Origin of the sequence: Mesorhizobium sp. M1027 (assembly GCF_040318745.1) — a bacterium.
GTDB lineage: Bacteria > Pseudomonadota > Alphaproteobacteria > Rhizobiales > Rhizobiaceae > Mesorhizobium.
This window is the reverse complement of sequence record NZ_JAMYMW010000004.1, coordinates 57,337-172,120: the sequence shown is the minus strand read 5'-3', so window position 1 is coordinate 172,120 and position 114,784 is coordinate 57,337. Positions and strand designations below refer to the sequence as shown.

At 63.6% G+C, this 114,784-nt stretch carries 105 protein-coding genes and 1 pseudogene (2 of these 106 running past the window's edge); 60 read left to right on the top strand and 46 right to left on the bottom strand.

All coding sequences use genetic code 11. From position 1 onward, the window contains the following. The 5 genes from NKH50_RS09940 to NKH50_RS09920 form a co-directional block, all read right to left on the bottom strand. Positions 1-316, bottom strand: partial view of an ABC transporter ATP-binding protein gene (locus tag NKH50_RS09940; RefSeq protein ID WP_352878311.1) — the beginning only. Its footprint begins 560 nt before the window's first position; 316 of the gene's 876 nt are visible here — the first part of the coding sequence; it begins with the start codon at positions 314-316; its stop codon lies off the left edge, out of view. Between the two features lie 4 nt (positions 317-320). After that, the gene (locus NKH50_RS09935; RefSeq protein WP_023676823.1) at positions 321-1,238 is read right to left on the bottom strand and encodes an ABC transporter permease subunit; all 918 of its coding nucleotides are present in this window, start codon (positions 1,236-1,238) and stop codon (positions 321-323) included. 1 nt (position 1,239) lies between these two features. Further along, positions 1,240-2,247: an ABC transporter permease subunit gene (locus tag NKH50_RS09930; RefSeq protein ID WP_254816243.1), complete on the bottom strand. Its 1,008-nt coding sequence runs from the start codon at positions 2,245-2,247 to the stop codon at positions 1,240-1,242. Between the two features lie 58 nt (positions 2,248-2,305). Further along, a complete protein-coding gene (locus tag NKH50_RS09925) occupies positions 2,306-3,898 on the bottom strand; it encodes an ABC transporter substrate-binding protein (RefSeq protein ID WP_254816244.1) in 1,593 nt (530 codons plus the stop codon). Between the two features lie 94 nt (positions 3,899-3,992). Continuing rightward, positions 3,993-4,691, bottom strand: a complete 699-nt coding sequence (locus NKH50_RS09920) for a hypothetical protein (RefSeq protein ID WP_352702392.1) — start codon at positions 4,689-4,691, stop codon at positions 3,993-3,995. Positions 4,692-4,707: 16 nt separating this feature from the next. Between NKH50_RS09920 and NKH50_RS09915 the strand changes: the two genes are divergently transcribed. Next, the gene (locus tag NKH50_RS09915; RefSeq protein WP_352702394.1) at positions 4,708-6,339 is read left to right on the top strand and encodes a long-chain-fatty-acid--CoA ligase; all 1,632 of its coding nucleotides are present in this window, start codon (positions 4,708-4,710) and stop codon (positions 6,337-6,339) included. Positions 6,340-6,425: 86 nt separating this feature from the next. After that, positions 6,426-7,082 carry a class I SAM-dependent methyltransferase gene (locus tag NKH50_RS09910; RefSeq protein ID WP_352702548.1) on the top strand — a complete coding sequence of 219 codons (657 nt, stop codon included), beginning with the start codon at positions 6,426-6,428 and terminating at the stop codon, positions 7,080-7,082. Here the strand turns inward: NKH50_RS09910 and NKH50_RS09905 are convergent. Further along, on the bottom strand, positions 7,054-7,788 hold the full coding sequence (locus NKH50_RS09905; RefSeq protein ID WP_352702396.1) for an HAD family hydrolase: 735 nt from the start codon (positions 7,786-7,788) through the stop codon (positions 7,054-7,056). The genes NKH50_RS09910 and NKH50_RS09905 overlap by 29 nt on opposite strands. Before the next feature lie 5 nt (positions 7,789-7,793). Next, on the bottom strand, positions 7,794-9,437 hold the full coding sequence (gene pgi / locus NKH50_RS09900; RefSeq protein ID WP_352878307.1) for a glucose-6-phosphate isomerase: 1,644 nt from the start codon (positions 9,435-9,437) through the stop codon (positions 7,794-7,796). A 253-nt stretch (positions 9,438-9,690) separates the two neighbouring features. Here pgi and pdxR point away from each other — a divergent pair, with 253 nt between their 5' ends. Continuing rightward, positions 9,691-11,184 carry a MocR-like pyridoxine biosynthesis transcription factor PdxR gene (gene pdxR, locus NKH50_RS09895; RefSeq protein WP_352488079.1) on the top strand — a complete coding sequence of 498 codons (1,494 nt, stop codon included), beginning with the start codon at positions 9,691-9,693 and terminating at the stop codon, positions 11,182-11,184. A 194-nt stretch (positions 11,185-11,378) separates the two neighbouring features. Beyond that, on the top strand, positions 11,379-12,968 hold the full coding sequence (locus tag NKH50_RS09890; RefSeq protein WP_352878304.1) for a trimethylamine methyltransferase family protein: 1,590 nt from the start codon (positions 11,379-11,381) through the stop codon (positions 12,966-12,968). 4 nt (positions 12,969-12,972) lie between these two features. Here NKH50_RS09890 and chrA read toward each other — a convergent pair whose 3' ends face one another. The 5 genes from chrA to NKH50_RS09865 all read right to left on the bottom strand — a co-directional run bounded on the left by chrA (position 12,973) and on the right by NKH50_RS09865 (position 19,150). Further along, positions 12,973-14,361, bottom strand: coding sequence for a chromate efflux transporter (gene chrA, locus NKH50_RS09885; RefSeq protein WP_352488076.1), 1,389 nt, complete (start codon positions 14,359-14,361; stop codon positions 12,973-12,975). Continuing rightward, the gene (locus NKH50_RS09880; RefSeq protein WP_352488075.1) at positions 14,358-15,197 is read right to left on the bottom strand and encodes a chromate resistance protein ChrB domain-containing protein; all 840 of its coding nucleotides are present in this window, start codon (positions 15,195-15,197) and stop codon (positions 14,358-14,360) included. Before NKH50_RS09880 ends, chrA begins: the two co-directional genes overlap by 4 nt. Before the next feature lie 203 nt (positions 15,198-15,400). Then, positions 15,401-15,913, bottom strand: coding sequence for a hypothetical protein (locus NKH50_RS09875; RefSeq protein WP_352488074.1), 513 nt, complete (start codon positions 15,911-15,913; stop codon positions 15,401-15,403). 14 nt (positions 15,914-15,927) lie between these two features. After that, a complete protein-coding gene (locus NKH50_RS09870; RefSeq protein ID WP_352709038.1) occupies positions 15,928-17,733 on the bottom strand; it encodes an IlvD/Edd family dehydratase in 1,806 nt (601 codons plus the stop codon). A gap of 232 nt (positions 17,734-17,965) precedes the next feature. Further along, positions 17,966-19,150 (bottom strand): Mrp/NBP35 family ATP-binding protein, encoded by a 1,185-nt coding sequence (locus NKH50_RS09865; protein ID WP_352488071.1) that lies wholly within the window; start codon positions 19,148-19,150, stop codon positions 17,966-17,968. A gap of 196 nt (positions 19,151-19,346) precedes the next feature. Here NKH50_RS09865 and NKH50_RS09860 point away from each other — a divergent pair, with 196 nt between their 5' ends. After that, positions 19,347-19,724: a VOC family protein gene (locus tag NKH50_RS09860; protein ID WP_352448526.1), complete on the top strand. Its 378-nt coding sequence runs from the start codon at positions 19,347-19,349 to the stop codon at positions 19,722-19,724. Between the two features lie 38 nt (positions 19,725-19,762). Here NKH50_RS09860 and NKH50_RS09855 read toward each other — a convergent pair whose 3' ends face one another. Together NKH50_RS09855 and NKH50_RS09850 are read right to left on the bottom strand one after the other, a co-directional pair. Continuing rightward, positions 19,763-20,767, bottom strand: coding sequence for an inorganic phosphate transporter (locus tag NKH50_RS09855; protein WP_352488068.1), 1,005 nt, complete (start codon positions 20,765-20,767; stop codon positions 19,763-19,765). After that, the gene (locus NKH50_RS09850) at positions 20,767-21,408 is read right to left on the bottom strand and encodes a DUF47 domain-containing protein (protein WP_254816177.1); all 642 of its coding nucleotides are present in this window, start codon (positions 21,406-21,408) and stop codon (positions 20,767-20,769) included. The genes NKH50_RS09855 and NKH50_RS09850 overlap by 1 nt, the downstream gene beginning before the upstream one ends. Before the next feature lie 192 nt (positions 21,409-21,600). On the opposite strand from NKH50_RS09850, the gene NKH50_RS09845 reads away from it, so the two are divergent. The 9 genes from NKH50_RS09845 (at position 21,601) to NKH50_RS09805 (ending at position 31,404) form a co-directional block, all read left to right on the top strand. Continuing rightward, on the top strand, positions 21,601-22,500 hold the full coding sequence (locus NKH50_RS09845) for a LysR family transcriptional regulator (RefSeq protein ID WP_023717897.1): 900 nt from the start codon (positions 21,601-21,603) through the stop codon (positions 22,498-22,500). A 133-nt stretch (positions 22,501-22,633) separates the two neighbouring features. After that, positions 22,634-23,113 (top strand): formate dehydrogenase subunit gamma, encoded by a 480-nt coding sequence (locus tag NKH50_RS09840; RefSeq protein WP_352488066.1) that lies wholly within the window; start codon positions 22,634-22,636, stop codon positions 23,111-23,113. Further along, positions 23,110-24,666, top strand: a complete 1,557-nt coding sequence (locus NKH50_RS09835; protein WP_352878298.1) for a formate dehydrogenase beta subunit — start codon at positions 23,110-23,112, stop codon at positions 24,664-24,666. Before NKH50_RS09840 ends, NKH50_RS09835 begins: the two co-directional genes overlap by 4 nt. A gap of 12 nt (positions 24,667-24,678) precedes the next feature. After that, a complete protein-coding gene (gene fdhF / locus NKH50_RS09830) occupies positions 24,679-27,591 on the top strand; it encodes a formate dehydrogenase subunit alpha (RefSeq protein ID WP_352878296.1) in 2,913 nt (970 codons plus the stop codon). 3 nt (positions 27,592-27,594) lie between these two features. Continuing rightward, entirely contained in the window at positions 27,595-28,425 is an 831-nt protein-coding gene (gene fdhD / locus NKH50_RS09825) for a formate dehydrogenase accessory sulfurtransferase FdhD (RefSeq protein ID WP_352878293.1), read from the top strand. Further along, on the top strand, positions 28,415-28,720 hold the full coding sequence (locus tag NKH50_RS09820) for a formate dehydrogenase subunit delta (protein ID WP_352476045.1): 306 nt from the start codon (positions 28,415-28,417) through the stop codon (positions 28,718-28,720). The genes fdhD and NKH50_RS09820 overlap by 11 nt, the downstream gene beginning before the upstream one ends. A gap of 104 nt (positions 28,721-28,824) precedes the next feature. Next, positions 28,825-30,378 carry an alpha/beta fold hydrolase gene (locus NKH50_RS09815; protein WP_352878289.1) on the top strand — a complete coding sequence of 518 codons (1,554 nt, stop codon included), beginning with the start codon at positions 28,825-28,827 and terminating at the stop codon, positions 30,376-30,378. A 112-nt stretch (positions 30,379-30,490) separates the two neighbouring features. Beyond that, positions 30,491-30,964, top strand: a complete 474-nt coding sequence (locus tag NKH50_RS09810) for a carboxymuconolactone decarboxylase family protein (RefSeq protein WP_352878286.1) — start codon at positions 30,491-30,493, stop codon at positions 30,962-30,964. Between the two features lie 77 nt (positions 30,965-31,041). Further along, positions 31,042-31,404 (top strand): nuclear transport factor 2 family protein, encoded by a 363-nt coding sequence (locus tag NKH50_RS09805; protein WP_352448516.1) that lies wholly within the window; start codon positions 31,042-31,044, stop codon positions 31,402-31,404. Between the two features lie 269 nt (positions 31,405-31,673). Here the strand turns inward: NKH50_RS09805 and NKH50_RS09800 are convergent, their stop codons facing one another. Next, the gene (locus NKH50_RS09800) at positions 31,674-32,174 is read right to left on the bottom strand and encodes an MmcB family DNA repair protein (RefSeq protein ID WP_352448515.1); all 501 of its coding nucleotides are present in this window, start codon (positions 32,172-32,174) and stop codon (positions 31,674-31,676) included. 220 nt (positions 32,175-32,394) lie between these two features. Here NKH50_RS09800 and NKH50_RS09795 point away from each other — a divergent pair, with 220 nt between their 5' ends. Then, entirely contained in the window at positions 32,395-32,700 is a 306-nt protein-coding gene (locus NKH50_RS09795; protein WP_352878283.1) for a hypothetical protein, read from the top strand. Positions 32,701-32,816: 116 nt separating this feature from the next. Beyond that, positions 32,817-33,821, top strand: a complete 1,005-nt coding sequence (locus tag NKH50_RS09790; protein WP_352878281.1) for a beta family protein — start codon at positions 32,817-32,819, stop codon at positions 33,819-33,821. Positions 33,822-33,890: 69 nt separating this feature from the next. Here NKH50_RS09790 and NKH50_RS09785 read toward each other — a convergent pair. After that, a pseudogene (locus NKH50_RS09785) lies at positions 33,891-34,376 on the bottom strand (sce7726 family protein); the annotation flags it as partial. Positions 34,377-34,850: 474 nt separating this feature from the next. Between NKH50_RS09785 and NKH50_RS09780 the strand changes: the two are divergent. Continuing rightward, positions 34,851-35,027: a hypothetical protein gene (locus NKH50_RS09780; RefSeq protein ID WP_352878279.1), complete on the top strand. Its 177-nt coding sequence runs from the start codon at positions 34,851-34,853 to the stop codon at positions 35,025-35,027. On the opposite strand, the gene NKH50_RS09775 is transcribed toward NKH50_RS09780, so the two are convergent. Continuing rightward, entirely contained in the window at positions 35,020-35,319 is a 300-nt protein-coding gene (locus tag NKH50_RS09775) for a DUF1330 domain-containing protein (RefSeq protein WP_023717905.1), read from the bottom strand. The genes NKH50_RS09780 and NKH50_RS09775 overlap by 8 nt on opposite strands. Positions 35,320-35,472: 153 nt before the next feature. Between NKH50_RS09775 and NKH50_RS09770 the strand changes: the two genes are divergently transcribed. The 3 genes from NKH50_RS09770 to NKH50_RS09760 all read left to right on the top strand — a co-directional run bounded on the left by NKH50_RS09770 (position 35,473) and on the right by NKH50_RS09760 (position 36,211). After that, entirely contained in the window at positions 35,473-35,799 is a 327-nt protein-coding gene (locus NKH50_RS09770; RefSeq protein ID WP_352476054.1) for a GYD domain-containing protein, read from the top strand. Between the two features lie 157 nt (positions 35,800-35,956). Next, a complete protein-coding gene (locus NKH50_RS09765; protein ID WP_352878276.1) occupies positions 35,957-36,085 on the top strand; it encodes a hypothetical protein in 129 nt (42 codons plus the stop codon). Then, positions 36,086-36,211 carry a hypothetical protein gene (locus NKH50_RS09760; RefSeq protein WP_352506924.1) on the top strand — a complete coding sequence of 42 codons (126 nt, stop codon included), beginning with the start codon at positions 36,086-36,088 and terminating at the stop codon, positions 36,209-36,211. It abuts the gene before it with no gap. Between the two features lie 100 nt (positions 36,212-36,311). Here the strand turns inward: NKH50_RS09760 and NKH50_RS09755 are convergent, their stop codons facing one another. Next, the gene (locus NKH50_RS09755; RefSeq protein WP_352878273.1) at positions 36,312-36,551 is read right to left on the bottom strand and encodes a hypothetical protein; all 240 of its coding nucleotides are present in this window, start codon (positions 36,549-36,551) and stop codon (positions 36,312-36,314) included. Between NKH50_RS09755 and NKH50_RS09750 the strand changes: the two genes are divergently transcribed. Then, a complete protein-coding gene (locus NKH50_RS09750; protein WP_352506997.1) occupies positions 36,550-37,167 on the top strand; it encodes a L,D-transpeptidase in 618 nt (205 codons plus the stop codon). The two genes, NKH50_RS09755 and NKH50_RS09750, sit on opposite strands and share 2 nt — an antisense overlap. A 110-nt stretch (positions 37,168-37,277) precedes the next feature. On the opposite strand, the gene NKH50_RS09745 is transcribed toward NKH50_RS09750, so the two are convergent. From NKH50_RS09745 to NKH50_RS09725, 5 genes are all read right to left on the bottom strand, one after another. After that, the gene (locus NKH50_RS09745; RefSeq protein ID WP_023676386.1) at positions 37,278-37,847 is read right to left on the bottom strand and encodes a NifU family protein; all 570 of its coding nucleotides are present in this window, start codon (positions 37,845-37,847) and stop codon (positions 37,278-37,280) included. Positions 37,848-38,125: 278 nt separating this feature from the next. Beyond that, a complete protein-coding gene (locus NKH50_RS09740) occupies positions 38,126-38,617 on the bottom strand; it encodes a universal stress protein (RefSeq protein WP_023717912.1) in 492 nt (163 codons plus the stop codon). A 183-nt stretch (positions 38,618-38,800) separates the two neighbouring features. Further along, positions 38,801-39,877 (bottom strand): tryptophan--tRNA ligase, encoded by a 1,077-nt coding sequence (trpS, locus tag NKH50_RS09735; RefSeq protein WP_352644518.1) that lies wholly within the window; start codon positions 39,875-39,877, stop codon positions 38,801-38,803. Between the two features lie 281 nt (positions 39,878-40,158). Beyond that, a complete protein-coding gene (murJ, locus tag NKH50_RS09730) occupies positions 40,159-41,757 on the bottom strand; it encodes a murein biosynthesis integral membrane protein MurJ (protein ID WP_352878269.1) in 1,599 nt (532 codons plus the stop codon). A gap of 46 nt (positions 41,758-41,803) precedes the next feature. Continuing rightward, positions 41,804-44,602: a [protein-PII] uridylyltransferase gene (locus NKH50_RS09725; RefSeq protein WP_352878266.1), complete on the bottom strand. Its 2,799-nt coding sequence runs from the start codon at positions 44,600-44,602 to the stop codon at positions 41,804-41,806. A gap of 229 nt (positions 44,603-44,831) precedes the next feature. Between NKH50_RS09725 and NKH50_RS09720 the strand changes: the two genes are divergently transcribed. The 3 genes from NKH50_RS09720 to NKH50_RS09710 all read left to right on the top strand — a co-directional run bounded on the left by NKH50_RS09720 (position 44,832) and on the right by NKH50_RS09710 (position 48,720). Then, positions 44,832-47,336, top strand: a complete 2,505-nt coding sequence (locus tag NKH50_RS09720) for a heavy metal translocating P-type ATPase (protein ID WP_352878263.1) — start codon at positions 44,832-44,834, stop codon at positions 47,334-47,336. Positions 47,337-47,378: 42 nt separating this feature from the next. Further along, positions 47,379-47,765: a CopM family metallochaperone gene (copM, locus tag NKH50_RS09715; protein WP_352878261.1), complete on the top strand. Its 387-nt coding sequence runs from the start codon at positions 47,379-47,381 to the stop codon at positions 47,763-47,765. A gap of 109 nt (positions 47,766-47,874) precedes the next feature. Further along, entirely contained in the window at positions 47,875-48,720 is an 846-nt protein-coding gene (locus tag NKH50_RS09710) for an aldo/keto reductase (RefSeq protein WP_352878258.1), read from the top strand. A 74-nt stretch (positions 48,721-48,794) separates the two neighbouring features. Here the strand turns inward: NKH50_RS09710 and mutS are convergent, their stop codons facing one another. Beyond that, on the bottom strand, positions 48,795-51,443 hold the full coding sequence (mutS, locus tag NKH50_RS09705) for a DNA mismatch repair protein MutS (RefSeq protein ID WP_352878568.1): 2,649 nt from the start codon (positions 51,441-51,443) through the stop codon (positions 48,795-48,797). Between the two features lie 202 nt (positions 51,444-51,645). Between mutS and NKH50_RS09700 the strand changes: the two genes are divergently transcribed. Then, complete coding sequence (locus NKH50_RS09700; RefSeq protein WP_254816156.1) at positions 51,646-53,925, top strand: NADP-dependent malic enzyme; 2,280 nt, start codon at positions 51,646-51,648, stop codon at positions 53,923-53,925. Between the two features lie 183 nt (positions 53,926-54,108). Here NKH50_RS09700 and NKH50_RS09695 read toward each other — a convergent pair whose 3' ends face one another. Next, positions 54,109-55,101 carry an adenosine kinase gene (locus NKH50_RS09695; protein WP_352878255.1) on the bottom strand — a complete coding sequence of 331 codons (993 nt, stop codon included), beginning with the start codon at positions 55,099-55,101 and terminating at the stop codon, positions 54,109-54,111. A 209-nt stretch (positions 55,102-55,310) separates the two neighbouring features. Between NKH50_RS09695 and NKH50_RS09690 the strand changes: the two genes are divergently transcribed. Next, complete coding sequence (locus NKH50_RS09690) at positions 55,311-56,201, top strand: DMT family transporter (RefSeq protein WP_502906848.1); 891 nt, start codon at positions 55,311-55,313, stop codon at positions 56,199-56,201. 83 nt (positions 56,202-56,284) lie between these two features. After that, positions 56,285-56,980, top strand: a complete 696-nt coding sequence (locus NKH50_RS09685) for a sulfate transporter family protein (RefSeq protein ID WP_352800297.1) — start codon at positions 56,285-56,287, stop codon at positions 56,978-56,980. Here NKH50_RS09685 and NKH50_RS09680 read toward each other — a convergent pair. The 4 genes from NKH50_RS09680 to NKH50_RS09665 all read right to left on the bottom strand — a co-directional run bounded on the left by NKH50_RS09680 (position 56,977) and on the right by NKH50_RS09665 (position 60,214). Then, entirely contained in the window at positions 56,977-57,975 is a 999-nt protein-coding gene (locus NKH50_RS09680; protein ID WP_352878249.1) for a proline racemase family protein, read from the bottom strand. The two genes, NKH50_RS09685 and NKH50_RS09680, sit on opposite strands and share 4 nt — an antisense overlap. A gap of 14 nt (positions 57,976-57,989) precedes the next feature. After that, on the bottom strand, positions 57,990-58,793 hold the full coding sequence (locus NKH50_RS09675) for an isocitrate lyase/PEP mutase family protein (protein ID WP_352506934.1): 804 nt from the start codon (positions 58,791-58,793) through the stop codon (positions 57,990-57,992). A 77-nt stretch (positions 58,794-58,870) separates the two neighbouring features. Beyond that, complete coding sequence (locus NKH50_RS09670; protein WP_352878246.1) at positions 58,871-59,728, bottom strand: hypothetical protein; 858 nt, start codon at positions 59,726-59,728, stop codon at positions 58,871-58,873. 75 nt (positions 59,729-59,803) lie between these two features. After that, complete coding sequence (locus NKH50_RS09665) at positions 59,804-60,214, bottom strand: SRPBCC family protein (protein ID WP_254816146.1); 411 nt, start codon at positions 60,212-60,214, stop codon at positions 59,804-59,806. 81 nt (positions 60,215-60,295) lie between these two features. Here NKH50_RS09665 and NKH50_RS09660 point away from each other — a divergent pair, with 81 nt between their 5' ends. Continuing rightward, positions 60,296-60,880, top strand: a complete 585-nt coding sequence (locus NKH50_RS09660; protein WP_352738676.1) for a TetR/AcrR family transcriptional regulator — start codon at positions 60,296-60,298, stop codon at positions 60,878-60,880. Positions 60,881-60,906: 26 nt separating this feature from the next. On the opposite strand, the gene NKH50_RS09655 is transcribed toward NKH50_RS09660, so the two are convergent. The 3 genes from NKH50_RS09655 to NKH50_RS09645 form a co-directional block, all read right to left on the bottom strand. Further along, complete coding sequence (locus tag NKH50_RS09655) at positions 60,907-61,563, bottom strand: HAD family hydrolase (protein ID WP_352738674.1); 657 nt, start codon at positions 61,561-61,563, stop codon at positions 60,907-60,909. Next, positions 61,563-62,048: a dUTP diphosphatase gene (dut, locus tag NKH50_RS09650; RefSeq protein ID WP_254816143.1), complete on the bottom strand. Its 486-nt coding sequence runs from the start codon at positions 62,046-62,048 to the stop codon at positions 61,563-61,565. The genes NKH50_RS09655 and dut overlap by 1 nt, the downstream gene beginning before the upstream one ends. 84 nt (positions 62,049-62,132) lie before the next feature. After that, positions 62,133-62,603, bottom strand: coding sequence for an Lrp/AsnC family transcriptional regulator (locus tag NKH50_RS09645; RefSeq protein WP_254816142.1), 471 nt, complete (start codon positions 62,601-62,603; stop codon positions 62,133-62,135). Between the two features lie 115 nt (positions 62,604-62,718). Here NKH50_RS09645 and NKH50_RS09640 point away from each other — a divergent pair, with 115 nt between their 5' ends. Further along, a complete protein-coding gene (locus tag NKH50_RS09640) occupies positions 62,719-62,934 on the top strand; it encodes a DUF6356 family protein (protein WP_023717932.1) in 216 nt (71 codons plus the stop codon). 172 nt (positions 62,935-63,106) lie between these two features. Next, complete coding sequence (locus tag NKH50_RS09635) at positions 63,107-64,480, top strand: amidase (protein ID WP_352878565.1); 1,374 nt, start codon at positions 63,107-63,109, stop codon at positions 64,478-64,480. Here the strand turns inward: NKH50_RS09635 and NKH50_RS09630 are convergent. Further along, positions 64,474-65,550, bottom strand: a complete 1,077-nt coding sequence (locus tag NKH50_RS09630; protein WP_352878241.1) for an NAD(P)/FAD-dependent oxidoreductase — start codon at positions 65,548-65,550, stop codon at positions 64,474-64,476. The genes NKH50_RS09635 and NKH50_RS09630 overlap by 7 nt on opposite strands. Positions 65,551-65,666: 116 nt before the next feature. Between NKH50_RS09630 and NKH50_RS09625 the strand changes: the two genes are divergently transcribed. The 3 genes from NKH50_RS09625 (at position 65,667) to NKH50_RS09615 (ending at position 68,864) form a co-directional block, all read left to right on the top strand. Further along, positions 65,667-66,257 carry a TetR/AcrR family transcriptional regulator gene (locus tag NKH50_RS09625; protein ID WP_352702454.1) on the top strand — a complete coding sequence of 197 codons (591 nt, stop codon included), beginning with the start codon at positions 65,667-65,669 and terminating at the stop codon, positions 66,255-66,257. 4 nt (positions 66,258-66,261) lie between these two features. Then, positions 66,262-67,188, top strand: a complete 927-nt coding sequence (locus NKH50_RS09620) for a haloalkane dehalogenase (protein WP_352878238.1) — start codon at positions 66,262-66,264, stop codon at positions 67,186-67,188. 86 nt (positions 67,189-67,274) lie between these two features. Beyond that, positions 67,275-68,864: a peptide chain release factor 3 gene (locus NKH50_RS09615; RefSeq protein ID WP_352878235.1), complete on the top strand. Its 1,590-nt coding sequence runs from the start codon at positions 67,275-67,277 to the stop codon at positions 68,862-68,864. 171 nt (positions 68,865-69,035) lie between these two features. Here NKH50_RS09615 and NKH50_RS09610 read toward each other — a convergent pair whose 3' ends face one another. Then, on the bottom strand, positions 69,036-69,509 hold the full coding sequence (locus tag NKH50_RS09610) for a VOC family protein (RefSeq protein ID WP_352878232.1): 474 nt from the start codon (positions 69,507-69,509) through the stop codon (positions 69,036-69,038). 291 nt (positions 69,510-69,800) lie between these two features. Between NKH50_RS09610 and ilvD the strand changes: the two genes are divergently transcribed. The 3 genes from ilvD to NKH50_RS09595 all read left to right on the top strand — a co-directional run bounded on the left by ilvD (position 69,801) and on the right by NKH50_RS09595 (position 73,983). Next, entirely contained in the window at positions 69,801-71,645 is a 1,845-nt protein-coding gene (ilvD, locus tag NKH50_RS09605) for a dihydroxy-acid dehydratase (RefSeq protein WP_352878229.1), read from the top strand. A 27-nt stretch (positions 71,646-71,672) separates the two neighbouring features. Further along, positions 71,673-72,947 carry an amidohydrolase family protein gene (locus NKH50_RS09600; protein ID WP_352479866.1) on the top strand — a complete coding sequence of 425 codons (1,275 nt, stop codon included), beginning with the start codon at positions 71,673-71,675 and terminating at the stop codon, positions 72,945-72,947. A 115-nt stretch (positions 72,948-73,062) separates the two neighbouring features. Continuing rightward, entirely contained in the window at positions 73,063-73,983 is a 921-nt protein-coding gene (locus NKH50_RS09595) for a DMT family transporter (RefSeq protein ID WP_352878225.1), read from the top strand. Here the strand turns inward: NKH50_RS09595 and NKH50_RS09590 are convergent. Then, positions 73,980-74,882, bottom strand: coding sequence for a phosphotransferase (locus NKH50_RS09590; RefSeq protein WP_352878222.1), 903 nt, complete (start codon positions 74,880-74,882; stop codon positions 73,980-73,982). The two genes, NKH50_RS09595 and NKH50_RS09590, sit on opposite strands and share 4 nt — an antisense overlap. A gap of 105 nt (positions 74,883-74,987) precedes the next feature. On the opposite strand from NKH50_RS09590, the gene NKH50_RS09585 reads away from it, so the two are divergent. Continuing rightward, positions 74,988-75,620: a class I SAM-dependent DNA methyltransferase gene (locus tag NKH50_RS09585; RefSeq protein WP_352878219.1), complete on the top strand. Its 633-nt coding sequence runs from the start codon at positions 74,988-74,990 to the stop codon at positions 75,618-75,620. 11 nt (positions 75,621-75,631) lie between these two features. Here the strand turns inward: NKH50_RS09585 and NKH50_RS09580 are convergent, their stop codons facing one another. Both NKH50_RS09580 and NKH50_RS09575 read right to left on the bottom strand, forming a co-directional pair. Further along, the gene (locus NKH50_RS09580; RefSeq protein WP_352878216.1) at positions 75,632-78,085 is read right to left on the bottom strand and encodes a GcvT family protein; all 2,454 of its coding nucleotides are present in this window, start codon (positions 78,083-78,085) and stop codon (positions 75,632-75,634) included. Then, positions 78,082-78,966, bottom strand: a complete 885-nt coding sequence (locus tag NKH50_RS09575; protein ID WP_352878563.1) for a phosphotransferase — start codon at positions 78,964-78,966, stop codon at positions 78,082-78,084. The genes NKH50_RS09580 and NKH50_RS09575 overlap by 4 nt, the downstream gene beginning before the upstream one ends. A gap of 435 nt (positions 78,967-79,401) precedes the next feature. On the opposite strand from NKH50_RS09575, the gene NKH50_RS09570 reads away from it, so the two are divergent. The 7 genes from NKH50_RS09570 to NKH50_RS09540 all read left to right on the top strand — a co-directional run bounded on the left by NKH50_RS09570 (position 79,402) and on the right by NKH50_RS09540 (position 86,939). Further along, entirely contained in the window at positions 79,402-80,178 is a 777-nt protein-coding gene (locus NKH50_RS09570) for a DeoR/GlpR family DNA-binding transcription regulator (protein WP_352878561.1), read from the top strand. Positions 80,179-80,244: 66 nt separating this feature from the next. Continuing rightward, positions 80,245-81,171 carry a LysR family transcriptional regulator gene (locus tag NKH50_RS09565; RefSeq protein WP_254816127.1) on the top strand — a complete coding sequence of 309 codons (927 nt, stop codon included), beginning with the start codon at positions 80,245-80,247 and terminating at the stop codon, positions 81,169-81,171. A gap of 202 nt (positions 81,172-81,373) precedes the next feature. Further along, positions 81,374-82,528, top strand: a complete 1,155-nt coding sequence (locus tag NKH50_RS09560; RefSeq protein WP_352878214.1) for an ABC transporter substrate-binding protein — start codon at positions 81,374-81,376, stop codon at positions 82,526-82,528. Positions 82,529-82,717: 189 nt separating this feature from the next. Further along, positions 82,718-83,716: an ABC transporter ATP-binding protein gene (locus NKH50_RS09555; RefSeq protein ID WP_352878211.1), complete on the top strand. Its 999-nt coding sequence runs from the start codon at positions 82,718-82,720 to the stop codon at positions 83,714-83,716. Between the two features lie 14 nt (positions 83,717-83,730). Continuing rightward, positions 83,731-84,681 (top strand): ABC transporter permease, encoded by a 951-nt coding sequence (locus tag NKH50_RS09550; RefSeq protein WP_352878559.1) that lies wholly within the window; start codon positions 83,731-83,733, stop codon positions 84,679-84,681. Beyond that, positions 84,671-85,486, top strand: coding sequence for an ABC transporter permease (locus tag NKH50_RS09545; RefSeq protein WP_352479858.1), 816 nt, complete (start codon positions 84,671-84,673; stop codon positions 85,484-85,486). Before NKH50_RS09550 ends, NKH50_RS09545 begins: the two co-directional genes overlap by 11 nt. A gap of 25 nt (positions 85,487-85,511) precedes the next feature. After that, on the top strand, positions 85,512-86,939 hold the full coding sequence (locus tag NKH50_RS09540) for a gamma-aminobutyraldehyde dehydrogenase (RefSeq protein WP_352878208.1): 1,428 nt from the start codon (positions 85,512-85,514) through the stop codon (positions 86,937-86,939). Between the two features lie 44 nt (positions 86,940-86,983). Here NKH50_RS09540 and nhaA read toward each other — a convergent pair whose 3' ends face one another. The 5 genes from nhaA to NKH50_RS09515 all read right to left on the bottom strand — a co-directional run bounded on the left by nhaA (position 86,984) and on the right by NKH50_RS09515 (position 93,872). Further along, positions 86,984-88,177, bottom strand: a complete 1,194-nt coding sequence (gene nhaA / locus NKH50_RS09535; protein ID WP_352738648.1) for a Na+/H+ antiporter NhaA — start codon at positions 88,175-88,177, stop codon at positions 86,984-86,986. A gap of 93 nt (positions 88,178-88,270) precedes the next feature. Further along, complete coding sequence (locus NKH50_RS09530) at positions 88,271-88,834, bottom strand: ActR/PrrA/RegA family redox response regulator transcription factor (protein WP_023676342.1); 564 nt, start codon at positions 88,832-88,834, stop codon at positions 88,271-88,273. Between the two features lie 63 nt (positions 88,835-88,897). Continuing rightward, on the bottom strand, positions 88,898-90,223 hold the full coding sequence (locus NKH50_RS09525; RefSeq protein ID WP_352506958.1) for an ActS/PrrB/RegB family redox-sensitive histidine kinase: 1,326 nt from the start codon (positions 90,221-90,223) through the stop codon (positions 88,898-88,900). Positions 90,224-90,323: 100 nt separating this feature from the next. Beyond that, on the bottom strand, positions 90,324-92,906 hold the full coding sequence (gene hrpB, locus NKH50_RS09520) for an ATP-dependent helicase HrpB (protein ID WP_352878204.1): 2,583 nt from the start codon (positions 92,904-92,906) through the stop codon (positions 90,324-90,326). 75 nt (positions 92,907-92,981) lie between these two features. Beyond that, positions 92,982-93,872, bottom strand: coding sequence for a DMT family transporter (locus NKH50_RS09515; RefSeq protein WP_352878201.1), 891 nt, complete (start codon positions 93,870-93,872; stop codon positions 92,982-92,984). Positions 93,873-93,899: 27 nt separating this feature from the next. Here NKH50_RS09515 and NKH50_RS09510 point away from each other — a divergent pair, with 27 nt between their 5' ends. From NKH50_RS09510 to dhaK, 14 genes are all read left to right on the top strand, one after another. Then, complete coding sequence (locus NKH50_RS09510) at positions 93,900-94,589, top strand: PIG-L deacetylase family protein (protein WP_352751984.1); 690 nt, start codon at positions 93,900-93,902, stop codon at positions 94,587-94,589. Between the two features lie 210 nt (positions 94,590-94,799). Next, positions 94,800-96,131, top strand: a complete 1,332-nt coding sequence (locus NKH50_RS09505; RefSeq protein WP_352751982.1) for an ABC transporter substrate-binding protein — start codon at positions 94,800-94,802, stop codon at positions 96,129-96,131. Positions 96,132-96,258: 127 nt separating this feature from the next. Further along, positions 96,259-97,206: a carbohydrate ABC transporter permease gene (locus NKH50_RS09500; protein ID WP_302893612.1), complete on the top strand. Its 948-nt coding sequence runs from the start codon at positions 96,259-96,261 to the stop codon at positions 97,204-97,206. Further along, complete coding sequence (locus NKH50_RS09495; RefSeq protein WP_254816115.1) at positions 97,203-98,153, top strand: carbohydrate ABC transporter permease; 951 nt, start codon at positions 97,203-97,205, stop codon at positions 98,151-98,153. The genes NKH50_RS09500 and NKH50_RS09495 overlap by 4 nt, the downstream gene beginning before the upstream one ends. Next, complete coding sequence (locus NKH50_RS09490; RefSeq protein WP_352479849.1) at positions 98,150-98,350, top strand: hypothetical protein; 201 nt, start codon at positions 98,150-98,152, stop codon at positions 98,348-98,350. Before NKH50_RS09495 ends, NKH50_RS09490 begins: the two co-directional genes overlap by 4 nt. A gap of 3 nt (positions 98,351-98,353) precedes the next feature. Beyond that, entirely contained in the window at positions 98,354-99,466 is a 1,113-nt protein-coding gene (locus NKH50_RS09485; protein ID WP_352878196.1) for an ABC transporter ATP-binding protein, read from the top strand. After that, entirely contained in the window at positions 99,459-100,472 is a 1,014-nt protein-coding gene (locus NKH50_RS09480) for an ABC transporter ATP-binding protein (RefSeq protein WP_352506964.1), read from the top strand. The genes NKH50_RS09485 and NKH50_RS09480 overlap by 8 nt, the downstream gene beginning before the upstream one ends. A gap of 67 nt (positions 100,473-100,539) precedes the next feature. Beyond that, positions 100,540-102,183 (top strand): dihydroxyacetone kinase subunit DhaK, encoded by a 1,644-nt coding sequence (locus tag NKH50_RS09475; protein ID WP_352506965.1) that lies wholly within the window; start codon positions 100,540-100,542, stop codon positions 102,181-102,183. An 81-nt stretch (positions 102,184-102,264) separates the two neighbouring features. Then, positions 102,265-102,867 carry a dihydroxyacetone kinase subunit DhaL gene (gene dhaL / locus NKH50_RS09470; protein WP_352506967.1) on the top strand — a complete coding sequence of 201 codons (603 nt, stop codon included), beginning with the start codon at positions 102,265-102,267 and terminating at the stop codon, positions 102,865-102,867. Continuing rightward, positions 102,864-103,253 (top strand): dihydroxyacetone kinase phosphoryl donor subunit DhaM, encoded by a 390-nt coding sequence (dhaM, locus tag NKH50_RS09465; protein ID WP_352506968.1) that lies wholly within the window; start codon positions 102,864-102,866, stop codon positions 103,251-103,253. Before dhaL ends, dhaM begins: the two co-directional genes overlap by 4 nt. A gap of 22 nt (positions 103,254-103,275) precedes the next feature. Continuing rightward, positions 103,276-103,578, top strand: coding sequence for an HPr family phosphocarrier protein (locus NKH50_RS09460; RefSeq protein WP_352878191.1), 303 nt, complete (start codon positions 103,276-103,278; stop codon positions 103,576-103,578). Next, entirely contained in the window at positions 103,562-105,178 is a 1,617-nt protein-coding gene (gene ptsP, locus NKH50_RS09455) for a phosphoenolpyruvate--protein phosphotransferase (RefSeq protein WP_352878188.1), read from the top strand. The genes NKH50_RS09460 and ptsP overlap by 17 nt, the downstream gene beginning before the upstream one ends. Before the next feature lie 8 nt (positions 105,179-105,186). After that, positions 105,187-105,609 (top strand): hypothetical protein, encoded by a 423-nt coding sequence (locus NKH50_RS09450; RefSeq protein WP_352479842.1) that lies wholly within the window; start codon positions 105,187-105,189, stop codon positions 105,607-105,609. A gap of 26 nt (positions 105,610-105,635) precedes the next feature. Then, on the top strand, positions 105,636-106,622 hold the full coding sequence (gene dhaK / locus NKH50_RS09445; RefSeq protein WP_352878186.1) for a dihydroxyacetone kinase subunit DhaK: 987 nt from the start codon (positions 105,636-105,638) through the stop codon (positions 106,620-106,622). A 283-nt stretch (positions 106,623-106,905) separates the two neighbouring features. Here the strand turns inward: dhaK and NKH50_RS09440 are convergent, their stop codons facing one another. After that, a complete protein-coding gene (locus tag NKH50_RS09440) occupies positions 106,906-107,703 on the bottom strand; it encodes a DUF2259 domain-containing protein (RefSeq protein ID WP_352878184.1) in 798 nt (265 codons plus the stop codon). Between the two features lie 170 nt (positions 107,704-107,873). Between NKH50_RS09440 and NKH50_RS09435 the strand changes: the two genes are divergently transcribed. Next, entirely contained in the window at positions 107,874-109,781 is a 1,908-nt protein-coding gene (locus NKH50_RS09435) for a propionyl-CoA synthetase (RefSeq protein ID WP_352878182.1), read from the top strand. Between the two features lie 129 nt (positions 109,782-109,910). After that, positions 109,911-110,675 (top strand): metallophosphoesterase family protein, encoded by a 765-nt coding sequence (locus tag NKH50_RS09430; RefSeq protein ID WP_352506973.1) that lies wholly within the window; start codon positions 109,911-109,913, stop codon positions 110,673-110,675. A gap of 16 nt (positions 110,676-110,691) precedes the next feature. Here NKH50_RS09430 and NKH50_RS09425 read toward each other — a convergent pair whose 3' ends face one another. From NKH50_RS09425 to NKH50_RS09415, 3 genes are all read right to left on the bottom strand, one after another. After that, positions 110,692-113,112 (bottom strand): polysaccharide biosynthesis tyrosine autokinase, encoded by a 2,421-nt coding sequence (locus NKH50_RS09425; protein ID WP_352878180.1) that lies wholly within the window; start codon positions 113,110-113,112, stop codon positions 110,692-110,694. 149 nt (positions 113,113-113,261) lie between these two features. Further along, positions 113,262-114,158, bottom strand: a complete 897-nt coding sequence (locus NKH50_RS09420) for a UTP--glucose-1-phosphate uridylyltransferase (RefSeq protein WP_352649782.1) — start codon at positions 114,156-114,158, stop codon at positions 113,262-113,264. 70 nt (positions 114,159-114,228) lie between these two features. Continuing rightward, on the bottom strand, positions 114,229-114,784 hold the 3' portion of the coding sequence (locus NKH50_RS09415) for a glycosyltransferase family 2 protein (protein ID WP_352822898.1). It continues 395 nt past the right edge of the window; 556 of the gene's 951 nt are visible here — the last part of the coding sequence; its start codon lies off the right edge, out of view; its stop codon occupies positions 114,229-114,231.

Genomic DNA, 114,784 nt, shown 5'->3' with positions numbered 1-114,784 from the left:
AGCATGGGTTGAGGCTGGCGACTGGTTCCTGGAAGATCATCGAAATGTCCTTGCCGACGATCTTGCGCCGCTCGGATGGGCCGAGCTCTAGCAGGTCGATGCCGTCGAAGGCCATGCGGTCGGCCCTCACCGTCGCCGTGTTGGGCAAGAGCCCCATCACCGCCAGCATCGCCACCGATTTTCCGGAACCGGATTCGCCGACGATCGCCAGCACCTCGCGCGGTTCGACCGACAGGTCGATGCCTTGTACCGCCATGAATGGTCCGGCGGCGGTGTCGAAGGAAACGGTCAGGTTCTTGATCTCGAGAAGAGGCATTGGATTATGACCTCTTCAGCTTGGGGTCGAAGGCATCGCGCAGGCCGTCGCCGATCAGATTGATTGCAAGCACAGTGATCAGGATGGCAAGGCCGGGGAAGGTCACCACCCAAGGCGCGCGCAGGATGAATTCGCGCGCCGAAGCGAGCATCGTGCCCCATTCCGGTGTCGGCGGCTGCGCACCGACACCGAGGAAGCCGAGCGCCGCAGCCTCGAGAATAGCGTTGGAGAAGGACAGCGTGGCCTGCACGATCAGCGGTGCCAGGCAGTTCGGCAAGATCGTCCTCACCATCAAGCGAAGATGACCGGCGCCGGCCACCTTGGCGGAGATCACATATTCGCGGTTCTTTTCGGCCATCACCGCGGCGCGGGTGAGACGTGCGAAATGCGGCTGCAGCACCAGTGCGATCGCCAACATGGCATTGAACAGGCCCGGGCCGAGGATCGCCACCAGCACCAGCGCCAGAAGCAGCGACGGGAAGGCCAGGATGATATCCATGATGCGCATGATCAGCGTGTCGACCCAGCCGCGGAAATAGCCTGCGAGCACGCCAAGCACGATGCCGCTGGTGAGTGAGAAGACGACGACCACCAGGCCGATGAACAGCGAAAAACGTGCCCCGAAGATCAACCGTGAAAGCATGTCGCGGCCGACGGCATCGGTGCCGAGCAGGAACATCGATTTGCCGCCTTCCTGCCAGGCAGGAGGCGCCAGCAGTGCATCGCGAAACTGCTCGTCGGGCGAATGCGGGGCGACGAACGGCGCAAAGATCGCCACCAGCACCAGCGCCGAAAACACCACAAGACCGATGACGGCCCCGGTGTTCATCGAGAAGTAATGCCAGAACTCGGCAAACGCCCTTTGCCTGCCGCCTGTCGGGATGGAGGCAGCGGTGGCTTCGGCGGCGGATTCGTCGGTCATCTCACTGCACCCGGATGCGCGGATTGATGACGGCGTAGAGCACGTCGACGATCAGGTTCACCGCCATGACGATCAGCGCGATGATCAGCAATCCGCTCTGCACGACGACATAGTCGCGCTTGCCGATGGCGTCGATCATCCATTTGCCGATGCCTGGCCAGGAAAAAATGGTTTCGGTCAGAATGGCGCCTGCCATCAACGTGCCGACCTGCAGTCCAATGGTGGTGACCACCGGGATCAGCGCGTTGCGAAAAGCATGCAGCCCGATGACACGGCGCGGCGCCAGGCCCTTGGCACGCGCGGTGCGGACATAGTCCTCGCCGAGCACCTCGAGCATCGCCGAGCGCGTCTGGCGCGCTATGACGGCGAGCGGGATCGTCGCCAGCACGATCGATGGCAGGATCAGATGGCTGACGGCGGATTTGAAAGCGCCGCTCCTGCCGGAGATCAAGCTGTCGATGAGCATGAACCCGGTCGTCGGCCTGAAGAAATACTGCAGGCCGATGCGGCCGGAAACCGGCGTCCAGCCGAGATAGCCGGAGAAGAAGATAATGAGCAGCAGCCCCCACCAGAAGATCGGCATCGAATAGCCGGTCAGCGCGACACCCATCGTCGCCTGGTCGAACCAGGAGCCCCGCTTGACCGCAGCGAAAATGCCGGCAGGGATGCCAAGCAGGATGGCGATGATCAACGCCACCGTCGCCAGTTCCAGCGTGGCCGGAAACAGCGCCTGGAATTCGCCGAGCACTGGCCGCTTGGTGGCAATGGATATGCCGAAATCGCCGGTGAGGACCCTGCCGATATATTCCAGGTATTGGATGACATAGGGCCGGTTGTAGCCAAACTGCTCGATGAGCTGGGCGTAGCGTTCGGGGCTGACGCCGCGCTCGCCGGCCAGGGCCAGGATGGGATCGCCGGGCAGAAGCCGGACGAAAGCGAACGCCGCCAGCGATATGCCGAACACGGTCGGGATGATCAAAGCGAGCTTGTGGAGGAGATAACGGAGCATCTTGCTTCATAGAACGGCGGCGCGGGAAGTCCAGCGCCGCCGTTCAATTTCTCAGGACTTATTCGGTGACGTCGACGCCGTCAAACCGATGAATGCCGAGCGGGTCCATAACGAAGCCCGACACCTTCTTGTTCATCGGCATGAAGACCTTGGAGTGGGCGATGGTCAGCCACGGAGCCTCACGCTTGAACACCACCTGAGCTTCCTCGTAGATCTTGGTGCGCTCGGCGACGTCCGTCGTTGCCTTGCCTTTTTTCAGCAAGGCTTCGAATTCCTGGTTGCACCAGATCGCATAATTGGACTGGCCGATGGCATCGCAACCGAGCAGGAAAAAGAAGTTGTCCGGATCGCCATTGTCACCGGTCCAGCCCAGTTGGAAGGCGCCGTCGCGATCCTTGGCTTTGCCGCGCTGGCGATACTCAGTCCATTCGTAGCTGACGATCTCCGCCTTGACGCCGACGGCGGCATAGTCGGCCTGGATCAACTCGGCGACGCGCTGGGCGTTCGGGTTGTAGGGGCGGCTGACCGGCATAGCCCAGATCTTCATCGACAGATCCTTGACGCCGGCGTCGGCCAGCATCTTCTTGGCCGCCTCTGGATCATAGGGATCGTCCTTGATGTCCTTGTTATAGGACCACATGGTCGGCGGGATCGGGTTGATGGCCGGCGTGCCGGCACCCTGATAGACCGCGTCGATGATTGCCTTCTTGTTCACCGCCATGTTGAGGGCCTTGCGGACCTCGACCTTATCGAAGGGCGGCTGCGTTGTGTTATAGGCCATGTAGCCGATATTCAGGCCTTCCTGCTCATCGACCTTGAGGTTCGTGTCGGCCTGCAGTCCGGCAATGTCGGCTGGCGCCGGGTACGACATGATATCGCATTCGCCCGCCTTCAGCTTCTGCGCGCGCACGGCGGGATCGGGCGTGATGGCGAAGATCAGATCGTCGATCTTCTGGCGGCCGCCATAGTAGCCGTCCCATGCCGCGTAGCGGATGACCGCGTCGACCTGGTAGTCGACGAACTGGAACGGACCGGTGCCGACCGGCTTCTGGGTGAACTGCTGCCTGGTGCCGGCCTTGTCGAGCTGGTCGGCATACTCTTTGGAAACGATCGAGGCGAAATCCATGCCGAGGTCCGGCAGGAACGCGACTTCAGGCTTGTTCAGCACGAATTTCACCGTCAGGTCGTCGACCTTGACGATTTCCTTCAGGAGATCGGGGAAGCCCATGCCGGTGAAATATTCCCAGCCGGTGCCTTCCAGATAGCTGTACCACGGGCTTTCTTTCTTCCACTGGCGTTCGAAGGAAAAGATCACGTCGTCGGCGTTGAGGTCGCGCGTCGGCGTGAAATAATCGGTCGTCTGGAATTTCACACCCGGGCGAAGCTTGAAGGTGTATTCGAGACCGTCGTCGGAAACCGTCCAGCTCTCTGCCAGGCCGGGCGAGATGGTGGTCTTGCCATGCTCGAACTCGACCAGGCGCGAATAGATGGTGCGCGACGAGGCGTCGAAGTCGTTGCCGCCGCTCCATGGCGACGGGTCGAAGCCGGCCGGCGAAGCCTCCGAGCAATAGACCAGTTGTTTTGCATTGGCCATGCCGCCGAGGACGCTTGCAGCCAGCAACGCGGCTGCAAAAGTCAGTTTCTTTTTCATTGAGCACTCCCTGATGTTCTTCCAAGCCCCTCTATCAGGCTCGCGAAGGCCGCATATAAGCACCGTTTTTCTAGCTTTGGAACTGCTTGTTTGCCTAACCCACGGGAAGCAGAAAAAAATTCCGGCACGCGGCAAATTGTGGAAAAAACGAGCCGAATCCGCAGATCACGACATTATTAGCGACTTCAATTTTTTGTTGATCGGCGATGCCGCCAATTGTGGGAATCGAGCCTTTCGGTTCAAGAGACCCGCGTCCGAAAACCGGTCGCGGCCGAGAGGTTTGACGGCAAGTCTTACCGCACTCCTGGTGGCGAAGGCTTGCATGGCCGCCGCTTGTGGCAATACATAGATAGATGGGCAGCGTGCCGAATTTTCCCGGGTTTCGGGCATTGCGGCAAGCGTTGGGATATCTTTGTTGATCAGGGCGGTGGTGGCGCGCAAGCATGCCGAAACAATAAGAACGATTGAGGGAGCGACAGGTGGCAAAACCGGCAAAGACAACCAGCGCGGCGAAAGCAAAGGCCGAGGCAACATCGAAAGCAGTCAAGTCAAAAGCGGCCGACGCCAAGCCGGCGGCTACCGCGAAGGCAAGCGCGAAGCCGGCGGCGAAGACCACGGCTGGAACGGCTGCTAAACCGGCAACCCGCAAGACGGCGCCTGCTGCAAAGTCTGCCGCCAAGCCGGCGGCGAAGGCAGTGCCGACAGCGCCCCGACCGTCGGCAGGTCCGGCCAAGAGATTACCAAAGGCGATCACGTCGCTGGCCGCCGGCCTGCCGGAAAAACCGTGGCTCAAGAGTTATCCAAAGATCGTGCCGGCCGAGATCGGCGCTCTGCCCTCCAGCTCGATCGGCGACTTTCTCGTCACCGTGTGCAAGCAATTTGCGAATCGGCCGGCCTTCGTCTGCATGGGCAAATCGATCACCTATGCCGACCTCGAGCGACAGTCGGCCGCCTTCGGCGCCTATCTGCAATCAACGGGGCTGCAGAAGGGCGCGCGCGTCGCACTGATGATGCCGAATGTGCTGCAATATCCGGTGGCGATCATGGCAGTGCTTCGCGCCGGCTATGTCGTGGTCAACATCAATCCGCTCTACACGCCGCGCGAGCTGGAGCACCAGCTCAAGGATTCCGGCGCTCAAGCCATTGTCATCCTCGAAAATTTCGCCTGTACCCTGCAGACGGTGATCGCCAGGACCGCAGTCACGCATATCGTGGTCGCCTCGATGGGCGACATGCTAGGCGGGCTCAAGGGACCAATCGTCAACTTCGTTGTACGCCGCGTCAAGAAGATGGTGCCGGCATGGTCGCTGCCCGGCCATGTCAAATTCAGCGCCGCGCTGAAGGCAGGCGCCGGCATGGCCTTCAGGCCCGCAAAGGTCGCGGCCGACGACATCGCCTTCCTGCAATACACAGGCGGCACGACCGGCATCTCCAAGGGCGCGATGCTTTTGCACAGCAACATTTTGGCGAATGTCGCGCAGAACGCGCTGTGGGCTGAAGACGCCTTTACCGTCAAGCCTAAGCCGGCGCATCTGAACTTCCTCTGCGCGCTGCCGCTCTATCACATTTTTGCGCTGACGGCGAACGTGCTGGTAGGCATGCAGCAAGGCGCGCAGAATGTCCTCATCCCTAATCCGCGCGACATTCCCGGCTTCGTCAAAGAGCTGCAGAAATACCCTATCCACATCTTTCCGGGCCTCAACACGCTGTTCAATGCGCTGCTCAACAATGAGGATTTTCGCAAGCTCGACTTCAAGCCGCTGATCCTGACGCTGGGTGGCGGCATGCCGGTGCAGAGGCCGATCGCCGAACGCTGGAAGGCGCTGACCGGCTGCCCGATCAGCGAGGCCTACGGGCTTACCGAAACCTCGCCGGGGACAACCATCAACAAATTCAGCGACGGCGTCTACACCGGCACGATCGGCCTGCCGCTGCCCTCGACCGAGATCGCCATCCGCGACGACGACGGCAACAATTTGCCGCTCGGCGAAGTCGGCGAAATCTGCATCCGCGGACCGCAGGTGATGGCCGGCTACTGGAACCGGCCGGACGAGACCGCCAAGGTGATGACAGAGGACGGCTTCTTCAAATCGGGCGACATGGGCTTCATGAACGAGGGCGGCTACACCAAGATCGTCGACCGCAAGAAGGACATGATCCTGGTTTCCGGCTTCAACGTCTATCCGAACGAACTCGAGGAAGTGGTGGCGCAGCATCCGGGGGTACTCGAAGTGGCGGCGATCGGCGTGCCGGACGAGCATTCGGGTGAAGTGCCGAAGCTGTTCGTCGTCAGGAAGGACCCGGGGCTGACCGCCGAAGCGCTGGCGGCTTATTGCAAAGAGAACCTGACCGGCTACAAACGCCCAAGGCATATCGAGTTCCGCACCGAGCTGCCCAAGACACCGGTCGGCAAGATCCTGCGACGGGCGTTGCGGGGCTAAGGCGCAGCTTGAGCGATTGCATCGCCGGCACCAACGTGGTGGGCATAGGTTCGCGCCCAGACCCGGCAGAGTTCATCCGGGCGAACATGCGGATCGCGGCAGTACCTGCGATTCCCGAAATTCGGCTTTACACCGCCCATCCGGGAAGCGGGCTCAGGCGGCTTGTCGAGTGGAACCAACACGCGACCGAAGAGGACGGACCTGAACCGGAGCCACCGTATTGGGCCTATATCTGGGCCGGCGGCGCGGTGCTCGCCCGCTATATATTCGACCGGCCGGAGACCGTGGCCGGCCGTCGCGTGCTCGACCTCGGCGCCGGCTCGGGCCTCGTCGGCATCGCAGCGGCAAAAGCCGGCGCAAGCGCGGTGATCGCGGCCGAGATCGACCGCAACGGTGTGGTTGCGCTCGGCCTCAATGCCGCGGCGAACGGCGTTGCGATTGCGACGATCGGCGAGGACATCACCGGCGGTCCGCCGCCACCGGTGGATGTCGTGGTGGTCGGCGACCTGTTTTACGCCCATGATCTTGCCGGCCGGGTCGTCCCCTTCCTCGACCGCTGCCTCGCTGCCGGCATGGAGGTGCTGGTCGGCGATCCGGGCCGCGCCTATCTGCCCCGCTCGCGGCTTCGCCTGCTTGCCGAATACGAGGTGCCGGATGTCGGCGAAGGCAGGAATGCGGCGATGAAACCGAGCGGCGTGTTCTCGTTCGGACAGTTTAGCTGCGAGTCAAGACCGTCTCGCTGACTCGGGCCGCAAGAAAATCAGGCAGATCGGCAACTGAATCGAGGATGACGTCGGCGATCTGCGACAGCGATTCCCGCGTGCCGGTGCCGGACAGCACGCCGATCGCCAGGCCACAGCCGCCGGCCCGCGCCATCTCCAGATCGTGGCGATTGTCGCCGACCATTGCGATCGTCGCCGGCCTGAGCCCTGTCAGATCCGAGAAGGCAAGGATCGTATCCGGCGCCGGTTTTGGATTGGCCACCGCATCGTAACCATAGGCGGCGTCGAAAAGCTGCGCGACGCCGAGAGTGACCAAGGTCTTTTCCGCGCCGCTGGTCGAGTCGTTGGTGGCGACGCCAAGCCGGTAGGATTTTCTGTGAAGCAGGCCAAGCGTCTCGACCACACCCGGCAGCGCCACCGCCATTGCCGATCCCTGCGCCGAAGTGATGGCGTTGAAGCGGGCGACGGCAAGCATCTGGTCCTCGTCTGACAGCCGTGGAAACCACAGCTCGACGACGTCCATGTTGGTCCCCGAGGCAAAAATCGAATCCGGCTTGAAGCGCTTGCTGGCGAAGTCGAAGCCCGCCGCCGCAAGCAGCCTGTCTGCTTTCCAGCGATCGCCTTCGGCCGCATCCATCGCCATGAAGTCGGCGATGCCCAGCCATGTCGCGTTGAAATCTACGAGCGTGCCGTCCTTGTCGAACAATATTCCCTTGATGTCCGCCAAGCTTTTCACTCCGGGCCGCGCAAGCGGTGAATGTATTCCACCAGTCCGGCAGTCGAGGCGTCCCGCTTTGCGGCGTTCTCCTTGCCTTCAACGACGGGCAGCAGCCCGGTCGCCAGTTCCTTGCCGAGTTCGACGCCCCATTGATCGAAGGAGTTGATGTTGAACAGCGTGCCTTCGACGAAGACGCGGTGCTCGTAGAGCGCAATCAGCCGTCCGAACGTGTGGGGGTCGAGCTTTCTGTAGAGGATCGTCACGGAGGGGCGGTCGCCGGAGAAGACGCGGTGCGGAGCAATCCTGTCGACATCAGCCGGCTTCATGCCTTTCGCCAGCATCTGTGCGCTGGCTTCCTCCAGCGTGCGGCCCTTCATGAAGGCTTCCGACTGCGCCAGGCAATTGGCAAGCAGAAGGTCGTGGTGATGCTTCAGTTCCGGCTCGTGGCCTACGGCAGCGGCGAGGAATTCGACCGGAATGAAATCGGTGCCCTGATGCAGAAGCTGGAAGAAGGCGTGCTGGCCATTGGTGCCGGGCTCACCCCAGACCAGCGGGCCGGTCGGCGTCGTCACAGCGCCGCCGTCCAGGGTGACGCTCTTGCCGTTCGATTCCATGTCGAGCTGCTGCAGATAGGCCGGGAGCCTGGACAGACGCTGATCGTAAGGGATGACGGCGCGAGCGGGGTATTTGCAGATCACGCGGTGCCACCAGCCGATCAGCCCCATCAGCGCCGGCAGGTTCCTCGCCAGCGGCGCGGTGCGGAAGTGCTCGTCCATTTCATGGGCGCCTTCGAGAAAGGCGCGAAAATTCCGCGGGCCGACGGCGATCATCACCGGCAGACCGATCGCACCCCAGACGGAATAGCGGCCGCCGACCCAGTCCCAGAAGCCGAAGACGCGATCGGGCGCGATGCCGAATTTGGCGACCAGGTCGAGCGCCGTCGAGACGGCGGCGAAATGCTTGCCGACCGCTTCCTTGCCGAGCGCCTTCTCGACCCATCCGCGCGCCGTCTCGGCATTGGTCATCGTCTCGACCGTGGTGAAGGTCTTGGAGGCGATGATGAACAGGGTGGTTTCGGCGGAAAGACCCTTCAGCGTGTCATGGATGTGGGCACCGTCGATATTGGACACGTAATGCGCGCGCGGCCCGTCGTGATAGGGCGCCAGCGCCAGCGTCGCCATGGCCGGGCCGAGATCGGAGCCGCCGATGCCGATGTTGACGATGTCGGTGATCTTCTTGCCGGTCGCGCCGGCCGCCTTGCCGGAACGCACCGCGTCCGCGAAGGCACCCATCGCGTCGAGTACGGCAAGGACTTCCACCTTCACGTCCTGGCCGTCGAGCACGATGCCCTTGCCGGTCAGGTTGCGCAGCGCCGTGTGCAGCACGGCGCGGCCTTCGGTGACGTTGATCTTCTTGCCAGCAAACATCGCATCGCGCCGGCCTTCGAGGTCGGCGGCCTCAGCCAGCTTCTCCAGCAACTCCATCGTCCGCGCATCGACCGCGCATTTCGACCAGTCGAGCAGCAGGTCGCCGTCACTGGCGGAGAATTTCTCGAAGCGCTGCGGATCGGCGGCGAAAGCCTCGCGCATCGAGCCCGATTTGGCCGCACGATGATCGCGCAATGCGTCGAGCTGCTTTTGAAAGGACGGTTGATCCACTGCCTCGCTCCGGTTCTTGAGGTGCATCTTATCAGGCCGGATGTTTCCGGCGCGTGTCGTCGCGGCAAACTATCGGGTCGAATTCCATCTGTTTCAATGCGCAGCGATGCCGCAGCGCAGCGTGGGCCGACGCAAAGGATCACTGGCATAAATCCCAGCGATCAGAAAAATTGATTGGCGCAACACCTTGTGCCACCGGTACATTCGACTGGTCCAGCCAAGTGAAAAAAGCTGGCCATCGAGGAACATCCCCATGCCACAGCGAAACGACACGGCCATATGGTCCGGCCTGTTCCGGATTTCGGCGGAATCCGGTCAGACCCTGCAGGCGCAGATCCGTCAGGCGATCGTCGCCGCAATCCTCGACCGGCAGATCGCGGCTTCCATGCCGCTTCCGTCCTGCCGGATTCTTGCCGAAAAACTCGGTGTGGCGCGCGGCACCGTGGTGCTGGCCTTCCAGCAGCTGGTCGACCAGGGCTTCCTGGTGGCGCGCGAGCGCCGCGGCCATTTCGTCAATCCCGAAGTGCTGGCGACGCCGGCCAAGCCGCACCAAAAGGCGCCCGACCAGGCCAACGAGATCGACTGGAAGGCGCGCCGGCAGATCGCAGCGAGCGACATGCCACCGCCGGCCAAGCACGACAACTGGATCAAGTCGTCCTACCCCTTCGTCTATGGCCAGTTCGACCCGGCGCTGTTCCCGACCGCCGAATGGCGCGAGTGCAACCGCATGGCGCTGGCGGTGCTCGAAATCCGCAACTGGGCGTCCGACATGGTCGACCGCGACGATCCGCTCCTGATCGAGCAGATCCAGGCACGGCTGCTGCCGCGACGCGGCATCTTCGCCAATCCGGACGAGATCATCGTGACGCTGGGGGCGCAGAACGCGCTCTACATGCTGGCGACCCTGTTGATGACCAAGGGCTCGAAGGTGGCGATGGAGGACCCGGGCTATCCCGATGCACGTTCGATCTTCCGGCTGGCCGGTGCCGACATCCAGCCGGTTCCGGTCGACCACTCCGGCATCGTAACCTCGGCCATTCCCAATGATTCCGGCTTCGTCTTCGTCACGCCCAGCCACCATTGCCCGACCATGGTGCCGCTGTCGGCAGAGCGGCGGCAGGATCTTTTGGCGCGCGCCAACCGGCACAACCAGATAATCATCGAGGACGGCTATGACAGTCAGCTCCTGGACGAGGCGCCGCAGCAGGCGCTGAAGAGCCTCGATCGCTCCGGCCGCGTCGTCTATGTCGGCTCGATGTCGAAGACGCTGGCTCCCGGCCTCAGGCTCGGTTACATCGTCGCCTCGGCCGGGCTGATCTCCGAGCTTCGGGCGCTGCGCCGCTTCATGCTGCGCCATCCGCCGGCGAACAACCAGCGCGCCGTCGCGTTGTTCCTGTCGCTCGGCCATCACGAAGCGCTGGTGCGGCGGCTGTCGAGTGCCTTCGACGAGAGGCGCAAGCGTCTGGTCCATGCGATTTCCGCCTTCCTGCCGGAATGGCGCTCGACCGATTCGGCCGGCGGCACGTCGCTCTGGCTCGAGGGGCCGCGCGGCACCGATTCGCGTGGACTGGCGGAGGCCGCAGCCTCGCGCAGCGTCATCATCGAGCCCGGCGACCGCTTCTTCGATCGCACCGAAAAGCCTTCGCGTTTCATGCGCTTGGGCATTTCCTCGATCGCGTTGCAGCACATCGAGCCCGGCATCCGCGAACTGGCGACGGCAGCTGGGCGCAGGCCGGCAGCGGCTTGATCTCCCTTCCCCGACCGGATCCTGGCGCATGTAGTGCGGCTCCGGTTCTTTAGCTCCTTGGCATATGCGACGGGACCGGCTGGCACATAGGCTGTGCCAATGCCGGCGGCATAGTCGCTGTATACAGGGGACGAAGCAGGCCGATGGTGGACCAACCGCCGCGCCCGCTCCGCAGCTAAAGTTGGAGTGCCTTCATGCCAATGGCCCATGAGAAGCAGGACGTGTCCGCAGACCAGCGTTCGCGGCGGTCCGGCGGGCGCGAGGCGCGCCGCGCCATGCGGGCGGCACCGCTCGCCGACGACGTCAAGCCGGTGCGCGCCGGCCTCGAAGGCGGAAGCTACAGCCCGCTCAGCGGCAATGATTGCGAACGTATCCACGAGGCCGTGCTTACCCTTCTGGAGACAGTCGGTTTCGCCAATGCGATCCCCTCCTGCATCGAGGCACTGACCAAGGCCGGCGCGACCCTCAGTGAGGACGGCCGCCTGCGCTTTCCTCGCGGCCTTGTGCTCGACACCATCAAGAAAGCGGTGCGGCATTTCACCCTGCACGGCCAGGATCCGAAGCATGACATGGTGATCCAGGGCAAGCGCGTGCATTACGGCACGGCTGGTGCTGCGGTGCATCTCGTCGATGTCGAAAAGCGTGAGTACCGCGAGTCGCTGCTGCAGGACATTTACGATGCCGCGCGCCTGGTCGAAGGGCTCGACAACATCCATTTCTTCCAGCGGCCGATGGTGCCGCGCGACATTCCCGACCCGCTCGAAATGGATTTCAACACGCTCTACGCCTGCGTTATGGGCACGTCGAAGCATGTCGGTACCTCGTTTACCGTGCGCGAGAACGTCAAGCCGGCGCTCGACATGCTCTATGCGATCGCGGGCGGCGAAGAGAATTTTCGCGCGCGGCCCTTCGTCTCCAATTCGAACTGCTTCGTAGTACCACCGATGAAGTTTGCCGAGGACGCCTGTGGCGTTCTCGAAGCCTGCGTCGAGGGCGGCATTCCGATCCTGCTGCTGTCGGCAGGCCAGGCGGGTGCGACGGCGCCGGCGGCGATTGCCGGCGCCGTGGTGCAGGCGGTCGCCGAAGTGCTCGTCGGCCTCATCTACGTCAACGCCATCAAGCCAGGCCATCCGGCGATTTTCGGTACCTGGCCGTTTGTCTCGGATCTCCGGACCGGCGCCATGTCGGGCGGTTCGGCCGAGCAGGCGGTATTGACCGCGGCCTGCGCGCAGATGGCGCAATTTTACGACCTGCCGGGCGGTTCGGCCGCCGGCATGACAGATTCGAAACTGCCTGACATTCAGTCCGGCTACGAAAAGGGCATAACCGACGTGATGGCCGGTCTTGCAGGCCTCAACCTGGTTTACGAATCGGCCGGCATGCACGCCTCGCTGCTCGGCTTTTGCCTTGAGAGCCTGATCATCGACAACGACATGCTCGGCCACTGCCTGCGCTGCGTGCGCGGCATCGAAGTGACGGACGAGTCGCTGTCGATCGACACCATTGCCGATGTCTGCCTGAAGGGCCCGGGCCATTATCTCGGCAACGAGCAGACGCTGCGGCTGATGCAGACCGAATATTTCTATCCGGCCGTCGGCGACCGCTTTTCGCCGAAGGAATGGAATGAGAAAGGCAGGCCCGACATCTTGCAGCGGGCGATCATCGAGAAGAACCGCGTGCTTGCCGAACGCTTCCCGCGCCACGTGCCGAAGCCGGTCGACGACAAATTGCGCGCCCGCTTCGGCGATATGATCAAGCTGCCGCGCGGCAGAATGGGCGGCTGACGCTCTATCCGCTTGCCGCCAGCAACAAGACACCGGCCAGCGCCGATCCGGCAAGCGTCGGCAGCATGCCGATCTTCAGCTTCAGAATGGCGATCATCGAGGCACAGGAAAGCAGCGCCGCGCGCCAGTCTATCGATGAAAGCACCGGCACGTCCATTCCAAGCCCGACATTGCGCACTTCGCCGAAGATGACGTGCAAGCCGAACCATAGAGCGAGATTCATGATAACGCCGACGACGGCGGCGGTGATTGCGCCGAGCGCCGCCGACAACGCCTTATTGCCGCGCAGCGCTTCGATGTAGGGCGCGCCAAGAAATATCCACAAGAAGCACGGCGTAAATGTCGCCCACAATGTGAGCAATGCCCCAAGCGCGCCGGCGAGCAGCGGAGTAACCGCACCGGAGTGGCGGAAGGCGGCAACGTAACCGACGAACTGCAATACCAGGATCAGCGGGCCGGGCGTGGTTTCGGCAAGCCCAAGGCCGTCGACCATTTCACCCGGTGCGAGCCAGCCGAAGGACTCGACCGCTGCCTGCGCGACATAGGCAAGCACGGCGTAGGCGCCGCCAAAGGTGACGACCGCCATGACACTGAAGAAGCCACCGATTTGCGTCCAAACGCTGGCAGGGCCGGTGACAGCCCAGACCAGCAGAACAGGCCCCAGCCAGATCGGCAGCCAGATCGCTAAAGTGCGCGGCGCGTGCCATCGCGTCGGCCTGACGTGGGTCAGTTCGCCGCGCTCGAACATCAGATCGACCGCGCCCTTTATGTCGGGAACATCGCCCTTGCCATGCGAAGCGCCGGAAAAAAATGCCGGCGCACTACGGTTGCCGATCCAGCCTGCCAGGCCGGCAAGCAGCACGATCAGCGGAAACGGCACGTTCAACGCGTAGATGGCGATGAAGGCGGCGAGTGCGATCGACACCATGACCGGGTTTTTCAGCGCGCGTCTGCCGATCCGGATCACCGCCTCGATGACAATGGCGAGCACGGTCGCCTTGACTCCGAAAAACAGCGCCGCGACGAGTGGTACATCGCCGTAGAGCGCATAGAGGCTGCTCAGGACGAACATGACAAGCGCGCCCGGCACGACGAAGAGAATGCCGGCAACAAGGCCGCCGACCGTTTTGTGCAGCAACCAGCCGATATAGATGGCGAGCTGCTGGGCCTCGGGGCCAGGCAGCAGCATGCAGTAGTTCAACGCATGCAGGAAACGCCGTTCGCCGATCCAGCGCCGTTCCTCGACCAGTTCCTTGTGCATGAGCGCGATCTGCCCGGCCGGGCCGCCAAAGCTGAGCACCCCGATTTTCGCCCAGACCTTCACGGCCTGCCGGAAGCTCGGCACAACCGGCTCCTGGATCTCCGCCGGCTTTTTCGACAGGACGGCGCTCACGATGGTTTGCCTGCGCCGAGACTGACGGCGCCGGCCGCCGGCCAGTTATGCGTCTCCTCGGTGGCATCGCGGCACCAGCGGAAGAACGCATCGTAAAGCAGCATGCCGGCCTCGAGCTGCTCCAGATCGTCGCGAAACATCCGCGACAGGCCAAGCGAGGCGGCCAGGAACCCGGCCGCCTGCGGAACAAGATCGAGGCTCGCAGTATCGGCAGCGCGTATGATCGTGGCCAGGCGATCGAGCGCTTCGGATCTAAGCCCGAACTCCTCGATCATGGTGTCGAAAGTGCAGCGTTCTCCGCGGTGGCTCCAGAACACGTTCTCGATGTCGAAAGGCACGGCCTGAAAGCGATCGGCGACGGCCGCCACTTCGGCCGGCTCGACGAAGAGAAAGACCGCGTGAGGATCGATGAAGCGCCGGATCAGCCAGGGGCAGGCGATGCGATCGACCTTCGGGCGCGTACGCGTCACCCAAACGGTGCGGCCCTTGGCATCGGCCGGCGGTATCTTGTCGGCGTGAACGAGAAGGCCCTTGGCATCGCGCCATGCTTCAAACCCCCCGTCGAGCGACTCGGCGGCAGTGCCCTCGTACCGCAGCCACGCGACTACGCCTTGCGAGAGCTTTTTTCCCTGCTGGCAGACGACGGTCACTTGCCTGCCGGCGAAGTCGGCAGCCCAGTTCGAGACACTCCTGAAATCACGCCGATCCGACCCCGGCAGCAGGCGCGGATCGGCGTTGTAGTCATCATCGATGCGGACGTCGATGATTGCGGGTGCACCCGGCAGCCCAATCAGACGGGACAGTTGCGATACGGTGATAGCGGTTGTTGACGGCATGGCGTCCACCTCCTTGAAAGAGAAGCTTGGACGCGAACGTTGGGCTGACGCCTCACGGGGTCGTCGCGATGCACCCCTTGCGATGATCGTGGATTTGTCACGCCCGCTTGTCAAGCATTCTGCCTGATCTTGATACGTCCAGCTTGCCGGACGCCCGATAAAAAGCGGAACAGCCGAGACGAAATTCCTGCTGCAGGCGATCCTCACTCCTGCTCGATCGACTTGGCGCACTCGTTGAGCAGCACCAGCGCTTCGGCAAGACCTTCGGTGCGAAAGACCAGCGGCTGTTCGACACCCGTCACCCGCACGGTCATCGATCCGGCGCCGGCGATGGCCTTCTGCTCGTCCGTCGTCAGCGCATGGTCGAAGTCGACGATGTAGTCGACCGTGGTCATCGCGGTCATTTCCAGCGGCGTGTCGCCGTTGCCAAGTTGCAGCGTCGCGGTGACGGGCATGTCGTCCTTGACGGCACCCGGCCACAGGAACACGCGCATGACAATTCCCGTCCAGTCGCGCGTGCGCCCGAAATTCAGGCCGTTATAGGGCGTGGCGGCGAATTCAACCGGATCGCGGTTGGACGCGTTGCACCAGCGCCCAGCGACCGCAACCGTCCAGCCATTGGCCGTTACCGGAAATTCGGTGGCTGAAGCGACGAACGGCAACAACGAAGCAGCCGGTAAAAGAGCTGTACGCAGCAGTTTTCCCGGCCGCCTCATGCGACGGATCCTGGTCAGTGATTGTCCCTCGGTACGCCGCTCGTATGAGCCACATCCTGGTATTTCACCGCCGGCTTCAGCACCATGCCTTCGGAAAACTGATCGACCATGCCGCGCTGGATTTCCTGCCACGGCGTCTGGTGCTTCGGATAGTGATAGCCGCCATTGTTTTGCAGGTCGGCGCGGCGCCGTGTGATCTCGTCGTCGCTGACGAGGATGTCGGCGGTACCTTTGCGCAGGTCGATGCGGACGCGGTCGCCGGTCTTCAGCAGCGCCAGGCCGCCGCCGATGGCGGCTTCCGGCGAGGCGTTGAGGATCGATGGCGAGCCCGACGTCCCCGACTGGCGACCGTCGCCGATACAGGCCAGCGCGTGGATGCCCTTTTTGATCAGATAGGCAGGCGGCTGCATGTTGACGACTTCGGCGCCGCCGGGATAGCCGATCGGGCCGGCGCCACGCATAAACAGGATGGTGTGCTCGTCGATGCCCTGTGCCGGGTCGTCGATGCGGGCGTGATAGTCCTCGGGGCCGTCGAAGACCATGGCGTTGCCCTCGAAGGCTTCGGGGTCCTTCGGGTTCGACAGATAGCGCTCGCGGAATTCGGGCGAGATGCCGCTGGTCTTCATGATCGCCGAATCGAACAGATTGCCCTTGAGGTTGATGAAGCCGGCATTGGCTTTCAGCGGCTCGGCAACCGTGCGGATGACGTCGAGGTTCTCGTTGACGGCGCCGCTGCAATTGTCGCCGATGGTCTTGCCGTTAGCTGTCATGGCTTCCGGATAGGGCAGCAGGCCGCCCTTCATCAGTTCGGCGACCACGGCCGGCACGCCGCCGGCATGGTGATAGTCCTCGCCGAGATATTCGCCCGTCGGCTGCAGATTGACGATGAGCGGTATGTTGAGGCCGACCTTCTGCCAATCGTCATTGTCGAGCGGCACGCCGAGATGGCGGGCGATGGCGTTGAGGTGGATCGGCGCATTGGTCGAGCCGCCGATCGCCGAGTTGACGACGATGGCGTTCTCGAAGGCCTTACGGGTCATGATGTCGGAGGGCTTCAAATCCTCATGCACCATGTCGACGATGCGCTTTCCGGTCTCGTAGGCGATCTGGCCGCGTTCGCGATAGGGGGCGGGGATAGCGGCCGAGCCCGGCAATTGCATGCCGAGCGCCTCGGCCAGCGAATTCATCGTGGTGGCGGTACCCATCGTGTTGCAATAGCCGGTCGACGGCGCCGAGGAGGCAACGATATCCATGAACTCGTCATAGCCAATCTCGCCGGCCGACAGGCGCTGGCGCGATTCCCAGACGATAGTGCCGGAGCCGGTGCGCTTGCCCTTGTGCCAGCCGTTGAGCATCGGGCCGACCGAAAGCGCGATAGCCGGAATGTTGACGGTGGCCGCGGCCATCAGCATGGCCGGCGTCGTCTTGTCGCAGCCGATGGTGAGCACCACGCCGTCGAGCGGATAGCCGTAGAGCACCTCCACCAGGCTGAGATAGGCAAGGTTGCGATCAAGTGCAGCAGTCGGCCGCTTGCCGGTCTCCTGGATCGGGTGGCAAGGGAACTCGAAAGGAATGCCACCCATCGAGACGATGCCTTCGCGCACGCGCTTGGCCAGTTCGATGTGATGGCGGTTGCAGGGCGACAGGTCCGAGCCGGTCTGGGCGATGCCGATCAGCGGCTTGCCGGACATCAGTTCGGCCCGCGTCAGCCCGTAATTCAGGTAACGTTCCAGATAGAGTGCCGTCATGCCCGGATTGTCGGGATTGTCGAACCACTCCTGCGAGCGAAATTTTTTCTTGTGGGTGGGGGCGCCTGCCATCGTGGTCTCCGTATTTGTATGACAAATCGATATGACAACGCGCGGGAGCAGGCAAGGGGCACGCGCCATCCGAATCCGCTCTTTGGTACGAAAGACATACATCCGCCTCCGCGCTAGACGGGATCGTGGTTTGTCAGTCCGCCATCCCGGAAAAGTTGGAGCGTGTCGCCGCGGCCCCCCGGCCCTACGGGCCACCCTCCCCTCAAGGGTCTACTTGGGGAGGACATCCGTATCACTCGAATACGATGCTCGGCACTGCAGCCTCGGCCGCGCCGCGCTCTTCATTGACGCGGTCCCAGACCTTGGCGGCGATGTCGCGGTAGATTTTCGCCTCGGCGCCATCGGGTTTCGAGACCACCACCGGCGTGCCGGCATCGGAGCTTTCGCGGATGCCCATCTCGAGCGGCACTTCGCCAAGGAAGGTGACGCCGAGACGCTCGGCCTCGCGGCGCGCGCCGCCATGGCCGAAGATGTCGTAGCGTTTTCCCGTATCGGGGGCGAGAAAATAGCTCATGTTTTCGACTATACCCAATAGCGGCACGTCGACCTTTCTGAACATGTTGAGGCCTTTGCGCGCATCGATCAGGGCCAGGTCCTGCGGCGTCGAGACAATGACGGCGCCAGCCAGCGGCACCTGTTGGGCCATGGTCAGCTGGGCGTCGCCGGTGCCGGGCGGCATGTCGACGACGAGCACATCAAGCGGTCCCCATTCGACCTCGCGCAGCATCTGCGTCAATGCCGACATCACCATCGGCCCGCGCCAGATCATCGGCGTCTCCTCATCGACGAGGAAGCCCATCGACATGACCTTGAGGCCATAGTTCTGCATCGGCTTCAGGATCTTGCCGTCGACGGTCTGCGGCCTGCCACGAATGTTGAGCAGACGCGGCATGGAAGGGCCATAAATATCGGCATCGAGCACACCGACCCGCAGCCCGTTGGCGGCAAGCCCAAGGGCGATATTGACGGCGGTGGTCGACTTGCCGACGCCGCCCTTGCCGGAAGCGACGGCGATGATCGCCTCGATGCCGGGTACGCCGCGCTTGCCGTGGCTGTGCGAGGCGGGCGCCTGCGGCGCGGGACGCGCAGGTGCGGCCGGCGGAGCGGGCCTCTGAGCCGGTCTTTGCGGAACCGGCGCCTCCATGCCACCGCCCTTCTTTTCAGCCGTCAGCGCGACCACGGCGCCGGCAACACCGGGAATCGCCTTGACGACGCGCTCGGCCGCCGCACGCAGCGGTTCCATCTCCTGGGCACGGGCAGCGGGAACGGTGATCGAAAAGAACACCTTGGCATCGGCAATGAAAATCTCGGAAACCAGGCCGAGGTCGACGATATTGCCGGTGAAATCCGGCCCATTGACCGTCTTCAGGCGCTCGATAACGATTTCCTTGGTCACGTTTTCATTGGCGGCGGGCATGAGTTCTTTCCTCTACTTTTCCGCTCCAGATAATGCAGTTCCGGAACAGAACCAAGCAATGGACCAACAGTTGCAGCAGCGTATCAGGGAGGCGGCGACCATATGACGGCATTTCCAGTGGGAGTGGCCGTCGCCAAATCGTCAACGCAGCCTATTTCAATGGACAGGGAATGACCGCCAGGGAAGGAGACGAACCATGCTCGCAAACAGCAACGCAACGGCCAATCTCGCTGTGAAGGACCTGGCCAAGGCCAGGGCTTTCTACGAAGGGGTGCTCGGCCTGAAAGAGGTGCACAATGAAGGTGGCGAACTGATCGTCTATAAAAGCGGCGATACCAGCATCAACGTCTACCGTTCGAACTTCGCTGGAACCAACAAGGCGACAGCTGTGACCTGGACGGTCGGCGATGAACTCGGCAAGATCGTTGAGGCATTGAAATCGAAGGGCGTGACCTTCGAGCATTACGACATGCCAGGCCTGACGCTGGAGGGTGACGTTCATGTCGGTCAGGGCATGAAGGTCGCATGGTTCAAGGATCCGGACGGCAACATCCTGAACCTTGTGGATAGGTAGATACGGCGCATCGCCTGCCGCGCAGTGCTACGGTGCTGTCACCTTGCCAGGCCGAGCGCAAGGTAGGTGAGAGCCGCGATCGCCGCGGTTGCCGGCAGGGTGACGATCCATGCCACCACGATGTTGCCGGCAATGCCCCAGCGAACGGCGGAGACGCGGCGGGCGGCGCCGACGCCGATGATGGCGCCGGTGATCGTATGGGTAGTCGATACCGGAATACCGAGCCAGGTGGCGGCAAACAGCGTGATCGCTCCGCCGGTCTCGGCGCAGAAACCCTGCATCGGGTTCAGCCGGGTGATCTTCGAGCCCATTGTGTGGACGATACGCCAGCCGCCGAGCAACGTGCCCAGCGCCAGCGCCGACTGACAGGTGATGACGACCCACAGCGGCACGTAAAAATGCGCGCCGAGCATGCCTTGCGAATAGAGCAGCACGGCGATGATGCCCATGGTCTTCTGCGCGTCGTTGCCGCCATGGCCGAGCGAATAGAGCGAGGCGGAAAAGAACTGCATGACGCGGAAGGTGCTGTCGACGGCGAATGGTGTCTGCCGCAGGAACAGCCAGGAGACCGCGAGGATCAAGACGAGCGCCAGCAGAAAGCCTGCCGCCGGCGATAGCACGATGGCCGCCGTGGTCTTGCCCAACCCGGCCCAGACGATGGCGCCGGTGCCTGCCTTGGCAACGCCGGCGCCGACCAAACCGCCGATCAGCGCGTGCGAGCTGCTGGACGGGATGCCGACGAGCCAGGTGACGATATTCCAGACGATGGCGCCGACAAGTGCTGCGAAGATCACTGCCGGCGTGACGATGCTGGCGTCGATGATGCCGGTTCCCAGCGTCTCCGCCACGTGAAGACCGAAGAACATGAAGGCGATGAAATTGAAGAAAGCCGCCCAGAACACCGCATAATGCGGCCGCAGCACCCGGGTGGAGACGATGGTGGCGATCGAGTTGGCGGCATCATGCAGGCCGTTGAGGAAATCGAAGAACAGCGCGACGACGACAAGGCCGACCAGCACGGGAAAGGCTATTGCGGCTTCCACTATACGTTCTCGATGACGATGCCGCTGATTTCGTTGGCGACGTCCTCGAAGCGGTCGACCACCTTTTCCAGTTGGCCGTAAATCTCGCTGCCGATCAGATAGGCCATCGGGTCGCTGCGGCCGTGCCGCTTGAACAGGTCCTTCAGGCCTTGCTCGTGCAGGTCATCGGCTCGGCCTTCGGCGCGCATGACTTCCTCGGCGATGGCATTGAGGCGCACCGTATGCGCCCCGACCTTGCCGAGCAGCGGGATCGCCTCGGCCACCAACTTGGCGGCCTCGACGATGACGCCCCCCATTTCCTGCATCAGCGGGTCGAATTCCTTCTTTTCGAACAGCCTTACCGTCTTGACGGTCTTGTGCATCATGTCGATGGCATCATCCATCGACTGGATCAGGTCCTTGATGTCGCCGCGATCGAAGGGCGTGATAAAGGAGCGGCGCACGGCCAGCAGCACTTCCGCCGTGATCTGGTCGGCTTCGTCCTCGAGATCGATGATCGTCTGACACCAGCGGTCGATGTCGTTGCCCTGCAAAAGCTGCTGCAGTGCCTCGGCGCCGCCGACCACGGTGCGGGAATGCCGCTCGAACAGGTCGAAGAAGCGATCTTCGCGCGGCAAAAGCTTGCGGAACCAGCCCAGCATGTTCGGTCTCCCGTCGTGTCCAGTCCACGACCCGTCTCATCCACATAGCGCCGCATTCCATCGCGGGAAACAGTAAGCCGGCTGAAAGATGTGGATGCGGACGATTTACAGAGGCGGCTTGCGGCCGAAGGCGATTTCCACGACGTTGCGCGCTACGATCGGACACAGCGTCCGTGACAGGCTCCCGACGGCATGATCGACAAGCTGGAATTCTTCATAGCACTTGCCAGGGAAGAACATTTCGGCCGGGCGGCGGAGGTGTGCGGCGTCACCCAACCGACGCTTTCGGCCGGCATCAAGCAGCTGGAGGGCCAGCTCGGCGTGATGCTGGTGCTGCGCGGCTCGCGCTTCCAGGGGCTGACGCCGGAAGGCAAGCAGGTGCTGGTTTGGGCGCGCCGCATCGTCGGCGACAGCAGGACCATGCGCGAAGAGATGCGGGCGGCACGCCACGGCCTGTCGGGGCGCATCCGTATCGCGGCGATCCCGACGGCGCTCGCCATGGTGGCGCGATTGACGACACCGTTTCGGGCAAAGCACCCCGGCGTCACCTTTTCGGTGCTGTCGCGGACCTCGATCGAGGTGCTGTCGCTGCTCGGCAATTTCGACATCGACGCCGGCATCACCTATCTCGATAACGAGCCGCTCGGGCGCGTCACCAGCGTGCCGCTATACGACGAGCGCTACCAGCTGATCACCGCGGTCGGGAACCCCTATTTCGACCGCGACAAAGTGACATGGGCGGAACTCAGCCAGCTGCCGCTCTGCCTGCTGACGCCGGACATGCAGAACCGCCGCATCATCGACCAGCATCTGGCCGAAGCCGGCGTGCAGGTGCGGCCGACATTGGAATCCAACTCGATGATCGTGCTGTTTTCGCATATCCGCACCGGCAAATGGTCGTCGATCATGCCGCTTAACCTTGCGGAAACGTTCGGCTTTTCCGAGCCGATCCGGGCTATCCCGATCGTCGAGCCGGATGCCAGCCACACCGTCGGGTTGGTGGCGGCGCCGCGCGAGCCGCACACGCCGCTGGTCTCGGCGCTGTTGGACGAGGCAATGGCGCTGGCGGACGATTTCCGCGCCCGTCGCTAGGCTAGAAAATGCTGGTGACCGCCAACGATAGAAAATTTCTATCGAGCAACGGATCGGCTTTATTGATTTAGCGGGTTTCCTCTGATTTCCTAAGCACTTAGCGGAAGACCGCCACGACCAGGGAGGGCGCTGCATGACGATGCAGCCTGCAAGTACCGAGATCGCATCGCGCACGGCGGCGATCATCCACGAGCTAAAAAGCCTCGAAGGCCCGCTGTTGCCGATCCTGCACGGCATACAGGAAGAGTTCGGCTATGTGCCGCAGGAGGCGCTGCCGGTCATCGCCGAGGCGCTGAACATCTCCAGGGCCGAGGTGCATGGCGTCGTCACCTTCTATCATGATTATCGCAGCCAGCCGGCCGGCCGGCATGTGCTGAAGCTTTGCCAGGCGGAAGCCTGCCAGTCGATGGGTTCGGATGCGATTGCCGCCAAGCTCAAGCAATTGCTGGGCATCGGTTTTCACGAGACAACCCGCGACGGTTCGGTGACGCTGGAGCCGGTCTATTGCCTCGGCCTTTGCGCCTGCTCGCCGTCGGCGATGCTGGACGGCGAGGTGATCGGGCGGCTCGATGACGAAAAGCTCAATGAAATCGTTGCCGAGGTGCGCTCATGATCCCGCGTATCTACATTCCCGGCGATTCCGGCGCGCTGGCGCTGGGTGCGGAAAAGGTCGCCAAGGCGGTTCGGGCGGAATTGGCCGAGCGCGGCATCGAGGCCAAGATCGTGCGCAACGGCTCGCGCGGCGCCTATTTCCTCGAGCCGATGGTCGAAGTGGCGACAGCTAATGGCCGCGTCGCCTACGGGCCGGTGAAGCCCTCAGACGTCAAAAGCCTGTTCGACTGCGGCTTCCTCACCGGCGGCCACCACAAGCGCTGGCTGGGCGCACCGGACAAGATCCCGTTCCTGGCCAAACAGACGCGGCTGACCTTTGCGCGCTGCGGCGTCACCGATCCGCTGTCGCTCGATCACTACAAGGCGCATGGCGGGCTGAACGGCCTGCAGAATGCAGTGGCGATGACGCCGGCCGACATCGTCAAACAGGTGACCGAGTCCGGGCTGCGCGGTCGTGGCGGCGCCGGCTTCCCGACCGGCATCAAATGGAAGACGGTGCTCGATACGTCGGCCGCCCGCAAATACATCGTCTGCAATGCCGATGAAGGCGATTCCGGCACGTTCGCCGACCGCATGATCATGGAAGGCGACCCTTTCGTGCTGATCGAAGGCATGGCGATCGCCGGCATCGCCACCGGCGCGACGAAGGGGTTCATCTATATCCGCTCCGAATATCCGCATGCGGTGGCGGCGATGCAGAAGGCCGTCGAGATCGCCCGCAAGGCCGGCGTGCTCGGCGTCAATGTGCTCGGCTCGGCCAATTCATTCGACATGGAAGTCCGCATCGGCGCCGGCGCCTATGTTTGCGGCGAGGAGACGGCGCTGCTCGACAGCCTCGAAGGCAAGCGCGGACAGGTGCGGGCCAAACCGCCACTGCCGGCGCACAAGGGCCTGTTCGGCAAGCCGACGGTGATCAACAACGTCATCTCGCTGGCCTCGGTGCCGGTGATCATGGACAAGGGCGCCGCCTTCTACAAGGATTTCGGCATGGGCCGTTCGCGCGGCACCATCCCGATCCAGATTGCCGGCAACGTCAAATATCCCGGTCTCTACGAGGCGGCGTTCGGCATGACGCTGGGTGAGATCGTCGACGATATCGGCGGCGGCACGGCGACCGGGCGTCCGGTCAAGGCTGTGCAAGTGGGTGGCCCGCTCGGCGCCTATTTCCCGCGCGCCCTGTTCGACACCCCGTTCGACTACGAAGCGTTTGCCGCCAAGGACGGGCTGATCGGCCATGCCGGCATCGTCGTTTTCGACGACAGCGCCGACATGCTGAAGCAGGCACGCTTTGCCATGGAATTCTGCGCTATCGAAAGCTGCGGCAAGTGCACGCCGTGCCGCATCGGCTCGACGCGCGGCGTCGAGGTGCTGGACCGGCTCGCCCAGAACATCGAACCGGAAAAGCAGATCGCACTGGTCACCGACCTTTGCAACACGATGAAGTTCGGCTCGCTTTGCGCTCTCGGCGGCTTCACCCCATATCCAGTGATGAGTGCACTCAACCATTTCCCGGACGACTTTCGGCCGACGCCGGTCGCCGAAGCAGCGGAATAGGAGCGGACAGGCATGAACGCGGCATTCGACATCAAATCGCTGGTCCAGGAAATCGACTACGGCACACCCGCCTCCGAAGCCGAACAGCAGGTAACGCTGACAGTCGACGGCAAGTCGGTGACGGTGCCGGCGGGCACCTCGATCATGCGCGCTTCGATGGAAGCGGGCGTTGAAATCCCGAAGCTGTGCGCTACCGACATGCTGGATTCGTTTGGCTCCTGCCGGGTCTGCCTCGTCGAGATCGACGGGCGCGGCGGCACGCCGGCCTCGTGCACGACGCCGGTCGGCGAAGGCATGGTCGTGCACACACAGAGCGACCGGCTGAACGCCATTCGCCGCGGGGTGATGGAACTCTACGTCTCTGACCACCCGGTGGCGTGGGGCGAGAAGGCCGGCACCGGCGCCAGCGAGTTCGACAAGGTCGCCAGGACGGTCGGCCTGACCGAGAACCGCTACGGCGTGGACGGCCGCAACCACGTGAAGCAGGAAAACGGCGTGGCGCCCGGCCATGGCTCGCTGACGATCGACTACATCGCCCGCGATGAATCAAACCCCTATTTCACCTACGATCCGGCACAGTGCATCGTCTGTTCGCGCTGCGTGCGCGCCTGTGAGGAGGTGCAGGGCACGTTCGCGCTGACCATCGAGGGACGCGGCTTCGAATCCAGGGTCTCGGCCGGGATGCACGAGGCGTTCGTCGATTCCGAATGCGTGTCGTGCGGGGCCTGCGTGCAGGCCTGCCCGACCGATGCGCTGAGGGAAAAGACCGTGCTGGCGAAAGGCCTGCCCGAGCGCTCGACCGTCACCACCTGCGCCTATTGCGGCGTCGGCTGCTCGTTCAAGGCCGAGGTCAAGGGCGACGAGGTCATCCGCATGATGCCCTACAAGGCAGGCAAGGCCAACCACGGCCACTCCTGCGTCAAGGGCCGCTTCGCCTATGGCTATGCGACGCACAAGGACCGTATCCTGAAGCCGATGATCCGCGAGCGGGTCAGTGATCCGTGGCGCGAAGTTTCGTGGGAAGAGGCGCTCACCCACACGGCGAACGAATTCCGCCGCATCCAATACCAGTACGGCCGCACCTCGATCGGCGGCATCACCTCCTCGCGCTGCACCAACGAGGAGACCTACCTCGTCCAGAAGCTTGTCCGGCAGGGCTTCCGCAACAACAATGTCGACACCTGCGCTCGGGTCTGCCATTCGCCGACCGGCTATGGTCTCGGCCAGACCTTCGGCACCTCAGCCGGCACGCAGGACTTCGATTCGATCGAGCAGACGGACGTCATCCTGCTGATCGGCGCCAATCCGACCGATGCGCATCCGGTGTTCGCTTCGCGCATGAAAAAGCGCATGCGACAGGGCGCCAAGCTGATCGTGCTCGATCCGCGCCGCACCGATATCGTGCGCTCGGCCCATGTCGAGGCTCAGTACCATCTACCGCTGAAGCCGGGCACCAACGTCGCCATGCTGACGGCGCTTGCCCATGTCATCGTCACCGAAGGCCTGTTCGACGAGGCCTTCATCCGCGAGCGCTGCGACTGGGACGAGTTCCAGGACTGGGCATCGTTCGTGGCACTGCCGGAAAACAGCCCGGAGGTCGTCGGCCAGCTTGCCAATGTCGATCCCGACGACATACGCGGCGCGGCCCGGCTCTACGCCCGCGGCGGCAACGGCGCGATCTATTACGGCCTCGGCGTGACCGAGCACAGCCAAGGCTCGACCACCGTCATCGCCATTGCCAACCTCGCCATGGCGACCGGCAATATCGGCCGGCCGGGCGTCGGCGTGAATCCGCTGCGCGGCCAGAACAATGTGCAGGGCTCCTGCGACATGGGCTCGTTCCCGCACGAGCTTCCCGGCTATCGCCACATTTCAGGCGACGCGGTGCGCGCCATCTATGAGAGCCTGTGGGGCGTCAAGCTCGACGACGAGCCCGGCCTGCGCATCCCCAATATGCTGGACGCAGCCGTCGACGGTTCGTTCAAGGGGCTCTATGTGCAGGGCGAGGATATCCTGCAGTCGGATCCCGACACCAAGCATGTCGCCGCCGGACTGGCGGCGATGGAATGCGTGGTCGTGCACGATCTCTTCCTCAACGAGACGGCCAATTACGCGCATGTCTTCCTGCCCGGCTCGACCTTCCTCGAGAAGGATGGCACCTTCACCAATGCTGAGCGCCGCATCAACATGGTGCGTAAGGTGATGGAGCCGAAATGCGGCTATGCCGACTGGGAAACGACGCAGGAGCTCGCCAAGGCGCTCGGCCTCGGCTGGACCTACACGCATCCGTCGCAGATCATGGACGAGATCGCCAAGACGACGCCGAGCTTCGCCGGCGTTTCCTTCGACCTCCTCGACAGAGTGGGCTCGGTGCAGTGGCCCTGCAACGAGAAGTCGCCGGAGGGCACGCCGATCATGCATATTGGCGGCTTCGTGCGCGGCAAAGGCAAGTTCATCCGCACCGAATACGTCGCGACCGACGAGAGGACCGGGCCGCGCTTCCCGCTGCTGCTGACCACCGGCCGCATCCTGTCGCAATACAATGTCGGCGCGCAGACCCGGCGTACCGAGAACGTGGTCTGGCATAGCGAGGACCGGCTGGAGATCCATCCGCACGATGCGGAAAATCGCGGCCTGCGCGACGGCGACTGGGTGCGGCTGACCAGCCGCTCAGGCGAGACGACGCTGCGCGCGCTGATCACCGAGCGGGTGTCGCCAGGCGTCGTCTATACGACCTTCCACCATCCCGACACCCAGGCCAACGTCATCACCACCGACTTCTCCGACTGGGCGACCAACTGCCCGGAATACAAGGTGACCGCAGTGCAGGTGGGCGCGTCCAACGGCCCGTCGGAATGGCAGCGCGACTATGACGAGCAGGCAAAGCAAAGCCGCCGTATCGCGAAGTTGGAAGCGGCGGAGTAGTCCTTGACCGCGCGCCGCAAAGCCATTGCGCAGATCTCGCGGCTGGCGCGCCGCGCCGGCGGCACCGCGGCCGCCAACCGGATGGTGCCGGAAGAGACGCCGGTGGCGTTCTCCTTTGCCGGCACCACGCATGCGGTGATGATGGCAAGTCCGGCTGATTTCGAGGATTTCGCGCTCGGCTTCTCGCTGACCGAAGGCATCATTGCCTCGCCGGACGAAATCGAAGCCATCGAGGTCGAGGATCACGGCGCCGGCATCGACATCCAGATCCGGCTGAAGGACCAGGCCAACACCCGCTTCGAAGCGCGGCGAAGACGGCTGGCCGGCCCGGTCGGCTGCGGGTTGTGCGGCATCGAATCGATCGAGGAGGCGATGCGCTCGGTAAACTCGGTCGGTGCGTCAACACTTACGCTTCAGGCCAACGATATCGTCCGTTCGGTCAAGCTGCTGTCGAAGGTGCAGCCGCTGCACACCGAGACTGGTGCCGTCCACGCCGCCGGTTTTTACCTTCCCGACAGAGGCGTCGTCATGGCGCGCGAGGATGTCGGCCGCCACAATGCGCTGGACAAGCTGGCCGGCGCGCTGGCCAGGGCCGGTATCGACGGCGCCAGCGGTGCCGTCGTCGTCACGTCGCGCGTTTCGGTCGAGATGGTGCAGAAGACTGCGGCGATCGGCTCGGCCGTCATCATTGCCGTCTCGGCGCCGACCGCACTTGCCATCCGCACCGCGGACGAGGCCGGCATGACGCTGGTGGCGCTGGTACGCGGCGACGATTTCGATATTTTCACCCATCCTGACCGCGTGGTTTCCGGAGTTGCCAAGCATGTCGCATGACGAAGGCCACCTCATGAGCACCAGCGAAAAGCTGGTTCGCATGGCCAACCAGATTGCCGCCTTTTTCCACTCAAAGCCGCGCGAGCAAGGCATTGCCGGCGTCGCCGAGCACATCAACAAGTTCTGGGAGCCGAGGATGCGCCGGCAATTGTTCGAGATGCTGGACAGCGGTGGCGAGGGGTTCAACGAGCTTGTCGTCGCGGCCGCGCCGCACATCAAGCGGCCGGGCGCGCCGGAGGGCTCAGGTTTTAGCGTCGGCGGAGCGAACACCGAGACCGCCGCGTCACAGAAGTAGCCGTCGCGGGCCCACATTCACTCGCGCTAAAGTTTCATCTGCCGCAAGCTGCGTGGCTCTGCTATGATCGCCGACAAGAAATCGTCGGGTCGGGCGGACAACTCGTGAGGCCGATCGAAACTCGCTACGCGCTCAGCGGCGACGTGCGGATCGCCTATCAGGTGGTCGGCCAGGGGTCGCTCGATCTCGTCTTCGTGCCGGGTTTCATTTCCAATCTCGACCTGCACTGGGAAGACGAGGGCTATAGCCGGCTGTTGAAGCGGCTTTCCGCGTTCTCAAGGCTGATCCTGTTCGACAAGCGCGGCACCGGCCTGTCCGACCGCGTCGATGTCCACCACCTGCCCAGCCTCGAAACCCGCATGGACGATGTGCGCGCCGTGATGGATGCGACCGGCAGCGGCCGCGCCGCCTTGCTCGGCGCTTCGGAAGGCGCGCCGATGGCAATGCTGTTCGCCGCCACCTACCCGGAGCGGACGCGGGCGCTGGCGCTTTATGGCGGCTATGCGCATTTCCACAAATGGGTGATGCCGCCGGAACGCCTCGAGGCCTTCATCGCGACGGCGGAGACCGCATGGGGCACCGGCGCCACCCTGCCGCATTTCGCGCCCGGTCGCGTCGACGATCCGCGTTTCGCCACATGGTGGGCGCGCTTCGAGCGGCTGTCGGCGAGCCCGACGGCGGCTATCGCCCTGGCCCGCATGAATGCAGCAATCGACGTGCGCGGCGTGCTGGCGGCGATCAGCGCACCGACGCTGCTCATCCACCGCCGAAACGATGCACGCGTCGACCCGGAGGCCAGCCGTTTCCTGGCAAGGAAGATCCCGAATTCGCGATTGGTCGAGGTGCCCGGGCGCGACCACCCGATCTGGACCGGCGATGTCGACCGGGTGGCCGATGTGATCGAGGAATTCCTGACCGGAGCGCGCATCGTTGCCGAGGTGGAACGAGTGCTGGCAGCACTTCTGGTCACCCGGATCTACGACACGGCGCGGCTTGGCGACCGCATGTGGAGCGAGCGCAGCCAGCGTTTTCAGGAAACATGGCGCCTGCTGGTCGGGCGCCATGGCGGCCGCCCGGCCGGCACACATGGCGAGCTGATGATGGCGCGTTTCGACGGCCCGGCGCGGGCCGTACGCTGCGCGGCGGCGCTGCGCGAGGCGGCGCAGGAGATCGGCGTCGCCAGCGCGCAGGGCGTGCATGTCGGCGAGGTCGAGTTGCGCGGACCGCCGACGGGATTGACGGCGCGCGTGACGATGCAGCTCGCCGCCCATGCCGGGCGCGGCGACATAATCGCATCGCGGCTGGTCGCCGACCTCGCCGCCGGTTCAGGCCTTCATTTCAATGACGCCGGACGCATCGCACTTGACGAGCTGGATGAGCCGCTGGCGTTGGTGCAGGCGACCTCGGAACAGCATCTGGAGCCGACCTTGCGGCCGAAGGCCAAGGCTGCCGAGCCGGCCGCACTGACGGCGCGCGAAAGCGAGGTGGTGAACCTTATTGCCGACGGCAAGAGCAATGCCGCAATCGCCGCCGAACTCGGGCTGAGCGAACACACGGTCAAGCGCCACGTCGCCAATATTCTGCTCAAGCTGGACCTGCCGTCGCGGGCGGCGGCAGCGGCGTTCTCGGTCCGGCACGCTGGCCCGCACGGGCCATAACAGCCATGGCGCTTTCGGGCGAAGCGGCTGGGCATGCCTGAGCGCTATCACTTCGTCCCATGCAGGCCAGGCGGATATCGCCGGGAAAAGGCGCTGCGAAGGGAGAAATAAAATGCTGAAGCCGACACTCAAATCGCTGGTGCTGGCGGCAGGCGTTGGCGCGCTGCTGGCGATAGTTCCTGCCAAGGCCGAGGACGCCTCGGCGACGGCCGCCTACAAGGACATCCAGGCAACGCTCGGCTCGGTGCCGGACATGTTCAAGACGCTGCCGGACGTCGCTGTCGCCGGCGCCTGGGCCGAGATCAAGGGCGTGCAGCTCAACCCGAACACCGCGCTCGACGGCAAGACCAAGGAATTGATGGGCCTCGCCGTCGCCTCGCAGATCCCCTGCCAGTACTGCATCTATTTCCACACGCAGGCGGCCAAACTCAATGGCGCCAGCGACGAGGAGATCAAGGAGGCGGTGGCGATGGCGGCGATCGTGCGCCACTGGTCGACGATGCTCAACGGCAGCCAGGTCGATCTCGCCACTTTCAAGAAGCAGTCCGACGAGGTGTTCGCGGCCGTCAAGGCGAAGTCGCAGTGAACCACCTGCCCGTCTATGAGCGCCGGGCGGTTCTGATCAATTGAACGCCCGGTGAAGACGGGCCTATGGAGGAAAAAATGCTGACCAAGACACAGACGATAGACGGCGCTGCGATCAAGAAGGCGATTGAGGGCCGTGATGGAAAATTGCTGGCGAGCTTCTATGCCGACGACGCATTGGTGCGGGTGATCGACCGCAACAACCCGCCGAGCAAGCCGCGCGAAATCCGCGGGCGCGCAGCGATCACCACGTTCTGGGACGACATCTGCAGCCGGGCGATGACCCACAAGGTCGACACCACCATCGCCGACGGCAACAATCTCGCCTTCACCCAGGCCTGCTCCTATCCGGACGGGACCAAGGTATTCTGCGCGGCGATGCTGGAGCTGAAGAACGGCCAGATCGCGCGGCAGACCGTCGTGCAGGCGTGGGACGAGTGAGGCGGCCATATTCGGTACCAGATGGGCATTTGCCAGGCCGCGTACCCCACCCCTAACCCCTCCCCACAAGGGGGAGGGAGACGATGCCGCTGCTGTTTCGGCTAGAATTGTCGAAGTTAATGCTAAGTGGCGCTGCCGCTGCGAAGTTCCCCTCCCCCTTGTGGGGAGGGGCTAGGGGTGGGGGTCTTCTTCGCAAGAATCCGCTGCGGTGCACGGGAGCAGGTGGCGGCAGCCGGGTAGCGCAACCCTCAATTACGGCGAACGAAATCCTACTCGCTCTCGCCGTCCAGCGCCGGCACCGACACGCCGGCAAGCTCCGCCGCCAGCAGCCGCGACGCACCGGCGCGCGCGATCCTCAGCATCAGCGCCTTGCGCGTCGCCGCTGCCATGCGGTGCTCGGGCGCATCGCGCAAAATCTCGGCACCATAGCCGTCGGAAAGAATGAACCCGCACTCCTCCGGAAAGATCTCGGACGGCACGCCGGGATGGGTGGCGAAGAAGAAGCGATCGGAATGCAGCCGGTAGTCCGGCCATTTGCGGTCGACCCTGAAATCCTCGATCGAGGATTTGATCTCGATGATCCAGATGTCGCCCTGGCGGGTCAGCGCGACGAGATCGGCGCGGCGGCCGGTGGCCAGCGACAGTTCGGGCAAGACATGCGCGCCCATCTGCTTGAGCAGCCGCTGCACGCCGCGCCTGACCAGCATGGCGCGCTCCGACTGGCGGCCGTCGATGAGCGGGTTGAGGGGTAGAGGCGAGATGATCGGCATGACCGCACCATGCCAGATTTTGTTCACGGTTTGAACCTGCTTTTTGAGGGCGATTGTATATTTGACAACCCGGTGACGAAGCAGGAGCGCGCTGCTATGAATCGCGCATGGGGTTTATCGATCAACTTAAAGCAGTCTGGCCGCTGATATGCAGGCTCCGTGGGGTTTTGCACCAGTCGCCGTCGCATTGCTCTTTGCCGGATGGGCGGCAGGACGATTTATGTTCAACGAGCGCATCGCAACGCTCAAAAGTCGCATCGAAAAGCGTGATGAAACCATTTCCGAACTTAGAGGCGCTAGCCCAGAGGCAGATGGGAATAATCAGTCAGCCCGCAATATCCTTCTTGGGCGCTTAACCGCGCAATACATGGCCAGCCACGACGGACTAAGCCCCCGCATGTTGGCGGGCTTGGAGTCTCCGCCGGTCGAATGGATCAACGCCGAACTTGAGAAGCTTGGGGAGGACTGGCGTGTTCGAAATGCCAAAGGCAAAATCGAGACATTTGACCCGGCGAAGTGGGGCTAGACTAAAGGCGCTACCCAGCCGTAGGGGAATGGGCGCGTTAATTTCAGCGGGCCATCCGCTATCCTAAATGAATTCCGAATGCTACGGTCCCCAAAATAAATACTTGGGGGGATCACATGCCATATCGTTATATGCCCGTTGTCCGCACTAAAGCTGGGGAAGCTGATGCGCTTGGGAACTTGTCGCCAGCAGCAAGAGTGCGGGTGTTTCCCATCATAAGACTTGGCGGTACAGTTCCTGCTACTTTTTTGCCGAAGATGATTGCCAACGCCGCTGGTTTTCCAATCGCTCTGGACGGTATCCACAACTTCACAGTTACGGGGAGCGCTGTTGCATACACTGCCCTATTCAATGGCCTTGGTGCTGGTGGAGTGCCGGTCATACCGACTTTGTCGATCCGGGCTCAACCGGCATACAATCTGGCAGCGGCAGGATTGGCTGGAACATATGGTCCAGGTTTTGTTTTGCATGTGCCTGTAGCTGACTTACCCCATCTTGCGCCTTGGGTAGCCAACGTTCCCGCATGGAATCCAAATCAAATTGACGTTGTCATTGACGTTGCAGGGGTAGCCGAACATGCGCCTATTCCTTACGCAAACTATGTTGCGCACACGATAAATGCCTCATTGGCTGCTAATCACCCTTGGAGGTCGGTGACCCTTCATTCTTGGAGCGCGCCAAAAGATCATGGTCCTCTAAATCCGGGCCGCAATGATGTTGCGCGCTTGGACTGGCAGATATGGCAACTGGTCAGAGGGCTTGTCCCCTTCCAACTCGACTATTCGGATTCAGGTCACGTCCACCCTTCGCTGGACGAAGTGCCGGGTTATGCAATGGCCAACGCTACCGTAAGTGTTCGCTACGCCATTGATGATCAATGGATTATTCACAAAGGGGTTAGAACCAGCGGTCACAACGGGATTGACATGGGAACTCAATATAGAGGCCATGCTCAAACGCTAATGGCAGATCCTGCGTTCGGTGGTCTAGCGGTCGCCTCTTGGGGTGACGGGCGCATTCAGCACTACGCCGCCGCACCCGGCGGCGCAGGGGGGCGGGGCCAATGGGCCGCTCTGCTGTTGAACCGCCATATCTCGCATGTAGCTGACAGGTTGCCGTAACCACGCGATTCTGGACTTCAGAACTTGCCGAACTTCATCGCCAAGGTCCGAGAAGGATAACTCTTGGGCGAGCCTTTGGTGAATGGCTTTCGCGGGCTTGCTTCGCCAACCACTGGCGAGCCCGTGCGCCTCAAGAACTTCAAGCGCCTCCTCTTTCCAGAGAAGGCCAGCTATTAGGCTCGGATCTGGAGAAGGGTTTCTAGACCCGCACTTGTGATGTTCTAAGGTGACGCCATTATCTGTTTGCTCTGCAACCATCACTCCCCACCAGTTTGGAATGATGTCGCTGGCTTTCTCGGCGTGCCGCCGCCCGACAACAAGCGTCACCTGATCGAATACACGACTGTAGACGTCAGCCTGTACCGGAAGCCGCTGGAGCGTATCGCTATCGCTTTTGAGTTCGAAGCCAGCCAATTCGCCGTTGATAACGGCAAGATCAACGCGAACGGAGCCCGACCACACGCCCATCTCTTCAACGATGCGAGTGTCTACGTCGTCTCTGTGCAAGGCCTCCAGGTAATTTCTCACCGCTAGCCTGACATCCCTATCGCGCATTTTGCTCCGTAAGTATCGGCTTCGTTTCGGCAGCGTAACGGCAAAAGGTTAACAGAACTTTTACCAATTGGTCAAGGAATCACAGGTTGCAATCGACCCTATTCGTAGTTATTTTTTGGCCTTCCTGCTTGGTCGGCGGTGCCTTCACCACTTTCTTCGATACGCGGTCAAAGGCTTCCTCTGACTCGTCTGTTTCGAGCTTTCGCGCGGCCTCCTTGAATTTCTATACTGTCCATTAGTCATTCGGATGTTTCAGAGTTCTTGCGTTGCATAACGGCTCCTTGGCGGGGCGTGGGCTTGGTGAATACACCTGCTTCACCGATGAAAGCGACCTTACTGCACGGTATATGAATATTGGCGGCTTAACATGCGGGACGGCTTTAGTTCCCGAGCTATTTTCGATTCTCGCCCGATACCAGGAACGCATGCCTTACCACGGGCGGCTCCAGTGGAATCACAAAACGCAACCACCATGTGTTCGAGGATCTGATTGACGAGTTCTTCTATCTAAATGGGGAACACCTGGGCGATTTCCACGCGCTCGTTGTGGACATGCATAAGTTCGACCACATGACCTTCAAGGAGGGCGACAACCGGATAATCGCCTTGTTGATGGCGACTATCTCGTTGACAAACCCGGCCCTCAGCTAACCGGCATCATGCCCTCCAGAGCAATAATTCTCGTCTTTGCGCAGCGTTCGCGGATGGCCTTGAGGCGGCCGTATTCTGGAGAGTCGTACCATGCCAGGAGGGATGCCATGTCCGGGAATTCGACAATGACGAGGCGATGAGGTTCCCAATCGCCCTCCAGAACTTTGGTGGCCCCGCCGCGAGCGATGTACCTCCCCCCATAGCGGGCTTCGGTTGCCGGCACATCCCGGCGGTATTCCTCGAAAACGGCGGCGTCGGTTATGTCTACATCAGCAATGAGATATGCGGCCATTGACCTTACTCCCCTTGGGAAAGGCAATTGAAACAGGTCTATTAGCGGCCCCGCAACTAGGCCAGCGGTACTACGCCTCGGAAACGACTCGCGTTCTCCCGGATTGGGGCGCTTAACTGTCTTGGTGGGGGCAGCTCTGGGAGGAGACGAACCATGCCGATGTATCTCACGCGATTCAGCTACAGGCCCGAAACCTGGGCGCGCTTGATGGATAATCCCGAGGATAGACGCGAGGCTGCCCGTTCCTATATCGAGTCGGTCGGCGGAAAGCTGCACGGGTTCTGGTATGCCTTCGGAGAGTACGATGGCTGGAACCTGTGGGAGGCGCCGGACAACGTGTCCATGGCCTCTGTCATGCTCGCCATTGGTGCGGGAGGCGCGCTCAGCTCATACGAGACCACCGTCCTGTTAAGTGTCGAAGAGACGATGGAAGCCCTTGGGAAAGCCAAGTCGATCCGGTATCGCCCACCGGGATCGTGACCGCCGCCCGCGCTTTGCGGAGTGTGGAAGGCTAGGTAACGCTTGCTCGCGAACGGCGCCCGTCGCTAAACTTTTGCGCAAAATCCGCTGCGGCTCTTGGCAGCGCCGGCAGCTTGCGCTTTCAATGTCGGCTACGGTGTTTTACGAGGAGCATTAGATGACGGAAGATGACGTCCGGAAATCAGCGACGCCGGAGGAAATCCGCTCGGCCATCGGAGGCTGGGCGGTGCTTGGGGCAATTATCGTTGCCGTGTTTGGTGCGGCCTACGTCATGATCGATAGTTGAATGGCCAACGATCCTGGTCGCCCCGATGGATTGCCTGAAAAGATCGGCACGGTCCTTGGTGCATTGGTGGTGATCGGCACGTTCGGGCTTCTGGCTTGGGCCGTGCTTCGCGGCGTCCTTTATTAAACCCGGCCTGTCTGGACTTTCCCCTGCGGCGGCCGCGTCTCAGGCCGATCTCCTCGTAGCAACGGATGGTCTTGGCCGCAGGCCAGAGCGCCGGGCAGCGTCACCGACATTCATGGGTGATTTCTTCGTCTCCTGGTCCTTGTTCCTGGCCCATTGATTTTGCAACATAATCCTGCGGGGGCTGTTGCCGAAATGCCATAGTCGCAGGTTTACCAGCACGCAAGCGCAAGGATATAGGCATCGCCCGCTTGGCAAGCAAAGCAAATGCCAGCATGAATGAAGATGAAAAAAGCGGCCGACTCGAGCCGCTGTTGTTTGGGCAGGCATCGGACCTTTTCATGCGCATGAAGTCACTTGCAATCGTCGCGGCCCTGGCGCTGTCGACGGCTGTCGCCGGTTGCAGCACCATCGGCTCGCAGATCTTCACCAACAACTACGGCGCGGTGACCGACGCCGGCTATCACCTGCCGCGCGTTCCGATCGAAAAGGTGCCGTTCAAATACCGCCGGCAGATCGTCGACTACGACACCAGGGAAAAGCCGGGCACCATTATCGTCGATACGCAGAACAAGTTCCTCTTTTTCGTCATGGGCGACGGCGAAGCGATGCGCTACGGCATCGGCGTCGGCCGTGAGGGTTTCGAATGGCACGGCACCGCCCATATCGCGCTGAAGCGCGAATGGCCGACCTGGACACCGCCTTCGCAGATGATCAAGCGCCAGCCGGAGTTGGCCAAGTTTGCCGGTGGCATGGAGCCGGGGTTGAAGAACCCGCTCGGCGCGCGCGCCATGTACCTGTTCAACAAGGGCGGCGACATGGGTTATCGCCTGCATGGCAGCCCGGAATGGAATTCGATCGGCAAGGCGATGTCGTCGGGCTGCATCCGGCTGATGAACCAGGACATTATCGACCTCTACGACCGCACCTCGGTCGGCGCCAAGGTCATTGTGATATAAAACCCTTATACGCGGACCGTCTAGGCAACAACACAGACGTCGCAAACAGAAAACCGGGCACTTTGGCCCGGTTTTTTGTTGTCTATCGACGTTGACGATGGAACGGTGCGTCAGGAGACCTGTTCGACGTGCTGCACTTCCGGCACAAAGTGCCGGAGCAGGTTCTGGATGCCGTGCTTCAGCGTCGCCGTCGACGACGGACAGCCGGCGCAGGCGCCCTTCATGTGCAGGAACACGGTGCCGTTCTCAAAGCCGCGGAAGGTGATGTCGCCGCCATCCTGGGCCACCGCTGGGCGCACCCGCGTGTCGAGCAGCTCCTTGATGGTGACGACCAACTCCTCGTCGGCCTTGTCGTAGAATTCGCCGGTCTGGCTGGTCTCGGCGGCGGGGCCGGCCTTGGCCATCACCGGGGCGCCGGACATGAAATGCTCCATGATGGCGCCGAGGATAGCCGGCTTCAGATGCTGCCAGTCGGGGCCGTCCTTGGTCACGGTGATGAAATCATAGCCGAAGAAGACGCCGGTGACGCCGGGGATTTCGAACAGCCGGCCGGCGAGCGGCGAAGCCGTCGCGGCGCTATCGGCATCGCGGAAATCGGCGGTGCCTTCTTGCAGCACTTCCTTGCCGGGCAGGAATTTCAGCGTCGCCGGGTTTGGCGTCGACTCGGTCTGGATGAACATGGCCGTCTCCGTGCCCATTTCGGGCAACTAGTTTGGAATAGTTCTAATTAGGCTTTATCCGCCCGACATTCAAGCGAAAGGCATCGCGGGGAACGGCTGGCTGGCGGAATGTTTTGCTAGCGCCCTGAAACGCTTGGAGATGTGTTGAGATTCAGGTCAGGCCGAGCCGAAAATGGTGGGTTCCGAGAACCGGAGCGGAGCGTACTTTTGGTACGTGAGCACCGAAAGCGCAGGAAGCCGCCAATTGCAGGCCGGCCTCACCTGAATATCAGCGCATCTCAGGCGAGGCTGTCGATCTCTTCGTCCGACAGGTTCTGCGGCACCACCGTGACGGGAATCGGAAAGGCGGCGCCCTTGCCGGCGACCGCGCCGACCAGCGGCCCCGGCCCCTCCTTGCCGGCGCCTGCCGCCAGCACCAGGATGGCGATGTCCTGGTCTTCCTCGATCAGCTTGTGAATCTCTTCGGTCGGCTTGCCTTCGCGCACCACCAGTTCCGGCTCGATGCCGAGCTTCTGGCGCACCTTGTTGGCATAGCTGTCGAGTGCGGCACGCGCCGTGGCGGTCGCCTCCTCGCGCATGATCTTCTCGACGCCCAGCCAGTGCTGGAAATCATCCGGCTCGATGACATAGAGCAGCACCAGCACGCCGCCCGTGCTTTGCGCCCGCTTCGAGGCATAGGCGACGGCGCGCTCGCATTCCGGCGTGTCGTCGATGATCGCCAGGAACTTACGGCGATGACCGGCTTCGCGGCTGAGGCGTTTGGAGACCATATTCACCCTGTTCGATGGTTTCGGTCGCAATCTGCCACCGCCACAGCCCGCCCGCAAGCGACAGGCGGCTGTGGCAATGCTGGTGCGGCTTGAAGCGCGTCGCGTTCGACCAGCGACGCGCTTCAGGTTCTTGTTTTATGCATGTCGTTATCGCAAACCGCTGCACACTTTGCGCGACATGCATCAGCCTTGCAGCAGGCCGATAATGTCGCGCACGGTCTTCATGGTCGCTTCGGCCAATGTGCCGGCACGCTCGCCGCCATCCCGCAGCACCGCGTCGACATAGGCGCGGTCGCCGGAGATGCGGCGCATCTCACCGGCGATCGGCGCCAGCTTTTCCACGGCGAGATCGGCAAGCGCCGGCTTGAACACCGAAAACTGCTGGCCGCCGAACTCTTGCAGCACCGCCTCTTTCGATATTTCGGCGAGGCCGGCATAGATGCCGACGAGGTTCTCCGCTTCCGGCCGGCCGGCAAGGCCGTCCAGTTCGCCGGGCAAAGCCTCCGGATCGGTCTTGGCCTTGCGGATCTTCTTCGAGATGGCATCGGCATCGTCGGTCAGGTTGATGCGCGACAGGTCCGACGGGTCGGACTTCGACATCTTCTTCGAACCGTCGCGCAGCGACATGATGCGTGCCGCCGGGCCGCCGATGACCGGCTCGGTCAGCGGGAAATAGCCGTTCACCCTCTCTTCGCCGACCTGCATCTCGACGCCGACGCCAAGCGCTGCGATGCGGTCCGAAAAGTCGTTGTTGAATTTCTGCGCGATGTCGCGGGTCAGCTCCAGATGCTGCTTCTGGTCGTCGCCGACCGGCACGTGGGTGGCGCGGTAGACGAGGATGTCGGCGGCCATCAGGGAGGGGTAGGCGAGCAGGCCGAGCGAGGCGTTCTCGCGGTCCTTGCCGGCCTTGTCCTTGAACTGCGTCATGCGGTTCATCCAACCGATGCGCGCCACGCAGTTGAAGATCCAGGCAAGCTCGGCGTGCTGCATCACCCGCGACTGGTTGAAGACGATGTGCTTGGTCGGGTCGATGCCGGAGGCGAGAAACGCCGCGGTGATCGACCGCGTCTGGTCCTGCAGATCCTCATGGACGAGCTGTGCGGTCAGCGAATGCAGGTCGACGACGCAGTAGATGCAGTCGGAGGTGTCCTGCAGGGCGACGAATTTCTTGATGGCGCCGAGATAGTTGCCGAGATGCAGATTGCCGGTTGGCTGGACGCCGGAAAAGACGAGCGGTTTGAAGGCGGGCTGATCGGTCATGGTGTTTCCCTGGCTTGTGGAGGGCCGTTTCGCGCGCGGCGAAAGTCTTGCGACGGCGCGCTTATGGACGAGAGCGAGGAGACGATCAAGAGGGGCGTTGGCCAGGGCGCGCAGGCTTTGACGTCGGCCGAACAGAAGGCTGTTTGAGGGATGGCGCCGACCAGAAATAAAAACCCGCCTCGGTGGGCGGGTCGTTGGAGCCAATTAGCACCATACCAAGATTAGTAGCATAGCTGCCGGCACAAAGCAAGAACAAAATTGGCGCTGATGAATTTTCCCCCTCACGGATCCGGAGAGTGCTCCTTGACCGGCTGGGACGCCTTCCGCCCGATATTGCGGCGGATCATGCCGAAATCGGCGCCGCCGGTGGCGAAGGCGGTGACGAAGTAAAGCAGCGCGCCGCCGGCGACGAGCGCAAGCAAGGTTACCGCCTTGATCACCAGCGGCGAGCCGGAGCCGAGACTTGCGGCGAACCAGTGTTCGGCAAAATAGAGCGCCGCGGCCATCACCGCCGCCGACAGCACCAGCCGCGGGATGCGTTTCATGAGCGGCACGTCGCGGCCCCAATGGCCGCGCCGGATCAGCACGGCGAGCAGCATCGCCGCATTGACCCAGCCGGCGACAGCGGAGGCAACGGCAATGCCGGGCGCGCCCATCGTCGGAAACAGCGTCAGCGCCGTCGTAATGTTAACCGCCACCGAGATGGCGGCAAAAATCATCGGCGTGCGCGTGTCCTCGCGGGCGAAATAGCCTGGGGTGAACGCCTTGATCAGCACGAAGGCCGGCAAGCCGAGGCCAAAGATCGCCAGGATTGCCGCGACCGTCGGCGTCGAATTGTTGGTGGCGAAGGCGCCGCGCTCATAGACCAGCCGCACGATCGGCTCGGACATGACCAACAGTGCGGCCGCCGCCGGCAACGTCATGAAAAGGGTAAACTCGACCGAGCGGTTCTGCAGATTGGCGGCTTCGACCAGATTGCCCGATTTCAGCGCCCGCGACAGTTCCGGCAGAAGCACGATGGCGACGGCGACGCCGACGACGCCCAACGGCAGCTGGTAAACGCGGTCGGCATAGGCCAGCGACGACACCGCGCTGTCCTGCGCCGATGCGATCGCCGTGCCGATCAGCTGGTTGATCTGGGTGATGCCGCCGGTGATGGCCGCCGGCAGTGCCAGGATCAGCAGCCGCTTGACGTTCGGCGTCATCTTCGGCCGGCGGAAGCCGATCGAGATGCCGGCATGGCGCACCGCCGCCCAGACGATCGTCAGTTGCACTAGGCCGGCCGCCAGCACACCCCAGGCCAGGCCGAAACCAACGGTGCGGGCGTCCGAACCCTTGTACCAGGCATAGGCGAGCACGGCGATAAGGATGACGTTAAGGAACACCGGTGCCACCGCGGCGGCGAAATAGCGGCGCAGCGAATTCAGCATGCCGGCCATCATGGCGCCAAGCGACATGCAGATCAGGTAGGGGAACATGACGGTCGCCAGCGCCACCGTCGTTTCGAATTTTCCCGGCGTATCGGCAAAGCCCGGCGCCACCAGGTAGCGCACGATCAGCGGCATCGCCAGTTCCATGGCGATGGTCAGCGCCAGAAGCGCCGTGAACAAGACGCCGAACACCTCTTCGGAAAAGCGCTTGGCGCCGTCGGTGCCGTGCGTCTCGATCTCCTTGGCGAACAGCGGCACGAAGGCGGCGTTGAAGGCGCCTTCGGCGAACAGTCGGCGAAAGGTGTTGGGGAACTGGAAGGCGGCGTTGAAGGCGTCGGCGATCGGCCCGGTGCCGAGTGCGGCGGCCATCAGCATCTCGCGGCCGAAGCCGAGAGCCCGGCTCATCAGCGTGCCGGAAGCGACCGTGGCGAATTTCTTGACAAGGCTCATGCGCTGGAAGACTGCCTGTGGGATTGGGGCAAATGGAAGGTAACAGTCACTCGGCGGCCGTTTTGGTCTTGCCGCGCTCGGACGCCGTGCCCTCGAGCACCGCGATCAGCCTGTTGCGGATGGTCGCCGTACGCGACGGGCTGTCGATCTTCTGGCCGGTGAGATCGGTGACGTAGAACGTGTCGATGACCTTTTCGCCGAAGGTGGTGATGTGGGCCGAGGCGATGTCGAGCGACAGGTCCGACAACATGCCGGTGATCTCCGACAGAAGCCCCGGCCTGTCCAGCCCCTCGACCTCGATCACCGAGAACCGGTTCGACAGCGTGTTGCGGATCTCGGCGCGTGGCGGGATGCGGAAAACCTTGGCGCCGCGACGCGGCTTGGTGCGCTTCTCGATCATTTCAGGCAGCCAGCTCTTGCCCGACAGCACGTCCTCGATCAGCCGGCCGACGCGCTCGGCGCGGCGGCGCTCGTCTTCGTCGCGGTCGAACTCCCTCGAGATAAGGATGGTGTCGAGCGCGCGGCCATCCGAGGTGGTGAAGATCTGCGCGTCGACGATGTTGCCGCCGGCCGCGGCACAGGCGCCGGCAATCACCGAGAGCAGGCGCGGATGGTCCTGCGCCAGCACGGTGATCTCGGTCACCGCCTCGAACTGGTGGGTTTTCACCATGGTGGCGAGCTTCTTGCCGGCATGGTCGGCTTCGCGGATGAATTCGGCATGGCGGAGCTGGTCGGGAAGATCGACCGCCAGCAGATAGTTCTCGTAGTGCTGGCCGACGTAACGCTTGCGGGCCTTTTCCGGCCAGTCGGCAAGCGCTTCGGCGAGTTGTTCGCGCGCCGCCGCCGTCCGTTTGGCGCGCGACACCTCCGAAAACCCGCCGGTCAACAAAAGCTCGGTCTCGTAGTAGAGCGTGCGCAGCAACTGGCCCTTCCAGCCGTTCCAGACCCCAGGCCCCACGCCACGAATATCGCAAACGGTAAGCACCAAAAGCATCTTCAGCCGTTCGACCGACTGCACGATGGCGGCAAAATCCTCGATCGTCTTGCGGTCGTTGAGATCGCGGGTCTGCGCCGTCATCGACATGACGAGGTGGTTCTCGACCAGCCAGGCGACCGTTTCGGTGTCGGCCGGCGAGAGCCCCATATGCGGGCAGATGCGCCGGGCGATCCTGGCGCCGGCTTGCGAATGGTCCTCCGGCCTGCCCTTGGCGATGTCATGCAGCAGCACGGCGACATAGAGCGCCTCGCGGCTCTTCTTCAGTCCCGGCATCAGCGAGTGGGAGAGCGGATGGACCTTTTCGCCGTCACCGCGTTCGATCTCGGCCAGCACGCCGATGCAGCGGATCAAATGCTCGTCCACCGTGTAGTGGTGGTACATCGAGAACTGCATCATGGCGACGATCTTGCCGAAGTCCGGGATTAGCTTAGCAAGCAATCCGGCCTCGTTCATGCGCCGCAAGTTGAGCTCGGCGTTGCGGTCCGAGGTCAAGATATCGAGGAACAGCCGGTTGGCCTCCTCGTCGCGCCTGAGCGCCTTGCCGACGAGGCCGAGCGAACGGGTGAGAAGCTTCAGCGCATCGGGGTGGAATTCCAGGCCGTGCCTGTCGGCAAACCAGAACAGCCTGAGCAGGTTGACCGGATCGCGCTCGAACACCTCGCCGTCGGCAATGTTGATGCGGTGGTTGTCGACGATGAAGTCGGCCGTGCCGGCGAGCTTGCGTTTGCGCCGCGAGAAGGTGAGGAAAATGCGGTTGAAGCCCGGCACATGCTTGGCCTGCTCCTCCTCGAGCGCGGCGCAGAAAATGCGGGTCAGGTCACCGACGTCCTTGGCGACGAGGAAGTAGTGCTTCATGAAGCGCTCGACCGCCGACAGGCCGGGATGGGTGGTGTAGCCGAGCCGCTCGGCAATGTCGCGCTGGATGTCGAAATGCAGCCGCTCCTCGGCCTTGCCGGTGAGGAAATGCATGTGGCAGCGCACCGCCCACAGGAAGTCCTCGGCCTTCTGGAATTCCCTGTATTCGGCGTCGGTGAAGACACCCTTGTCGACCAGTTCCTCGCCGGTGCGCACCCGGTAGAAATATTTGCCGATCCAGAACAGCGTCTGCAGGTCGCGCAGGCCGCCCTTGCCGTCCTTGACGTTCGGTTCGACCAGATAGCGGCTCTCGCCGGCCTTGGCGTGGCGCTCGTCGCGTTCGGCGAGCTTGGCCTGGACATATTCGGGGCCGGTGGTGCGCACCACTTCGTGGTCGAAGCGCTGCAAAAGCTCGTCATAGAGTTTTTGCTCGCCCCATAGGAAACGCGCTTCCAGGATCGAGGTGCGGATGGTGACGTCGGTGCGCGACAGCCTGAGGCATTCGTCGATGTTGCGCGTGGCGTGGCCGACCTTCAGCCCCAGATCCCACAGCATGTAGAGCATGTATTCGACAATCTGCTCGCCCCACGGCGTCTGCTTGTAGGGCAGCAGGAACAGGAGATCGATGTCGGAGCCCGGCGCCAGCGTGCCGCGGCCGTAGCCGCCGACGGCGACGACCGCCATGCGCTCGGCGGATGACGGGTTTTTCACGCGATAGACGTGGGTGGCGGCGAAATCGTAGAGCGCGCGGATGATCTCGTCCATCAGATGCGACAGCCGGGCGGCGCAGGCGGTGCCGCTGCCGTCGTCCATCAGCATGCGTTCGGCGACCGTGCGGCCGTCGGCCAGCCGGCTTTTGAGAAGCTTGAGAACACCGCTGCGCGCGGCCTTGCCCGAACCGTCGCCGGCCGTGGCCGCGGTCACTTCGGTCATCTCGCGACGCAAGGCCTCGCCGTCGACCAATTCCTCGAGCTTCAGTGATATTCTTGCCATAGATGCCGTTCGGCCTCGCCGTTTCGGCGGCGTCTATAGCGCGTTTTCGCGGCGCTGGGTATGGGGCGGACGGACGCGTTCTCCGCAGCGGTGGAACGGGACGATCGTCTCGTGCCGCGCAGCCGGTTCGGTTTGGGCTTGGCCGCGAAAAATCGAAAATCGGCCCTTGACCTTCCAGTCACTGGAAGCACTACCTCCGCCGCAACATCGAAATACAGGGGCTTTCGGCATGACGCATTCCGACCACCATCATCACGCCCATGGCAGCTGTTGCTCGGCAAAAGGCGCCACCTCTGCTGCGGACGCCGTCGTCCGCGATCCGGTCTGCGGCATGACCGTCGATCCGGCTGCCGGCAAGCCGACCGCCGAGCATGGCGGCCATCGCTATCATTTCTGCAGCGAAAGCTGCCGCTCCAAATTCATCGCCGAGCCGGAAAAATACCTGACGGCCACCGATCCCGTCTGCGGCATGAGCGTCGACCGCGCCACGGCCAGGTACTTTTTGCGGCACGCGGGCCAGGGTTTCTATTTCTGCTCCGCCGCTTGCCAGGCGAAGTTCGAGGCCGAGCCGGCAAAGTATCTCGGCGACAGGCCGGCGCCGCAGGCGATGCCGAAAGGCACGCAATACACCTGCCCGATGCACCCGGAAATCATCCGCGACAAGCCCGGCTCCTGCCCGATCTGCGGCATGGCGCTAGAGCCGATGGGGGTGCCGACCGGCGACGAGGGACCGAACCCCGAACTGGTCGACTTCACCAGGCGTTTCTGGGTGAGCGCAGTGCTGTCCGTGCCGTTGCTGGTCATCGTCATGGCACCGATGCTCGGCCTGACGTTCCAGGCTTTCATCGACGACGGTGCGAAGGTCTGGCTGGAACTGGCGCTGGCCAGTCCCGTGGTGCTGTGGGCGGCATTCCCGTTCTTCCACCGCGGCTTGGATTCGATCCTGAACCGCAGCCCCAATATGTGGACGCTGATTTCGCTCGGCGTCGGTGCCGCCTATCTCTACAGCGTCGTCGCCACCCTGTTTCCGGGCCTCTTTCCGCACCAGTTCCGCGGCCATGACGGCACCGTGCCGGTCTATTTCGAGGCGGCGGCGGTGATCGTCGCGCTGGTATTCCTCGGCCAGGTGCTGGAATTGCGCGCCCGTGAGAAAACCGGGTCGGCGATCCGTGCGCTGCTCGACCTGGCGCCGAAGACGGCGCGGCTGATCGGCGCGGACGGTTCCGAAAACGACGTGCCGCTCGATACGATCAAGGCCGGCGACCGCTTGCGCATCCGCCCCGGCGATGCCGTGCCGGTCGACGGCATTGTGCTCGAAGGACGCTCCTCCATCGACGAATCGATGATCACGGGCGAGCCGCTGCCGGTCGAAAAGACCGAAGGCGACGACCTCACCGGCGGCACGCTCAACAAGAACGGCTCCCTGGTCATGCGCGCCGAAAAGATCGGCGCCGAGACGACGCTGGCACGCATCGTCGAGCTGGTCGCCAAGGCGCAGCGTTCACGCGCACCGATCCAGGGGCTGGCCGACCGCGTCTCGTTCTACTTCGTCCCGGCTGTCGTGCTGGTCGCGATTATTGCGTTCGTCGCCTGGGCGGTCATCGGACCGCAACCCAGCCTGGTCTTTGCCGTCGTCGCGGCGGTCTCGGTGCTGATCATTGCCTGTCCGTGCGCACTGGGCCTCGCGACACCAATGTCGATCATGACCGCCACCGGGCGCGGCGCGCATGCCGGCGTGCTGATCAAGGAAGCGGCGGCGCTCGAACGTTTTGCCTCGGTCGACACGCTGATCGTCGACAAGACGGGAACGCTGACGGAAGGCCGGCCGCGACTGACCGACGTCGTCGCCGTCGAAGGCATGGCACAAGACGATCTGCTGGCGCTCGCCGCCGGGCTGGAAAAAGGCTCGGAGCATCCGCTGGCCGAGGCTATCGTCGACGGCGCCCACGAACGCGACGTGAAGGTCCCCGACGCGAGCGGCTTCGAGGCCGTCACCGGCAAGGGCGTTTCCGGCACGGTCTCGGGACAGAAAGTGGCGCTCGGCAATGCCGCGATGATGGCCGATCTCGGCATCGACACGGCATCGGTCCTGGCCAGTGCCGAGGCGCTGCAGGCCGACGGCAAGACCGCGATGTTCGTCGCTGTAGCAGGCAAGCTCGCCGGCCTCGTTGCCGTCGCCGATCCGATCAAGGCGACGACCGCCGAGGCGATCAAGGCCCTGCATGACAGCGGGCTGAAGATCGTCATGGCGACCGGCGACAATGAGCGCACCGCCAAGGCCATCGCAGCCAAGCTCGGCATCGACGCGGTGCGTGCCGGGCTTTTGCCCGAACAGAAGAACGCGCTGGTCGAGGAATTGCGTGCCGGCGGTGCGGGCGTCGCCATGGCCGGCGATGGCGTCAACGATGCGCCCGCACTTGCCGCCGCCGATGTCGGCATCGCGATGGGCACAGGCGCCGATGTTGCGGTCGAAAGTGCAGGAATAACGCTGGTCAAGGGCGATCTCAACGGCATCGTCAGGGCCAGGACGCTGGCCCGCGCGACGATCCGCAACATCCGCCAAAACCTGTTTTTCGCTTTCCTCTACAATGTGCTTGGCGTGCCGGTCGCTGCCGGCGTGCTCTATCCGCTCACCGGCACGCTGTTGTCGCCGATGCTCGCGGCGGCGGCGATGAGCCTGTCTTCGGTTTCGGTCATCGCCAACGCATTGCGGCTCAGGACGTTGAAACTCTGAGTAAAACTTCCAGATAGACCCTGTTCAAAAAGGAGACGATGAATGACCTTGGCCAAGAAGATCGTGCTGCTGATGATGGCAGCGGGAATGCTGCTTGCTGTTTTCCTCGAAAGCGTTCCGGCACAAGCCGAGGAGATGAAGCACGACATGGGCGCAATGGGCGCGCAGAGCCCCTCGACCGAGGGCTACAAGGCGGCGATGGACAAGATGCATACCGACATGATGGCAATCGAATATTCCGGCAATGCCGATGTCGATTTCGCCCGCGGCATGATCCCGCATCACCAGGCGGCCATCGATATGGCCAAGATCGAGCTCGCCAAGGGCAAGGATCCGGAAATCCGCAAGCTGGCGGAAGCAGTGATCGCCGCGCAGCAAGCCGAGATCAAGCAGATGCAGGACTGGCTCGCCGCCCATCCGGTGAAGTAGGCGTCACGCTGTCGGGGAATCCGGGCGAGAGGCTTCACCTGGATTTCTGCTTCACCTGGATTTCCCTTGGCGGCTATGGTGCTATCCGGGCCTCGGACTGGAGCATGCCATGGCATCGACGATAAGAACGACCACCCTGCCCTGCGGCGAGGCCGTGCCGGTGCTCGGCCAGGGCACCTGGAAGATGGGCGAGGACGGCCGCCGCCGTGCCGACGAGGCCAATGCCCTGAAGCTCGGGCTGGATCTCGGCATGACGCTGATCGACACCGCCGAAATGTATGCCAGCGGCGGTGCCGAGCAGGTGGTGGCGGAGGCCATCGCCGGGCACCGCGACGAGGTTTTCCTGGTCTCCAAAGTGCTGCCGTCCAATGCCTCGCGCGCCGGCGTGAAAAGGGCCTGCGAGAACAGCCTGAGGCATCTCGCCACCGACCGCATCGATCTCTATCTCTTGCATTGGCCGGGCAGCGTTCCTTTGATGGAAACGGTAGAGGCGTTCGAAGCGTTGAAGGCGGCCGGCAAGATCCGCCATTGGGGCGTCAGCAATTTCGATACCGATGAGATGGAAGAGCTGGTTCGGTTGCCGGCCAGCGGCAACGTCCAGATCAACCAGGTGCTCTACAATCTGTCGCAGCGCGGCGTCGAGTTCGATCTCGCCCCGTGGAGCCGGCAACGCGGCATGCCGCTGATGGCCTATTCGCCGGTCGATCAGGGGGTATTGGCGCGCAACGCCAAGTTAGATGCCATCGCCGCCCGCCACGGTGCGACGCCGGCGCAGATCGCACTTGCATGGGTGATGGCGCAGCAGGGCGTGATCGCCATTCCGAAGGCCAGTCGCCTGGAGCATGTCCGGCAGAATGTCGCGGCATTGGACATCGAGCTCACAAGCGAAGATTTCGCCGAAATTGACCGCACCTTCCCACCGCCGAGGCGGAAGTCGGGCTTGGCGATGATTTGAGGGTGAAGCTGCCAATCTCCCCCCTCGTGGGGAAGATTGGCCGTTTCGCCGACGCCGCTCCGATTGCAGAAGCCCTATTTCCCCAGCATCCCCTTCAATCTGTACAGCGCCTCCAGCGCCTCCCTTGGCGTCATCTCGTCGGGACTGATCTCCGCTAGCGCCAAACCCAGCCCATCACTCTTCGCCGGCTTCGACGCTTCCCGCTGCGCCGCCACAGAAAACAGCGGCAGGTCGTCGACCAGACGGTTGGCCTTGCCCGAGACCTCGCCGGCTTCGAGCTGGTGCAGCACTTCCTTGGCCCGGCCGACGACGGCTTCCGGCAGGCCGGCCAGCCGCGCCACCTGGACGCCGTAGGAACGGTCGGCCGCACCCTTGCCAACCTCGTGCAGGAAGACCACGTCGCCTTCCCATTCCTTGACCCGCATGGTGACGTTGTGGAGCCGTGTAAGTTTCCCGGCCAGCGCCGTCATTTCGTGGAAATGCGTGGCGAAGATCGCCCGGCAGCGGTTCTTCTCGTGCAGATATTCGACCGCCGCCCAGGCAATCGACAGGCCGTCGAAAGTGGCGGTGCCGCGGCCGATCTCGTCGAGGATGACCAGTGCGCGCTCGCCTGCCTGGTTGAGGATCGCCGCCGTCTCGACCATCTCGACCATGAAAGTCGAGCGGCCGCGCGCCAGGTCGTCGGAGGCGCCGACCCGCGAAAACAACCGATCGACGACGCCGATATGGGCTGATGCCGCGGGCACGAAAGAGCCGGTCTGGGCAAGGATGGCAATCAGCGCGTTTTGCCTGAGGAAGGTCGACTTGCCGCCCATATTGGGGCCGGTCAGCAGCCAGATCGCGCCGGTCTTGGCATCGCCTTGCGGCGACAGATCGCAATCATTGGCGACGAACGGGCCTTCGCCGGAACGCCGCAGCGCCTGTTCGACCACCGGGTGGCGTCCGCCCGAAATCTCGAAGGCAAGGCTCGCATCGACCAACGGCCGGCACCAGGTCTCGCTCTCGGAAAGCAAGGCAAGTGCGGCCGAAACGTCGAGCACGGCGAGCGCTTCGGCGCCGGCACGGATCCTGTCGGCGTGGCCGACCACTTGCGCCGTCAGCGCTTCGAAAGCGGCAAGCTCGATCGCCAGCGCCCGGTCGGCCGCGTTGGCGATCTTGGTTTCCAGCTCGGCGAGTTCGGTGGTGGTGAAGCGCATGGCGTTGGCCATGGTCTGGCGATGGATGAAGCGCGCCCTGGCGCCGTCGCTGCCGGTCATCAGCGCATGATGATTGGCGGTGACTTCGATATAATAGCCCAGCACATTGTTGTGCCTGATCTTCAGCGAGCGGATGCCGGTCTCGTCGATCAGCGAGCGCTCCAGCCCGGCGATCACTTTTCGCGACTCGTCGCGCAACGCCCGCATCTCGTCGAGTTCGGCGTGGTAGCCGCCGCGGACGAAGCCGCCGTCACGCTTGAGCAACGGCAGCTCGTCGCTCAGCGCCTGCGCCAGATGCGCCGCCAGTTCATTGGGCAGCGCCTTGATAGCTCCCAATGCCGCGGCCAGTTCGCCCGGCAAGGCGATTTGGCCGAACAGTTCGGCGATGGCGCCGGCCGCTTCGAAACCGGCGCGCAGCGCGCCGAGGTCGCGCGGGCCGCCGCGGTTGAGCGCCAGCCTGGACAGCGCGCGCGGCATGTCGCCAACGCTTTTCAGGCTTGCCCGCACCGCCTGGCAAAGGCGCGTCTCGGAGCGGAAGAACGACACCGAGTCCAGCCTTGCAGCGATTGCCGCCGGATCGGTCAGCGGCGCCATCAGCCGGTCGGCGAGCAGCCTTGCGCCGCCGCCGGTCACCGTGCGGTCGATCGCCTTGAACAGCGATCCGTCGCGGCTGCCGGACAGCGTGCGCAGCAGTTCCAGATTGGCGCGCGTCGCCGGGTCAATGAACAGCGTCGAGCCCTGCTCCTCGCGCTCCGGCCGCGACAGCGGCGGCCGCTCGGCTTTCTGCGTCTTTTCGACATAGGCGATGACGCCTGAGATCGCCGACAGCTCGGCGCGCGAAAACGAGCCGAAACTGTCAGGGGTCGCCACCTCGAAGAAGCGGGCGATGCGGCCGGCGGCCGAAGCCGAATCGAACAGCGACGGCGGCTGCGGGCTGGCGACGCGGCCGAGCACGTCGAAGACCGGTTTCAGCTCCGGGTCGTAAAACACCGGCTCGGCGACGATCAGCTCGCGCGGGTCGACGCGGAAGACATCGGCGAGCAGCCGGTCGGCGGTGGTCTCGGCGACGCGGAAGACACCGGTCGAGATCTCGATCCAAGCCAAGGCAAAGGAATGCTCGGCCCCGCCCTTGACCCGTCCCAGCGCCATCAGAAAACTCGATTCCGACGGCGCCAGCAATTTGTCTTCGGTGATGGTGCCTGGCGTTACCAGCCGCACCACGTCGCGGCGCACCACCGATTTGCCGCCGCGCTTCTTGGCCTCCGCCGGATCCTCGATCTGCTCGCAGACGGCGACGCGGAACCCCTGTCCGATCAGCTTCTGCAGATAATCGTCGGCGGCATGCACCGGCACGCCGCACATCGGGATGTCGAGCCCCTGGTGCTTGCCGCGCTTGGTCAGCACGATACCGAGCGCCCGGCTTGCTTTCTCGGCGTCGTCGAAGAACAGCTCGTAGAAATCGCCCATGCGGTAGAACAGCAGCGAATCCGGGTTCGCCGCTTTGATCTCGATATACTGCTCCATCATCGGCGTCGCCGGCGCGAAGGCCGGCTTGGCATTGTCGCTTCGAATGGGCGTCTCGTCGTTCAAGAAGCTGCTTCCAAAATTTTCCAGGCCATGCTTGGCGGTTTACAGCGGCGAAGTGTAGCCTTAATCCCGAACCTTCCACAAAAGAAAGCATGCGCACCCATCTCAAGCGGTGCCGTACGGGCGAGGAACCGAAAGCATCATGGCCAAGAAATCCGAAAGCAACGGGCCCTCCGTCAGCGCCCAGGAGGCATTGGAATTCCATGCCATGGGGCGGCCGGGCAAGCTGGAGATCGTCGCCACAAAACCGATGGCGACGCAGCGCGATCTCAGCCTCGCCTATTCGCCGGGCGTCGCCGTGCCGGTTCTCGCCATTGCCGAGGATCCGAGCCGCGCCTTCGACTATACGGTTCGCGGCAACATGGTCGCCGTCATCTCCAACGGCACCGCTATCCTCGGCCTCGGCAATCTCGGCGCGCTGGCCTCGAAGCCGGTGATGGAAGGCAAGGCGGTGCTGTTCAAGCGCTTCGCCGATGTCGATTCCATCGACCTCGAGGTCGATACCGAGGATGCCGACGAATTCATCAACTGCGTGCGCTTTCTCGGCCCCTCCTTCGGCGGCATCAACCTCGAGGACATCAAGGCGCCGGAGTGCTTCATCATCGAGCAGCGGCTGCGCGAGCTGATGGACATCCCGGTCTTCCATGACGACCAGCACGGCACCGCCATCATCTCGGCCGCCGGCCTGATCAACGCGCTGGAAATCACCGGCCGCGACATGAAGACCACGAAAATGGTCTGCAACGGCGCCGGCGCTGCCGGCATCGCCTGCATCGAACTGATGAAGGCGATGGGCTTTGCGCCAGAAAATATCATCCTGTGCGACACCAAGGGCGTCGTCTTCCAGGGCCGCACCGAAGGCATGAACCAGTGGAAATCGGCGCACGCCGTGAAAACCGGTGCGCGCTCGCTGGCCGAAGCGCTGGACGGCGCCGACGTGTTCCTCGGCCTCTCGGCCAAGGGCACGCTGACCACCAGGATGGTGCAGTCGATGGCCAAAAACCCGATCATCTTCGCCATGGCCAATCCCGACCCCGAGATCACGCCGGAGGAGGTCGCCGAGATCCGCACCGACGCCATCATGGCGACGGGGCGGTCCGACTATCCCAACCAGGTCAACAACGTGCTTGGCTTCCCCTACATCTTCCGCGGCGCGCTCGATGTGCGGGCGACCACTATCAACGACGACATGAAGATCGCCGCGGCCAAAGCGCTCGCCGAACTGGCGCGCCAGGACGTGCCCGACGACGTCGCCGCCGCCTATCAGGGCATGCGGCCGAAATTCGGTCCAAACTACATCATCCCGGTGCCGTTCGATCCGCGCCTGATCTCGGCGATCCCCATCGCGGTCGCCAAGGCGGCGATGGACTCCGGCGTCGCCCGCAAGCCGATCCTCGATCTGGACCGCTACGCGCAGGAGCTTTCCGCCCGCCGCGACCCGATCGCATCGACGCTGCAGCGCATCTACGACCGGGTGCGCCGCCAGCCCAAGCGCATCGTCTTTGCCGAGGGCGAGGAGGAGCAGGTGATGCGCGCCGCCGTCTCCTATGTGAACCAGCGGCTCGGCACCGCCATCCTGCTCGGCCGCGACGACATCATCAAGGAAAACGCCAGGAACGCCGGCATCGACCTCGGCAAGCAAGGCATCGAGATCATCAATGCGCGGCTGTCGCGGCGCAACTCGGTCTACGCCGACTATCTCTACGAGCGCATGCAGCGCAAAGGCTTCCTGTTCCGCGACTGCCAGCGGCTGATCAACAACGACCGCAACCATTTCGCCGCCTGCATGGTGGCGCTGGGCGATGCCGACGGCATCGTCACCGGCGTCACCCGCAACTATTCGACGGCCCTCGACGACATCCGCCGCGTCATCGACGCAAGGCCCGGCCACTGCGTCATCGGCGTGTCGATCGTGCTGGCGCGGGGTCGCACCGTGCTTGTCGCCGACACCGCCGTGCACGACATGCCGAATGCTGAACAGATCGCCGACATCGCCGAGGAGGCCGCCGGCTTTGCCCGCCGCATGGGCTACGAGCCGAGGCTCGCCATGCTCGCTTATTCGACCTTCGGCCATCCGCAGGGCGAGCGCTCCGAGCGTGTCCAGGAAGCGGTGCGCATCCTCGACAAGCGCCGCGTCGATTTCGAGTATGACGGCGAAATGGCCGCCGACGTGGCGCTCAACGCCCGCGCCATGGCGCAGTACCCGTTCATCAGGCTGACCGGCCCGGCCAACGTGCTGGTGATGCCGGCTTTCCACTCGGCCTCGATCTCGACCAAGATGCTGCAGGAACTCGGCGGCTCTACCGTCATCGGCCCGCTGCTGGTCGGCCTGAACAAGCCGGTTCAGATCGTCTCGCTCAATGCCAAGGACTCAGACATCGTCAATATGGCGGCGATCGCGGCGTATAGCGCGGGAGCTTGAGGAGCACGTAGCGGCACCTCTTCCTTCTCCCCTTGTTGTGGGAGAAGGTGTCGCCGAAGGCGACGGATGAGGGGTGCTCCAGCTTGGCTCGGACGGCATTCCTTCCAACACCCATCATCTGTCTCGGCGCTGCGCGCCGATCCACCTTCTCCCACAAGAAGGGGAGAAGGAAGAGGCGCCGCGCTACAGCAGTCCCGCCTGTTCGGCCTCGTGGCGCAAATTCTGCCTTGGCCTCGGGCCGATCTGCTGGATGACCAGCCCGGCCGCCAGCGAGCCGAGGTCGCCGCACGCCTTCAGGCTGCGGCCTTGCGTGTAGCCGTAGAGGAAGCCGGCGGCGTAGAGGTCGCCGGCGCCGGTCGTGTCGACCAGCTCGCGGATCCTGGTCGCCTCGATGGTGACGGTCTCGTCGCCGCGCACGATCACTGAGCCCTTTTCCGAGCGGGTGACGGCGGCGATCTTGCAATCCTTGCGGATCTGCGCCAGCGCCTCGTCGAAGGACGCGGTCTGGTAGAGCGACTTGATCTCGTGGCTGTTGGCAAAGACGATGTCGACGGTGCCGGAGCGCATGAGATCGAGGAACTCGTCGCGGTAGCGGTCGACGCAGAACGAGTCCGACAGGGTCATCGACACTTCGCGCCCGGCGGCGTGGGCGAGTTTCGCCGTCTGCCGGATCGCTTCCTTGGCGCGCGGCGGGTCCCACAGATAGCCCTCGAAATAGGTGACCGCGGCGCCAGACGCCTTGTCGGCCTCGACGTCCTCCGGGCCGAGTTCGACGCAAGCGCCGAGATAGGTGTTCATCGAGCGCTCGCCGTCCGGCGTGACGAAGATCATCGAGCGCGCCGTCGGCGGTTCGCCGTTGAGCGGCTTGGTGTCGAAGGCGACGCCCTGGGCATGGATGTCGTGCGCGTAGATTTCGCCGAGTGCGTCGTTGGAGACCTTGCCGAAGAAAGCGGCGCGACCGCCGAAGGAGGCAACGCCCGCCGCCGTGTTGCCGGCGCTGCCGCCCGAGGCTTCGATGGCCGGGCCCATGCGGCTGTAGAGCAGTTCGGCGCGCCTCGTGTCGATCAAATTCATCGCGCCTTTGATGATGCCGTTGGTCTCCAGGAACGCCTCGTCGCACTGGGCGATAATGTCGACGATGGCATTTCCGATACAAAGCACGTCATAGTCCGGCATCAATTCATGTCTCCGCCAAAAAACCACCGGCTTTCTGCCACGCCGGGCGCGGGCGGGTCTAGCGGTTTGATGCGGCTTTGCCTAGCGGCGATCCGACGAATGTCAGCATAGCGACCATCGTTGGATGGCGGCCGAAGCATTTCCCGCGGGCCTGGCTTACAAGCATCGCTGAGATGAGCGATGCCCAGAGGTTCCAGCCGGCCATGTCCATGAAAACCGACACGAGGATCGAGCTGGTGCTGCTCGTCATATTGGCGGTGCTGTGGGGCGCATCCTACAGCTTCATCAAGATCGGCGTCGCGACGATCCCGCCGGTGACGCTGATCGCCGCGCGAACCCTGATCGCGGGTGGCATCCTGTTCGCCCTGATCCGCTGGCGCGGGCTGGTCTTGCCGGGTGAAGCCGCAAGCTGGCGCCGGTTTGCATTCCAGGCATGCCTGAACAGCGTCGTGCCGTTCACGCTGATCGCTTGGGCCGAGCGCTCGCTGGATGCCGGGCTGGCCACGATCCTGAATGCGACCTCGCCGATCTTCACCTTCTTGCTGACCGCCCTGATCACCCGCCATGAACCGGCGACCATGCGCAAGCTGTTCGGTGTCGCGGCGGGAATCGCCGGAATATGCCTCGTTGTCGGCGCCCCGGCGCTTGGCGGCCTCGGACAGCAAATATTGCCGCAACTTGCCGTGGTCGCGGCGACGATCTGCTACGCCGGCGCCGCCGTTTTCGGCCGCGGCTTCAGGGGGCTCGACCCGATGGTGCCGGCCGCCGGTTCGATGCTCTGCGGCGCCGCGATGCTGATCCCGTTGAGCCTTGCGTTAGACCGGCCATGGACCCTGGCGCCATCGACAGCTTCGGTCCTTGCGCTGCTCGGGCTTTCGGTGTTTTCGACCGCGCTGGCCTTCTCGATCTATTTCCGCCTCCTCCATACGCTGGGCTCCGTCGGCACCACCTCGCAAGCCTATCTGCGGGTGCCGATCGGCGTTGCTATCGGAGCCGTGTTCCTTGGCGAAAGCCTTGGTCCGAGCGCGTGGTGGGGAATGGCCCTGGTCGTCGTCGGCGTGGCGGCGATGACCATTCCCCAGGCGAAGGTCGCGCGCTAGGAAGCCGCGCTTGCGACTTGGGCGGTCTCCGCCTATTCGGAGATATCAGCCACGGGCATGTTTGACATGGAATTGGAAACGCCGTGATCCTCGACGCCGCCCGCGCCGCCCTGAGCCGGCTGTTCTCGCCCGAATTCCGTTCCGTGTTCGTGAAGACACTGGGGCTGACCTTGCTGGCTCTGGCAGCGCTGTGGTTCGGAATAAAGAGCCTGTTCGAATGGCTGGCCTGGCCGTGGATCGATGCATGGCTGCCCGCCCTTCCCTCCTGGGCCGGATGGCTGGGCGCCGTCGTCGCCGGCGTCGGCCTTGCGCTGGGGCTGGCGCTTTTTATCGCGCCGGTGACGGCGATCATCGCCGGCCTGTTCCTTGACGACGTCGCCGAAGTGGTCGAGCGCACGGACTATCCCAACGATCCGCCCGGCCGCGCCGTGCCGGCGCTGCGCTCGCTGGTGCTGGCGATCAGGTTCTTCGGCGTCGTCATCCTCGGCAACATCATCGCTCTGCTGCTTCTGCTGGTGCCGGGCATCAACATCGCCGCCTTCTTCATCGTCAACGGTTATCTGCTCGGGCGCGAGTTCTTCGAGTTCGCCACCATGCGCTTTCGCCCGGAGGCCGAGGCCAGGGCGCTGCGCAGAAAGCACGCGGTCACCGTATTCCTGGCCGGGCTGGTCGTCGCCGCTTTCCTGGCCGTGCCCCTGCTCAACCTTTTGACGCCGCTGTTCGCCGCCGCCATGATGGTGCATCTGCACAAGGCGATCTCGGCGCGGGAAGGGAGCTAGCGCAGCAGGAAACCCCTGCCCAGGTCATCATCGTCCTCGACGATGAATTCGGCCCGTCCTGAGTAATAGGCGCGGCCGCCGACGCGGGCGATGATGGCATCATGCGGCCCGGCTGTGGCCGTGCGTGCGACCGCGCCGGAAAAGCGCGAGCCGGCGATGCTCTCGAACAGCCGCGCCCGGCCAATCTCGATTTGCCCCTTGGCGTGCATGGCCGCCAGCCGCGCGGTGACGCCCGAGCCGGTCGGCGAACGGTCGACCTCGGCTTCGGCGAAAACGCAGATGTTTTTGGTCGGCGTATCGGAGAACGCATCCTGTCCGTCAGTCAGGATGGTGCCGTAGAGAAAGGCGAGATCGGCATGGTCGGGATGCGACAGCGGCAATTCGGCCTTCAGCTTATCGGTCAGCGCGGTCGCTGCATCGACGAAATCGCGCACCCGGTTCCTGCCGAATTCCAGCCCGAACTGGCGGCAGTCGGCGAGCGCATAGAAGGCGCCGCCATAGGCGATGTCAAAGCCGACCGGACCATAGCCCGGCAGCTCGATCCGCCGGTCGCGGGCGAACAGAAACGCCGGCACGCTTTCGAAGGACACCGCACCGGCCTTGCCATTCCTTACGTCCACAGAAGCCGAGATCAGCCCGCACGGCGCCTCGATGTTTACGGTCGTCAACGGCTCGCGTGGCGCCACCAGCCGCTCGTCGACGGCGTATCGGCCGAGCGCGACGATGGCGTGGCCGCACATCGTCGAATAGCCCTCATTGTGCATAAACAGCACCGCGAGGTCGGCGCCCGGCAGGTCGGGCTCCACCAGCAGCGCGCCATACATGTCGTAATGGCCGCGCGGCTCGAACATCAGGACCTTTCTGAGATGATCGAGATGATCGCGCACATAGGCACGCTTTTCGAGGATCGTGCCCTTGGGAATGTCAGGGTAGCCGCCGGTGACGATCCGCAGCGGCTCGCCGCCGGTGTGCATGTCGACGACGGTGAGGGTCATTCGCCGGGCCCGACCTAAGCTGACGATTTGGCAAACAGCGCCTGCAGCTTGCCGAACGGCATGGCGGCGCGGGTGAAGCCGAAGGTGCCATCCTGCTGGATCTCGCGCGCCGCGGTCTCCAGCATGCCGAAGGCGAAATTGGTGAGCCATGGACCGAGCGAGACGCGCTTTACCCCCGCCGTGGCCAGGTCGGCGATGGTGAAGCCGGGCCTGGCCATGACGTTGACCGGCTTGGTCAGCGCCGAGCAGACGGTTCGCACCATCTCGATGTCGCCCAGCCCCGGTGCATAGAGCACGTCGGCGCCGGCCTTCTCGAAGGCCTGCAGCCGCTTGATCGTATCGTCAAGATCGGGCTTGCCCCACAGGAAATTCTCGGCCCGCGCGGTGAAGACGAAATCGCGTTTCAGTGCCCGTGCCGCTTCTGCCGCCGCCGCGACGCGCTCGACGGCATGCGCAAAATCATAGATCGGCTTGTCGGGCTCGCCAGTATGGTCCTCGATCGAGCAGCCGGCGAGGCCAGCCGCCTCGGCGGCGAAGATGGTCTCGCCGGCACTTGTTGCGCTGTCGCCCTTGCCCTTTTCGAGATCGGCCGAAACCGGCAGCCCGGTCGCCGCCGACACTTCACGGCAATGATGGATCATCGCCTCGAACGTCACCGCACCATCGGGCAGGCCGCGCGAAAAGGCAAAGCCGGCGCTGGTCGTGGCCAGCGCCTTGAAGCCGAACGAAGCCAAGAGCTTGGTCGTCCCGACGTCCCAGGAATTGGCCATGACGAAGATCGAGGCATGCAGGTCGCGAAAAATCTTACCCTTGTCCATGGATGCTCCCCTCCAGTACAGAATGTGAGGCAAATTCTAGCTCGGCGGAAGGCGCCGGGCAAACAAATGCGGTTGGCTCAGAAGCGTTTGGCGTTGTCATCTGCCAATCGGTCCAGCGCATCGGAATCCTTGACGTAGCGCGAAGCATTTTTGTCCCAATGATAGGTGACGGAAATGTCGCGCGAAGACGCCTTTGGCGGCTGCTGGCCGTCGCAGCTTTCTTCTCCCGGTAGCGTCGCGTCGGTCACTGTGACCTTGATGGCTGCATAAGGCTGGCCGTCGGCGACCACCTGGAACGCCGCATTCTGTGTCCTCCTATGAGTGCAGAGGTTTTCGTCGAACGTATAGATCATGTCGATCAGCTCGAACCTGTCGTTGCGGACCATGATCTGCGGCGTGATCCCATAGCCCTGGCTCGAATTGAAATGCATGCTCATGCTGATGATAGCGTCGTCACCAGGCCCGATCGCCAGCTTGCCCGGATCGCGAAGATAGGTGATGCGGTCGACGGCGACATTGACCGCGTCGAGCAGCGCCGGCTTGCCGGTGATGTCGTAGAGTGCCAGCACGGCATAGCCCTCGGCGCTGTCAGGCGAGTCGCCAAGGTCGAACAGCATGGCCAGCCGCTCCTTGCCGCCGGCCTTGATGCCGAGCACGCCGGCGTTGGAAAGACCCGACGTCGCCGGCGGGGAGCCGCCGTAGTCCGGACCAGCGATGTGGCGCATCTCGATCGGCGTCGAACCCCGGAAAAAGCCGTCCTTGTCCGCGGCCAGATCGGGAATGACCATCCTGGCGAGGTCGAGATAGGTGACATCGCCGTGGCCGGGGACAGCGCTGCCGAGCTCCGGGAAACTGACGGCCTCGGCGCTGGCCGTCGTCCAAAGACAAGGCAGCAGCAGGCAGGCAAGGATGAAACGAACCAGCGAGAAGGCCATGCGCGCGCTCGTTATGTCGGGCGCGCGCAAGCTAGAGCATTTTGCGGCCAAGAGGAAACACCTGGCGTTACCCCGCTATGTTGGTTTGGCTTCGGTCGCCAAGGTCTGCTGGAAAACAGGAACCAGCTGATCCATGGCGGCTGCGAGCCACGCGCCGAGTTCGTCTGGCAGAGTGTCATGGATCCAGACCAGGCGGCTCCGGCCCTCGCCCTCGGCAAAGACCTGCATGGAGGTGTTATCGTGGGTGACCTCATCGCCGAGCCATCCCCACACGATGCGCCGGCTCTGCTCGTCGCGGGCGATGAGCCGCTCTCGCACAATCTTGCCGTCGGCGAAAGTAAGGGCCCGTACGTCGTCCTCATCCACCCTGCAGTCGACGAAAACGCCTGGGGCTATCCGTTGGGCGCCGCCGGCGAAGTCGCCGACCGTCGCCCACACGCTTTCCGGTGAAGCATCTACGATGATTTCCCTGACTATCGAAGCCATGTTCGCCTTTCCTTCATTAGTAGGTAGACCTGTCTGTCTACATATGGATGTATACAGACCTGTCTGCTATATAGTCAAGGCATGTCCGCAGCCCGAATCAACGATCGTCCCGAAAGTCTTGCGCGCCGTCGCATCCTCGATACGGCGACCGCGCTGTTTTCTCTGGAGGGGGTGCGCGCAGTCGGCATCGACCGCATCATCGCCGAGGCCGGCGTTGCCAAGGCGACGTTCTATCATCATTTCGCAGCCAAGGACGATCTCGTCCGCGCCTACATCGAGGAGCTCAGCAAGGGAGGACGGGCGGCAATCGCGCGCCTTGGCCGGCGGCCACCTCGCCCGATGATCCTTGCGATATTCGATCTCATCGCTGATGCGGCAGATCAGCCGGGCTACCGCGGCTGCCCGTTTCAGAACGCCGCTGCTGAATATCCCGACCCCAGCAGCCCGGTTCGCCAGGCGATCGATAAGCATCGTCACTGGAAGTGGGGTATCCTCAGGGATCTGCTGATCGCGGACGCAAATCCCGATCCGGACCGCACAGCGGACGCGCTAACGGTGGCGGCCGACGGCCTCCTTGTCGTCAGTCATCTCGACAGGCCGGCCAATCTGCGCAGCCTCATACGCGACACGGTCGACCGAGTACTTGGAGCCCCACGCCCGGTCTGAGACCGGATGCGCATGCAGCCTGCCGGTCAGTGGATCGGCACCAGCCCGGCCAGTTCACGCATGTCATCGAACAGGATGCCGCCAGCTTCGATCAGTCCATCGCGGTCGGAAAGCGGGTCGCCGTGGTAGGAATAGACGCGCATGCCGGCGGCGATGCCGGCTGTCGTCCCGGCGACGCTGTCCTCAATGACGATGCAGTCGGCGGGCGCGAAGCCCATCGTCGCTGCCGTATGCAGGAAGAGGTCGGGGAACGGCTTGCCGCGCGAGACCATGGTCGAGCTGAACAGCGCATGTTCGAACAGCGGCAGCAGCCCGGTCTGGCCGAGTGTGATGTGCATTTTCGACACCCGTGCCGACGAGGCGACGCAGGTGGCGATGCCGGCGGCGTGCACGGTTTCGATGAACTCGCGAACGTAGGGGATGGCCTCGACGCCATGTGCGAACAGGTCCGGCAGGCCGGCGTTCCAGCGCTCGACAAAATCGGCGCCAAGGCTGACGCCGGTCGCCTCGACTTCCTTCTGCACCGAGACCATGCTGCGGCCGGAGAAATACTTGCGACAATATTCGAAGCTGGCCGGAAAGCCTGCCGCGGTCAACCATTCGGCGAGGCGCCGATTGGCCAGGTTCTCGGTATCGACCAGAACCCCGTCGCAATCGAAGATGACGAGTTTGGGTATTTTCATCAAGCAGTGCCGGTCGATCCGAAGCCGCCCGAGCCGCGCGCCGTGCCGCCGGCCAATGTGCGCTCCTCGACGGTCGCCTGCGTTACCGGGGCGAAGACGATCTGGGCGATCCGCATGCCGCGCGTCACCGCGAAATCCTCGTCGCCGAGATTGATCAGCAGCACCTTGACCTCGCCGCGATAGTCGCTGTCGATGGTGCCCGGCGTGTTGAGGCAGGTGAGCCCGTGCTTGAAAGCGAGGCCCGAACGCGGCCGGACCTGGCCTTCGACGCCCTCCGGAATTTCCAGGACCAGCCCGGTCGGCACCAGCGCGCGCTTTCCGGGCAGGATCAAAAGCGGCCTGTCGTCGGGGACGGCGGCGCGCAGGTCCATGCCGGCGGCGCCCGAGCTCTCATAGGCGGGAAGCGGCAAGCCCTCGCCATGCGGCAGCCTGACGAAACCGACAGCCGGACCGATGACGGAGGTAGGATAAGGTGCTGCGCGCATAAGGCTGATCCTATCGTCGCGAACGCTGGTTCAGTCAACTCGGCGGCAATGCTATCAACGGCTTTCTTTCAGCGCAGTTCCGCCTCAGCGCAGTTCCATCGGAACGACCGTGGTCTCCTTGATCTCCTCCATGACGAAGGAGGCCGAAACGTCCGACAGCGCCACCTTGGCGATCAGCCGCTGGTAGAGCCGGTCATAGGCCTTCACATCGGCGACGCGGGCGCGCAGCACATAGTCGAGATCGCCGGACATGCGGTAGGCGCCGGTGATCTCGGCAAAGCCGGTCACCGCCGCCCGGAATCTTTGCAGCCAGTCGGGATCGTGGTTCGAGGTGCGGATCAGGATGAACACCGAAAGGCCGAGTCCGAGCTTGTCGGCGTCGACCAGCGCCACCCGACCGGTAATGACGCCGTCTTCCTCCAGCCGCTTGACCCGGCGCCAGCAGGCATTGCGCGACAGCGATATTCTTGCCGAGAGCTGGTCGACGGACAGCGTGCCGTCGCGTTGCAGCTCGGCCAGCAATCTCCGGTCAATTTCGTCGATTTCCGCCATCATGTGGGATGTTTGTCCCAAAATTTGGCTTTAGACAAGGACAATTTGAGACCGATGAACCTGATAGCCGTGGCAGGATATTCATCGCTGGCTCTTCATGCCGGCAGGAGGGATCGACATGACAGCACGGCTCGCAAGACTTTTCACCTCTCACCCGGCCGCGGTCGGCGAGAGCTATTTCGGCCATATGGCTTTCGCCGCATGGTTCTCGTCGCGATTGTTCATGGCGGCCTTTGCCGCGCTCATTCATGCTTTCTTGCCGTTTCTGTTCGAGACCACGGCAAGCGGCATCATCCGTGAGCTCTACGAACGGACGCATAACAGAGGACGGTAAGCCGTAGAGGTGCCGATCGCGGCGAGGCTGCTGGACAGCGCCGACGCTCAACGGATCCCGGCAGCGCAATCCCGATCAAGCGCCGCCGTCGTCGAAATACCGAGCCAGGCTTGAAGCCGCGCCGCAATCCGCCATTTTGAGGAGCGCGGCGCGATAGCCCGGAGCAGTCATGATGGATATCGTCTTTTCCTCGACCACCAAACTGGCCGCGGCCATCCGCGACCGTACGGTTTCCGCAATAGAAGTGCTGGACGAGCATCTGGCGCAGATCGACAGGCACAATGAGGCGGCCAATGCTGTCGTCACGCTCGACAGGGAGGGGGCTCGCGCTCGAGCGCAGAAAGCCGACGAAGCGCAGGCGCGCGGCGAGGCACTTGGGCCGCTGCATGGCCTGCCGTTCACACTGAAGGACACGCACGAAACCGCTGGCATGAGAACCACCGTCGGCTTCCCGGCCTTCGCCGACTATGCCCCGAGGGCAGACAGTTCGGTCGTTGCCCGGCTAAAGGCGGCAGGCGGCATACTGGTGGGCAAGACGAACGTGGCGACAATGCTCGGTGACTGGCAGTCGAGCAATCCGCTATTCGGCCGCACCGGCAATCCCTGGGATCTCCAGCGCACCGCCGGCGGCTCCAGCGGCGGTGCGGCGGCGGCGCTCAGCACCGGTATGACGCCGTTCGAGGTCGGCACCGACATGCAGGATTCGATCCGGCTGCCGGCCGCCTTTTGTGGCGTCTACGGCCTCAAGCCGACCGAGCACCGCGTCTCGCTCGCCGGCGCCTTCCCCGATCCAGGCGGGGCGCCGCGCAGCGTGCGGCTGATGTCCTGCCTCGGACCGCTGGCGCGCAGCGTCGAGGACCTGGCGCTCATCTACGGCCTCATTGCCGGCCCGGATGGAAGCGATACCGACCTTGCGCCGGTACCGGTCGAAACCATGCCGGAGCTGGACCTCAAAAATTTGCGCATTGCCGTCGCGCCGTCCTTTCCGGGCTTTCCAGTGGCCGGCGAGATCAGCGCGGCGGTCGAAAGTCTGGCAAAAGAGCTTCAGGCTGCGGGCGCCATCGTCGAGGAAGCCGAATTGCCGGAGCTCGACCTGCACGACGACCTGAAGCAGGGCGGCGTCCTGATCGGCATGATGCTGGAGGCGGCGCAGCCCGAACCACCGGAGAATCCGACGCCGGTCTCGCGCTGGTTCGAGGCGCTCGCCCGCCGCGACCGCTCCATCCTGGCATGGGAACGGTTCTTCGACGGTTGCGACGCCTTGCTGTGCCCGGTCGCCATGGTCACCGCCTTCCCGCATTGCGAGCCGGGAACGCCGATCGAGGTCGACGGCGAGAAGCAAAGCTACTGGATACTGCCGGCCTATGGCGCGGTGTTCAACTACAGCGGCCATCCGGCACTGTCGCTGCCCTGCGGACAGGATCGCGACGGCCTGCCCATCGGACTACAGCTTGTTGGCAAACGCTGGTCGGAGTCGCGCCTGCTCGGGATCGCCAGCGCAATCGAGCCGCTGGCCGGCGGCTTTCGCCGCCCGCCCGGTTATTGAGTAAACCGCGCCAGCCCGTAGGGATCAAGCAGCGGATCGCGCTCGCCGTCGAGGATTTCGTGGGCGGCGAACAGGCCGACGGCCGGCGCCAGCGTGATGCCGGAATGCATAACGGCGACGTAGACGCCGCCCGTGCCTTCGGCGCGGCCTGTGATGGGAAAGCCATCGACCGGCGTCGGCCGGTAGCCAATGGTGTGGAAATCGAGTTCCAGCCCATCCGCGCCGCGCAGCATCGCCTTCATCGCCGCAAACAGGGCGCGGGCGGTGGCCGCGGCATCCATGCCGGGATCGGCGCCGCCGAAATCCGAGCCGGCGATGACGCGGCCTTCCGCCGTCTGGCGCATATGCAGTCGGTCGCCGATCACCAGCCCGTTGAGCAGCTTTTCGTAGGGGCGCGAATGCACGATCAGGCCGGGTGGCGTCTCGATCGGCAGTTCTATTCCGGCTGTTGCCGCTAGTGCAGGAGAGCCGGCTCCGGCCGCGATCACCACCTCGTCGGCAGCAATCCGCCCGCCGGATGTATCGACGCCGGCAATCCTGCCGTTGGCCTGCACAAGCGCGGTCGCGGTAACTCCCGTCAGCAGCCGCGCGTCGCGCCGTCCGGCGTCGGCCAGCAGTGCTTGCGTGGCGGCGACCGGCTCGGCGACACCTTCCTTGGCGACATGAAGGGCGAAGTCGGGAAGTTCGGCCAGATTGGGCTCGATGCGGGCCGCTCCGGCACGGTCGACACGCTCGATGCCGTAGCCCCATAGGGAATGTTCGGCGGCATAGGCTTCAAGTTCGGCCGCGGGCAGGTCCCAGCACAGGCCACCGCACCATTGCAACGGGATGCCGGGCACCTCGTTCGCCAGCCGCGTCCATTCGGCCATAGCGCGAACGCGCAGCCGGAAGTACAGCTCTGGATTGCCCCAGCTGGCATTGATCCAGGCAAAGGAATTCGGCGTCGCAACGCCGCCGGCGCCGCTGCCGGCAATGACCGTCACCTTTGCTCCGGCTCTGGTCAGGTGCCAGGCGATGGAGGCGCCGATGATGCCGGTGCCGATCACGATGACTTGTCTCGCCGCTGCCATGCTTCACTCCTCGTTCCAACGCCACCACTGCGATGCCATTGCCCGTGGGTTCTGCCAAGAGCGCGCGGTATAAATATGCTTCTTGACTTTAATACGTACGTACGTATTGTGCCGACATGGCTAGACATTCACTTCGCGAAAAGCTTCTCGACGCCGGTTTCAAGACCATCTGGAGTTCCGGCTATTCGGCCGCCGGCGTACGCGACATCGTTGCCGCGGCCGATGCCCGTCCGGGGTCCTTCACCAATCATTTTGCCTCCAAGGAGGCGTTCACCGGCGAGGTGCTGGACCGCTATTTCGCCTATGTGAGCGGTTTGGTGGAGCAGGCCCTTGCCCGGGACGGCACGCCTCCGGTCGGGCGCTTGCGCCGCTATCTCGAAATCATCACGTCGAAGCTGGAGGCCCATGATTGGGCACGGGGCTGCATGATCGGCAATCTCAGCCTCGAGACGGCGGCTCACAGTGAGGCGCTGAGGCTGCAACTCGTCGCCATTTTCGAACGCTGGCGCAAGCCCTTCGCCGAATGCATCGCCGAGGGCCAGGCGGCCGGCGATATCACCGACGCATTCGATGCCGAGGACCTCGCCGATTTCCTTTTGAGTTCCTGGCAAGGCGCGATGCTGCGCATGAAGGTGGAGCGCAGTCCCGAACCGCTCGAGCGCTTCAAGAACATCGTCTTCAAAACAGTCTTCGCAAAAAGGAGCTGATCCGATGAACCCGAAATTCGAAAAGCAGCAATCCCGCACAATGCTGCGGCGGTCGCAAATCGCAGTACTCGATTCCACCATCTCCTATGTCGAGGCAGGCACGGCCGGCCCGACAGTACTCTTCCTGCACTGCAACCCGACGTCGTCCTACATCTGGCGCGACATCATCCCGCATGTGGCGCCATTCGGCCGCTGCATCGCGCCCGACCTGATCGGCTATGGCCGATCCGGCAAGCCGGATATCGACTATCGCTTCTTCGACCACGTCCGCTATCTCGACGCTTTTATCGAGACGCTTGGCATCACCGACATGGTGGTCGTCGCGCAGGACTGGGGCACCGCGCTCGCCTTCCATCTCGCCGCCCGGCGGCCGCAGCGGATCCTCGGCCTCGCCTTCATGGAGTTCATCCGCCCCTTCGAGAGCTGGGACGATTTTCACCAGCGTCCGCAGGCGCGCGAATTGTTCAAGGCAATGCGCACGCCCGGCGTCGGTGAGAAGCTTGTTCTGGAAGACAACGTCTTCGTCGAAAAGGTGCTGCCGGCTGCGATGCTGCGCACGATGAGCGATGAGGAAATGGCCTCCTACCGGGCACCGTTCCCGACACCACGATCGCGCAAGCCGATCCTGAGGCTGCCACGCGACCTGCCGATCGAAGGCCAGCCCGCCGATGTCGCCGCCATCAGTGAGCACGACCATCGGGCGCTCCGGGCTTCCTCCTACCCGAAGCTGCTTTTCTCAGGCGATCCGGGCGCCCTCGTCTCGCCGCAGGCGGCACGGGAATTCGCAGCCGGCCTAAAGAACTGCCGGTTGATCTATCTCGGACCCGGCGCGCATTATCTGCAGGAGGACCATGCCGACAGGATCGGTACCGCCATTGCAGAGTGGATTCCCGAGATAGCCTTCGAGAGCCATGCCCCCGAACCGGCGTGAGGCCGGGAGCGTGGCCACTCCGCCGGAGAGGTCGACAGCTCTGCACTCCGCTGCTAGAAGCCCGGCCTCACACGGAAATCCTGAAAATGTCCGAAACGATTACAGATGCGGTATCGCGCCGCCGCACTTTCGCGATCATTGCTCACCCCGACGCCGGCAAGACAACGCTCACCGAAAAGCTGCTTTTGTTTGGCGGCGCGATCCAGCTTGCTGGCGAGGTCAAGGCCAAGAAGGACCGCATCCAGACCCGGTCCGACTGGATGAAGATCGAACGCGAGCGCGGCATTTCGGTGGTCACCTCGGTGATGACCTTCGAATATGAGGACACTGTCTTCAACCTGCTCGACACGCCCGGCCACGAGGATTTCGCCGACGATACTTATCGCACGCTGTCGGCGGTCGACAGCGCGGTCATGGTCATCGACGCCGCCAAGGGTATCGAGCCGCGCACGCTGAAACTGTTCGAGGTCTGCCGGCTGCGGGACATCCCGATCATCACCTTCGTCAACAAGATGGACCGAGAAAGCCGCGACCCGTTCGACATCCTCGACGAGATCGAGCAGAAGCTGGCGCTTGATACCGCACCGATCACCTGGCCGATCGGCCGCGGCAAGACCTTTTCCGGGACCTACCATCTGGCACTGAATGCTGTGCGCAAGGGCGACGCCGAAAAGGAGCGCACGCCGGTCAACGGTCCCGATTCCAACCGCGTTGCCGGCCTGCTGCCGGAGAACGAGCGCGAGGCTTTCATCGAGGAGCTGGAGCTGGCGCGCGAGGCCTGCCGCCCGCTCGATCTGGAAGCCTTTCGCGAAGGCCATCTGACACCGGTCTATTTCGGCTCGGCGCTGCGCAATTACGGCGTGCGCGACCTGATCGAGGCGCTCGGCGCCTATGGGCCGCCGCCGCGCGCGCAGGAGGCCGACACGCGCAAGGTCGAGGCGACCGAGGACAAGATGACCTCCTTCGTCTTCAAGATCCAGGCCAATATGGACCCCAACCACCGCGACCGTATTGCTTTCGTCCGTGTCTGCTCCGGCAAGCTCGAGCGCGGCATGAAGGCCAAGCTGGTGCGCACGGGAAAGCCGATGAGCCTGTCGGCGCCGCAATTCTTCTTCGCCCGCACCCGCGTCACGGCCGACGAGGCGTTCGCCGGCGATGTCGTCGGCATCCCCAACCACGGCACGCTGCGCATCGGCGACACGCTGACCGAGGGCGAGGAGATCCTGTTTCGCGGCGTGCCGAATTTTGCGCCGGAAATCCTGCGCCGCGTCCGCCTCGGCGACGCGATGAAGGCCAAGAAGCTCAAGGAGGCGCTGCATCAGATGGCCGAGGAAGGCGTCGTGCAATTGTTCTCGCCGGAGGACGGCTCGCCGGCCATCGTCGGCGTCGTCGGCGCCCTGCAGCTCGATGTCCTGAAAGAGCGGCTGAACTTCGAATACACACTGCCGGTCGATTTCGAGATGTCGCGCTTTTCGGTCTGCCGCTGGATCTCCGCCGACAAGGCCGAGCTCCAGCGCTTCATCGAGGCGCATCGCGGCGACATTGCCCGCGATCTCGACAACGATCCGGTGTTCCTCGCCCAGCACGCCTTCTCGCTCAATTACGAGGCCGAGCGCTGGAAGGCGATCCGCTTTGCGGCGGTAAAGGATTATCAGGTCCGCGACAGAGCGGCCTGATGCGCCCCTTCCCTTGTCCCCTTCTTGTGGGAGAAGGTGTCGCCGAGGGCGACGGATGAGGGGTGTTCCAGGAACACCAACGTCTCATTCCGTCCAGCACCCCTCAACCGTCTCGGCACTTCGCGCCGATCCACCTTCTCCCACAGGGGGAGAAGGAGAGATCGCGTTCGTTCACCCTTTCGCTGCCTCTTCGATCTTGGCGATGTCGATCTTGCTCATCTGCATCATCGCCTGCATCACCCGGCCAGCCTTTTCCCTGTCGGGGTCCAGCAGCAGCTTGGGCAACTGCTCGGGAACGACCTGCCAGGAGAGGCCGAACTTGTCTTTCAGCCAGCTGCACTGGCTGGGCTCGCCACCGCCCGCGATGAGCCTGTCCCAGAAATAGTCGACCTCGTCCTGCGTCTTGCAGTCGATGGAGAGCGAGACTGCCTGGGTGAACTTGAATTGCGGCCCGCCGTTGAGCGCCTGGAACTGAACGCCGTCGAGCTCGAATGAGACCATCAGCACCTTGCCCTCATTATCGCCGCTGCCCTTGGGCCAGCGCATCACGCTCAGCACCTTCGAATTCTTGAAGATGGAGATGTAATGGTTCATGGCCTCCTCGGCCTGGTCGTCGAACCACAGGCAGGGGGTGATCTTTTGCATTCTCTTGCTCCTCTCGGACTGGTTTTGGCTTTGTTTTCACTCGCAAAACGGCCGGCTGGCGATTGATGGCCGACCCCGCCGTCTGCCCAAGGACGCTCAAGCGAAACCCGATCCGACAGCACCTCTGACTTTTTTACGGCCTGGACCGGCTGCGTCTTTGGCTGGCGCTCGTTCCGCGCCCTGGCGCAGCGCAAAATTGTGGCCAGACCAGAGCTTGGCGTCTATAAGGCCTGCGGCTCAATTCCGGTTTTCCGCGCCTGTGCGGCGCGAGCAGACAGCAAGGACAGTTCAATGCCCGCCTACCGTTCCCGCACCACCACCCATGGCCGCAACATGGCCGGCGCCCGCGGCCTTTGGCGCGCCACCGGCATGAGGGATTCGGATTTCGGCAAGCCGATCATCGCCGTGGTCAATTCCTTCACCCAATTCGTGCCCGGCCATGTCCATCTGAAGGACCTAGGCCAGCTGGTTGCCCGCGAGATCGAAAAGGCCGGCGGCGTCGCCAAGGAATTCAACACCATAGCCGTCGACGACGGCATCGCCATGGGCCATGACGGCATGCTCTATTCGCTGCCGTCGCGAGAATTGATCGCCGACTCGGTCGAATACATGGTCAACGCGCATTGCGCTGACGCCATGGTCTGCATCTCGAATTGCGACAAGATCACGCCGGGCATGCTGATGGCGTCGCTTCGCCTCAACATCCCGACCGTCTTCGTCTCCGGCGGACCGATGGAGGCAGGCAAGGTGGTGCTCGCCGGCAAGAGCCAGGCGCTTGACCTGGTCGACGCCATGGTCGCGGCCGCTGACGACAAGGTGTCCGACGAGGACGTCAAGATCATCGAGCGATCGGCCTGTCCGACCTGCGGCTCGTGCTCGGGCATGTTCACCGCCAATTCGATGAACTGCCTGACCGAGGCGCTCGGTCTGTCGCTGCCCGGCAACGGCTCGACGCTGGCGACGCATGCCGACCGCAAGCGGCTGTTCGTCGAGGCCGGCCATCTGATCGTCGATCTCGCCCAGCGCTATTACGAGCAGGACGACGACACCGCGCTGCCGCGCAGCATCGCGTCGAAGGGCGCCTTCGAGAACGCCATGACGCTCGATATCGCCATGGGCGGCTCGACCAACACCGTGCTGCACATCCTCGCCGCGGCACATGAGGGCGAGGTCGACTTCACAATGGAGGACATCGACCGGCTGTCGCGGCGGGTGCCGGTGCTGTGCAAGGTGGCGCCGGCCAAGGCCGACGTCCACATGGAGGACGTCCACCGCGCCGGCGGCATCATGGCGATCCTCGGCCAGCTGGATAGCGCCGCGCTGATCAACCGCTACCTGCCGACGGTGCACACCGCCAGCCTCGGCGAGGCGCTCGACCACTGGGATATTTCGCGCACGAGCAGCCAGAACGTCCGCGACTTCTTCCTCGCGGCACCCGGCGGCGTGCCGACGCAGGTCGCTTTCAGCCAGGACCGCCGCTGGGACGATCTCGATCTCGACCGCGAGACGGGCGTCATCCGCTCGGCCGAACATCCTTTCTCAAGGGACGGCGGCCTTGCCGTGCTGAAAGGCAATCTCGCGCTCGACGGTTGCATCGTGAAGACGGCCGGTGTCGATGAATCGATCCTGAAATTCACCGGCCCGGCAAGAGTGTTCGAAAGCCAGGACGCCAGCGTCAAGGCGATCCTGTCGAACGAGATCAAGGCCGGCGATGTCGTCGTTATCCGTTATGAGGGCCCGCGCGGCGGCCCCGGCATGCAGGAAATGCTCTATCCGACCAGCTATCTCAAATCGAAGGGCCTCGGCAAAGCCTGCGCACTGATCACCGACGGTCGTTTTTCCGGCGGCACCTCCGGCCTGTCGATCGGCCACGTCTCGCCGGAAGCGGCTGAAGGCGGGCTGATCGGGCTGGTCAGGGAAGGCGACACGATCGAGATCGACATCCCCAACCGCACCATCAGGCTTGCTGTCGACGACGCCGAACTCGCCGCCCGTCGCGCGGCGATGGAGGCCAAGGGACCAACTGCCTGGAAGCCCGAGGAAAAGCGCAAGCGCAAGGTGACGACGGCCTTGCGCGCCTATGCGGCGATGGCGACAAGTGCCGCCAAGGGGGCGGTGCGGTATGTGCCGGAATAGGCATACTCTTCAAAGGGGTAACGATAGATGGATTTCGACCTTGTGGTGCGCGGCGGCACGCTGCCGGACGGCAGGATCGCCGATATCGGCATCGTCGGCGAAACGATCGCAGCGATAGAGCCCGAGCTGAACGTCAGCGCCGGCACGGCGATCGATGCCCGTGGCAATCTGGTCTCGCCGCCTTTCGTCGATCCGCATTTCCATATGGACGCAACGCTTTCGCTCGGCATTCCGCGCATCAATGTCTCTGGCACGTTGCTCGAAGGCATTTCGCTGTGGGGCGAGCTGAAGCCGCTTCTGACCCACGAGGCGGTGCGCGACCGTGCGCTTGCCTATTGCGACTGGGCGGTGTCGATGGGCCTGCTCGCCATCCGCACCCATGTCGATGTTTGCGACGACCGCCTGCTGGCGGTCGAAGCGCTGCTCGACGTGAAGAAGACCGTTGCGCCGTATATCGACCTGCAATTGGTCGCCTTCCCGCAGGACGGCTTCTATCGCTCGCCGACGGCGCGCAGCAACACCATCCGGGCGCTCGACATAGGCGTCGATGTCGTCGGCGGCATCCCGCATTTCGAGCGCACCATGGCCGACGGCACGCGCTCCGTCACCGAGCTCTGCGAGATCGCGGCCAAGCGCGGCCTGATGGTCGACCTGCATTGCGACGAGACAGACGATCCGCTGTCGCGCCACATCGAGCAGCTTGCCTATGAGACGCAGCGGCTCGGGTTGCAGGGCAGAGTGGCCGGCTCGCACCTCACCTCAATGCATTCGATGGATAATTACTACGTCTCGAAACTGTTGCCGCTGATTGCCGAGGCCGGCGTTTCGGCGATCCCCAATCCGCTGATCAACATCATGCTGCAGGGCCGCCACGACACCTTTCCCAAGCGCCGCGGGCTGACGCGGGTCAAGGAGATGCTGGCGCACGGCATCCGCGTCGGCTGGGGCCAGGATTGCGTGCTCGACCCCTGGTATTCGCTGGGCACCGCCGACATGCTCGACGTCGCCTTCATGGGCCTGCATGTTGCCCAGATGTCGAGCCCGGCCGAGATGGCGCGCTGCTTCGACATGGTCACCAACGTCAATGCCGCCATCATGGGCCTCGACCACCTTGGCCTGGCGGTCGGCAAGCGCGCCAGCCTGGTCGTTCTCGATGCCGGCAACCCGGTCGAGGCGCTGCGGCTGCGCCCAGAGCGTCTCTGCGTCATTGCCAGGGGCAAGGTGGTGGCCGAGCGCAGCCGGCAGGACACGCGGCTTTCGATCGCCGGAAGGCCGGGCACGGTGAACCGGCGCCACGCTTAGTCCAGCCGATTTCCGGCGCTGGTCTTACCGAATTCTCGATTTTCGCCTCGTCACGGCCGCTGCTTGCGACTACGACGCGGGTCACCGTACCCCACGGCGAGGAACCGGTAACGGAATGGCGCAGCCAGCAGCCCATAACTCGACGATCAGGAACGTGCTGCTGGCCGGCATCCTGCTGATGCTCGCCGGCGATTTCCTGTTTGCGCTGAACGACGCGATGGGCAAGTGGCTGGTAGCCGGTTTTTCCGTCGGCCAGGTCGTGCTGATCCGCTCGATCGGCGCGTTTTTCATACTCGGGCCGATGATTGCCCATCAGGGTGCGGCCAGTCTGTTTCTCATGGAGCGGCCGGAGCTGCAGCTGCTGCGCGTGGTGATGACGACGCTTGACACAGCGCTGTTCTACGCGGCGGTCGTCTATCTGCCGCTCGCCGATGTGATGAGCTTCTACATGGCCGGGCCGATCTACGTCGCGGCGCTGTCGCACTTCCTGCTCGGCGAAAGGGTCGGCTGGCGCCGCTGGGCGGCCATCCTGCTCGGTTTCTGCGGCGTGCTGATCATGCTGAAGCCGTCGTCGGCCGCGTTCTCGCTGCCCTCGATGTTCGCGCTCGCCGGCAGCATTTCCTTTGCCTTCGCCATCATCCTCAATCGGCGGCTGCGCGGCACCAGCGACACTTCGCTGGTCACCTGGCAAACCATCGGCACGCTGCTGGTCGGCGCTGCGCTGACCCTCGGCAGTTGGAGGACGCCGTCCTCGCTCGATTTCGGCGCCATGCTGCTTCTCGGCATCGTCTCCTGCGGTGCGCATCTGATGATCACCAGGGCGTTGAAGCTGGCGCCGGCCTCGACCTTGGCGCCGCTGCATTACAGCCTGCTGTTGTGGGCAGTGGTCTTCGGCCTCGCCTTCTTCGGCGATGTGCCTGGGCAGCGCATCCTGATCGGCTCGGCCATCGTCGTGCTGGCCGGCCTGTTCATCTTCCACCGCCAGAAGGTGGTCGACACGGTACCGCCCGAAAACGTACCGAAGGGTGTGAATTAACCCCGGCGCACCGCCGCGAGATGCCGCGAAAATTCCGGCATCTCCATCAGTGCCTTGCAGCGCGCAAACCGGCCGTCTGCATAGGCGCGAAAGTCGTCGGCCGGATTTTTGTTGGCAAGCTGGATCAGTCCCCACAGCGTCCACAGCAGGTCGCACATCGCCTTGTAGATGACGATGCGGGCGCGCTCCGCCGGTCTCGGCTCGCCGCCGAAATAGGCCAGCATCATTTCCTCGTCCTGCGCGGCGTCGAATTGCCCTTCGACGCTGAGGTCGCCGAGATCCCAGAGCGGATCGTTCATGCCGGAATATTCCCAGTCGACGATCCACATCCTGTCGCCCGTATCGAGAAAGTTTTCGCAGAGCGGGTCGCAGTGGCAGGCGACGATCGGCAGAGGTTGAGCCGCAAGTGCTGAGCGCACTGCCTCCGCCTCGCGGACCACATCGTGGTAGCCGGCAGGCAGCGCGACGTCCTTGGTTGACAGCACTTTCAGATAATCGTCGATCATCGCAAACAGCTCGAAGCGGAAGGGGAACACCGCGCCGGATGTGTGCAGCTTGCGAAAGGCCTTGCCGGCGCGTGCCGGGCTGCCCGGGCGGGTCTTGAATTTTTCCGGCGACATCGTCTCGGCGCCGGCGATGAAGCGGGTCACCAGCACGCCCGTCTCGGCATCCACATGCAGCACTTCCGGGCTGACGCCGGCCTTTGCCGCTTCCCGGGCCGCCACTGCCTCGTTGGCGCGGTTGATGTATTCCTCGGTACCCTTGCCGGGGATACGCAGGCAGAAATCCTTACCCCTGAAGACGAGGTTGGTCAGGCCGCCGAGCCGCTCCAGCGGGCCGTCATAGCCGGCCAGCATCGGAATGGCCGCAAGCGCGGTGCGTGCCTGCTCATCCGCCATGGCTTTCGCTCCTTTTCCCATCTTTATTGTCGCGACGACGGTTCCACAGTTTTCGCCGTTTGGCTATCATCGCGTAGCGGATCAATACCAGGCGACGGAACAGCAATGACGGACAGCAAACAGCAGAGCGCACTCGCCGCAGCCTATGCGGCGAAGCGGCCGGAAGACGTAGCCGCGCTCTACGACAGCTGGGCCGGCACTTACGACGCCGACATGTCGGCGGCCAGCTATCGCCATCCCACCATCTGCCTTGCCTTGCTGGCCCGCCATCTGCCGCGCGGCGCCGCACCTCTGCTCGATGCCGGCGCCGGCACCGGGCTCATCGGCGAGTGGCTCGCCATTACCGGTTATCCGCAGGTCGAGGCGCTCGACATCTCGGAAGGAATGCTGGCGCAAGCGGCGCGCAAGGGCGTCTATTCGGCGCTTCACTGCCTGGCGCTTGGCGAGCCGCTGCCCTTCGTGGATGATGCCTATGCCGGGATCATCTCAGCCGGCGTCTTCACGTCGGGCCATGTCGGAGCCGAGGGTCTGGATGAGCTGATCCGCATCTGCCGGCCGGGCGGAGTGATCGTCCTGACGGTGAAGAACACGCTGTGGGACACGGGTTTTGCCGCGCGGATCGCCGAGCTCGAGGCGCAAGGCATCGTCACCCGCGCCGAGGAGACGCCGCCCTATGTCTCGATGCCAGGCGAGGCCGATACGGTGCCGAGCCGGGGGCTGGTGCTCATCGTGAACTGAGGCGGGAGGCTCTACGCCTTCACCTTTGCTCCTGCCGGGTCGTAAAGCGGCTCGAGGTGAATCTTCGCCGGCGTCCGTTCCATTGCCACAACCAGCTCGTAGTCGCCGGAGGTGAGGAAATCATCGCTGACGCCATAGGCATTGCGCACATAGCCGTAGCCGATGTTCTTGCCGATGGTGTAGCCATAGCCGCCGCTGGTGAGATAACCGACCGCCTCGCCGTTGCGCAGGATGGTCTCGCGCCCGAGCAGCACGACGTCCGGATCGTCGACAGTGAAGCCGGCAAAGCGTTTCCTGAGCGTCGAGCCACCGAGCTTTTCAAGCGCCCGCCGGCCGAGGAAATCGGTGTTCTTCCTGAGCTTCACCGCCCAGCCGAGGCCGGCCTCCTGCGGCGTGTCGTTGGGCGTGATGTCGGCGCCCCAGGCGCGGTAGCCTTTTTCCAGCCGCAGCGATTCCATCGCCCGGTAGCCGACCGGGCGGATGTCGTGGGTAGCGCCCGCCGCCATCAGCGCGTCGAAAACCTCGCCTGTCGCCGCGATCGGCGCATGCAATTCCCAGCCTAGTTCGCCAACATAGGTGACGCGCAGTGCCCGCACGGCGTGGCCGGCAATGGCGATCTCGCGAGCATGGCCGAACGGAAAGGCGGCATTCGAGACGTCAGCATCGGTCGCCGCCGACAGCACATCACGTGCGCGCGGCCCCATCAGCGACAATGTGCCGAAATCCTCGGTGACGTCGGTCAGCGTCACGTCGAACTCCCTGCCGATATGATCGGCAATCCAGGAGAAATCGTGCGTGCGGAACCCGGTGCCGGTGACGATGTAGAACTTTTCCTCGCCGAGCCTCGCCACGGTCAAATCGGCCTCGATGCCGCCGCGCGTATTGAGGAGCTGTGTGTAGGTCAGCCGGCCGACCGGCTTGGCGACGTCATTGGCGCAGATCCAGTCCAGCGCCTTCAGCGCGTCGGCTCCGGTCATTTCGTATTTGGCAAACGACGATTGGTCGAAAATACCGATCTTTTCGCGCACATGGCGATGCTCGTCGCCGACGGGTGAAAACCAGTTCTGCCGGCCCATCGAATAGACGTCCTTCGGCTCGATGCCCGCCGGCGCGAACCAGTTCGGCCGCTCCCAGCCAAGTTTCGAGCCGAACACGGCGCGATGTCTTTGCAGCCGCTCGTACAAAGGTGAGACGATGCGCGGCCGTCCGCTGACATATTCCTCATGCGGGAAGCCGATCGTGTAGTGCTTGCCGTAGGCTTCCAGCGTGCGGTCGCCGACCCATTTCCGGTCGCGGTGCAGGTCGGAGAAGCGGCGGATATCGACCACCCACAAATCGAGCGGCGCCTCGCCGTCGACGACCCATTGCGCCAGCGCCCAGCCGGCGCCGCCGCCGGACGCGATGCCGAAGGCATTGAAGCCGGCGCCGACGAACATATTGGGGCATTCCGGCGCCACGCCGAGGATGAAATTGCCGTCCGGCGTAAAGCTCTCCGGCCCGTTGATCATCTGCTTGACGCCGACATTGGCAAGCGCCGGGACGCGCTCGATCGCCTGGCTCATATGCTGCTCGAAATGATCGTAATCATCGTCGAACAGCCGGAACTCCCAATCGTCCGGCACATCGCCGCCGGGTAGGCCGGTCGTCCACGCCTGCGGGTTCGGCTCGTAGCCGCCCATCACCAACCCGCCGACCTCTTCCTTGAAATAGGTGCGGCGATCGGGGTCGCGAATTGTCGGCGCGTCGGTCGCCAGGCCGACGATCCTCTCGGTGATGATGTACTGGTGCTTCACCGGCTGCAGCGGCACGTTGATGCCGGCCAGCGCACCCACCTGCCGCGCCCATTGCCCGGCGCAGTTCACCACCTTGTCGCAGGCGATATCGCCCCTGTTCGTCCTAACCTTAACGATCCGGCCGTTGGTCATTTCAAAGCCGGTGACCCGCACCTCCTCGAACAATTTTGCGCCATGCATGCGCGCGCCCTTGGCCAGTGACTGGGTGATGTCGGAAGGGCTTGCCTGACCGTCGGTCGGCAGCCAGGACGCGCCGACGAGGTCGCCGGTTTCCAGCAGCGGCCACATTTCCTTGACCTCGGCCGGCGACAGCAGATGCATGTCCATGCCGAAGCTCTTAGCCGTCGTTGCCAGCCGCTCATACTCGGTCCAGCGGTCGGCATTGGTGGCGAGGCGCAGGCAGCCAGTCATCTTCCAGCCGGTGGCGAGGCCGGTTTCGGCTTCCAACTCCTTGTAGAGATCGACTGAATATTTGAGCACGCGCGTGATCGACGCCGACGAGCGTAGCTGGCCGACCAGCCCGGCAGCATGCCAGGTCGAACCCGAGGTCAGTTTGCCCTGTTCGAGCAGCACGATTTCGGCCTTGTGGTCGCGCGCCAGATGATAGGCCGTCGAACAGCCGATGATGCCACCGCCGATGACCACGATCCCGGCCTGGGCGGGCAAGGTCATGTCCGCGTCCCGTGTTTTGTCCTGTAGTTTTCCAGGGCGGCTTCGAGCCGCGCCAGGTTTTCGTCGGCGTAGGCGGCGTAGTCGACGCCGGGCGCATCGAGGTAGAGCTCGGAAACCATGCCCCACATCGCCTCACGCAGCAGCGACGCGCATTGCATGGCGGCGTGCGAGCGCCGTATCGCCGGGTCCGGCTCCTTCATGAAATAGGCGGTCAGGAAGGCGAAGGATTCCTCGTCGCTCATGCCGGCGTTCGAAGCCGCACCGGCAAGGTCGAACATCGCGGTGTTGAAGCCGGCATATTCGAAGTCGATGAGCCACAGCCTGTGACCGTCGTCGATTACGTTGGCCGGCAGAAGATCGTTGTGACCGAAGACGATCGGCAGCAGTTTTTGCGCGCGCTCGAGCTCGTCCGCCAGGGTCAAAAGGCGTGGCAATTCGTCCAGCTTGCGGCTGCGGCCTTCCTCCAGCGTGCGCGCATAGTCGCGAATGACGTGGAACACCCAGAACATGAAGCCGGCGCCGGAGATGTGACTGGGCATCTCCCGGTGGAAGCCGCGCAGCAACGCGGCAACGCGGCCGAGATCAGCGCGCACGTCCTGCGCGACATAGGCCTTGGCGCCGAGATACTCCGTCACCATGACGCCGGGTCCGGTGTAGTGGACGGCCGGAGCGAAGCCTGCCGCGTGCGCTGCCCGCGCGGTCATCATCTCGCGCTCGCGAAAGACATGGTGGAACGGATAATCCTGGCCGATCCGCACGACGTGCCGCCCGGCCGCGTCCTTGACCAGATAATTGGCATTGCTCAACCCGCCCGGCAGCGGCGCGATATCGATGCCGCCGGTCCAGCAAGGCAGCGCACGGATGCGGTCTTCGACAGTCACGATCTCGTCCAACATCGGGTCAATTTTCCACGCATGTCACGGCTGGCCAGCGATGACAATCGGACGGAGGAATGGCGGCAACGCGAAGATCTCGTCGGTGCAGATCTCGGGATCGGTATCCCGCACCGCACCGACGAGCCCCTTTGTGCCGGGTTCTTCGACGCCGGCATCCGCCCCCGCGGATCCTGAATTTCGGTACCCTTGCACCCGACGATCTCCCGGGCATTCGGGCAGGCGATTTTTCGTGCGGCTCAGCCGTCGTCCTCCGTTCCGAGCCTGTCACGGCGATAATGTCGCGCCACGCTGGAGGCGTTGTCAACGCGAAATTGTGGTGTTTTCTGGTTTTTTGCCCGAATTTTGCTAAATTTCCTGGAGTTAGTGGCATTTATGCCGTAGAATCGGTCAATGGTGCAACAATCCGACCGGATGGAACTGATGCTCCACTCGAAGCGGCATGGCGAAATCCTGCGCCTCCTCAAGGAGGAAGGCACCGTTACCATTGCCAGCCTGGCTGATCGGCTGGGCGTCTCGCTGGAGACAGTACGCCGCGACGTCAAGCCACTGACCAGCGACGGTTCCATCCTCAAGATGCACGGCGCCGTCGGCCTGCCGTCGATTGCCGGCGAAGCGCCGTTCGAGCGGCGCATGCGCGAGAACGCCGATGCCAAGCGAGCTATTGCCCGCATGGTCGCCGCCACCATCCGCGACGGCGAATCGATCATGCTCGACACCGGCACCACCACCTCATTCCTGGCCCGGGAACTGCTCGGCCACCGGCGGCTGACGGTCGTCACCAACTCCTCCGACATCGCCCGCACACTGGCCACCGTCAACGGCAACAAGGTCTATATGGCCGGCGGCGAGCTGCGCAGCGATTCCGGTGCTGCCTTCGGCGTCTCGGCCATCGAATTCGTCAGCCGTTTTTCCGTCAGCCATGCAGTGATATCGACCGGTGCGGTCGATGCTGTCACCGGCGTCATGGACTATGATCTGGAAGAGGCCGAATTCGCCCGCATGGTGCTGTCGCGCGGTCAGCGTTCGCTTGTCGTCACCGACCACAGCAAGTTCGGCCGCCAGGGCCTTGTTCAGGTCTGCGGCTTCGGCGGCTTTTCCGAACTCGCCACCAACCGGCGGCCGCCGCACGACATCGCCGCCGCCCTCGTCCAGGCCGGCGCGCGGCTCAGCATTGCGGACGGCGGAAGCGAGGGCTGAGCTCTATCGGCAGATCGGCACCAGCACCCACTTCCCAGCGCCGCCTCTGCCGTGTTTAGTCCGGCCATGGCTTTCACCATCCGCCAATTGCAGTTCTTCATCGCCGTGGCCGAGCAGGGCACAGTGTCGGGCGCCGCCCAGAACCTGTCGATCTCGCAATCCTCGGTCACCGAAGCGATCAAGGAGCTGGAGCACGATCTCGGCGTCGAGCTGTTCGAGCGCCACCCGCGCGGCTTGAATATCACCCACAAAGGCCACCAGTTCCTGCGCCATGCGAGGAAGATCCTGGCCGACGTTTCCGATGCGCGCCGCGCCTTCTTCGGCGAACGGATCGCGGCAAGCGGGCGGCTGCAACTTGGCGTCACCTCGTTGGTCGCTGGCTATGTGCTTTCCGATCTTCTTGCCCGCTACCGCCGCGCCTATCCGGGTGTCGAGGTCTCGGCGATCGAGGACAATGGCGACTATCTCGAGCATCTGTTGATCGGCGGCAAGCTCGACATTGCCGTCATGGTCACCTCGAACCTGCGCGACCGCACCGCGCTGCAGTCCGAAATCCTCGAAGTCTCGGCCTACCGGCTGTGGCTGCCGCTCGGCCACCCCTTGGCCGGTGCCGACATCATCGGCATCGGCGACATCGCCTCGGAACCGCTGATCATGCTGACCGTCGACGAGATCGAGGAGAATACCGGAAAGCTGCTGACGGCAATCGGCGCCAAGCCGCATGTGGCCTTCCGCACCCGCTCGGTCGAAGCGGTGCGCAGCCTCGTCGCTACCGGCGCCGGCGTGGCGCTGCTGCCCGATCTCGTCTACCGGCCATGGTCGCTGGAAGGCGACCGCATCGAATCGCGCGATATTTCGGGGTCGTTGCCGGTCGTCCAGGTCGGCATGGTCTGGCGGCGCGGCTCCGGTCTGCCGCAGGCGGCGCGCGACTTCATCGGACTTGCCCAGTCGCAGCGCATGGTGCGCCAAAGGCCCGAGAAGATTGGCCGCTGACGTATCGGAAAAATCGATATCGGGTTTCTGATAAATGAATTTGCGAAACCGGAAATTTCGCAGCACTTTTCGGTCAGGGAACAAAGCTGCCGCCGGAGCACGGCCCCTCAGAGCCGCGCATCCAACGTCTTTGAACGGGCGCATGATCTTCTTCCGAAAACCGAAACCGGTTTCGAGGTCATGCAAAAATGGGAGATCGACGATGAATTCATTGCTGAAATCATGCACTGCTTTGACGGTCGCGCTGAGCTTCTCCGGCCAGGCCGTCGCCCAGGTCAAGGAGCTCGGCAAGGGCGAAGGCGAGGTCAATATCGTCGCCTGGCCGGGCTATATCGAGCGCGGCGAAACCGACAAGGGCTATGATTGGGTCACTTCGTTCGAGAAGGAAACCGGCTGCAAGGTCAACGTCAAGACCGCCAACACCTCCGACGAGATGGTCTCGCTGATGAACGAGGGCGGCTTCGATCTCGTCACCGCCTCGGGCGACGCTTCGCTGCGCCTTGTCGCCGGCAAGCGCGTCCAGCCGATCAACACCGACCTCATACCGAGCTGGAAGACGGTCGACGACCGGCTGAAGGATGCGCCCTGGTTCACCGTCGGCGGAGTCCATTACGGCGTCCCCTATCAGTGGGGGCCGAACGTGCTGATGTACAACACCGAAGTGTTCAAGGAGGCGCCGAAGAGCTGGAACGTGGTCTTCGAGGAAATGAAGCTTTCCGACGGCAAGTCGAACAAGGGCCGCGTCCAGGCCTATGACGGGCCCATCCACATCGCCGATGCCGCCAATTACCTGATGGCCCACAAGCCGGAGCTCGGCATCAAGGATCCGTACGAACTGACCGAAGACCAGTACAAGGCCGCGCTCGACCTTCTGCGGGTCCAGCGTACGCTGGTCGGACGCTATTGGCACGACGCCGCCATCCAGGTCGACGATTTCCAGAACGAAGGCGTCGTCGCCTCCGGCTCCTGGCCCTACCAGGTCAACACGCTGATCGCGGCCAAGAAGCCGGTCGCCTCGACCATCCCCGAGGAGGGCGTTACCGGCTGGGCCGACACCACGATGATGGAGGCCGATGCTGCCCACCCGAACTGCGCCTACATGTGGATGGAGCATTCGCTGTCGCCGAAAGTGCAGGGCGACGTCTCCGCCTGGTTCGGCTCGCTGCCAGTGGTGCCTGCCGCCTGCAAGGGCAACGAACTGCTCGGCGAAGAAGGCTGCAAGACCAACGGCTACGACAATTTCGACAAGATCAAGTTCTGGAAGACGCCGGTCTCGAAATGCGCCACCCAGAACGACCAGTGCGTACCCTACTACCGCTGGGTGTCGGACTATATCGGCGTCATCGGCGGGCGGTGAGTTCGCCTCACCTACGAAGCCCGGCGCTGCCCGTCACCCTTACCCTCTCCCGGTGAAGAACGGGGGCCGCCAGCGTTGGAGCGTCTCCCTTCTCCCCGTCCACCCTACGGGGAGAAGGTGCCGGCAGGCGGATGAGGGGCGGCGCAACCGCATGAAAATTTGATGAGCCTGACAGATCAGGACAGCCCCATGACCTCCGCCGTTTCCTTCCAAAAAGTCTCCCGCCATTTCGGCAGCGTGCGTGCGGTCGACGCGATCGATCTCGACATCGTGCCGGGCGAGTTCTTCGCCATGCTCGGGCCTTCCGGCTCGGGCAAGACGACGTGCCTGCGCCTCATTGCCGGTTTCGAGCAGCCGACGGCGGGGTCGATCTCGATCTTCGGCGAACGTGCCGAGGGCGTGCCGCCCTATCGCCGCAACGTCAACACCGTGTTCCAGGATTATGCGCTGTTCCCGCATCTCAACGTGCTCGACAATGTCGCCTATGGGCTGATGGTCAAGGGCATCGGCAGACCGGAACGGCAAAAGGCGGCGGAAGACGCGCTGGCGCTGGTGCGGCTTCCCGGCTATGGCGCGCGTCGCCCTGGCCAGCTTTCCGGCGGCCAGCGCCAGCGCGTCGCGCTCGCCCGTGCGCTGGTCAACCAGCCCAAGGTGCTGCTGCTCGACGAGCCGCTCGGCGCGCTCGACCTCAAGCTTCGCGAAAACATGCAGGAGGAGTTGAAATCGCTGCAGAAGGCGCTCGGCATCACCTTCGTGTTCGTCACCCACGACCAGGGCGAAGCGCTGTCGATGGCCGACCGCGTCGCCGTGTTCAACGATGGCAAGATCATGCAGATCGGCACGCCGGAAGACATCTACCAGCGCCCCAAGACCCGCTTCGTCGCCGATTTCGTCGGCTCGTCCAACGTGTTGCCGCCGGATTTCGTCCAGCGCTATGCCGGCCAGCATCGCTGGGGCAGCCTGCGGCCCGAATCCATTCGCATCGGCCGGGCGGCCAAGGGCGACGGCGTTGCCGCCCGCCTGGTGTCGACTAATTATCTCGGCGCCACGACAAGACTGGCACTCGATGCAGAGGGCTTGCGGCTGCATGTCATCGTGCCGGCGGGTGCTGCCTTGCCCCGGGAAGGCGAGGCGGTGGCGCTCACCTTCAACCGCGAGCAGTTACATCTGATGGACGATCTCGGATGAGCCTGGACGCTGCCATGCCGCGGGCCACGGCGCCCGCCATCCTGCCGGGAAGCGGCGGCCTGCGTGGCGCGCTCTCCGACCTCTTCTGGCGCCGGCCGCAATTCCTGCTTCTGCTCATGCTGCTGCCGCCGGTCCTGTGGCTCGGCATCGTCTATATCGGCTCACTCTTCGCACTGCTTTTGCAGAGCTTCTTTTCGATCGACGAGTTCTCCGGCCTGATCAACCGGCAGTTCACGCTGAAGACTTATGGCGACCTGCTGCAGGCCGCCAATCTCGACATCATCCTGCGCACGGTGACGATGGCGGCGCTGGTGACGCTGGCGGCGGCGGTCATCGCCTTTCCCATCGCCTATTACGCGGCGCGCTATGCGCGCGGCCGTTGGAAGGCGCTGTTTTATCTCGGCGTCATGCTGCCGCTGTGGTCGAGCTACCTGGTCAAGATCTATGCCTGGAAGCTGATTCTCGCCAAGGAAGGCATCCTGACGTGGCTACTGGCCAAATTGCATCTTCTGTGGCTGCTCGACGCCTGGCTGTCGCTGCCGGTCGTCGGCGGCAACTCGCTGTCGGTCTCCTCAACCGGCACCTTCATCGTCTTCGTCTATGTCTGGCTGCCGTTCATGATCCTGCCGGTGCAGGCCGCACTCGAGCGCGTGCCGGGCAATTTGGTCGAGGCTTCGTCCGATCTCGGTGCCTCGCCCGGGCAGACCTTCCGCAACGTGCTGTTCCCGCTGGCGCTGCCCGGCATCGTCGCCGGCTCGATCTTCACCTTCTCGCTGACGCTCGGCGACTACATCATCCCACAGATCATCGGCACCTCGCGGCTGTTCATCGGCCAGGCCGTTTATTCGCAGCAAGGCACCGCCGGAAACATCCCGCTCGCCGCCGCCTTTACCGTGGTGCCTATCGTCATCATGGGCTTCTATCTCTGGGGCGCCAAGCGCATGGAGGCCTTCGATGCGCTCTGACCGTGGCCCATCCGCGCCGATCGGACTGAAGCTCGCTGCCACCGGCGGCCTGCTTTTCCTGCATTTGCCGATTCTGCTGATCTTCGTCTATGCCTTCACCACCGAGGAGAAGAGCTTCGTCTGGCCGCCGCCGGGCCTGACCACGCAATGGTTCGCCGTCACCTGGAATCGCCCCGACGTCTGGCAGGCGCTATCGCTGTCGGTGCGGGTCGCGGCGATCTCGACCGCCATCGCGCTGGTCCTCGGCACGCTGTGCGCCGCTGCCGTGTCGCGCACAAAATTCTTCGGCCGCGAAACCATCTCGCTGCTGGTCATCCTGCCCATCGCACTGCCCGGCATCATCACCGGCATCGCGCTGCGCTCGGCCTTCGCGCTCGCCGAAATCCCGTTCTCGTTCTGGACGATCGTGCTCGGCCACGCCACCTTCTGCGTGGTCGTCGTCTACAACAATGCGGTCGCCCGTTTCCGCCGCACGTCCGGCTCAATGATCGAGGCGTCGATGGACCTCGGCGCCGATGGTTTCCAGACCTTTCGGCATGTCGTGCTGCCCAACATCGCAACCGCGCTGCTGGCCGGCGGCATGCTTGCCTTTGCGCTGTCCTTCGACGAGGTCATCGTCACCACCTTCACCGCCGGCCAGCAGCAGACGGTGCCGATCTGGATGCTGGAGGAATTGATCCGTCCGCGCCAGCGTCCGGTCACCAATGTCGTGGCCATGGTCGTGGTGCTGGTGACGCTGCTTCCCATCCTCGCTGCCTATTACCTGACCCGCGACGGCGACCAGATCGCCGGTTCGGGCAAATGATCTCGTTCATAAGTGAGAGACTTCCATGGACACGCAGATGCTGATCGGCTCGAAATTCGAAAAAGGCACCGAGACCGAGGAACCGATCCTCAACCCGAAGACCGGGGCGACCATCCTCAATCTGCCCGAGGCCAGCCCGGTCCAGATCGAGGCGGCCGTACTTGCCGGCGAAAAAGCCTTCGTCACCTGGTCCCGCACAACACCGGCGCAGCGCGCCGGCTATCTCCTGAAGATCGCTGATCGCATCGAGGCTGCGGCAAAGGATTTTGCGGCGCTCGAGGCGCTGAACTGCGGCAAGCCGATCAATGCCGTGCTCAATGACGAGATCCCGGCGATCGTCGACTGCTACCGCTTCTTTGCCGGCGCGGTCCGCTCGATGCCTGGCCAGGTCGCCGGCGAATACATTCCCGGCCACACCTCGATGGTCCGACGCGACGCCATCGGCGTTGTGGCGTCGATCGCGCCGTGGAACTATCCGCTGATGATGATGGCCTGGAAGCTGGCGCCGGCGATTGCCGGCGGCAACACGGTCGTCTTCAAGCCGTCGGAACAGACGCCGCTGACCGCGCTGAAGCTGGCGAAAATCCTTGTCGAGATCCTGCCGGAAGGCGTCGTCAACGTCGTGCTCGGCCGCGGCGACAGCGTCGGCAACACGCTGATCAACCATCCGAAGGTCAACATGATCTCGATCACCGGCGACGTCGCCACCGGCAAGAAGGTGCTGCAGGCCGCCGCTAAATCGGTCAAGCGCACACATCTCGAGCTCGGCGGCAAGGCGCCGGTCATCGTCTTCGACGACGCCGATCTCGGTGCGGTGGTCAACGGCCTGCGCGCCTTCGGCTATTACAATGCCGGCCAGGATTGCACCGCCGCCTGCCGCATCTATGCCGGCAAGAAGATCTATGACAAACTTGTCGCGGACCTCTCCGCTGCGGTCTCGACCATCAAGTATGATCGCCCCGATGATACCGAGAACGAGATCGGCCCGCTGATTTCGCGTCGCCAGCGTGACCGCGTCTCGAGCTTCGTCGAGCGCGCCTCGGAGCTCAAGCACATCGAGATCACTACGGGCGGCATGCCGGGCGAGGGCTCCGGCTTCTTCTACCAGCCGACCGTCGTCGCCGGCGCGCTGCAGGAGGACGAGATTGTGCGCCGCGAAGTGTTCGGCCCGGTGGTCTCGGTCACCCGCTTTTCCGAAGTCGACGAAGCGGTGAACTGGGCCAATGATTCTGACTACGGCCTGGCGTCGTCGGTGTGGACCAAGGATGTTTCGCGCGCCATGGCGACGGCCGCGCGCCTGCAATATGGCTGCACCTGGATCAACACCCATTTCATGCTGACCAACGAGATGCCGCATGGCGGGTTGAAACAATCCGGCTACGGCAAGGACATGTCGCTATATGCGCTGGAGGACTATACCGCAGTCCGCCACGTCATGATTGCGCACGGATAGCGCCCTCGGGGAGACGGTGGCCTCAGGCCGAAGGCGCCACGCGATTATTCTTCCGCCTCCTCCGCCCCGCTCGCGGCCGGCGCAACCAGCAGCACAGCGGCGCCGAGGATCGCTGCGATGAAAGAGCCGGCGAGGATGCCGACCTTGACCGCGTCCTGCAGAGCGACGTCGCTGGCGAAGGCGAGCAGGCCGATGAACAGGCTCATGGTGAAGCCTATGCCGCAGAGCAGCGAAATGCCGATCATGTGCAGCCAGCCGGTATTGACCGGCAGATCAGCGAAGCCAAGCCGGATGGCAAGCGCGGAAGACCCGAACACGCCGACCAGTTTGCCGGCGACGAGACCCGCGGCGACGCCGAGCGTCAGCGGCTCGACCAGGGCGGCAGCGCTGAGACCGCCGAGCGAAACGCCGGCGTTGGCAAAACCGAAGATCGGGATGACGAAAAAGGGTACGATTTTGTGCAGGCCGTGTTCGAGCCGGTGCAGCGGCGAATGGTCGAGATCGTGGCCGCTGCCCGACGAGATCTTCAGCGGTATGGTGAGAGCCAGCGCGACCCCGGCGAGCGTCGCATGGACGCCCGATTTCAAAACCAAAACCCACAGCACGACACCAAGCACGATATAAGGCAGCAGCGTCAGCACCCGCATGCGGTTGAGCACCACCAGCAGCGCGATGACGGCGAAGGCGGCGCCGAGATAGGCGAGCGACAGGCCGCTGGTATAGAACACCGCGATGATGAGCACGGCGCCGAGATCGTCGATGATGGCGAGCGCGGTAAGGAATATCTTCAACGAGCCCGGCACGCGGCTGCCGAGCAGCGACAACACGCCGAGCGCAAAGGCGATATCGGTGGCGGTCGGGATCGCCCAGCCGGACAGAGCGGCTGGATTATTGCGGTTGATGGCGACGTAGACCAGTGCTGGCACCGCCATGCCACCGGCGGCGGCGATGCCGGGCAGCACGCGGCGCGGCCAGGTCGAGAGTTGGCCGTCGAGCATCTCGCGCTTGATCTCGAGGCCAACCAGCAGGAAGAACACCGCCATCAGGCCGTCATTGATCCAGTGCGAGACGCTGAGCGGTCCGAGATAGGCATGGAGGGCGGAGAAATAAGCTTCGGCCAGCGGCGAATTGGCGACGATCAGGGCCAGGGCCGCCGCAGCCATCAGGATGAGGCCGCCGGCCGCCTCGCTGTCGAGGAATTCGCGCAGCATGGAGACCAGCCGCTTTTCGTCCTGCATGTCGCCTCCGTCGTATCAGCGGCAAGGTCCGACGCACCGCCCAGCGATGATGCGCAAACGGCGCTGGCCGGGCAAGCCTGCAGTCAGAACCTTTTAGCGCGGCGCGCGCTTGGCGAGGATGCGTTGCAGCGTGCGGCGATGCATGTTCAGGCGGCGTGCGGTTTCCGAGACATTGCGGTCGCACATTTCGTAGACGCGCTGGATGTGTTCCCAGCGCACGCGATCAGCCGACATTGGATTTTCCGGCGGCGCGGCACGTTCGCCCGCCGTGCGGGTCAGGGCTGCAAAGATGTCGTCGGCATCGGCCGGCTTCGATAGATAGTCGATGGCGCCGAGCTTTACCGCCGTCACCGCAGTGGCGATGTTGCCATAGCCTGTAAGGATTATGGCGCGAGCATCGTCGCGCTTCTCGCGAATGGCAGCGACGACGTCGAGGCCGTTGCCGTCGGCCAGCCGCATGTCGACCACCGCATAGGCCGGCGGATTGGCGCGCGCCTTGGCAACCGCCTCCTCGACGCTCTCCGCCGTCTCGACCACGAAACCCCTGGTTTCCATGGCGCGGGCAAGCCGCGTCAGGAACGGCTTGTCGTCGTCCACGATCAGCAGCGAGGTGTCCTCGCCTTCGACCATTGCGCCAATCGTTTCGTCAGTACTCATCGTGCTGAAAATCCTGCTGCCTGATTTTTACGCAAATATAGTTTCGCAACGCTATTGTCCAATTTAGGCCGTGTCGAACATGGTGGCCGAAGCCTGCTCGGGATTAAGGAAGACGCTGCGCGGCCACGATATCTGCACGATAGCGCCCTCGCCGGGCTCGCTCGAATTGCGGAAATCGAGCGTCGCGCCGGAGCGTTCGAGCAAGGTCTTGGCGATGAATAGGCCGAGGCCGAGGCCGCCGCCGGCTTCGGTGCCCTGGCGGGTCGACATATAGGGTTCGCCGATACGGTCGATGATCTCCGGTGGAAAGCCCGGCCCGTCGTCGATGATCGAGAAGCTGACGGCGGCCTCGTTCCACCTCCAGCGTATGGTGACGTTCTTGCGGGCGAAGTCGACGGCGTTCTCGACCAAATTGCCGAGCCCGTAAATGACGCCGGGATTGCGCCGGCCCACCGGTTCCGGGCCGATGCGCTCCCCCGGCCGAAGCTTGATCGAAATGCCGAAATCGCGGTGCGGTGCCGTCACTTCCTCGACGAGCGAGGTCAGCGGCAGGCGCGAGAGGTGCACTTCGCTCTCGGAGGAAAGGCTGGTCAGGCGCTTCAGGATTTCGCGGCAGCGCTCGCTCTGCGAACGCAGCAGCTTCACGTCCTCGCCGTATTTCGGATCTTCGCCAAGCGCCTTCTCCATCTCCTTGGCGACAAGCGTGATGGTGGCGAGCGGCGTGCCGAGTTCGTGCGCGGCGGCCGCGGCGAGGCCGTCGAGGGCCGAGAGATGCTGTTCTCGCTGAAGCACCAATTCCGTGGCGGCAAGCGCGTTGGCAAGCAGCCGCGCCTCCTCTGCCACCCGGAAGGCATAGATCGCGGTAAAGGCGATGGAGCAGAACACCGCCATCCACATGCCGGCGACATAGATGAACGGCATCGCCAATGGCGCCCCCTCATGCCAGGGCAGCGGCAGGTGGTAGAAGACCAGCAGCGTCGCCGCCACGATCACCAGCGCACCGAGCAGAGCCGTCAATCGCAGCGGCAGCGACGTCGCCGAGACGACGACGGGCACGGTCATCAGCAGCGAAAACGGATTGGTAAGGCCGCCGGTCATGTAGAGCAGGCCGGCAAGCTGCAGGCTGTCGAAGGTCAGGATGGCAAAGGCCGAGAACGGGGTAAGCCGATGCGCCGCCGGATAGCGGAAGGTCAGCAACAGGTTCATCCAGGCCGAACAAGCGATCAGCGCAAAACACATGCTGACCGGCAGCGGAAATTTCAGCCCGTAGGCGACGACAAGCACGGTCAGGCTCTGGCCGACAATGGCAAGCCAACGCAGCCTGATCAGCGTGTTGAGGCGCAGCCGCTGGCTTTGCTGGAAGTCGGGCGCGTGCAGAATGTTTATCATGGCGGGATTATAGAGGGGAAACCGCTGGAGGTCTTTCCGAAAACCGGGACCACTTTCCCCTGACGCGGACCTTCGGGTTGTGATCATGGTCCGGGAAGCATCAGGTACCGCGCGGCTTCGCGCGGCTGGTGGCGGCGGCGAGAAGCGGGTTCTCCGGCCAGACATGCCTGGGATAGCGGCCACGCATGTCTGCCCGCACATCGGCCCAGGAGCCGCGCCAAAAGCCGGGCAGGTCGCGCGTCGTCTGGATCGGCCGGTGCGCCGGCGACAGCAATTCGAGGGTCAGCGGCACAGTGCCGTTGGCGATCGCCGGATGCCGGTCGAGGCCGAACAGCTCCTGCACGCGCGCCGCCAGCACCGGCCATTCGCCGTCATAGCGGATCGGTAGCCGGCTGCCCGACGGCGCGTCGAAATGGGTCGGCGCCAATGTGTCGATCTTGCGCTGCAATTCGTGCGGCACCAGCGTCATCAGGCCTTGCGAAAGCACGCTAGGATCAATCGCCGTAAAGGCTGTGGCACCGGAAAGGAATGGCAGCAGCCAGTCGTCGAGGCACTCGACGAGCGCGGCATCGGAGACATCGGGCCATGGCGCGCCGAGGCCGCGATGCAGCCAGCCGAGCCGCTGCCGCAACGTCTCCGCCTCCCTGTTCCACGGCAACAGGGACAGGCCGTGTTCGCGCAAGGCGTCGAGGATGGCGCGATCCGCGTCGGCACCGGTCGGCGCCGGCAGCATGCGTTCGGACAACGTGATGGCCCCGAGGCGAACCGTTTCGCGCACCCGCACCGCGCGCCTGTCGCGGTCGAAGCTGACCTCGCGGCGCGTCTCGATCCTTTCCGCCAGCGCGGCACGGATATCGGTCTCATCGATGGCTGCCGCCGCGGTGATGCGGGCGTTCTGCGCCTTGCCCTGCAGGTCGGCGACGACGAGCCATGTCTCGCCGGCCAGCGGATCGGAGGCGTCGAGCATGGCGCCCGAGCCGTTGGCAAGCACGAAGCGGCCACGCTCGCCGCGCGCTTTGGCGACCCGATCCGGCCAGGCATGGATGAGGAGCGAGCCGGCAGTGCTGCCCTCCTCCTTTAGGGGAGGGTTGATCCGCGTAGCGGATCGGGGCGGGGTCGGTTCGGGCACGCCATCGGCGGCCCCGCCCCGTCTCCCTCGTCTCGCTGCGCTCGGCTCGTTCGCCGACCCTCCCCTCGAGGGGGAGGGTGAAGCCTGCTTTGCCAACCTCTCGGCCAGTTGCCGGGCAGCGGTGGCACGCTGCGATCTTTCGGCGTGAAAGCGCATTAGCCGCCGTTCCAGATCGGCACCCTCGCCGCCAAGGCCACGCTCGGTCAATAGCACGGCGAGCATCGCCGCCTCGAGCCCCTGTCCGGTCCTTGCCGCCTCGGCGACCATGTGGGCGAGCCGCACCGGTAGCGCCAGCCTGCGCATCGCGGCACCGGCATCCGTCAGGCGTCCTGCCGCATCGACCGCATCGAGCGCACGCAGCAGCGCCCTCGCCTCGGTGAGCGCCGCAGCCGGCGGGGGATCGAGGAAGGACAGGCTGGTCGGATCGGCGACGCCGAACGCGGCGCAATCGAGCAACAGGCCGGAAAGATCGGCCTCGAGGATTTCCGGCGGCGTGAAGGCCGGCAGTGCCGTCGTCTGCTCGGCCCGCCACAACCGAATGGCGACGCCGGGCTGCGTGCGCCCGGCACGGCCGGCGCGCTGGTCGGCGGAAGCGCGGGAAGCACGTACCGTCTCCAGCCGCGTCAGGCCGCTCGCCGGCTCATAGCGCGGCAGCCGCGACAGGCCGGAATCGATGACGACGCGCACGCCGTCGATGGTGATGGAGGTTTCGGCGATCGACGTCGCCAGCACGACCTTGCGGCGGCCGGGCGGCGCAGGCTTGATCGCCGCGTCCTGCGTCTTGTTGTCGAGCATGCCGAAGAGCGGCACGATGTCCGTGTCGGCGCCGACCTTGCCGGCCAGCCGCTCCGCGGTGCGCTCGATCTCGCGCTGGCCGGGCAGGAAAGCGAGCACGCTGCCCACCTCCCCGGCAAGCGCCGAGCGGATCGCCCTGGCCATCGCGTCCTCGATGGCGATGCCGGCCGGCCGCTCGTCAAAGCGGATGTCGACCGGGAAGGCGCGGCCTGCGCTCTCGATCACCGGCGCGCCGGACAGCAATTTTGCGACACGCGCGCCATCGAGCGTCGCCGACATCACCAGCAATCTGAGGTCGGGCCTCAGCGCACTTTGGACGTCGAGCGCCAGCGCCAGCCCGAAATCGCCGTCGAGCGAGCGCTCGTGGAACTCGTCGAACAACACCGCCGCGACACCGGGCAGTTCGGGATCGTCGAGGATCATGCGGGACAGCACGCCTTCGGTGACGACGAGAATCCTGGTCTTCGCGGACGTGCGGTTTTCCATGCGCATGGCATAGCCGACGGTTTCGCCGGGCTCTTGGCCAAGCAATTCGGCCATGCGGCGGGCAGCAGCGCGGGCGGCGAGGCGGCGAGGCTCGAGCAGAACGATTTTTCCGGCGCCGAGCCATTCAGCGTCGAGCAGCGCCAGTGGAACCAAAGTCGTCTTGCCGGCGCCGGGCGGCGCCACCAGCACGGCGCTGTTACCATGGCTCAGCGCTTCATCGAGCGCCGGCAAGACAGCGGAGACCGGCAGGTCCGGCAAGGGTTTTGTGGTCATTGTGCTATGCTGTGCAGCCAGTTGGCGCCGATCGCATATCAGCGGTGGCGGTCGCGGCGCAACCTCGGCGCCGATTCAAAGCCTGGTCCGCGAAAACGGGTTCCAGCGCACCGTGCCGAGCCGCACCTCCTCGCGCACCATTGTCAGCAGGCCGGAACCGCCGACCACGGCGAGCCCGACCAGCGACAGAAAATCGGGATATTCCCTGAAGAACAGCGCGCCCAGAAGCACCGCCCAGACGATCTGCGAGTAATGCGTAGGAGCGATGCTGTTGGCCGGTGCGTATTTGACCGCCAGCAGATGCAGCAGCTGGCCGCTGGCGGTGAAGGCGCCGGCCAGCACAAGCCACGCCCATTGCCTGCCATCCGGCAGCGAGAACGAGGTGGCCGCCGCACCGACGCCGTTGAAGAGCAGGCCGTAGCCGATCAGCACGCCGAGCATCGTCGTGCGTTTTTCCTGAGCGGCGAGCGAACGCATCAGGATGACATTGGTGGCGGCCAGGAAAGCGATGATGAACGCCGCCAGATGACCAAGATGCAACTCGCGAAAACCAGGCCTGACGACCAGCATGACCCCGGCAAAGCCAGCGACGACCGCAAGCCACCGCCATGGGCCGACCTTCTCCTTGAGGACCAGCGTGGCCAGGATGGTGACGAACAGCGGCGCCAGGAAGATCAGCGCATAGACTTCCGCCAGCGGGATGGTGGTGAAGGCATAGACGCTGAGCACACCCGACGCGATGCCGGCCCAGGCGCGGGCCTGTACCGCCCAGGGCCGGGTCGTGCGCCAGAAATCGCGCCAGCGCTCGCCTGGCGGCCTGGCGAAAAGCAGGAAACAGCCGGCAAACAATGTCGAGAAGAATCCGATCTCGAAGACATTGAACTGCCCGCCCAGGCTTTTGACAACGGCGTCGCTGCACGAATAGCTTGCATAGGCGATGAGAGCGAGCAGAATTCCGTTGGGCACGTTTTTCCGTTTCCGGGAGAGATGAGAGTGAAGATACTGGCGCTTGGCGCGCATCCGGACGACATCGAGATCTTCATGTTCGGTACGATGGCGGCCTATGCCGCGCAAGGCGCAGAACTCTTTTTTGCCATAGCCACGGATGGCACCAGGGGCGGCTATGGCGATCCGGCCGCGCTTGCCCGCACGCGCCGCAAGGAGGCGACCGCGGCGGCCGGTCTGCTTGGCGTGACGCCGCGCTTCCTCGACTTTCCCGATGGCGCGCTGGTGGCGGACGCGGCCCTGATCACGGCGCTGAAAGCAGTGATCGGCGAGATAGGGCCGGATCTGGCGATCACGCATGCGTCGAACGACTATCATGGCGACCACCGCGCGCTGTCGGATGGCGTGCGCATCGCCGCATCATTCTCGGTGCCGGTGCTGCATGCCGACACGTTCGGCGGCACCGGGTTTTCGCCAACGCACTACGTCGATACCTCCACGCATTTCGATCTCAAGGCGGAGGCGATCCGGGCGCACCAGTCGCAGGATCCCGAGCGTTTCGTCGACGCGGCGCGCACGCAGAACGCCTTTCGCGCCGGCCAGTGCAACGGCCCAGCCGGATCATTCGCCGAGGCCTTCCGCTTCGAGCCGGTCTTCCCCTTCGCCGATATCCGCGCGCTGCTGCCGCCGGCCCCAGTGATCCGACCGGTGACGGTCAGCAACAAGACGGTGACCTAGGCAGGCCGCCGCAACTTCTCACGTTGGTTCCTATCCAGCATGCTGCGGTGCAGCAACGAATTCGCTTGCGTTGTTTAGTAAAAATTGCATCACTAAACAAATTACTGAACATCTGGGCGTTGCCGCCATTGTGTTTAGGCCCCGGAGGAGAGGGGTTTAGCGGGCTCTTGAAACCGTCATCCGGACGCGTTTCGCAAATGGGAGGAAGGCATGAAATCGACCTTTAAATTGGCGTTGGGACTGGCCTCGGCACTCGTCGCGTCGACAGCCGTTTCGAACGTCGCGCAGGCAGAAGATCTGACGCTTTGCTGGGCAGCCTGGGACCCGGCCAACGCGCTTGTGGAATTATCCAAGGACTTCACCAAGGAAACCGGCATCGGCATGAAATTCGAGTTCGTGCCGTGGACCAACTATGCCGACCGCTTTCTCAATGAGCTGAATTCGCACGGCAAGCTGTGCGACTTGATCATCGGCGACAGCCAGTGGATCGGCGGCGCCGCCGAGAACGGCCATTACGTCAAGCTGAACGACTTCTTCGACAAGGAGAAGATCAGCATGGACGATTTCGTGCCGGCGACCGTCGTCGGCTATTCGGAATGGCCGAAGAACTCGCCAAATTACTGGGCGCTGCCGGCGATGGGCGACGTCGTCGGCTGGACCTACCGCAAGGACTGGTTCTCCAGGCCGGAGCTGCAGAAGGAATTCAAGGAAAAGTATGGCTGGGATCTCGGCCCGCCGACGACCTTCGACCAGCTGAAGCAGATCGCCGAATTCTTCCAGAAACGCGAGATCGACGGCAAAACCGTCTATGGCGCGTCGATCTATACCGAGCGCGGCTCGGAAGGCATCACCATGGGCGCCATGGACGTACTCTACAGCTTCGGCTTCCAGTACGAAAACCCGAAAAAGCCCTACGAGATGGAAGGCTTCGTCAACTCCGATAAATCGGTGAAGGGCCTGGAGTTCTACAAGGCGCTCTATGACTGCTGCACGCCTCCCGGCGCCTCGAACAGCTACATGGGCGAAGGCGTCGATGCCTTCAAATCCGGCCAGGTGGCGATGCACATGAACTTCGCCTTCACCTGGCCAGGCCTGCAGAAGGACGAGAATGTCGGCGGCGACAAGATAGGTTATTTCGTCAATCCCAAAGGTCCGGACGGCGACCAGTTCGCCCAGCTCGGCGGCCAGGGCATCTCGGTGGTCTCCTATTCCGACAAGCAGGAAGCCGCGCTCAAATACATCAAATGGTTCGCCAACAAGGACGTGCAGTCCAAATGGTGGTCGCTCGGCGGCTATTCCTGTCTCAACGCGGTCGTGAAGGACCCGGGCTTCCCGGCCAGCCAGCCCTACGCGCAGACCTTCCTCGACTCGATGGCCATCGTGAAAGACTTCTGGGCCGAGCCGAGCTATGCCCCGCTGCTGCAGGCATCGCAGAAGCGCTTCCACGACTATGTCGTTGCCGGGCAAGGCTTGGCCAAGGATGCCCTCGACGGCCTCGTCAAGGACTGGACCGAGGTCTTCCAGGACGATGGCAAGATGTAACCGGGCAAGATGTAACCGGCTCCTCCCGAGCCCATGACCGAACCGTCCCGTGCCGCCCTTGGCACGGGACACAGTTCAGATAAATTCCATTGTCGAGACGATCCAAGTGACCGAAGCAGGACTGACCATGCTCAATCGGACTGCGGACAGCGTTGCCCGGGCTACGCCCGAGCCGTTGGCCCGCAAGGTCCGGGGCATCAGCGACAAGGGCCTCGCCTGGCTGTTCATTTCGCCGACGATCCTGTTGCTTCTAGCCATCAACATCTTCCCGCTGTTCTGGGCGATCTATCTGTCCTTCACCAATTTTCGCGCCAATCGTCCCAATGAGGTGGTGAAGAACCTTGGGCTCGCGAACTACAAGCGCATTCTCGCCGACCAGGACATCTGGATCGCCATGCAGACGACGGCGCATTTCGTGTTCTGGACCATCCTGCTGCAGACGCTGATCGGCTTTACGCTGGCCTGGCTGATCGACCGCAAGTTCCGCGGGCACGCCTTCTGGACGACCATCATCCTGGTGCCGATGATGCTGTCGCCGGCGGTGGTCGGCAATTTCTGGCGCTTTCTCTACGAGCCGCAGATCGGGCTGTTCGCCTACGCTGTCTCGTTCGTCACCGGCATTCCGGCAACGCAGATCAGCATGCTCTCCAACGTGTCGCTGGCGCCATGGTCGATCATCATCGTCGACACTTGGATGTGGACGCCTTACGTGATGCTGATCTGCCTCGCCGGCCTGCGCTCGATCCCCGAATACATCTACGAAGCGGCCGAGGTCGACCGCGCCTCCAACTGGCGGCAGTTCTGGTCGATCACGCTGCCGATGGCGCTGCCCTTCATCATGCTGGCGGTGCTGTTCCGCGGCATCGAGAACTTCAAGATGTTCGACATGGTCAATTTGCTCACTGGCGGCGGGCCGGGATCGACCACCGAAGTGGCCTCGATCACGCTGAAGCGGCAGGCCTTCGAAAGCTGGCGGACGGGCTATTCCTCGGCCTTCGCCATCATCCTGTTCGTCGCGGTGTTCGGCCTGGCCAACATCTACGTCAAGGCACTGAACAAGGTGAAGCAGAGATGAGCCTGACGTCAGCCCATTCCGTTGTCGCACCCTCGGCCACGTCGAAGCGCGTCGCCGGCACGATCATCGTTGCCTACGCGCTGATCTCGATCGTGCCGCTGCTGTGGATCTTCGCCACCAGCTTCAAGACGCCGCCGGATTCGATCGCCTATCCGCCGAAGATCCTGTTCCAGCCGAGCCTCGAGGGCTACTGCAACTTGTTCTCGACCCGGACTCGGCAAACCCCGGAATACATCAACTCCCTGGGACCGGCGACGGGGGTCTGCGACGAGACGGTGCGCAAGCGCAACATGGTGATCGCCGGCCCGTCGAACTTCATGCCGCGCTTCGTCAATTCGCTGATCATCGCCTTCGGCTCGACGTTTTGCGCGGTGTTCCTCGGCACGCTGTCGGCCTATGGTTTTTCGCGCTTCAAGGTGCCGCTCGCCGACGACCTTCTGTTCTTCATCCTGTCGACGCGCATGATGCCGCCGATCGCGGTCGCGATTCCCATCTACCTGATGTATCGGGAGCTCGGACTGTCGGACACCGCGCTCGGCATGATCCTGCTCTACACGGCGGTCAACGTGTCGCTGGCAGTCTGGCTGCTGAAAGGCTTCATCGACGAGATCCCGCGCGAATATGAAGAGGCGGCGATGATCGACGGCTACACCAGGCTGCAGGCGTTCTGGCGCACCGTGCTGCCGCAGGCGACCACGGGCATTGCCGCGACCGCCATCTTCTGTCTGATCTTTGCCTGGAACGAATACGCCTTCGCTGCGCTGCTGACCTCGGGCACGGCGCAGACCGCGCCGCCCTTCATCCCGACCATCATCGGCGAAGGCGGCCAGGACTGGCCGGCGGTCGCGGCCGGCACGACGATCTTCCTGGTGCCGATCCTGGTCTTCACTATCCTGCTTCGCAAGCAATTGCTGCGCGGCATCACCTTCGGCGCGGTGCGCAAATGAGCCTGACCGTAAAACGCAAATCGCGCTGGCCCGTCTGGGCCAGGCGCGGACTGATGGAAAACGTCGCCACGGCGATCATCGCCATCGGCTTCCTGATGCTGTTCCAGCCCTTCGCGCTGGCGCTCTACACCTATTCGTTCGTCACCATGCTGGCCGGCACGGCGATGTTCATCATCGTCTCGAAATTTCCGGAGTAGACGATGGCTGAGATCAGGGTCGAACATCTGAGAAAGGCATTCGGCGATTTCGTCGCCGTGCAGGATTCCAACTTCGTCGTCGAGGACGGCGAATTCTTCGTCATGCTGGGGCCGTCGGGTTGCGGCAAGACGACGACGCTTCGTATGATCGCCGGGCTCGAACTGCCGACCGGCGGCAAGATCCTGCTTGGCGGCGAGGACGTCACCATGCGGCGTGCCCGCGAGCGCGACATCGCTTTTGTGTTCCAGCTGTTCGCGCTCTATCCGCACATGAATGTGAGAAAGAACATCGGTTTCCCGCTGCTGGCGCAAGGCATGCCAGGCGCTGAAATTCGGGCCAGGGTGGAAGAGACGGCGAAGCTGTTGCGGATCGACCATCTGCTCAACAAGTCGGTCTCCGGGCTAGCCGGCGGCGATCGCCAGCGCGTGGCGCTCGGCCGCGCCATCGTGCGGCGGCCAAAATGTTTCCTGATGGACGAGCCGCTCGGCACGCTCGACACCGAATTCCGCGACCTGATGGTCCATGAGCTGCGCGAATTGCACAACCGCATCCACGCCACCACCGTCTATGTCACGCATGACCAGATGGAAGCGATGTCGATGGCCGACAAGATCGCGGTGATGAACCACGGCGTGATCGAACAGTTCGGCACCCCGCGCGCGATCTATGATCGGCCGGCGACGATGTTCGTCGCCGACTTCATCGGCTCGCCGCCGATGAATTTCCTCGGCTTCGGCGGCGGCCTTTCAAAGGGCGCCAGGGAAGTTGTTGTGCAGGGCGCGAGGGTGGCCGTGCCGGAGGTGCGCGAGGATGTCGCGCCGGCCGAGATGGCGCTTGGCATCCGACCGGAGCACATCCGGTTCGACGACGCTTCGAAGCTGCGCGGAGCTATTTACGGCACGGAATATCTCGGCACCACCCAGATCGTGGCGGTGGAGACGGCAGACGGCATCATCAAGGCCAGGGTGCCGGCCGAAATCCGGCTCAATCCGGGCGATCATGTGGGCCTGGCGCTGAACAGCGCGCGGCTGTCGCTGTTCGCAAAGGGATCCGGCCGTGCGGTGCGCACCGAAATCCATGACTCGGCCTCCCAGGGGAGAGCGCATCATGGCTGACGTTCACATCAAAGGCGTGACAAAGGCTTTTGGCGAGCATGTCGCCGTCGACAATCTCGATTTGCATATCGCCGACGGGGAATTCGTCGTGCTGCTCGGGCCGACCGGCGCCGGCAAGACGACAACGCTCAGGCTGATCGCCGGGCTGGAGCGTCCGGAAGCGGGCTCGATCCATATTGCCGGCCACGACACGACGACGCTGTCGCCGGCCGAGCGCGACACCGCTTTCGTGTTCCAGCAATATTCGCTCTATCCGCATCTGTCGGTTTACGACAACCTCGCCTTTCCGCTGCGCTCGCCGGCGAGGAAAATGCCGGAGGATCAGATTCGCCGCCGCGTCGAGGACGTGGCCAAGATGGTGCGCATCCACCACAAGCTGAATAATCGCTCGACCAAACTCTCGGGCGGCGAGATGCAGCGCGTCGCTATCGGCCGCGCTTTGGTGCGCAAGCCGTCGATCTACCTGATGGACGAGCCGCTGTCGTCGCTCGACGCCAAGCTGCGCGCCGATCTCAGGCTCGAGCTGAAGCGCATACAGGCCGAACTCGGCGCCACCATGCTCTACGTCACCCATGACCAGATCGAGGCGATGACCATGGCCGACCGCATCGGCATCCTCGCCGACGGTGTGCTGGTGCAGATCGGTTCGCCGCGCACGATCTATTCTGAGCCGGCAAACCTTCACGTCGCGGCCAGGCTCGGCCAACCGGCAATCAATTTGTTGCCGGTCGGACTGCTGCCGGATGGCGGAGCGCCGGCGGGGACCAGGACAATCGGTGCGCGTACCGAACATCTTTCGATCGCGAAGGCGGCGAACGGCCATGCCGACGGCGTCGTCGATTGGGTCGAGCATCTCGGCGACCAGAACCATCTGCATGTGACGGTGGGGACCAGGAAGCTGGTGACGCTGACCGACCCCGACACCGACCTGGCGCAGGGCGACAGGATCATGATCCGCTATCGCTCGCCGCTGTATTTCGGCGCCGATGGGCGACGGCTGCTGTGAGCGCTGCGCGAGTGTTTTCCTGGCACCTTTCAACCGGCAATTTCGGGCACCGGAGTGGACCAATTCGATGAAGCATTTTTTCAATCGCAGGGATACGATCGTAACTGAGGCCCTGGACGGCTTTCTCGGCACGACCGGCACCGGCGATCTCGCCCGCCTCGACGGCTATCCCGAAATCAAGGTCGTCCTCCGTGCAGACTGGGACAAGAGCAAGGTCAGCATCATCTCCGGCGGCGGGGCCGGGCACGAACCCGCGCATGCCGGCTTCGTCGGCATGGGCATGCTCACGGCGGCGGTATCAGGCGAGATCTTTGCTTCGCCGAGCGTGGAAGCAGTATTGACGGCCATCCGCGCGGTGACCGGTCCCGCCGGGTGCCTGCTGATCGTCAAGAACTATACCGGCGATCGCCTCAACTTCGGCTTGGCCGCCGAGAAGGCGCGCGCCGAAGGCTTCCGCGTCGAGATGGTGATCGTCGCCGACGACATCGCCCTGCCTGATATTGCCCAGCCGCGCGGCGTTGCCGGCACCTTGTTCGTGCACAAGATCGCCGGCCACATGTCGGAAGCCGGCAACGATCTGTCGACGGTTGCCGCTGCTGCGCGGGCCGCGGCGGCGGATATCGTTTCCCTCGGCATATCGCTGTCATCCTGCTCGATCCCCGGTCAGAGCCATGACGAAAGATTTGGCGCCGACGACGCTGAACTCGGCCTCGGCATCCATGGCGAACCGGGCGTTGAGCGGATTGCGGTGCAAAGTGCCGAAAGGCTGGTTGCGATCATGTCGGAGCGCCTTGCCGCGCGGCTCGATCCCGCCAGCGACTACGCCTTGCTGATCAACAATCTCGGTTCGGTGCCACCGCTGGAAATGTTGCTTGTCGCCAATGCGGTGTTGACATCACCGCTGGCACGAAAGGTGACGCTGACGATCGGACCCGGGCAGCTTATGACCGCGCTCAACATGAACGGCTTTTCCTTGTCGCTGATCCGGCTCGATGCGCCGCGCGAAGCGGCGTTGAGGGCGCCGGTAGGCCCTCACGCCTGGCTGCCGGCAAGAGCCGTTCGCCAAGCCAGCGTCGTGCCGATGGCCAAAGCCGCCGGCCGGGGCAACGCGTCGAAAGCCAGCCCGGACGCACGCACCGAGCGGCTGGTGGTCGCCATCTGCGAACGGCTGATCTCGCTTGAAGGCGCGTTGAACGGACTGGACGCCAAGGCGGGAGACGGCGACACCGGATCGACTGTGGCGGCCGGTGCGCGCAGCGTGCTTGGCCGCCTTGCGGCGCTGCCGCTCGCCGACCCTGCCGCCACGCTGGCCGCCGTGGGCGACATCCTGAGTGCCAGCATGGGCGGCTCCAGCGGCGTGCTGTTGTCGATCTTCTTCACCGCCGCCGGGCAGGCGCTGGAGTCTGGCGAAACGCTTCCCAAGGCGCTTCTCGCCGGCCTCGATCGGATGTCCTTCTATGGTGGAGCGAGGATGGGCGATCGCACGATGGTCGATGCCTTGGAACCCGCCTTGAAGGCGCTGGATAGCGGCAGTCTGGAGGATGCGGCGGTCGCGGCGCGACGCGGCGCCGAGGCCACCGCTGCCATGCGCAAGGCCAAGGCCGGGCGGTCCGCCTATATTGGCAGCCAGCTCGACGGCGTGGTCGACCCCGGCGCCTTTGCCGTCGCCGAGGTCTTCACGGCCCTCGCTGCGTTGCTCGAACCCGCTTGACTGGGGAAAAGAATGCTTCAATTGCCGGATATGCAATTTTCTCGTACTGCCGGCAGCGTAGGGGCCAGGAGCATGGGTGATATGGCGGCAGCGGATATTTCCAGGCTGATCGAGGCGGCGGCAAACACCATCGCCGCCCATGCCGAAGAGCTGACCAGGCTCGACCAGGCCATCGGCGACGGCGACCATGGGCTCAACATGAAACGCGGCTTCGAGGCCGTGCGGGCCGAGGCCGGCGTGTTTGCGGCAAAGCCGTTGCCCGAGGCGCTGAAGGCGATCGGCACCAAACTGGTGATGACCGTCGGCGGAGCCTCCGGTCCCTTGTTCGGCACGCTGTTCATGGTGCTCGGCAAGGAGATTCCCGCGGCGCCGGATCGCGCCGATCTGGCGGCGGCCTTCGGCAAGGCGATTGAAGCAGTGGCCGCCAGAGGCAAGTCGCAGGCCGGGCAAAAAACCATGCTCGACGTGCTGCAGCCGGTGCACGAGGCCCTGCTGCAGGGAAAGGCGGCAGCGGACATCGCCGAGATCGCCGACAACGCAGCCGACGCGACTGTGCCGATGAAGGCGCTGCGTGGGCGCGCCTCCTTCCTTGGCGACCGTTCGATCGGTCATATGGATGCCGGCGCACGCTCGACCGCGCTTCTGGTGCGGGCCGTAGCCGAAGCAATCGAGAGGCGCGCATGAGCAATGTCGGCATCGTCATCGTCTCGCATTCGCCGCTGGTCGCCGAAGGCACCGCCGACATGGTGCGGCAGATGGTCGGCAACGAAGTGCCGCTTGCATGGTGCGGCGGAAACGGCCATGGCGGGCTGGGAACCAATGTCGAGGCGATCATAGGTGCCATCGACAAGGCCTGGTCGGAGGCGGGTGTCGCGATCCTCGTTGATCTCGGAGGTGCCGAGACCAATAGCGAGATGGCGATCGAGATGATCGGCGAACCACGCGCCCAGAAGATCGTCGTCTGCAATGCGCCGATCGTCGAAGGCGCGGTGATGGCGGCGACCGAGGCTTCCGGCGGCGCCTCGCTCAGGGAAGTGGTGGCGACGGCGCACGAATTGTCGCCGTCGTGAACGAACGGGAATTTTGACAAGCATGTCCGCAGCAGCCGAAGCCAGCGTCCTGATCACCCATGAGGTGGGGCTGCATGCGCGTCCTTCGGTGAAGTTCACCAAGCTTGCCAAGACGTTTTCGGCCGACGTCGAGATTGCGCTCGCCGCCAACGGGCCATGGTTCGACGCCAAGAGCATCGTCAAGGTGATGGCTGCGAAAGCGCCGAAAGGCACTGTCCTGCACATCAGAGCCAAAGGGGACGGCGCCGGCGAGGCGGTCGGAGCACTGGTCGAGCTGGTGCGCCGCGATTTCGACGAAGGCAAGGACCATGCCCGAATCGCTTAGGCTGCAGGGCATTTCGGCATCGGCCGGCTATGCCGAGGGGCCGCTGTTCGATCTGGACCAGGCTGCTGTGCGTTATGTCCGCAAGGCGACTGCCGCGGGCGAGAAGGCGGCGCTTGAGGCCGCCATCTCCATTGCCGCGGGCCGGCTCGCGACATTGATCGAAAGCAGCGACAGCGAGGCGGCCGCCATCCTCGAATTCCAGCTCGCCATGCTGGAGGACGACGCGCTGACCGGCCCGGCCTTTGCGCGAATTGCCGAGGGCATGGCTGCTGATGTGGCTTGGCGAAAAGCGCTCGACGCCGAGATAGCCGGCTATGAAACATCCGAGCAGGACTATTTCCGGGCGCGCGCCGCCGACATGCGCGATATACGCGACCAGGTGCTGCGCGCGCTGACCGGGGGCGGCGACATTGCGCCGCCGGCGGGTGCGATCTTCTACGGCGAGGATATCGCACCGACGCGCTTCCTCGAAACCGACTGGAGTGCAGGCGGCGGCATAGCACTTACGGCAGGAAGTGCCGCAAGTCATGTCGCAATGCTGGCACGCTCACGCGGCGTGCCCATGGTGGTGGGGCTTGGGCTCATGGAGCGTGGGCTGGCCAGGCCAGGTGCTTCGCCGGCTCACCTTACCGGAATCGCACTGCTCGATGCCGAACATGGTGGCATCGTGTTGGCGCCTTCGAAAGCGGAGATCGCCATATTCCGGCGATCGTCGTCGTCTTTCGCGGCGCATCGCGGCAAAGCGGCAGCCTATCTGACAAGGCCGGCGGCAACGAAGACCGGCATAGCGGTCCGCGTGCAGGTGAATATCGCCGATCCGTCCGATGTCGACAGCATCGATGCTGCGGCGTGCGACGGTGTCGGGCTGATGCGGACCGAATTCCTGTTCGGCAAGACGCTGCCGGGCGAGGAGACGCAATATCGCGCCTACCGCAAAGTGCTGGAATGGGCAGGCGAGAGGCCGGTGACGATCCGTACTGTCGATGCGGGCGGCGATAAGCCTGTGCCGGGCCTCACCGTCGAAGAAGGTAATCCGTTCCTTGGCCTGCGCGGCATCAGGCTGTCGCTGATGCGTCCGGAGGTCTTTCGTGTGCAGATCCGCGCCTTGCTACGTGCCGCCATGCACGGCAATTTGAAGGTGATGTTCCCGATGATCGCCGTTCCGGAAGAGTATGAACACGCCACCGCGCTGTTCGCGGAGGAGCAGGCTGACCTTTTGGCGCGCGGCATCGCGCACAAAATGCCGCCGCTTGGCATCATGGTCGAGGTGCCGTCGGTGGCCATCGCACCGGAGGCATTCGCCAAGGCCGCCTTCTTCTCGATCGGTTCGAATGATTTGACCCAATACGTGATGGCGGCCGCGCGCGACAATGCGTCGGTCGCACATCTGAATTCCGTCAGGCACCCGGCCGTGCTCCGGCTGATCGCCTCCGTTGCGGCCTTCGGCCGCGGGCATAATATCCCGGTCAGCCTGTGTGGCGATGCCGGCGGCGACCCCGCCTCGATCCCGGCGCTGCTCGAAACCGGCCTGCGTGACCTCTCCGTCGCTCCCGCCCAACTCGCGATGGCCAAGGCGGCCATCGCGGACGTTTCGATCTAGGCCCCGGCATGGCTGACAAGGCGTCGCAATCCGGCCCCGAAGAGGCGATCCGCGCCTACAAGACGATCCTGTCGCAGGTGATCGACCAGCGCCCGTCCGGCATGCGCCAGCGCCTCGCCGACGCGCTTGGAAAACACCGCAGCTTCGTCACGCAGATTTCAAGCCCAGCCTACTCGACGCCGATCCCGTCGAAGCATTTGCCGGCTATCTTCTCCGTCTGCCATTTCAGCCCGGTCGAACGCGATCATTTCCTTGAGGCCTACCATCGGGCGCATCCGGGAAAGATGTCGCTGGCCGCAGGCATGCGCAAGACACGTCATGTCTCGCTGATCGTTCCCGATTTCGGCGACGACAAGCAGAACGCGGCGCTCGACCGGGCGGTCAACGATTTCATCCAGAAGATCACCAGCATCGCCGGCAAGGGCAGCTGACGCTGGGCTATTTCGGGAGGACAGCCATGAAGAAATTTCTGAATTCGGTCGATACGGTGCTGACCGAGAGCCTCGACGGCTTCGTTGCAGCGCATGCCGATATCCTGGCGCTTGGCGAGGAACACAAATTCATCCGCCGCAAGCTGCTCAAGCCGGGCAAGGTGGCGCTGATCTCCGGCGGCGGCTCGGGTCACGAGCCGCTGCATGGTGGGTTCGTCGGGCACGGCATGCTGGATGCCGCCTGCCCCGGCCAGGTATTCACCTCGCCGACGCCTGACCAGGTGATGGCGGCGGCCGAAGTCGTCAATACGGGCGCCGGCTGCCTGTTCATCGTCAAGAACTACGAGGGCGACGTGATGAATTTCGACATGGCCGCTGAAATGTCGGAAGGCGTGATGCAAATCGTGACCAATGACGACGTCGCGGTCGAAAACTCGTCCTACACCACCGGCCGGCGCGGCGTCGCCGGTACGCTGGTGGTCGAGAAAATCGTCGGCGCGGCGGCCGAAGAAGGCATGCCACTGGAGCCCTTGAAGGCGCTCGGCGAGCGCGTCAACGGCGCGACGCGCTCGATGGGCGTGGCGCTGACCAGTTGCACCGTGCCGGCGGCGGGCAAGCCGACCTTCGATATCGGCGACGGCGAGATGGAGTTCGGGGTCGGCATCCATGGCGAGCCCGGAAGGCGGCGCGACACATTGAAAAGCGCCGACGCCATCACCGACGAGATCTGTACCGCAATCCTGGGTGACCTGGGCGACGGTGCCAGAGGCCAGGCGCTGCTCTTCGTCAACGGCTTTGGCGGCACACCGTTGATGGAGCTTTACCTGATGTACAACAGCGCCCGCAAAATCTTCGAGAAGCACGGCGTCACAGTAACCCGGTCGCTGGTCGGGTCCTATGTTACCTCCCTCGACATGGCCGGCTGTTCGATCACGCTGAGCATGCTCGACGACGAGGCGGCTGTTTGGTGGGATGCACCGGTACATACGGCCGCGCTGCGCTGGGGCATGTAGCGGCGGAGAATGCCCTAGAAATAGTCGGTGATAGGACCGACATCGGCAACGCCGCGTACCGTCAGACAGTTGCCCTCCTCACCCTGCGTAAGATAAAGAATCTGCGGGTTTGGGGAGTTCGATCATGCGTTACAATTGGGATCGGGCGCCGACGGGTTTCGAGCGCCATGGAAAGATGCTGGCAGCCGCCTTGCTGATCGTCGGCGGGGTCGGACTTATGCTCGCTGCCCTCCCGCTTTAGGGACAACAACTCGGGTAGCGGACTACTTCCGTGCGCGTTGCCTCAGTGCACCTGGCCTGTCACGGCGAGAAAACGGCGGTCACGCCCTTCAAATCCCTGGCTGAAGCGCTGCACGAGCACGACAACCACGCCCGCTTTGCCGTCTGGGGTGAAGGTGTAGGATTCCGACAGGCTATAGGAGGTCGGGCAATTCCTCGAACCGGGTACAGTCCTGTCCTCGTGCAACACCTTGATCGGATGGCCGTCCTGGCCCTGCAGCGTCAGGCGAAAGCCGAGCGCCTTGCCGGTCATCTCGCCCTGCTGTGCCCCGTCGAAACTCGCTGAACAATCCGCCGTGCTATCGGCAAGAATCTGCTCGAGCTGAATGGTCGAGATGCCAAGCTCGTCATAGGTCGGCGAAAGCCATTGTTGCGAAACCTGCTCGAGGCGCGCAATGTCGTTGTAGGCGACCATGTCCTCGGGAAAGGTGAACTTGTCGAAGCCAGTCCGTTCGCCACGCGGCGCTATGTAATATTTGGCCAGCAAGGGCGCCGCCTGCCCCGCGGCCTGTGCCCTCGCCTGCGCAAGTGTCAGCGTCGAATCCTCCGTCTCGTCGACGATGAGGATCGGCTTGCCGCCGACAAACTGATCGGTGCGGGTGTCGATGATGTCGATCTCCGACCAGCCCGAATCCGAAGCACCAGCGTCGAGCGTGCCATACTGCTCGAAGGCGAAATAGTTGCCGTCGGGCGAAAAGCCGATGATACGCCGTGCCGCCGCATCGCTGGCCTGAGCAGCTGAAGCGAGCACCACCGCCAGCGTCGCAACCGCGGCAAACCCAAGCTCATATCGCAATTTCATCGCGCCCTGCCCCTAATGCCGAAAATTCGAACGATACCGGCCCCCAGACCACCATGACCCGCACTTGCGGCCAAGTTAGAACGACAGCAAACGAAACGCACAAATACATGGTTACACAAACCAGCATACGCTATTTCAAGGACAGCAAACATTCCTGGGGAGGAAGCTGGATGGCGTCACGCTACCACGAGGTTTATGACGGCTGGAAACGCGACCCGGAAAAGTTCTGGGCCGATGCCGCGGGCGCTATCGACTGGTTCTCGCCCTTCGAGACCGTGTTCGACGCCAATGCCGGTGTCTATGGCCGGTGGTTCAACGGCGCTTCCTGCAACACCTGCTTCAATGCCGTCGACCGCCACGTGGCGGGCGGCCGTGCCGACCAGATCGCGTTGATCCATGACAGCGCGATTTCGGGCACAATCAGGAAATTCACCTATGCCGAGTTGAAGCGCGAGGTGGTCGCGCTGACCTCGGTGCTCAAGAATCGTGGCATCCAAAAAGGCGATCGCGTCATCATCTACATGCCGATGGTGCCGGAAGCAGCCTTCGCCATGCTTGCCTGTGCGCGGATCGGCGCCGTACATTCGGTGGTCTTCGGCGGCTTTGCCTCGCATGAGCTCGCCACCCGCATCGACGATGCCAAGCCGAAGCTGATCATCTCCGCTTCCTGCGGCCTGGAGCCAGGGCGCGTCGTCGCCTATAAGCCGCTGCTCGACAAAGCGATCGAGATGTCGCGGCACAAGCCCGAAGCCTGCCTCATCCTGCAGCGCGACCAATTGCGCTGCGAGTTCAGGGAAAATCACGATATCGACTATGCCGACGCCGTGGCGCGTGAGCGGGCCGCCGGCGCCAATGTCGACTGTGTTCCGGTGCTTGCCACCGATCCGCTCTACATCATCTACACGTCGGGCACGACCGGCCAGCCGAAAGGCATCGTGCGCGACAATGGCGGCCATATGGTCGCGCTGAAATGGTCGATGGAAAACGAGTTCGGCGTCAAGCCGGGCGAAGTGTTTTGGGCGGCTTCCGATGTCGGCTGGGTGGTCGGCCATTCCTACATCGTCTACGGCCCGCTGCTGCATGGCTGCACGACCGTGCTGTTCGAGGGCAAGCCGGTCGGCACGCCCGATGCCGGCACCTATTGGCGGGTGATTGCCGAGCACGGCGTCGTCGCGCTGTTCACCGCGCCAACCGCCTTTCGCGCCATCAAGGGACAGGACCCGAAGGGCGAATTCGTCCCGAAATACGACCTGTCCAAATTCCGCACGCTGTTCCTCGCCGGCGAGCGCGCCGATCCGGAAACCATCAAATGGGCGGAGCAGAAATTGAACGTGCCGGTGATCGACCATTGGTGGCAAACCGAGACCGGCTCGCCGATGACCATCAACCCCGCCGGGCTGGGCCTGCTGCCGGTCAAATACGGCTCGCCCGGCGTGCCGATGCCCGGCTATGACATCCGCGTGCTCGACGATGCCGGGCATGAGGTCAAGCGTGGTACGCTTGGCAATGTCGTGGTGAAATTGCCATTGCCCCCCGGCTGCCTGCCGACGCTGTGGGATGCCGACGAGCGGTTTCGCCAAGCCTATCTCGAGGAGTTCCCCGGCTTCTACAAAACCGCGGATGCCGGCATGATGGACGAGGACCGCTATCTCTATGTCATGGCCCGCACCGACGACATCATCAATGTCGCCGGCCACCGGCTCTCGACCGGCGCCATGGAGGAGGTGCTGGCCGCGCATCCCGACGTCGCCGAATGCGCCGTCGTCGGCATTGCCGATGCGATGAAAGGCCAGGTTCCGCTCGGCTTCGTCGTGCTGAATGCGGGCGTCGACCGCGATGCAGGGATCATCGAGAGCGAGGTGGTTACGCTGGTGCGCGAACGGATCGGCCCTGTCGCAGCTTTCAAGACGGTAGTGACGATCAAGCGCCTGCCGAAGACGCGCTCCGGCAAGATCCTGCGCGGCACCATGCAGAAGATCGCCGACAAGGAAGAATGGAGTATGCCCGCGACGATCGACGATCCCGCCATCCTCGACGAGATCACCGCCGCGCTGAAGGGCCGCGGGATCGGCCTGTAAGAACGCCGAAGCCGAGTTGCGTTCGAAGCTCCGGTATGGAACGACCGGTGCCAGACATGGTATCCACGCGCTGCGTCGCCATGTTGTTTCGAGATCGAGGCGCATTCACAGCCATACGGGACGCCATTCGTGACCTTGTTCCAGCGATCGAGAAACACCCGGACCGCGGCGCGCCAGCGGCTCGAGATCGATATCCGGGACTCAGTCGTCTACGCGATCGGCGACGTGCATGGCTGCTATAAGGAGCTTCGCTCCCTGGAGCAGAACATCCTGCTCGATTCTGCGTCTTTCGAGGGGCGCAAGCTCATCATCATGCTTGGCGACTACGTCGATCGTGGCCCGCAGTCGGCGCGCGTGCTCGATCATCTGCTGGCGCCGCCACTCCAAGGCTTCCAGCGTATCTGCCTTGCCGGTAACCACGAAGTCGTGATGCTGAACTATCTCGACGGGATCATTTCGAGAGAGTCGTGGCTGGCGATAGGCGGCCTGCAAACGCTGTTTTCCTACGGCGTCGACCCGGACCGCATGGCCGATCTCTACGGTTCAAACGAGGAGGTCGACGGGCGCATTCGGGAGATCATTCCCGCCGACCACGTCAGTTTCATGCGTGCGCTGCCGGTCATGGTCTGTTCGGCGAAATTCGTATTCGTTCATGCCGGCATCAGGCCGGGCATCGACCTCGCCGCACAAGACGAGGACGACCTGCTCAACATCCGCTCGGAGTTCTTCGAAGCCGCGCATCTTCTCGACCGCTATGTGGTGCACGGGCATACGCCGGTCGAGCTTCCGAAGCTCGAGGGACGCCGGCTTGGCATCGACACGGGCGCCTTCCAAAGCGGCCGGCTGACCGCAGTCAGGATCGCCGACAAACGCGCCAGGCTGATATTTTCCTGAGCGCGATATCCGTCGCTCAGGCGGCCGCCTTTGTGCGCGCTTCCGATTTTTCCAGATAGTAGCTCGAATATTTGTCGAAGAATCTTTCGGAGCCGCCGATCGAGCCATACTTGGCCAGTTTCTTCAATTCGACCTTGTTCAGAACCGCGCCGACGATCTTCTTGGCGATATAGGGTTCTGAGCTCAGCACGGACTGCACCATTGCCCGCGGCGTGCGTCCCCACTCGGCGACCAGCACGAAACCGTCGACAAGCGGGGCGAAGGCCTTGGCGTCGACGACTGGCCCGAGCGGCGGCAGATCGACGATGATGTATTCGAAAGTTTCCTTGGCATTGTCAATGAAGCGCCGCATGCCGGCCGAAGACAGAAGCTCGCTGGTGTGCGAAAAATGGCCACGCAGGACGGCCGGGATGATCGCCAGCTTGGTCTGCCGGTCGATCTTGCCGACCGACTGCCAGGTCCGCCCGCTCACCACTGCTTCCATCAGGCCTTGCTCGGCCTCCATGCCAAGGCTGCGGCTGAGGCCGGGGTTGCGCAGGTCACCGTCGATCAGCAGCGTTTTCGATCCGTTGGCGGCAAGCAGCCCGGCAAGATTGGCGGCAACCGTCGACTTGCCTTCGCCGGGCAGCACCGAGATCACACCAATGACCCGGCTGCCCTGGCCTTCCATCACGACATCGAAGGCGATCTTGGCGTTGCGCAGCGTCTCGGAGAACATTGACGCCGGTGCATCGACGGTTACCCGCATGCGCGCACGTTTTTCGGCTGCCGACAATGTTTTGGAGGACTGGGATTTGGAGGACTTGGCGGTCCTGGTTTCGGCGGCCTTGACGTCGGGCTGACCGTCGTCGCGCTGAGCGTCCTTCCCAGCCTTGCCGATGACCGGCAGGTAGCCGAGGAATTTGAGGCCGACGCGGTCGCGCACATCCTCGCCGGTCCTGAAGAACCGTTCCCTGAATTCATTCAGGCCGCCAACCCCGGCCCCCATCATTATGCCAAGCGCCAGCGAAAGCCCCAGCACGATGGCCGTCCGCGGGGTTGCGGCCGACTGCGGCATCGTCGCATCAGAGATGACCCGGATCTTGCCGACCGGGAAGGATTGCTGCTGTGCAGCCTCCTCATAGCGGTTCAGGAATGTCTGATAGAGCGTCGAGAGCGCCGTCGCCTTCTGCTCCAGTTCACGCAGCTTGACCTGCGACTGGTTGTCGATGGAGCTCTTGCCTGCCGCCAAGGCGACATTTGCGCGGAGCGCGGTCTCGCGCGCCAGAGCGACCTCGTATTCGTTGCGGTAGCTTTCGGTGAGCTGCTTCAGCTCGCCGAAAATCTGCGCCGATATGTCAGCCTTCTCCTTGGCGAGCGCGACGGCCTGCGGATGTTGCGGGCCGAAATTGGCTTCGACATCCTGCTGCCGCTTGGCGACGGTGAGATAGCGGTTCTTGAGCGTCGTGATGACCGAGCTGCTCGGCTGGTCGTTCGATATCGCAGCGTCCTTGAACGCATTGTCCGAGCCGCTTTCGACGATCGACTTGTACTGCTGATAGCGGGCGCCGGCACGTGCGGTATCGGCCTGCGCGACGATCAGCTGGGTGTTGAGATCGGACAGTTGCTTGTCGCTGATCAGCTGGCCGTCATTGACGGCCAATCCATGTTCGGCCCTGAACTTTTCGACCGCCAGTGCGGCCGCCTGGGAGCTCTCACGAAGCTCGGTCAGCCGGCCTTGCAGCCAGACCGCCGCCCGCTCGGTCGCGTCGAAGCTGGCATCGAGCTGGTCGGCGAGATAGGCGTCGGCATAGGCCTTGGTGATGGCGGTCGCAAGCGCCGGATCCGTCGCCTGGAAGGAGATGCTGATGACAAAGCTTCGGCCGATCCGCTCGGCGTCGAGTTGGTTCTGCAGTTTGAAGATTGCGTAGTCGCGGGGCGACGACGATGCGGTGATCGCGTCACGCGTCGCAGCATCAAGCTGAGTGACGTCGGTCGTGCTAGCGGCGCGCTTGGGGCGGACAGACTGGATGATACCGCGTACAAAGCCTGCGACCTTCGACAGAGCCGACGTCGGAGGGTTCATGAAAGCGTCGTTCTGATCGAGCTTCAGCTTGTCGACGACCACCCCCGCCAGCCTGGCCGACTGCAGAATTTCGATCTGGCTCAGAACGGCGGAGTCGGTCTGCATGCTGACCGACGCCGCCGAAATGTCGTCGACGACCTTGTTCAATCCTTCGTCGATCAGCACGCTGCTCGTCGCCACATAGGTAGGAGGCGTCGTCTGCAAGTAGAGGACGCCGAGAAAGAGACCGATGACGGCACAGGCGGCAACCACTTTCGCCTGCCGCGCGGCCATGCCAAGCAGGCGCTCGATGTCGATGAAGTCTTCGGCGTTTGCCGCACTCGAAGCCGGCAATGGCGTCCTCTTCTCGACAGGAAAATTGGCATAGTTCATCTTCGGTCCAATTCTAGTTTGCAGGCGCTACCGCCTCGAAGGTCGGGACATAGGGTGCAAACCTTGCGCCGGACAGTGCGCGTTACGCGCGGCGCAACGGCCTGTCCTGCGTCATCAGCCGCACCCACAATGCCTCAAAAAAATGGACATTATGCGGCTTCTTCCCGACGCTGGTGCGACCGGACGAATTCCTGCAGCATATCGAAGATCTGGCCCTTCATGTCCTCCCGCGCCAGCGCGAAAGCGATATTGGCCTGGATAAAGCCCTCCTTCGAACCGCAGTCGAACATGCGGCCGTCGAAAGGCTGGGCGAAGAAGGCTTGCGTCTGTGCGAGGCGCACCATCGCGTCGGTCAGCTGGATCTCGTTGCCGGCGCCGCGTTGCTGGCTGCCCAGCAGCGAGAATATCTCGGGCTGCAGGATGTAGCGCCCGTTGATGTAAAAGTTCGACGGGGCGTTGGCCGGAGCCGGCTTTTCGACCATGGCCGTCACCTCGAAGCCAGTGCCGACATCCGCGCCGCGGCCGACAATGCCGTATTTGCTGGTCTCGGTCGGGTCGCAACGCTCGACGGCGATGACGTTTGCGCCGGTCTGTGCATAAAGATCGGCGACTTCGGCGAGACAGCCGCGCCCGCCAAAGGACACCATGTCGGGCAAAAGCAATGCAAAGGGCTCGTCGCCGATGACTTCGCGCGCGCACCACACGGCATGGCCGAGGCCCTGCGGCGACTGCTGGCGGATGAAACTCGTCGCGCCGGCGACGGGAAGCAGGCTTTCGAGCGCTTCAAGCTGCGCCTTCTTGCCGCTCTGCTCCAGGGTTCCGATCAGTTCAGGATGCAGGTCGAAATAGTCCTCGATCACCGCCTTGTTGCGGCCGGTAACGAAGACGATGTGCTCGATGCCTGCCTCGAACGCCTCATCCACCGCATATTGCACGACAGGCCTGTCGACCACCGGCAGCATTTCCTTCGGCATGGATTTGGTCGCCGGCAGGAACCGCGTTCCAAGCCCTGCCACCGGTATGACTGCCTTCCTGACTTTCTTCATTGCATATTCCTTCTAATCGATTTCAACCCGTCGCAGGCGGCGAAAACTATCTTCATTCGCCCGCAGCCCTTCACCTCCCCGCCACTACGGCAAACTGTGCCGCTACCCTTCGCAGCCGGACGGCGATCGGCATGCTCATATGCCGAACCGCCGCCGGATCGCTGAGCGCCGTCCATATCGCCTTGAGCGGGGACCGCGCCTTGATGTGCTGAACCAGCGACAGGAATGACGCCGCCCGCCGCAGGCTGCGAGCGCGCCTGGCAAACGCCGCCGCGGCCGCAGCATCCATGGAATGGGTTCTCGCGAAGATGGCATCGGCCCTGCGCATCGCCTCGACGTGATGAAGCTCCAGCACCCGGGAAATGGAGCCGGTGCGGATGTGGTAGACATAGCCCGTCGTCGGTTCGACCACGCATTTGCCGCCTTTGGCCAGAGCATTGGCCAGGAGGATATAGTCTTCGCCGATGATCAAGCTTTCATCGTAGCGGAGCCCGTTTTCGTTCAGGAACCGGCGCTGGAAGATCGGCTTGAGATAGCCGAGATTGAATCTCGATTCGAAGACCACATTGCCGGCGATGTAATCCGCCAGCGAGATTTCACCGAGCCCTTCCAGATAGTCGGCCGGG

Coding starts and splice junctions, on each gene's coding strand:
- NKH50_RS09420 (WP_352649782.1), bottom strand. CDS start 114,158: ATGAAGAAAGTCAGGAAGGCAGTCATACCGGTGGCAGGGCTTGGAACG.
- NKH50_RS09560 (WP_352878214.1), top strand. CDS start 81,374: ATGAATTCATTGCTGAAATCATGCACTGCTTTGACGGTCGCGCTGAGC.
- NKH50_RS09675 (WP_352506934.1), bottom strand. CDS start 58,793: ATGGACAAGGGTAAGATTTTTCGCGACCTGCATGCCTCGATCTTCGTC.
- nhaA (WP_352738648.1), bottom strand. CDS start 88,177: ATGCAGGACGAAAAGCGGCTGGTCTCCATGCTGCGCGAATTCCTCGAC.
- NKH50_RS09625 (WP_352702454.1), top strand. CDS start 65,667: ATGGCTAGACATTCACTTCGCGAAAAGCTTCTCGACGCCGGTTTCAAG.
- NKH50_RS09585 (WP_352878219.1), top strand. CDS start 74,988: ATGACGGACAGCAAACAGCAGAGCGCACTCGCCGCAGCCTATGCGGCG.
- NKH50_RS09930 (WP_254816243.1), bottom strand. CDS start 2,247: ATGCTCCGTTATCTCCTCCACAAGCTCGCTTTGATCATCCCGACCGTG.
- murJ (WP_352878269.1), bottom strand. CDS start 41,757: ATGAGCCTTGTCAAGAAATTCGCCACGGTCGCTTCCGGCACGCTGATG.
- NKH50_RS09610 (WP_352878232.1), bottom strand. CDS start 69,509: ATGCAAAAGATCACCCCCTGCCTGTGGTTCGACGACCAGGCCGAGGAG.
- NKH50_RS09740 (WP_023717912.1), bottom strand. CDS start 38,617: ATGGTCTCCAAACGCCTCAGCCGCGAAGCCGGTCATCGCCGTAAGTTC.
- NKH50_RS09525 (WP_352506958.1), bottom strand. CDS start 90,223: ATGATAAACATTCTGCACGCGCCCGACTTCCAGCAAAGCCAGCGGCTG.
- NKH50_RS09765 (WP_352878276.1), top strand. CDS start 35,957: ATGACGGAAGATGACGTCCGGAAATCAGCGACGCCGGAGGAAATCCGC.
- trpS (WP_352644518.1), bottom strand. CDS start 39,877: ATGACCGATCAGCCCGCCTTCAAACCGCTCGTCTTTTCCGGCGTCCAG.
- NKH50_RS09755 (WP_352878273.1), bottom strand. CDS start 36,551: ATGAAAAGGTCCGATGCCTGCCCAAACAACAGCGGCTCGAGTCGGCCG.
- copM (WP_352878261.1), top strand. CDS start 47,379: ATGACCTTGGCCAAGAAGATCGTGCTGCTGATGATGGCAGCGGGAATG.
- NKH50_RS09505 (WP_352751982.1), top strand. CDS start 94,800: ATGAAATCGACCTTTAAATTGGCGTTGGGACTGGCCTCGGCACTCGTC.
- NKH50_RS09670 (WP_352878246.1), bottom strand. CDS start 59,728: ATGGCCTTCTCGCTGGTTCGTTTCATCCTTGCCTGCCTGCTGCTGCCT.
- NKH50_RS09620 (WP_352878238.1), top strand. CDS start 66,262: ATGAACCCGAAATTCGAAAAGCAGCAATCCCGCACAATGCTGCGGCGG.
- NKH50_RS09690 (WP_502906848.1), top strand. CDS start 55,311: ATGAAAACCGACACGAGGATCGAGCTGGTGCTGCTCGTCATATTGGCG.
- NKH50_RS09435 (WP_352878182.1), top strand. CDS start 107,874: ATGGCGTCACGCTACCACGAGGTTTATGACGGCTGGAAACGCGACCCG.
- NKH50_RS09490 (WP_352479849.1), top strand. CDS start 98,150: ATGAGCCTGACCGTAAAACGCAAATCGCGCTGGCCCGTCTGGGCCAGG.
- NKH50_RS09810 (WP_352878286.1), top strand. CDS start 30,491: ATGCTGAAGCCGACACTCAAATCGCTGGTGCTGGCGGCAGGCGTTGGC.
- NKH50_RS09425 (WP_352878180.1), bottom strand. CDS start 113,112: ATGAACTATGCCAATTTTCCTGTCGAGAAGAGGACGCCATTGCCGGCT.
- NKH50_RS09660 (WP_352738676.1), top strand. CDS start 60,296: ATGTCCGCAGCCCGAATCAACGATCGTCCCGAAAGTCTTGCGCGCCGT.
- NKH50_RS09485 (WP_352878196.1), top strand. CDS start 98,354: ATGGCTGAGATCAGGGTCGAACATCTGAGAAAGGCATTCGGCGATTTC.
- NKH50_RS09890 (WP_352878304.1), top strand. CDS start 11,379: ATGCCAATGGCCCATGAGAAGCAGGACGTGTCCGCAGACCAGCGTTCG.
- NKH50_RS09565 (WP_254816127.1), top strand. CDS start 80,245: ATGGCTTTCACCATCCGCCAATTGCAGTTCTTCATCGCCGTGGCCGAG.
- NKH50_RS09590 (WP_352878222.1), bottom strand. CDS start 74,882: ATGGCGGATGAGCAGGCACGCACCGCGCTTGCGGCCATTCCGATGCTG.
- NKH50_RS09570 (WP_352878561.1), top strand. CDS start 79,402: ATGCTCCACTCGAAGCGGCATGGCGAAATCCTGCGCCTCCTCAAGGAG.
- NKH50_RS09495 (WP_254816115.1), top strand. CDS start 97,203: ATGAGCCTGACGTCAGCCCATTCCGTTGTCGCACCCTCGGCCACGTCG.
- NKH50_RS09865 (WP_352488071.1), bottom strand. CDS start 19,150: ATGCCCGCCGCCAATGAAAACGTGACCAAGGAAATCGTTATCGAGCGC.
- NKH50_RS09775 (WP_023717905.1), bottom strand. CDS start 35,319: ATGGCCGCATATCTCATTGCTGATGTAGACATAACCGACGCCGCCGTT.
- NKH50_RS09840 (WP_352488066.1), top strand. CDS start 22,634: ATGACGATGCAGCCTGCAAGTACCGAGATCGCATCGCGCACGGCGGCG.
- NKH50_RS09770 (WP_352476054.1), top strand. CDS start 35,473: ATGCCGATGTATCTCACGCGATTCAGCTACAGGCCCGAAACCTGGGCG.
- fdhF (WP_352878296.1), top strand. CDS start 24,679: ATGAACGCGGCATTCGACATCAAATCGCTGGTCCAGGAAATCGACTAC.
- NKH50_RS09720 (WP_352878263.1), top strand. CDS start 44,832: ATGACGCATTCCGACCACCATCATCACGCCCATGGCAGCTGTTGCTCG.
- NKH50_RS09645 (WP_254816142.1), bottom strand. CDS start 62,603: ATGATGGCGGAAATCGACGAAATTGACCGGAGATTGCTGGCCGAGCTG.
- NKH50_RS09700 (WP_254816156.1), top strand. CDS start 51,646: ATGGCCAAGAAATCCGAAAGCAACGGGCCCTCCGTCAGCGCCCAGGAG.
- NKH50_RS09655 (WP_352738674.1), bottom strand. CDS start 61,563: ATGAAAATACCCAAACTCGTCATCTTCGATTGCGACGGGGTTCTGGTC.
- NKH50_RS09665 (WP_254816146.1), bottom strand. CDS start 60,214: ATGGCTTCGATAGTCAGGGAAATCATCGTAGATGCTTCACCGGAAAGC.
- pdxR (WP_352488079.1), top strand. CDS start 9,691: ATGCCACAGCGAAACGACACGGCCATATGGTCCGGCCTGTTCCGGATT.
- NKH50_RS09845 (WP_023717897.1), top strand. CDS start 21,601: ATGATCGACAAGCTGGAATTCTTCATAGCACTTGCCAGGGAAGAACAT.
- NKH50_RS09835 (WP_352878298.1), top strand. CDS start 23,110: ATGATCCCGCGTATCTACATTCCCGGCGATTCCGGCGCGCTGGCGCTG.
- NKH50_RS09870 (WP_352709038.1), bottom strand. CDS start 17,733: ATGGCAGGCGCCCCCACCCACAAGAAAAAATTTCGCTCGCAGGAGTGG.
- NKH50_RS09475 (WP_352506965.1), top strand. CDS start 100,540: ATGAAGCATTTTTTCAATCGCAGGGATACGATCGTAACTGAGGCCCTG.
- mutS (WP_352878568.1), bottom strand. CDS start 51,443: ATGATGGAGCAGTATATCGAGATCAAAGCGGCGAACCCGGATTCGCTG.
- NKH50_RS09600 (WP_352479866.1), top strand. CDS start 71,673: ATGGATTTCGACCTTGTGGTGCGCGGCGGCACGCTGCCGGACGGCAGG.
- NKH50_RS09910 (WP_352702548.1), top strand. CDS start 6,426: ATGCGGATCGCGGCAGTACCTGCGATTCCCGAAATTCGGCTTTACACC.
- NKH50_RS09795 (WP_352878283.1), top strand. CDS start 32,395: ATGTTCAACGAGCGCATCGCAACGCTCAAAAGTCGCATCGAAAAGCGT.
- NKH50_RS09595 (WP_352878225.1), top strand. CDS start 73,063: ATGGCGCAGCCAGCAGCCCATAACTCGACGATCAGGAACGTGCTGCTG.
- NKH50_RS09935 (WP_023676823.1), bottom strand. CDS start 1,238: ATGACCGACGAATCCGCCGCCGAAGCCACCGCTGCCTCCATCCCGACA.
- NKH50_RS09745 (WP_023676386.1), bottom strand. CDS start 37,847: ATGTTCATCCAGACCGAGTCGACGCCAAACCCGGCGACGCTGAAATTC.
- NKH50_RS09860 (WP_352448526.1), top strand. CDS start 19,347: ATGCTCGCAAACAGCAACGCAACGGCCAATCTCGCTGTGAAGGACCTG.
- NKH50_RS09710 (WP_352878258.1), top strand. CDS start 47,875: ATGGCATCGACGATAAGAACGACCACCCTGCCCTGCGGCGAGGCCGTG.
- NKH50_RS09850 (WP_254816177.1), bottom strand. CDS start 21,408: ATGCTGGGCTGGTTCCGCAAGCTTTTGCCGCGCGAAGATCGCTTCTTC.
- NKH50_RS09580 (WP_352878216.1), bottom strand. CDS start 78,085: ATGACCTTGCCCGCCCAGGCCGGGATCGTGGTCATCGGCGGTGGCATC.
- ptsP (WP_352878188.1), top strand. CDS start 103,562: ATGCCCGAATCGCTTAGGCTGCAGGGCATTTCGGCATCGGCCGGCTAT.
- NKH50_RS09555 (WP_352878211.1), top strand. CDS start 82,718: ATGACCTCCGCCGTTTCCTTCCAAAAAGTCTCCCGCCATTTCGGCAGC.
- NKH50_RS09450 (WP_352479842.1), top strand. CDS start 105,187: ATGGCTGACAAGGCGTCGCAATCCGGCCCCGAAGAGGCGATCCGCGCC.
- NKH50_RS09460 (WP_352878191.1), top strand. CDS start 103,276: ATGTCCGCAGCAGCCGAAGCCAGCGTCCTGATCACCCATGAGGTGGGG.
- NKH50_RS09680 (WP_352878249.1), bottom strand. CDS start 57,975: ATGACCCTCACCGTCGTCGACATGCACACCGGCGGCGAGCCGCTGCGG.
- NKH50_RS09635 (WP_352878565.1), top strand. CDS start 63,107: ATGGATATCGTCTTTTCCTCGACCACCAAACTGGCCGCGGCCATCCGC.
- NKH50_RS09530 (WP_023676342.1), bottom strand. CDS start 88,834: ATGAGTACTGACGAAACGATTGGCGCAATGGTCGAAGGCGAGGACACC.
- NKH50_RS09790 (WP_352878281.1), top strand. CDS start 32,817: ATGCCATATCGTTATATGCCCGTTGTCCGCACTAAAGCTGGGGAAGCT.
- NKH50_RS09615 (WP_352878235.1), top strand. CDS start 67,275: ATGTCCGAAACGATTACAGATGCGGTATCGCGCCGCCGCACTTTCGCG.
- NKH50_RS09545 (WP_352479858.1), top strand. CDS start 84,671: ATGCGCTCTGACCGTGGCCCATCCGCGCCGATCGGACTGAAGCTCGCT.
- NKH50_RS09880 (WP_352488075.1), bottom strand. CDS start 15,197: ATGCCGTCAACAACCGCTATCACCGTATCGCAACTGTCCCGTCTGATT.
- dhaL (WP_352506967.1), top strand. CDS start 102,265: ATGGCGGCAGCGGATATTTCCAGGCTGATCGAGGCGGCGGCAAACACC.
- NKH50_RS09630 (WP_352878241.1), bottom strand. CDS start 65,550: ATGGCAGCGGCGAGACAAGTCATCGTGATCGGCACCGGCATCATCGGC.
- NKH50_RS09820 (WP_352476045.1), top strand. CDS start 28,415: ATGTCGCATGACGAAGGCCACCTCATGAGCACCAGCGAAAAGCTGGTT.
- NKH50_RS09800 (WP_352448515.1), bottom strand. CDS start 32,174: ATGCCGATCATCTCGCCTCTACCCCTCAACCCGCTCATCGACGGCCGC.
- NKH50_RS09875 (WP_352488074.1), bottom strand. CDS start 15,913: ATGAGGCGGCCGGGAAAACTGCTGCGTACAGCTCTTTTACCGGCTGCT.
- NKH50_RS09725 (WP_352878266.1), bottom strand. CDS start 44,602: ATGGCAAGAATATCACTGAAGCTCGAGGAATTGGTCGACGGCGAGGCC.
- NKH50_RS09500 (WP_302893612.1), top strand. CDS start 96,259: ATGCTCAATCGGACTGCGGACAGCGTTGCCCGGGCTACGCCCGAGCCG.
- NKH50_RS09760 (WP_352506924.1), top strand. CDS start 36,086: ATGGCCAACGATCCTGGTCGCCCCGATGGATTGCCTGAAAAGATCGGC.
- NKH50_RS09805 (WP_352448516.1), top strand. CDS start 31,042: ATGCTGACCAAGACACAGACGATAGACGGCGCTGCGATCAAGAAGGCG.
- NKH50_RS09550 (WP_352878559.1), top strand. CDS start 83,731: ATGCCGCGGGCCACGGCGCCCGCCATCCTGCCGGGAAGCGGCGGCCTG.
- hrpB (WP_352878204.1), bottom strand. CDS start 92,906: ATGACCACAAAACCCTTGCCGGACCTGCCGGTCTCCGCTGTCTTGCCG.
- NKH50_RS09695 (WP_352878255.1), bottom strand. CDS start 55,101: ATGCCGGACTATGACGTGCTTTGTATCGGAAATGCCATCGTCGACATT.
- NKH50_RS09640 (WP_023717932.1), top strand. CDS start 62,719: ATGACAGCACGGCTCGCAAGACTTTTCACCTCTCACCCGGCCGCGGTC.
- NKH50_RS09440 (WP_352878184.1), bottom strand. CDS start 107,703: ATGAAATTGCGATATGAGCTTGGGTTTGCCGCGGTTGCGACGCTGGCG.
- dhaK (WP_352878186.1), top strand. CDS start 105,636: ATGAAGAAATTTCTGAATTCGGTCGATACGGTGCTGACCGAGAGCCTC.
- NKH50_RS09480 (WP_352506964.1), top strand. CDS start 99,459: ATGGCTGACGTTCACATCAAAGGCGTGACAAAGGCTTTTGGCGAGCAT.
- NKH50_RS09925 (WP_254816244.1), bottom strand. CDS start 3,898: ATGAAAAAGAAACTGACTTTTGCAGCCGCGTTGCTGGCTGCAAGCGTC.
- ilvD (WP_352878229.1), top strand. CDS start 69,801: ATGCCCGCCTACCGTTCCCGCACCACCACCCATGGCCGCAACATGGCC.
- dhaM (WP_352506968.1), top strand. CDS start 102,864: ATGAGCAATGTCGGCATCGTCATCGTCTCGCATTCGCCGCTGGTCGCC.
- dut (WP_254816143.1), bottom strand. CDS start 62,048: ATGCGCGCAGCACCTTATCCTACCTCCGTCATCGGTCCGGCTGTCGGT.
- NKH50_RS09540 (WP_352878208.1), top strand. CDS start 85,512: ATGGACACGCAGATGCTGATCGGCTCGAAATTCGAAAAAGGCACCGAG.
- NKH50_RS09750 (WP_352506997.1), top strand. CDS start 36,550: ATGCGCATGAAGTCACTTGCAATCGTCGCGGCCCTGGCGCTGTCGACG.